We start from the raw sequence: 83,192 nt of genomic DNA, 5'->3' as shown, positions 1-83,192 counted from the left end.
ATAATTCCCCCTTAAATGGCTGTTTTGCTAAATAAGGAGGCTTCGCTTAGCCCCCCTGCCCCCCGGTTTCGCCGAATGAGGGGGCTTCGCTTGGCCCCCCTGCCCCTGGATTTCGCCGGATGAGGGGGCTCCGCTTGGCCCCCCTTTCCCCTGATTCCGCCGAATGAGGGGGCTTTGCTTTGCCCCCCTTCCCCTTAATTTTGCCATATGAGGGGGCTCCGCTTGTCCCTTTTTCCCAATGCGACCAGCCAGCAAATTTGCCGATCAGCTAGATTGTATTTCGATAGAAGATTATTCTTTGACCTCAAATTCCACATAAAGGCTTTTTTCCTGGGTATTAAGATTAGGATCACTGCCTTCAAGAAAATAATCCTTTTTAATCCGGTAGCTTCCTGGTTTGAGGTCGACACTTAGCAGACATTTGAATTCTTTCTTTTCCCCGGGCCGAATAATATAAGCAAGATCCTCATAGGAGATGGGATTTTCCACTACTGTCCACTCCCTCTGATTATTTCTCTCTAGAGCATAAGCTTCGCCAGTTGTGATATCATGATCACTTTGATTCTCCAAAACCAAAAGCAATTCTTTCGTTGAAGAGCGAATGTCTTTCGGATTTACGATTTCTAGAACGAGCTCACCTTTATTAACATATGGCCCAGTATCCTTATTTGAACTTCCGCAACCGCTAAGAAGAAATGAACTGACAAGGAAGAAAATGAACACCCTTGTTGTCTTCTTAAGACTCCCCATCACTTCTTCCCCTTATTGAACCGCTCCAATACCTGGTCGCTGAAGTCCTCTTCCACAGCCTGCGATTTCCGGTAGATTTCAAAGAGTTTTTCGCCCTTTTCCTCGGCTAGCTTATACATCACTCCATCCACTGCAATCGTGGTCTTGTTGTCTATGATGTAAGTCTTGCCCTTGTACCGAATTTGACCAATCCAACCTGCTTTCAGGGCTAGCCCCCTTCCAAATTTGCTAGAGTCATTCAGAAGGTCGATAATGGAGCGAATCTCCTCTTCATCGGTGATAATCTTGGCTTGGGGTGGAGAGGGCAGGGTGACAAAGAGAAGGCTTCGGTCCTCCTCATAGGTGATCTCCTTAAAGGTAAAAAGGTAAATGAATAATAGGACAAACACGAGGATCAAGAAAATGGCCGGCCAATACTTTTTTATGCTTTTCATATCTATTCTCCTTTCCTAAGGCCTTTCTCCGGAATCAACCAACAAAGCAATTTACCGATCAGGTTCCCTGTCTTTTGGATAGTAGACAAAATCAAAGAGACCATAGGCCACCGGCTCATAAAGCCTTTGCTCAGGATTGCCGTATTTCTCAAGAGCCTTAATGACAGACTTATCGTATTTATTTATCGATATCGGCTTAACTTGTAAAATATAGGATTCTTTTTCTCCATATACCAGGTGGTTAGCAATGGGAATAAAAAAGCAGGTGAGGCCTTCTTCAATGTGTTTTTTATATTCCACATCAACTGGTTCAACATCCATTCCAATTTGTAATTGTTCCGCCATGGGCAGGTAGGATTGATATTTTTCCTTGACCGCCTCTTCCGAGAAAACGCTGGCGATCGTTAAGCCCGTATGGCGGTAAAAATCAGGATCAAAAGTGATTCCCCCCTCCTCCGGGATGATGACATATGGGGTAAGTCTGATGGGCTTCATCAATGAGGATCCAATAGAAAATATCTCCTGGCCGTCAAAGTAGTATATCTTCTCTTGGAGAGGAAGGTGGTCAAGATCAACTCTTTTCCCCTCCGGATCGAATAAATAATGAATGCCGCCATCCTTCCAGTATTTGTCCTGCTCTTCCGGAGAAAATGGTTCAATTGTAGTTACATCCGTCGAAGTCGCAGGATCTTTTTCATTCACCGTTTCTTGGGAAGCTTCGACCAATTGGGATGCCTCAACTCCTACACTTCCCTTTTCCTCCTCTCCAGAACCGGATGGGGCTTTGGAAGGTGAACAGGATACGAAGAGTAGACAAATTCCCAAGATGAGGAGGCAGTGGACGACTTTCTTTTGAAGTGAAATCATGATGATCCCTCCTTTTTTGCCGATACATATTCCTTCCTTACTTATATAAATTATAGTATTTTTTCTTGGGATGCAAACATTTTCATTCCTCATCCTTCCCCCTTTCCCCTGCTCTATTTCTCCCACATCGTATATAATGGAGGCGATGGACTTAGATTCTACATCCTACATACAGAAAGGAAGTTTTCATGGAAACGATCAATAAAAAGCCCCTCTATAACCCTGATGGGGACATCTCTCTGACCGCCAGACGGATGGTCAATGGGGATACGACCAACTTAAATGACTTCAACAATCTCAAGTATGAGTGGACCTCGGACTGGTACCGCCAGGCCATGAACAACTTCTGGATTCCGGAGGAGATCAACCTGGCCCAGGATAAGAAGCAGTACCCCAACCTGCCGGAAGCGGAGCGGGTGGCCTATGATAAGGTCCTCTCCTTCCTCATCTTCCTGGACTCCATCCAGTCGGCCAACCTCCCAAACGTATCCGACTACATCACGGCCAATGAGGTCAACCTCTGCCTCCACATCCAGACCTACCAGGAGTGCATCCACTCCCAGTCCTACTCCTACATGCTGGACTCCATCTGCGAGCCCGACAAGCGGGATGAGATCCTCTACCTCTACCGGGATGATGAGTTCCTGGCCAAGCGGAACAAGTACATCGGCGATATCTACAATGACTTCCAGGAAGAAAAGACCCCCCATAACTTCTTAAGAGTCCTCGTGGCCAACTACATCCTGGAGGGGGTCTACTTCTACTCCGGCTTCATGTTCTTCTACAATTTGGCCCGGAACGGCCGGATGACCGGGTCCGCCCAGCAAATCCGCTACATCAACCGGGACGAAAACACCCACCTCTGGCTCTTCCGCAACATCATCAACGAGCTGCGGAAGGAAGAACCCTCCATGTTTACCGAAGACCTCCAAGCCGAGTACCAAGCCATGGTCAAGGAAGGGGCTGAGCAGGAGATGGCCTGGGGCAAGTACGTCATCGGCAACGATATCCAGGGGCTCAATGAGTCCATGGTGGAAGACTACATCAAATACCTGGCCAACCAGAGGGCCGTGGACATCGGCCTGGAGCCCATCTATGAGGGCCACAGGGAGGAACCCGAGTCCATGAAGTGGGTCTCCAACTACTCCAACGCCAACATGATCAAGACCGACTTCTTTGAAGCCCGGTCCACCGCATACGCCAAGTCCGGTGCCCTGGTCGACGACCTCTAAACCCGGACCGGAAAATCCAGAAAGGAAGTGTCATGAAAAAAGTTGCCATCGTCATGGGGTCCGACTCCGACCTCCCCATTGTGGAAAAAGCCACCAAGATCCTGGAGGAGCTGGAGGTCCCCTTTGAGGCTCATGTCTACTCCGCCCACCGGTCCCCGGAAGAAGCCAAGGAATTCGCCCAGACAGCTGAAGAAAAGGGCTTCGGGGTCCTCATCGGAGTCGCCGGCATGGCCGCCCACTTGGCCGGCGCACTCGCCGCCAACACCATCCTCCCCGTCATCGGCCTCCCCTGCAAGTCCGCCTGCCTGGAAGGAATGGATGCCCTCCTCTCCACCGTCATGATGCCCTCCGGCATCCCCGTGGCCACCGTGGCCATCGACGGCGGAAAGAACGCCGCCCTCCTGGCCTGCCAGATCCTGGCCCTGGAGGATGAGGACCTGGCCGACCGGCTCAAGGCCCGCCGGAAGGCCGACCACCAGGCCAACCTGGAAAAGAATAAGAAGGTGGAAGAAAAGCTCAATAAATAGTACAATAGAAGTTCCTGGAAATCGTACAAGGAAGGCCGGCCTGGACGGATCGCCCGCCCATGACCCGCCCCGCTAAGGGAGAAAGGACTGGAATCGACCTATGGAAAAGAAAGAACAACTCTACGAAGGCAAGGCAAAGAAGGTATTCCTGACGGACGAAGACGACAAGCTGATCGTCTCCTATAAGGACGACGCCACCGCCGGTGACGGTGCAAAGAAGGGCACCATTGTCGGTAAGGGCTCCATCAACAACCGGATGACCAACATCCTCATGCAGCTCCTGGAAGAAGTCGGCGTCCCCACCCACTTTGTCGAAGAACTGTCGGATACCGACACCGTCGTTAAGAAGGTTGAAATTGTTCCTCTGGAAGTCATCATGCGCAACACCTCCGCCGGCTCCTTCGCCAAGCGCTACGGCGTGGAAGAGGGCATCGACTTTGACGAACCCACCTTTGAGTTCTCCCTGAAGAATGATGACCTCCATGACCCCCTGATCAATAAGTCCCACGTCCTGGCCCTTAAGCTGGCCACCAAGGAAGAGTTGGACCGGATTGAAGAACTCTCCCGCAAGGTCAATGAGACCCTGAAAGAATTCTTCCTCAAGCACAATGTCAAGCTGGTCGACTTCAAGCTGGAATTCGGCCGCCTCCCCGACGGGACCATTGTACTCGCCGATGAGATTTCCCCGGACACCTGCCGGTTCTGGGACACCGAGACCAACGAAAAACTCGACAAGGACCGTTTCCGCCGCGACATGGGCAAGATCGAAGACGCCTACCAGGAAATGTTCCGCCGGGTCACTTCCGGTAAATAGCATTCCGACCCCGAGTCGTCCCACTGTATCTTTTTTGGGACGGCTCTTTCTTTTTCAACCACTTTCCTTTACAGAAAGGAGACCCGCCACATGGGCGCATTTTTTGGACTTGTGTCCGCCCGGGACGCCATCGAAGACGTCTTCTACGGAACAGACTACCTCTCCCACCTGGGAACCCACCGGGCCGGCATCGCCTGCTATGACCCCGAAGAAGGCCTTCAACGGGAGATCCACAACATCGAAAACACCCCCTTCCGGACCCGTTTCGAGCACGTCCTGGAAGAAATCCACGGGACCTCGGCCATCGCCTGCATCTCCGACCGGGACCCCCAGCCCCTCCTCATCCACTCCTCCTTCGGGACCTATGCCATCTGCTTCACCGGCATCCTCAACAACCAGGACGAACTGGTGGAACGCTACCTCCGGGAGCCGGGAGCCCACTTCGACGCCATCTCCGGCGGCGGGATCAACTCCTGCGAACTCATCGCCGCCCTCATGAACATGAAAGAAGACATGATCGACGGCATCCGCTTCGTCCAGGAAATCGTCGACGGAACCATGTCCCTCCTCATCCTCCAAGCCGACGGGACCATCATCGCCGTCCGGGACCTCAAGGGCCGGATCCCCGTCATGATCGGCCGGGATGAGGAAGGCTTCGCCGTCTGCTTCGAATCCTTCTCCTACCAGAAGTTGGGCTACCGGGACTACCAGGAAGTCGGCCCCGGAGAGATCGTCAAGATCACCAAAGACAAGGTCTTCCAGCTGGTCCCCCCCAGGAAGGAAGAAAAAATCTGTGCCTTCCTCTGGGCCTACTATGGCTACCCCGCCTCTGTCTACAACGGCATCAACGTTGAAGCCGTCCGGAACAGGAACGGAGCCCTCATGGCCAAGCAGGACAAGGAAAGGGGCCTCCTCCCCGAACTGGATTCCGTAGTTGGCGTCCCCGACTCCGGCATCGGCCATGCCCTGGGCTATGCCTATGAGGCCGGCCTCCCCTATGCCCGGGCCATGGTCAAGTACACCCCCACCTGGGCCCGGTCCTTCACCCCCCAATTCCAACGCCAGCGGGAGAAGGTGGCCCGGATGAAGCTGGTCCCCGTCCACGGCCTCATCAAAGACAAAAAACTCCTTTTCGTGGACGACTCCATCGTCCGGGGAACCCAGCTCCAGGGAACCGTGGGCTTCCTCTACCGAAACGGGGCCAAAGAAGTCCATATGCGGTCCGCCACACCCCCCACCATGTATGTCTGCCGTTGGCTGGGCTTCTCCCGGTCCCACGACGATATGGAACTCCTGACTCGCCGGACCATCGTTGACCTGGAAGGGGAAGAAGGACTCAACTACCTGGACGACTATGCCGACGGGGAAAGCGAGAGAGGGAAGGCCCTCCGCAAGCAGATTGCGGAACACTTCCACTTCTCCTCCCTGGAATACCAATCCCTTAAGGGACTCCTGGACTCCATCGAACTGGACCCCTGCAGGTTCTGCACCTACTGCTGGAATGGAAAGGAATAAACATGACCACCGATAAAAACCAATCCCACTCCACCGCCTATGCCCAGGCCGGTGTCGACATCACCGCCGGCTACCGGGCCGTTGAGCTCATGAAAGACCACCTGGCCCGGACCAACCGCCCCGGGGTCCTCTCCTCCATCGGAGGCTTCGGCGGTCTCTTCCAACTCCCCAAGGGTTATGAGGAGCCCGTCCTGGTCTCCGGAACCGACGGTGTCGGGACCAAGCTCAAGCTGGCCTTCGACATGGACACCCACAACACCATCGGAATCGATGCCGTGGCCATGTGCGTCAACGACATCATCTGCCTGGGGGCCGAGCCCCTCTTCTTCCTGGACTACATCGCCTGCGGGAAGAACGACCCCGACCGGATCGCCTCCATCGTCGAAGGTGTGGCCGAGGGCTGCGTCCAGTCCGGCGCCGGCCTCATCGGCGGAGAAACCGCTGAAATGCCCGGCTTCTACCCTGAAGACGAATACGACATCGCCGGCTTTGCCGTGGGCATCGTGGAAAAGTCCAAGATCCCCAACCCCGAAGACATCCAAGAAGGGGACGTCCTCCTGGCCCTCCCTTCCACCGGCCTCCATTCCAACGGCTTCTCCCTGGTTCGGAAGATCCTGGCCGACCGGGGGATCTCCCTGGATGACCCCTTCCCTATGGAGGATATCCTGGCCAAGGGACCCGGGAACCTGGGCGGGTCCTTCCTGGACCTCAACCTGGCCGGAAAGACCGTGGGCCAGGTCCTCCTGGAGCCCACCAAAATCTACGTCAAGGAAGTCCTGGATGTCTTCAAGAAAGTGACCGTCCGCTCCGTTGCCAACATCACCGGCGGAGGCTTCTATGAGAACATCCCCCGTTCCCTCCCGGACGGCCTGGGGGCCCTGATCCGGCGGGAGGCCATCCGGGTCCACCCCGTCTTCCCCTACCTCCAGGACCTGGGCGGTGTGGATGACCACGATATGTTCAACACCTTCAACCTGGGCGTGGGCATGGTCCTGGTCCTTCCGGAAGATTCGGCCGACCAAGCCCAGACCATCCTAAGAGAGGACGGCCTGGCCGCCTACCGCCTGGGCAAGGTCGTCCGGTCGGAAGAAAGGGTGGCCTTCGAATGAGAGACCGGGCCCGGATCGCCGTCCTGGTCTCCGGAGGCGGGACCAACCTCCAAGCCCTCCTGGACCGGGAGAAGGCCGGTGACCTCCCCCATGGCGAGATCTGCTTGGTGGTCTCCAACCGGAAGGGGGCCTATGCCTTGGAGAGGGCCCGGAAGGCGGACCTCCCCGCCCTCTATATTCCCCGGAAAAAGGGGGAAGGCCCGGCCTTTGAAGAAAAACTCCTGACGGCCCTAAAAGAGGAAGCGATTGACCTGGTGGTCCTGGCCGGCTTCCTGGCCATCCTGTCCGAAGACTTCCTCCGGGCCTTCGCCGGCCCCATCCTCAACATCCACCCCTCCCTCATCCCCTCCTTCTGCGGTCCCGGCTACTACGGGCTCAAGGTCCATGAGGCGGCCCTGGAAAGAGGAGTCAGAGTAACAGGGGCCACGGTCCACCTGGTCAACGCCGAGCCGGACGGGGGGCCCATCCTCCTCCAAAAGGCCGTGGAGGTCCGTCCGGACGACAGCCCCGAAACCCTCCAGAAGCGGGTCATGGAGGAGGCCGAATGGATCCTCCTCCCCCGGGCCACGGAAGACCTGGCCCGGGAGATCGTGACCAGGAGGTCCGGCGAAAAAAACAGCGAAAGACGAGAGGAGAGACCATGATGGACTTTATTGCAAGCAAGAAGACCCTGGCCCAATGGGTCCAGGGCAACCCCTACCCCGGCCGGGGAATTTTCCTGGGCCTGACCCCGGATGGGAAGAAGGTCCTTTCGGCCTACTTCATCATGGGCCGGTCCAAAAATTCCCGGAACCGGGTCTTCCGCCTGGATCAAGGCCAACTCTACACCAAGCTCTTCGATGAATCCCTGGTGGAGGACCCCTCCCTCATCATCTACCGGGCCACGGCGGCCTATCCCGACCACTTCATCCTGACCAATGGGGACCAGACCGACACCATTGTGGACTTTGAAAAAGAGGGAAAGACCTTTGACCAGGCCCTCTTCTCCCGGACTTTTGAACCCGACGGGCCCAACTGGACCCCCCGGATTTCCGGCCGGGCCGACTGGACCCAACAGACGGAAAATATTCCCTTTACTTATGAGATGGCCATCCTCAAGGCCCAGGACCCGGAAGGCGGGGCTTGCTCCCGGTCCTTCTTCCACTTTGAGGCCCGGGCCGGTCTGGGCCACTTCCTTTCTACTTACCAAACGGACGGGGACCCCATCCCCTCCTTCCAAGGAGAGCCGGTCGCCCTCCGGATCGAAGACGAATCCCTGGAGGACTTCAGCCGGGCCCTTTGGGCGGGCCTGGACAGTGAAAATAAGGTGGCCCTCTATGTCCGGACCCAGGACCTGGCCACCGGCCGGGTGGAAGAGATCATCACCAATGCCCGGGAAGGAGAAGATCAATGACTCAAAACCATGATGCCTACCAGTCCCCCTATTCTGCCCGCTATGCCTCGGCCGAGATGGAATTCCTCTTCTCGGACAACTACAAGTTCCGGACCTGGCGGAAGATGTGGATCGCCCTGGCCAAGGTGGAAAAGGACCTGGGCCTGGACATCAGCGAGGAACAAATCAAGGAAATGGAAGACCACGCCGAGGACATCGACTATGAGGTTGCCCGGCAAAAGGAGAAGGAAATCCGCCACGACGTCATGAGCCACGTCTTCGCCTTCGGCCAGGTGGCCCCCAAGGCCCGGCCCATCATCCACCTGGGCGCCACCTCCTGCTATGTGACGGACAACGCTGAACTCCTCCAGATCTACGATGCCTCCCAGCTGGTCCTCAAGAAGTCCGCCCAGGTCGTGGCCAACCTGGCCGACTTTGCCGACCGCTACAAGGACCTCCCCTGCCTGGGCTACACCCACCTCCAGCCCGCCCAGATGACCACTGTGGGCAAGCGGGCCTGCCTCTGGATCAACGACATGGTCCTGGCCATGACCTTCCTCCAGGACCTCCTGGACCGCTTCCGCCTCCGCGGGGCCAAGGGAACCACCGGAACCCAGGCCTCCTTCCTGGCCCTCTTTGATGGAGATGAGGACAAGGTCAAGGCCCTGGACAAGGGCGTGGCCCGGATCCTGGGCTTCGAGGACACCGTCCCGGTCTCCGGCCAGACCTACTCCCGCCAGGTGGACTTCCACTACCTGGCCGCTATGGCCAACTTCGCTATGGCCGCCTCCAAGTTTGCCAACGACCTCCGGATCCTCCAATCCTTCGAGGAGATGGAAGAGCCCTTTGAGAAAACCCAGGTAGGGTCCTCCGCCATGCCCTACAAGCGGAACCCCATGCGGTCGGAGCGGATCACGGCCCTGGCCCGCCACGTCATGGTCAACGCCCTCAACCCCGCCGTCACGGCCTCCTGCCAGTGGTTCGAGCGGACCCTGGACGACTCGGCCAACCGCCGACTCTCCATCTCTGAGGCCTTCCTGGGCGTGGACTCCATCCTCAACATCTACATCAACGTGACCCAGGACCTGACCGTCTACGACAAGGTGGTCCACCGCCGGGTCATGGAAAAGCTCCCCTACATGGCCACGGAGAACATCATGATGGCCTCGGTCAAGCGGGGCAAAGACCGCCAGGCCATCCATGAGAAAATCCGGGAACACGCCCACGCCGCCACCCGGAAGGTCAAGCTGGAGGGGGGAGAAAATGACCTCATCGCCCGCCTGGCCGAGGATCCCGACATCCCCCTGACCCTGGAGGAAATCCAGGCCCACCTGGACCCCAGGGATTATGTGGGTCGGGCCCCCGCCCAGGTCACCGACTATCTCCGGGGCGAGGTCCGGGACATCCTGGACCGCTACCACAAAACCGTCATCGACGAAGAACTCACCATATAGGAGGCAAGTGTGAAAAAACTGGAACTCAAATATGGATGTAACCCCAACCAAAAGCCCGCCTTCCTCTCCATGGAGGACGGGTCCGACCTCCCCATCGAGGTCCTCAACGGCCGGCCCGGCTATATCAACGGACTGGACGCCCTCAACGCCTGGCAGCTGGTCAAGGAGCTGAGGGAGGCCCTGGACCTCCCGGCCGCCACTTCTTTTAAGCACGTCTCCCCCACCTCCGCCGCCGTCGGCCTCCCCCTTTCTCCGGAACTCAAGAAGGCCTGCTTTGTGGAGGGAGTGGAGGGGCTGGATGACTCCCCCCTGGCCCAGGCCTATGTCCGGGCCAGAGGGACCGACCGCCTCTCCTCCTTCGGGGACTTCGTCGCCCTCTCCGATCCCTGCGATGAGACGACGGCCCGATTGATCAAACGCGAAGTCTCCGACGGGGTCATCGCCCCGGGCTATGCTCCGGAAGCCCTGGACATCCTCAAGGAGAAAAAGGGAGGAAACTATGTGGTCTTGAAGGTGGATCCCGACTACCAGCCCCCTGCCGTCGAGACCAAGATGGTCTTCGGCGTCACCTTCAGCCAGGGTCACAACACCTGCAAGGTCACCCCCGACCTCTTCCGAGAGATCCTGACTAAGAACAAGGACCTCCCCCAGGAAGCCATCCGGGACCTGACCATCGCCCTCATCGCCCTCAAGTACACCCAGTCCAATTCCGTGGCCTTCGCCTACCAGGGCCAGACCATCGGGATCGGGGCCGGCCAACAGTCCCGGATCCACTGCACCCGCTTAGCCGGGGATAAGGCCGACACCTGGTTCCTCCGCCTCTCCCCCCAGATCCTCTCCCTCCCCTTTAAGAAAGGGCTCAAGCGGCCCGTCCGGGACAACGTCATCGACGGCTACATCAACCGCAATGAGGAGGATGTGACTGCCGAGGGGAACTGGCAAAAGTACTTTACGGAAAGACCCCGGCCCCTGACCGATGAGGACAAGCGGGCCTACCTGGACGAGATCACCGGGGTGGCCCTGGGGTCCGACGCCTTCTTCCCCTTCGGCGACAACCTGGAGCGGGCCAAGAAGTCCGGCGTATCCTACGTCGCCCAGCCCGCCGGGTCCATCCGGGACGATGACGTCATCCGGGTGGCCGACCGCTACGGCATGGTCATGTGCAAGACCGGCCTCCGCCTCTTCCACCACTGATTCGTTTCTGAATTTTTCCCCTATCCCCATCCATGCATGAAAAGGAGTCCTCATGAACATCCTCTTAGTCGGCGGTGGCGGCCGTGAACATGCCATTGTAAGAAAACTTCGTGAAAACCCCAAAGTCCGGACCATCTGGGCCCTGCCGGGCAACCCCGGCTACGGGATGGATGCCGACTGCATCGACATCTCGGCCGAGGACCTGGACGGAGTCTGTGAATTAGCCCAAGAAAACCCTGTAGACTATGCCGTCGTCTCCCCCGACGACCCCCTGGTCATGGGCCTGGTCGACCGCCTGGAAGCCCTGGGCATCCCCTGCTTCGGCCCCAATAAGGCAGCCGCTGAGATCGAGGGCTCCAAGGCCTTCTCCAAGGGCCTCATGGAAAAATACGGTATCCCCACGGCCAAGTTCAAGGTCTTCGACGACCTGGACCGGGCCCTGGCCTTCATCGACCAAGTCGGCGCCCCCCTGGTAGTCAAGGCTTCCGGCCTGGCCAAGGGCAAGGGGGTCATGATCTGCCCGACGGAAGACCAGGCCCGGGAGGCCGTCCGGGCCTGCATGGTGGAGGGGAAATTCGGCAAGTCCGGCGAAACCTGCCTGATCGAAGAATTCCTGGAAGGACCGGAAGTGACCGTCCTGACCTTCACCGACGGAAAGACCCTGGTCCCCATGGTCTCCTCCATGGACCACAAGCGAGCCTTGGACGGGGACAAGGGCCTCAACACCGGGGGCATGGGCTGCATCGCCCCCAACCCCTACTATACGGATGAGGTGGCCAAGACCTGCATGGAAACCATCTTCCTCCCCACCGTGGAAGCCATGAACAAAGAAGGCCGTCCCTTCAAGGGCTGCCTCTACTTCGGCCTCATGCTGACCAAAGACGGCCCCAAGGTCATCGAATATAACTGCCGGTTCGGCGACCCCGAAACCCAAGTGGTCCTTCCTCTCCTGGAATCCGACCTCCTGACCATCATGGAGGCCGTGACTGAGGAGCGGCTGGACCAGGTCGAAGTCAACTTCTCCAAGGATGCCGCCTGCTGCGTGGTCCTGGCCTCTGAGGGCTATCCCCAAGCCTACCAGACCGGCTACCCGGTCACCGTTTCCGAGGAGGTCCTGGACAAGGTCCACTTCGCCGGCGTCCGCCTGGAGAGGGAGTCCCTCCTGACCTCCGGCGGCCGGGTCTTGACCGTGACCGACCGGGCCAAGACCCTGGACCAGGCCATCAAAAAGGCCTACCGGTCCATCCAAGACTGCCACTTTGACCATGCCTACTACCGAAAAGATATTGGCCAAGAGGCCTTGAAAGCGAGGTTATCATGATCTTTCGCCGCTACGTTGAAAAAAAGCCCGGCCTTCGGAATGAGGAGGATCGGATCCTCTCGGATGCCCAAACCCTCTACGGGATCGATGGCCTGGAGGAAGTCCGCCTCCTCAAAAGATACGATGTGGACATGGCCTCCGAGGACCTCTTTGACCTGGCCCTGGAGGAGGTCTTTTCCGACCCCCCGGTCGACCTGACCTACCAAAGCCTAGATGAGGCCCAAGACGGACGGAAGGCCGACTTCATCCTGGCCGTGGAAGCCCTCCCCGGCCAATTCGACCAAAGGGCCGACTCCGCTGAGCAGTGCATCCAGATGCTCCTGGGCGGTGACCGCCCCCGGGTCCTCTCCGCCCAGGTCTACCTCTTCTATGGGGCCCTGACCGAGGCCGACCAGGCCAAACTCCGCCGCCTCCTCATCAACCCCGTGGATTCACGGGAGGCCGGCCTGGACAAGAAGGAAAGCCTGGCCATGAAGATCACCCCCCCGGACCCCGTCCGGATCTTGGAGGGCTTCCGGGCCATGGACTCCGCCGCCCTGGACGCCTTCCGGGAGGACCGGGCCATGGCCATGGGCTTGGACGACCTGACCCTGATCCAGGACTACTTCAAGAAGAAGGACCGGGACCCCAGCGAGGCCGAGTTGGGCATCCTGGACACCTACTGGTCCGACCACTGCCGCCACACCACCTTCAACACCGTCCTGGACCAAGTCACTTTTGAAGACCCCCTCCTGGAAAAGTCCTATCAGGACTACCTGAAAACCCGGGAGGAACTGGGCCGGACCAAGCCCATCACCTTCATGGACCTGGGAACCATCGCCGGCAAGGCCCTCCGGGCCCAAGGCAAGCTGGACGGCCTGGACGCTTCCGAAGAAATCAACGCCTGCACGGTCAAGATTCAAGTCACCATCGATGGCAAGGAAGAGCCCTGGCTCCTCCTCTTCAAAAATGAGACCCACAACCACCCCACAGAGATCGAGCCCTTCGGCGGGGCCGCCACCTGCATCGGCGGGGCCATCCGGGACCCCCTGTCCGGCCGGGCCTACTGCTATGGGGCCATGCGGGTGACCGGGGCGGGCGACCCCCTGACCCCGGTGGAAGAGACCCTGGAAGGCAAGCTCCCCCAGATCCAAATTTGCCGAGAAGCGGCCCAGGGCTACTCCTCCTATGGGAACCAGATCGGTCTGGCCACGGGCCAGGTTCGGGAAATCTACCACCCCAACTATGTGGCCAAGCGGCTGGAAGTGGGCGCGGTGGTCGCTGCCGTTCCGGCGGAATTGGTTCGCCGGGAGACCCCCCATCCGGGCGACCCCATCATCCTCCTGGGTGGACGGACCGGCCGTGACGGGATCGGCGGAGCCACCGGGTCCTCCAAGGCCCAGAAGGTGGACTCGGCGGAAACCGCAGGGGCCGAAGTCCAGAAGGGGAATGCCCCCGAGGAAAGAAAGCTCCAGCGCTTCTTCCGCAACCCCAAGGCCGTCAAGATGATCAAGCGCTGCAATGACTTTGGAGCCGGCGGGGTTTCCGTGGCTATCGGCGAGCTGGCCGACGGGTTGGAAATCGACCTGGACAAGGTCCCTAAGAAGTATGAGGGCCTGAACGGGCTGGAACTGGCCATCTCCGAATCCCAGGAGCGGATGGCCGTCTGCATCGACCCTGAGGACCTGGAAGAATTCCTGGCCATGGCCCATGAGGAAAACCTGGAAGCCACCCAGGTGGCCGTGGTCACCGAGGAGCCTAGGGTCAAGATGACCTGGCAGGGCAAGACCATCGTGGACCTGGACCGGTCCTTCCTGGACGAAAACGGAGCGGACAAGCACATCACGGTGGAAACCGCCAAGTTCACCCCCTCCTTTGCCGGACTGGTGGAGGACCCCAAGGACTTCGCCTCCGCCATGGAAGAGGTGGTCACCAACCTGAACGGAGCCTCCCAGCGGGGCCTGGCCGAATCCTTCGACGCCACCATCGGCAAGGGGACCGTCCTCATGCCCTTCGGCGGTCAAAACCAGCTGACCCCCCCGGAGGCCATGGTCCAGAAGATCTCCGTGGAAAAGGCTGACACCGAGGACGTCTCCTTCATGGCCTGGGGCTTTGACCCCTACCTGACCGCCTCCTCCCCCTACCACGGGGCCTACTATGCGGTGGTCGATTCCCTGACCAAGCTGGTGGCCACGGGGGCCGACCTAGAAGAGACCTACCTCTCTTTCCAGGAGTACTTCCTCCGCCTGGACCAGGACCCCAAGCGCTGGGGGCTCCCCATGGCCGCCCTCCTGGGTGCCTACCAGGCCCAGATGGACTTCGGCCTGGCCGCCATCGGGGGCAAGGACTCCATGTCCGGCTCCTTCGAAGACCTGGATGTCCCCCCCACCCTCATCTCCTTTGCCGTCACCACCGGCAAGCTGGACCGGGTCCTCTCTCCGGAATTCAAGGGCCCCGGCCACAAGGTCTACCTCCTCTCGCCGAAGAAAGACGACAACCAACTTCCCGAAACCGACTCCCTCCGGGCCCTCTTCGACTATGTCGATGAAGCCAACCGGGCGGGCAAGATCCTGGCCGCCGGGACCCCCGACATGGGCGGGATCGCCCACAAGGTCTTTGAAATGGCCCTGGGGAACGGGATGGGCTTTGTCTATGAGGAACGGGACCTGGCCGCCCTCTTCGACCGGACCTACGGCTCCTTGATCCTGGAAGTCCGGGAGGACCTGGCCCCCTCCGAGGCCTTCGACCTGACCCTCCTGGGCCGGACCACCGATGACCGGACCCTCCAATATAAGGATGAGGTCCTGGACCTGGCCGACCTCCTGGCGGCTTATGAGGATACATTAGAGGAGGTCTATCCCCTGGAAGGGCCCGAGATTGGCGAAGCCGACCTCCCAGCCCCCAAGGCCAAGGCCCCTGCCGACAACCCCATGTCCCAGGTCCGTGCCAAACTGTCCCAGGTTCGTCTCAATTCCTCCCAGGCCCGTCCCAAGGTCCTCATCCCGGTCTGCCCGGGCACCAACACCGAATACGACGCCGCCCAGTACATCCGGGAGGGAGGCCTGGAACCCCAGGTCTTCGTGGTCCGCAACCAAACGAGCCGGGACATCGCCGAATCCACGGAGGCCTTCCGCAAGGCCCTGGACCAGGCCCAGGTCCTCTACCTGCCCGGCGGCTTCTCCGGCGGGGATGAGCCCGACGGGTCGGCCAAGTTTATGGCCTCCTTCCTCCGCAATGAAGGCATCGCCCAAGCCATCGAAGACCTCCTTTATAAACGGGAGGGTCTGGCCCTGGGCATCTGCAACGGCTTCCAGGCCCTGGTCAAACTGGGCCTCCTCCCCTACGGTCACATCACCGACCCCAAGGAAACCGCCCCCACCCTGACCTACAACCGGATCGGCCGCCACCAATCGCGGATCGTCAACCTCCGTGTGGCCTCCACCGACTCCCCCTGGCTCCGCTTCCTGGACCCCGACCGCCTCTATAAGGCCCCCATCTCCCACGGGGAAGGCCGCTTCCTGGCCCGGGATGAGGACGTCCAAGCCTTCTTCCGGAATGACCAGGTTGCCTTCCAATACGCCGACCCCGATGGCCGGCCCTCCATGGACATCGCCTTCAATCCCAACGGATCCACCGCCGCCATCGAAGGCCTCATGGCTGCCGACGGCCGGATCTTGGGCAAGATGGGCCACACCGAACGCTCCGGCTCCGGCCTCTACCTCAACGTTCCCGGGACCTACGATATGAAGTTCTTCCAGGCTGCCAAAGCCTACTTCGATCAGGAAATCTAATGCCGGCCCCCTTCGGGGCCTCGTGACTGGACCGCTAAAGGACCTCCCTTTGGCGGTCCTTTTTTTGCCTTGGCCGGGCTCCGGGAGGAACCAAAGGCATAAGGAAGTCTTGAATCAAGTCCTTGACCCGGTCGTAGTCCACGCTCAGCTTTCCCCCTTCAAAGGTCACCAGGAGCCGCCGACCCAGCCCGATCCCATTTTTCTCATAGATCCGGATCTTCTCAATCGTCCTCATCGTATAGTCCTCATCCCCCATGAGGCCATGGTGCTCCCAATAGATTTCCTCCTCAGTATAGGGATTGAAGAAGGTGAAGTCGGGATAGAAGATGACCCCGTCCTTGAGGACCAGGGGGCATTCGTATTTGTAGGTGATGCCCATCTGATCAAAGCGGTCACAGAGTATTTTTTCCGTCTTGGATCTCACCCGCTTTCCCTGGTAAGTCAGAATCAAAGGATCCTCTGGTTTGAAGGGGAGCCCCTGGTAGGTCCTCTTCTTCCAATCCGCCAACTTCTGAAAGAGAGGCTTCTGGACCGGTCGAATCAAACTCCTCCTCTCCGGCGACAAGGTCAGAAATTGGTCATCCACCAGACGGTCAATCTCATCATTATCCAAATCCTCTCTTTCTAAAGAAGAAATAAGCCTTTCCACCGACCGATTATAGGTCTGCTGGGCCAAATGCCGAGCCAAATCCATCTCATGAATAGAAATATAATGACGTTGAATCTTTCCCTCTATACGGACCCGGTGATAATACTGACTTGTCCCCCGCCCACGCCGGATATAGAGATTTCCCTCGATTTCCTCCACTTTAATCGACTCCAACCCCTTTTTTAAGGCTCCAATTTTATCATTCTTCCGATCTCGCTTTCTATTCAAGACTCCTCCTTGTCTCCAATCATCATTCATCGGATTATCCCTTACATTTTGACATAAACTTCGTCCCGGATCTGTTCCAAAAACCTTAGTCTATATGCCCATACCGGTCCTCTTGACAAGATCCCCTTTTGGAGAGGTAGCCTCATACCGGCCCTTTCCGACAAAACCTCCGTTTGGAGGGGTAGCCTCATACCGGCCCTTCCCGACAAAATCCCCGTTTGGAGGGGTAGCCTCATACCGGCCCTTCCCGACAAAATCACCATTTGGAGGGGTAGCCTCATACCGGCCTTTCCCGGCAAAACCTCCATTTGGAGGGGTAGCCTCATCCCGGCCCTTCCCGGCAAAACCTCCATTTGGAGGGGTATTCCCGCCTGCCGAAAAACCGCCCAAATCCCCATCCTCATGTATAGGGCGGAATTATTCCCCCAAAATCCCTAAATATGGAGTAAAGATGTTCGACAGACCTCCCCCAATTCGATAAAATAGAGGGGTGAGTTAGCAAGAGAAAACATCGACAAACTTGAGATAAAAAGTGAGGAGCTATGACCAACCATTTCCAGGAACATCCTGATTTCCACCAACGGCGGGCTGAGGCCCGAAAGAAGGCCCAGCAGAGAAGGCTCCTGGCCTTCCTCGTCATCGTCGTATTTGCTATTGCCATGGGTATCTTCATCGGCTACCGATTGCGGTCAGTCAAGGAGGGGCGCTTGGTCCCTCCAGCCCAACACCAACAGGGCAACCCCACCGATCCCCCCCAAAGCCAGGGGACCTTTTCCCCGGTCGGGACCAACCCCGAATCTTCAACACAGGAGACCCCCAACGAATCTGACCAGTCCGGTCAGGACCAAGACCTGAGCCAAGGCCAATCCGACCAGGCTTCCGGGTCAGAGACCCCAGCCGCCACCGGCAAAGGGAAAATCCAACCCAAGGCCAACACCGGTGACGTCGTCCAAAATGCCCAGGGCAAGGGGACTAACCACAATAAGGCCGCATCCGTCTATGCCTACCCCATCATGGCCGTCAAGGAAGCCATGTATGAAGGAAAGCCCCTGGCCGGAGACAAGAAGATCGCCTTCCTGACCTTCGACGACGGCCCCTCCTCCGAATCCACAGGAGAGCTACTGGACATCCTGGCCAAAGAAGGTGTCCCCGCCACCTTCTTCCTGGTCGGCAAGACCATGAGTGAGAAGACCCTGCCCTTCCTCAAGCGGATGATGGATGAGGGACACGGCCTGGCCCTCCACTCCTTTAGCCACGACTACTCCTACCTCTACCCCGGCCGGTCCGCCAACAAGGACCACATTCTCGAAGAATACGACAAGTGCCACGACCTCTTGAAAAGCCTACTCGGCCAAGACGTCCAAGTCAATGTCTGGCGTTATCCCGGCGGCCATATGTCCTGGAAGAATCTGGATGGGGCCGACAAGGCCCTGGCCGATCGTGGCGTCCACTGGATCGACTGGAACTCCACCAACGGCGACGCCTCCGGCAAAGGCGGGCCCAAGACCCCCCAAGCCCAGGCAGACAAAGTCATCGAAGGCTGGACCGCCTACGGCAAGCCCAACTGCATCACCGTCCTCATGCACGACACCCCCAACAAGGAAGTTACCCGCCAGTCCATCCCCCTCATCGTGGAAACCCTCCGCAAAGAGGGCTTCTCCTTCGGCATTATCGAATAGGGTGAAGGAGGTCATCCCCTTGAAATTCCATCTCAAAACCTATCTCGCTTCCCTAAAAAACAAGCCTCCCCAAATCATTGGGGAGGGCTCATGGAAACACTATGCGGTTTTCCTCCCCCTTATCCCGGACGGGAAGGGGGAGTTTTCTTTGCTCTTTGAAGTCCGAGCCTCTCATCTCCAAACCCAGCCCGGAGAAATCTCCTTCCCCGGCGGGGCCATTGAGGAGGGGGAAAGCCCCCAAGAAGCCGCCCATCGCGAAACCTGCGAAGAGCTCCTCCTCTCTCCAAACCAGGTCCAAATCCTGGCCCATCCCTACACCTATGTCTCCACCTACGGTCGAAAGATCGACTGCTTCCTGGGCACTATCGAGAACTATCAAGGGACCTTCTCTCCTGATGAAGTGGAGAAAATCTTCGCCATTTCTCTCCGAGACCTGGAGGAGCTGGAGCCCAAGATCTACCGGTCCAAAGTAAAAGAATTTCCGGAGGAAGCCTTCCCCTACGAGGACATTCCCGGAGGAAGGGACTATCCCTTCATCGAGGGTGAGTCAGAGACCCCCTTTTACTATTGGAAAGGAAAGACGATTTGGGGGCTGACGGGAAGGATTCTTCGGCAGGTACAGAGAGATTTATTTAGACATTAGACCAAATCAAGAGACAATATAAGCATGAAAAAAGCCGAACCCAAAGGGTTCGGCTTTTTTGCCAGGTAAATGAAGATTACTACTTGGTGATTCCAAGAACGATGTCTTCAATTTCCATTTCGACTTTCTCAGAAACGGCCTTGTCACCACCAACGATGACGTAGTCGGTGATCTTGTCGTTCTTCTTGATCCAGTCAGACTGTTCCTTGGTCAATCCCTTAGAGCTGACCATCAGGATAGCAGCATTGTTCTCAGCAGCCAGGTGACCGGCAACAAGAGCGTCAGCATAGGCTTCGCCGGTTACGACATAAACCTTGGTTGCGTTCTTGAAGTATTCATTGACAGCCATGTTGGTCTGGTAACGATCCTGTCCATAGAGTCTGTCAACCTTGGATCCGGGAACGTCAGACTTAGCACCTTCGGAAACCACAGCGGTTCCGCCCATGACCAGGATCTTGTTCAGCTTGCCGGCCTTGAACGCATCATCCAAGAAGGACTTGGTTTCAGGACGGAGATGGTTGGATCCATCAGTCAGAAGGATAGGATAGCCATAGCGGGAAGAAGGTACGGAGGCGATCAGAGCATCAGCGAAGCTGAAGCCGTTAGCCAGGAAGTAGGTGTCATTCTTTGTACGGTCTTCAGCTACTAGATCAGCATTCTTAGAGAAGGGGATCTTTCCTTCGCCTTCTGCAGCCTTCAGGAGCTTGGCAATTTCGATGGCGGTTTCAAATCTGTTGGAACCACCGACGCGGGCAACATTCAGACGCATCTTGGTCAGTGCTTCAGAAACGGAGTTAGAGACAGCACCGGTCTTACCAACGATCAGGACGTTTTCCAGTCTTCCTTCAGCCTGCTCAGCCTTCAGATAGGCCATGACTGACTCAGGAATGTTATCGGTCTTGGTCAGGAGGATCGGAGCCTGGTAGATGTTGGTCAGGCCGTTAGCGGTCAAAGCATCGGCGAAGTTCTGTCCGGTTGCCAGGATGACGGTCTTGTTCACGAGACCATTAGGATACTGTTCCTTGGCAATCTTAACAGCGGTTTCATACCGATCTTCACCCTCAATCCGCGGGAAGAGAGGCTTACGACCTTCATTGATCTTCACTTCGTAATAGTTTGCTTGGATATCTTTGTCTTCAATCTTATGCTGGTTGATGACCTTGCCGTCCTTCTTGACGGTAATGATGGAGTAGGCTTTGTAAGGAACCTGAGTCCACTTATCTTTAACAGGTTGGGTCTTCTCAACTTCGGAAATCAGAACATTGTGATCCTTAACATAAGCAATGCCGTTCTTGTCGGTTTTGCCGTTATAGAGGACTTCACCCAATTTGAGCCCTTGCATGTACTCGGAAGCGTCTTTATTGATGGTAACTTCAACGCCTTCTACAGCGTGAAGGGCATCCTTGCGACCTTCTGCGAAAACGCGAACTTCAAAGGGAGCTTGTTCCTTGGTGTTATACATTCTCAGAACCGCGTTAACACCGTTCTTTCCACCCAGTCCGGGGATCTGGTCGTTCAGATCGTTGCTGAGAGAGATGAAAGAAACGGTAGAGTTCTTATAATCCTTATGTTCGGCCTTAACAGCGATGACAGCTGTTTTTGCTTTTCCAGGCAAGTTTTTGAGGGTACCTTCGCCAAGCGTGAGCGTACCATTCTTATCGGTCATATAATTGCCTGTAATGCCTTCTACTTCATCACCAACCATTAAGTTATGATTCTCATCAAGGGCGTATTTTTCTCCATCTACTTTAACGTTATAGAATTTGATTTTAGCCCCTGAAATTGGCTCATCCGTTCCATCCTTAAAGACACGGATGGTGGACTCTTTGGTCTGGTTGAGAACCCACTCGAAGGTGAAGTTGTAGTTCAGGGTGACATCAGGAGAAGCAATAGTATTGTCTCCGCCAACCCAAGCCACAATCTGATCGAAGGTCAGGGTTCCCATTTCCTGAGCGGCAGTAGCGGGATCTTCCTTGCTTCCGCCAACAGCATTGCCCAAGAAAATCAGGTCCATATCTGTTCCGAAGATTTCCTTAGCTTTGATGGTCGGGTCTTTCACTTCAACCTTGCCGGCCTTCTCAGAAACGAGAGTCTCCAGAGAATCGGCATCGGCCCAAACCTTGAGGGTGATGTTCTTCAGGGTGTCAACGTCATTTCCGGCGATCTTCTCAGGCACATCAACGTCGAAAGAGATCTTCGAAGCCTTATCAACGGTGATCGACTGAGGAGCTTTTGCCAGGGCTTCCTGGACCTTGGTTCCGTCTTTCTTCTCTGCGGACCAAGCTGCATAGACGTCCAATTTTGCCATGTCATCCTTACCAAGCATCAGAATCTTGTTGCTGCTGGTATTGATGGTAACAGTGAATTTTCCTTCTCTGGGCTGAACAACACCTGTGTCGCTATCCTTGGGTGCAGCAAACGCTGTCGGAACAGCAGTCAGGATAAGAGCCAGAGCTAAGAAAATCCCTAAAACCTTTGAGAATTTCTTTCCCATTTTTTCCTCCTTAAAATAAATAATCATCATTTACCTCTTGTGGCCTCGATCACAAACTGTTTCAAAATGTCTATGACCCTTCCACTATGGCTTACTTAGCTTATCACGTTTACAAAAAAGTTTCAATCTCTTTCCCTTGCCTCCCGGCAATTTTTTCTTGGCTTTTTTCTTTGGAAAGACTAGTGCTTTGGTCTAGTTTATGGCTTTTATAGGCCTATTCTTTTCTACAATTGTTTGCGATAGGCCCACTAAAAAGAGTTATTCCCTCTCTTGATAAACAGTAATATTCCTTGAAGAATGTTACTTCAGGTAGAAATGCATTATAGAAGTGATCACATCAGCACATGAAAACAAAATAGATCTTTCAATCAAAAATCAAAGCATCCTTTAATCTTATGTTCATCATAATAAAAGCCGTAAGAATAGTATTAAAGGAGGGTAATGTCAATGTCGCAAATGTTATTAACCATTAAGCCCCAGTATGTGGAAAAAATCATAGCCAGACAAAAGAAATTCAAATTCAGGAAACTTCGCTGCCGAGACGCCATCGATACGATCGTCATCTATGCCACCGCTCCCACAAAGAAGCTTGTTGGAGAGGTAAGGCTCCTCGGTATCATTAAGGATGACGTAGAGGATGTCTGGCAAGAAACCAAAGACTTTAGCGGGATCCCGAAGAAGGACTATAACGCCTATTACAAGAAACATAAGGTGGCTGTTGCCTACCAACTCGGCGAGGTTATTGTCTACAATGAGCACAAAACCCGCGAGTACTGGATGATCCGCGTTCCGGGTCGGAATCCAAACGGTGTCATCGCTGGCTTAGAGGATATCGTCCCAGTGTTCAACCTATTATTGCAGTCTATGGTTTATTTTTCCTTATATTTTTTAATAACTTTTTCTACTTGCTCTTCAAGCTCTTCCCTGTCTGGGATATATAGGGTGTATTTTGATGCGAATATTTTATTTGATAAATTTCCTAAGGCGTATTCTGCTTGTACTCCGTCCTTATCAGTACATAAGATTATTCCTATTGGTTCATTGTCCATTTCATCGTTAACTTCTGCCTTATAATAATTGAGATACATATTTATTTGACCTACAGCTTCTGGCATTAGCTTACTTGTTTTTAGTTCGATTAAGACATAAGACCTTAATATTTTATTATAAAATACCATGTCCACATAATAGTGGGTGTTGCCTAAAGTTACCCTTTGTTGACTGCCTACATACATAAAACCCTTGCCAAGTTCTAGCAAGAATTTTTCAATATGATCTATAATTGCCTTTTCTAAATCACTTTCCATCATTGGTTTTTCTTCTGGCAAACCTAAAAATTCAAACACATAAGGGTCTTTTACAAGGTCTGCCGCCTTATTTATTTCATTGCCCTTTAAAGCTAGGTTTAGGACTTTTTCTTTATTCTCTTCTCCTGATGATAAGAGCAATCTTTCAAAAAGGGAGGTTTTTATCTGTCTTTTAAGTTCTCTTACTGACCAGTTTGCATTGATACTCTCTTTTTCATAGAAGCTTCGCTTTTTCTCATCGCTAATAGATAAGAGTTCACAATAATGGGACCAGGTCAATTTGCCAGACAGTGTCTGGCAAATTGGATAGGATAAATATAGGTTTCTCATATTCTGTAAATTAGACCTTGAAAATCCTCTGCCATACTCTCTTGTAAGTTGTCTTGACAAGTCATTTATAAGCTCTTTGCCATACTCTGCTCTCTCTGAATGTCCTTGCTCATCTTCTACGATAATACGTCCAATCTCCCATCTACATTGATATTTCCCAGATTTTCGATAATCGAAATTCTTGATTTCCGATTTTCGGAATTCTGGACTTCTGCTTTTCGGAAGTCTTTTTATTATGGTTATTTAAGGGTGTAACTTTTCGTTACTCCCTTAGATTTCTCTAGTCATGTCTTTTTTGCTTGGTTTTACTTTTTCTTTTACTTTTCTTTTTACTTTTTCTTTTGTCTTATCCTTTTTATTGGATAGGTCTTTGTATTTCTTTATTTGTTTTAGGATACTTTTTTTCTTTTTTATTTTCCTTGACTATGACTTGCTTAAAGGCATATTCCATTACTTTTATGTCTTTGGCTTGGAAGAATATTTCATAGTTTTTGCTTTCTTTGTTTTTCATTACCGAAAAGCTTACTCCAAGTTTGTTTAGTTCTTTTTTTAGTCTTTGAGGTTGCTTTGATCTATGCTTATATTTTCTAGTTGTCCTTTTTTGTAGAGGTCTTTTATTTTCATTTCATCGCCCATAAGGCTTTTTAGGTTTCCATTTGCTTTTTCTAAAGTATCATTCATCTTTTTTCGTATTTCTTTGTCTAAGTTGATTGATTCTTTTGCTGCCTTTATTGTGTATGTTATTATGGTTTGTGCTGCTTGACCTTCTTCTTTACTTATTTCTTCGTTTATCATGTTTTATCTCCTTTGTTTGAATTAAAAAAAGGGAAGTATAGGCTTTAATTTTTCTATACTTCCCTTTGCTTGTTTTTATTTGTTTGTTCTTGGTGGTGGAATGCTTTATTTTGATGTTTTTATATATTTCTTAGGTCTTTATACCTTTTATACTTTTAAATAGCTTAAAATACCTTTCCACCTTTAGTAGTTTATGTGTGTTCTTTTGTCTGATAGATAGTTTTTCATGTTGGAATATATAATCTGTATTTCTTCATTGTTCATTGCTTTTATTTCTTCTGTGCTTTTATATGATTTGTATGTTCCATCTTGATCTGGTTTTATAAGTTCGTCTATTAGCTCTTGCCTTTTATTCATCTCTATTACCTCCTAGATCTGCCTTTAGTTGTTTGGTCATATTATAGGATAAGATATTTTTACCAGGTCTTATCTTTCTTGATCCATTTTCTTGTTTTTTATCATTTCTCTGTATTCATTATCTTTAATAACTTGGTCTTGGACTTTTTTAATCTGTGCTATTACACTTGGTTTTTCACCTTGTTTTATTAACTTATCTATTTCTATGGATAAATCTATGCCAAGTTCTTTGTTTACAAAATCTACTGAATATTTTATATGATTAATTTCCTGGTATTCATCTTTTATCTTGTCTTTTTCTTTATTTATTGCTTCAAGCTTTCCCATTAAAAGATTTTTTTCTCCACTTATATATGCTGCACTTGCTACTGCACTTTTTCCTTTTCCTCTTGATATTATGTTTACTGAAAAATGAAAACTGTCTGCCATTTTTATCACTTCCTTTCTTTTTTTGTTGTTTTAGGTGGAGGCTTAGAAGATTTTTATATCCACTTTGTGAATGAGCGTTTTGAAATGATAGAATAAAAAAAGCCGACTACTGAATTAATTTTGTTGTTTCAGTATGTCGGCTTAATTGTTACTTTCATTTCAATTTTTAAAAGTCAAGGGCGAGCGTTAGTGAGTTTATTTACCCTTGACTTTTAAAAAGCGAATGGTTGTTGCTCCCTGCAAGGGTTTGGCTCCGCAGGACGCAAGCACCCTTTAGGGTGTATAATTGCGCCCTTGTAAGCAAGGGACAATTATCTTATTTCATCTTTTTGATAAAAGAATGATGCATTCTCTGCACCAAATAATATAACTCCCTTAAGGCTAGAAATCATTTTTTTAGTTTCAGTAGCTTTATATTTTATACCATTATTAAATTTTGTTCTTACTACATAAGGAATACCGTTCTCATCTTCAACGACTTCTCTTGCATGAAGCACGTCAGGCTTTTTAATATTTTCAAATAAATCACCAAATATAAACCCTCTCCATTTTGAAGTATTAACCTTATTTAATTTTGCATTTTTAAAGTATCTGAGTTAAAAAAAATTTAAGAAATTTTTAGTCAATATTTTGTGCTTGTAAGAATTGTACAAAAAAGCTATTATCAATATAAAGAATTTAAAATTATGATAGGAGATAATAAAATGGGCTTGTTTAATCTATTTGGTGGCAAAAAAACAGTTGAGTTAGATAAAGTAAAAAGCGATGAAAACAAAAATCGCATGAGAGAAATCTTTGATAGACAAGTAGATAATGGTTCGGAATATAAAATAGTTTATGCTTATTCAGAAGATATTGGTGGTGCGAATTTCGCAGTGCTTCGTACTGTTTCCTATAAATATAGAAGTTTTATACTTGGCTATAAGGAAGATAATTTAAGTTTAGTTTTTCTTGAAGTAAGCCCTGATTTAAATCAGGTTGGAGAAACACTTATCTATAAACCACAAGATGTAAAGAAAACCAATTTTACAAAGATGGTAGGTGCATATTATTTACAGTATGGTAGTTCATTCAAGAAAGAGTTTTTCAACTTTTTTGTTCCTGAGACTATTGATGATTTAGTTAACCATGATTGGTATGATGAAGATACTTTTACCTACATTGACCAAAGAGAAGTACATGGCAGCTGGGTGGATTTTTGGAATAGATTTTGTAAATAAAAGGTAATTTATTGTGAATATGTTACCAAATTATATTTTGGCTTTTATATTTACAGTATTCCTAATATATAGTTTTATAAATATTAAAGTTAAAAAAGCTAAGGTTAGCAACGGCTGCCTTTACGGAATTGGAGTTCTTATTGCAATATTATTACTTGGAATGTCTATTTATGGAATAATATTTAATATTCCATTAGGACAAGTACAACTAATGATAGTAAATAGCTTCAAATAATGAAATTAGAAACTATAATTAAAGTAGTAAATAAGGAATTTACTGCTTTTTCTTTATGTATGTAGGAGCTGTTGTTTTAGTTGGTGTATTTTCCAAGAGGTTTCTAATATTCAAGCCCCTGATTATTGCTACATCATTCATATTTTTAGGTAAACACCAACCATCTGGCTTATCTGAATATCCCTTGAAGCTTAATTGATTAAAAGTTGTTATTTGACCAGTCCCTTGATCAACATTTTCTTCAGCTTCATCAAAGCCTAATACTAATTTCGCATAATCCCTAACTTGATCTTCTGTCCTTAAACTCATTTTCTATTCCTCGTCACTAAAATTATCTTCAAAACTAATGATATCATTAGGAGTGCAATCTAATGCATTACATATTTTTTCTAAATTCTTAAATGTAATTGGTTTATCCTTACCCATTTGTGCCATAACATTTGTTGTTAGTCCTGCCATAGCTATTACATCTGTTTTCTTTAATCCTTTTTTTGCTAGTTGTATCCATAATGGTTTATAGTTAAGTGCCATAATATCCCTCTTTTTCTATTTATTAGATTTATTTAATTATAGCATAAATATTGATTTCATTCAATCTTACATTGATTTAGTGATTTGTTTTAGAGAATATGTTGTGTTATTCCGTCCTTATCTTGCCATAAATTGCTTTATGTCTAATTAGAGATTGTAAAATACTTGTAGTGTGTCTGTATTTCCTATGAAATTGTAGTAAATATCAATTGTTTGGGTGATTTCTCCATTCACTACTTCTTTTTCGTGAACATAGATTTTTGGGATGAGTTCGTTTAAGGTTTCTTTGTCCAGCTTCTTTATATCCCTATGTTTTTTTATGAGTTCAATCCATTTTTTGACATTAATATCTTCAAGATCTTCTTTAACAATCAATATTTGATTATCTTCTATTCCCACAAAGAAGGTTGTTGGAGAGGTAAGGCTCCTCGGTATCATTAAGGATGACGTGGAGGATGTCTGGCAAAAAACCAATGACTTTAGCGGGATCCCGAAGAAGGACTATCACACAGATTTCTTTTTATGCGACTTATAAAGCTGTCATTGATAGTATTCAATACATGAGCTATGATCAACTTACGAATTGAAAACGAAAGTTTTGCGGGTGATGCATTTATGCGTCACCCGATTTTTTTGTTACCCCACAAAAAAAAGCCGGCCAGACGGCCGACTTTTTTCTTACTTATCTTCGTAGGGGATGATGGCGATGGCCCGGGCTCTCTTGACAGCCTTGTTGACATCGCGCTGGTGCTTTGCGCAGGTCCCGGTCACGCGGCGGGGAAGGATCTTCCCGGCATCGCTGATAAAGTTCTTGACCTGTTCCACATCTTTGTAGTCCAGTACTTTTTCCTTATCTTTGCAGAATTGGCAGACCTTTCTGCGGGGTCTAAATGTGCGGCGGCTCATACGATCTCCTTTTTAGAAAGGGATGCGGGAATCATCCACCGGGGCGAAGTCATCGCCGAAGAAGTCATCGCCCGATCCGCCAGCTTCCTGGCTTCCCTGGGCACTCCGGTTCTCGGGATACTTGTTGGCTTGGGGGGCCGGGGCGGGACCGCCCTGGTTGTAGGAATCGTTGCGTTCCTTCCAGTCCACAAACTCAACATTGTTGGCCACCACATCGGTGGTGTAGCGCCGAGATCCATCCTGGGCAACATAGGACCCGGTTTGGATCCGTCCTTCGACCAGGACCCGCTTTCCCTTCTCGGTGAAGCGGTTGACATTCTCTGCTAACCTTCCCCAGCAAACACAGCCGATGAAGTCGGCCGTGGGCTGATTGTTCGCTTCCATTTCCTGTTTCTTTTCACGCGACAGTCTCTTGTCCACCGCAAGGGTGAAGCGGACCATGGCGTTACCTGTAGAATTGTTGTAGGTTAACTCGGGGTCTCTTGTCAGTCTTCCCATCAGAACGACTTGGTTCATCGCTACCTCCTAGGACTTACGCCTCTTTCTTTACAGTCAGATAGCGTAAGATGTTGTCCAAGATTCTTGCCCGACGCTCGACTTCCTGAACGGTTTCCGGCTCTGCTTCATACGTCAGAACCACATAATAGCCGTCTTTCTTGAAGTCAATCGGATAGGCAAGCTTGCGGTTTCCCCACTCATCGAGATCCAGGACCTTGCCGGTCTCATCGATCGCATCAATCAAGCGATCCAAGACTTTTTTGCGGTCTTCTTCTTCGACATCAGCGCGTAAGATGACCACCATCTCATATTGATTCATGTCTTTCACCTCCCTTTGGATTTGACCCGCTTGTGAACGGACCAGAGATTGCTCACGGCAGGGCAGAAAACGCCCCAAACCACTGAACATACCCATACATTATACTAAATGCCACCGGTTTTGCAAGATAAATTCCTTCCTTTTTATCCCGTTCCGGGGTAGTGATTAGCTACGAAGAAAATTCTAATCAGATCATTTATTAATTTTATCTTCGATAAATCTCAAAATTCTTTTCAGCGAGTTTAAGTAAATCCGACTCTTTCATCTTGTTCCCCCTTTCTTTAACAATCAACTAACAGTTTCGCACGATTCACTCACGATTCTCCCCTTCATAAATCGCATGAAAACAAGGTTTTGTGTATTGGCTCGCACGATCTTCGCACGATTCACTCACGATTAAATTATTCCCAGTTATTATATCAAAGTAAGAGGTTCCTAGTTATATCGCTTGAATTCCAATTTGAAAGCATACGCTTTTAAACAAGTCATCTGTCCCTGTCAAAACTCACATATATAAAAAAAGCCCTCTCCGTGGTCCGCATGTAGAGAATCTACATTAAGCGTGGAGAGGTTCTGTCATTACTATGATAACAAAAAATGAGCCGGATGTCATTTCCAGACCCCATAGTGTTGGTATCACCTTTTTCCCCAAATCAACACTACGTTTTTCCCGCCTCATTCGTGTTGGTTTGCCATTTTCCCGCCAATCAACACTATATTTCTTCCCTCTCAATAGTGGCGGTTAGCCGTTTTTTCGCCAATCAACACGACCGCAACGATCATATTCCCAAAATCTATAGTGTTTGTTTGACGTTTTTCTTCGAACCACCACTACCACAGGCCCAAATCTATAGTGTTTGTTTGACGTTTTTCCCCAAACCACCACTACTTCCGACCCAAAACCATCCTTTCAGGCTTCTTCCCCCTCCCCATCTTTGGTAGTATAGTTTCATCACCTGATGAAAGGAGCCCATCATGACCATAATCCACGGATTCACCCAAATTAAGGAGCGGGCCGTCCCCGAGGAGGCCTCTACCCTTCATTTATATAGACACGAGAAGACCGGCGCCCGGGTCCTCCACATGAAGAACACCGACGACAACAAGGTCTTTGCTATCGCCTTCCCCACCCCGCCCCTGGGATCGACCGGAAATTGCCACATCCTGGAACACTGCGTCCTCAACGGGTCCCGGAAGTACAAGACCAAGGAGCCCTTCATGGACCTCCTCCAGTCCTCCCTCCAGACCTTCCTCAACGCCATGACCTACCCCGACAAGACGGTCTACCCCATCGCCTCCCGGAACCCCACCGACTTCCATAACCTCATGGACCTCTACCTGGACGCCATCTTCTACCCTACCGTCCTCGAGGATGACCGGATCTTCCGCCAGGAGGGCTGGCACTACGCCATCGACCGGCCCGAGGACCCCCTGACCCTGAGCGGGGTCGTCTACAACGAGATGAGGGGGGCCATGTCCTCCCCCGAAGACCAGGTCTTCGACGCCATCATGAGGTCCCTCTACCAGGGAACCATCTATGCCAACAACGCCGGCGGAGACCCCTACCGGATCCCCGACCTGACCTATGAGGCCTTCTGCGACTTCCACCGGACTTACTACCACCCCTCCAATGCCTACATCTTCCTCTATGGGGCCATCGATGAGGAAGCCACCTTCGACCACCTGGCCTCCTATCTGGATGACTTTGATCAAAAAGAAGTCCAGGGCCTGCCGGATGTGATGGCGAAAATAGAGGCCCCCATAATCAAGGAAGTTCCCTTCTCCATCGACACGGGCGAGGATGAGGAGGGCCAGACCTTCTTCTCCCTCTCCTGGCTGGTCGACCGAGCCAGGACGGATGAGGTCCGTTATCTTTATAACCTCATGGACCAGGTCCTGGTCAAGTCGGAGTCCTCTTCCCTCCGCCGGGCCGTCCTGGAGGAAGTGGGAGCCAAGGACCTCCTGTCCGAGGTCTGGGACCTCAAGGAAGTCGGCTTCTCCCTGGTCGCCAAGGGGGTGGACCCCGACAAAAAGGACCTCTTCCTGAAAGTGGTCGACCGGGAGATCCGGCGGATGGTGGAGGATGGTCTGGACCGTGACCTCCTGTCCGGCCTCCTCCAATCCCTGGAATTCGACCTCAGGGAGAAGCAGGGGATGGCAACCAAGGGCATCCTCTTCATGGCCATGGCCCTGTCCGAAGGAATCTATGGCGCCGACCCCATGGAAAGGATCGCTTATGAGGACAAGCTCCGGTCGGTCCGGGCCATGGTCCGGGAAGGGGCCCTGGAAGCCTACATCCGGGACAAGCTCCTGGACAACCCCAACCGGGTCTTCCTGGTCCACACGCCCCAGGCCGGCCTCAATGCCCAAAGGGACCGGGACTTAGCCAAATCCCTGGCCGACTACAAGGCCGACCTCTCGGAGGCGGACATCCGGGTCCTCATCCAAGCCAACAAGGACCTGGCGGACCGGCAGAACCGACCCGATTCTCCGGAAGCCAAGGCCACCATCCCCCGCCTGGGCCGGGAGGACCTCCCCGACCACCTGGTCCGGGTCCCTCGGGAGGTCCGGGAAAGTGCCCGGGCTACCTACCTCCTCCACGACCTCCCCACCTCTGGCATCACCTACCTGACCCTGGTCTTCGACCTGGCCCACTTCGCTGAGGCCGACCTCCCCTATGTCACCCTGGTCTCCGACCTCATGGGACGCCTCTCCACCCAGACCCTCTCCTACCGGGACTATGAGGTTCAGGAGGACCTCCTGACCGGAGGCATCACTCTGACCCCCAAGGTCTATGACCGCCAGGGATCCCTGGACTTCCAATGCAAGCTCCTCCTCTCCACCAAGTTCTTGGGCCTGGACAAGCTCTCCGCAGGCCTGGACCTCATGGCCGACCAGGTCCTCCGGACCCGGTTCGATGAGGCGGACCGGATCCGGGAGGTCATAGCCATCATCCTCTCGTCCATGGAGATGGGGATGGTGGACGATGGGTCCGGCATCGCCCTCCAGCGGGCCGTCGCCCAGGTCACCCCCGCCGGGGCCTACAACGACCGGCTCAAGGGCCTGTCCTACTACCTCTGGCTCAAAAACCTGGCCATGACCTTCGGCCCCAAGGACCAGGCCAAGTTGGAGGAGATCTACCGCCGGCTCTTCCTGACCGCCAAGCCCCTCGTCAACATCACCGGGTCGATCCGGGACCTGGACCGGGTCATGGAGGGGGTGGAGGGCTTCCTGGCCGCCCTGCCCGGAAAGTCCGAGCCCGCCTGCGACTTCTCCTTCCAGCCGGACAAGAAAGCCCTGGCCTTCAGCCTGACCTCGGACGTCCAATTCGTAGCCATGGCTTCCCTCATGGACCCCGACCAAGCCACCTACGGGGGCCACTTCCAGGTCCTCTCCAATATTCTGTCTAACACCTACCTCTATACGGAAATCCGGGCCAAGGGCGGAGCCTATGGCCAGGGTCTCGCCCTGGGGACCAACCAAGTCGCCGGAGCCTTCTCCTACCGGGACCCCCAACTCCGCCGGACCCTGGATATTTTCCACACCCTCCCCGACCAAGTAGCCAAGCTGGACCTGGCGGATGACGACCTGGTCCGCTTCATCATCGGATCCGTCGGCCGGGTCGATGGCCCCATGACCGAAAACCAAAAGGGCCTCTTCGACCTCTCTAACTACCTCCGGGGAATCGACGCCGCCTTCCACGACCGGATCCTCCGGGAAATCAAGGAAACCCGCCTGGACGACCTCCGGTCCCTGGCCGACCCCCTGAGACAAGCCTGGGACCAGGCCTCCGTGGTTGTCCTGGGCTCCAAAGAAGCCATCGATAAAGACAAGGATCTCTTCGACGAGGTCCGGAGGATCTGAGGGGCCGGTCACGGGCCGGAGCCCTGGGAGGCCCTAATTCGCAGCCGAGTCGAGGCCGGGAACCCTGACAATCTGGAGAATGTCAAGAAAATCAGGGTCCAGTGCCCTGACAATTTGCTAAATCACAAGAATATCAGGGGTAAAAATGACCCTGATGAATGAGCAGATCGTAAGAAAATCAGGGTAAAAACCCTGACAATTTGCTGAATCATAAGAAAAGCAGGGTGAAAAAGTACCCTGCTTTTTTGTTAGATTGCCAAAATATCAGGGGCGGAAACCCTGATATTTTGGAGAATTTTGAGAATAACAGGGTTCAAAGCCCGAGGCAGGAGCCATCGCCGTAGGCCGGTTTCCTTTCCCTGGTAAACCTCATGATCCTGCCATCTCCCAAGGCACAGCATCCTCACCGGTCCAATTTCTCCCAATAGCGTTGGGCCAGGAAGAAGAAGATGAGAGCCAGGATGACCACCAGGGCGTAGGAGGAGAGGGAGTAGCCGGCCATTTCTCCGATCTTGCCTCCGGACTCATGGAGGAAGCCGATCCCGTTGTGGTAGAGCCGTTGGATGGTCAGGGAGAGTTCCGGGGTCTTTTCCGCCAGGTGGAGGCCCAGGTCTTCCTTACCGATATATAGGGGAAGGAGGCGGTTAACGCCGTAGATGAGCCAGTCCAGGCAAAAGATACCCAGGAAAAAAACCAGGGGTTGGGAGAAGGTGACGGAGAGGGCCCAGACCCGCCGCCTGTAGTTATAGTAGAGACGGGTCCAGGTATAGACGCCGAAGAAGTAGACCATGGTCCACCAGAGGATGAAGTAGATGAGGGCCAGGCCGTCCATCTCGAACCAGCCCAAGACCAGGCCCATGAGGACGCCCCGGTCCAGCATGGCGGTCCGGAGCTTGAGATAGAGGGGTTTCATGGATCCGTCCTGGATGAAGGCTGAGGAGACCTGGACCAGGAGGAAGAAGACCCCGCAGAGGATGAGGATGGCCAGGTACTTGGCCAGGATGATCTTCCAACCGGGCATGGGGGTGAGGAAGCTTTTCACCCCCTCACGGCTGGTCAGCTCCTTGGAGAAGTTGTAGGCGATCAGGATGCCCAGACCTACCAGGATGGCCACTTGGATGAGGTAGGAAACCAGGAGGTAGAGCTCGCTGGTTTGGACGGATTGGCCCTTGATGGAAATGAAGGCCAGGCCGCCCAGGCGGAAGAGGATAAAGAGCAGGTAGAAGAAACCCATGACCGGGAAAAATTCCCGGATTTCATGTCGTATGCGTTTGACCATAGCATTCTCCTAATCGTCGATCCGGTCTTCGGCCAGGGCGGCGCTGGCAGTGAAGACCAGGATAGTAACTAAGATGACCAGGGCCAGAGGGATGGCCCAGAGCCCCTCTTCCCCTTCAAACAGGCCGGCTGCCTCAGGGTTTACCCTCGCATAAGTCCAGAGAATCCGGCTGGTGGGGGTCCATGCCTCCGGGCCTATGAGGTGGAGGGAAAAAGAGGCCGGGAAAAAGACCACGGGGCGGCGGGGGATGAGGACCTCCGCAACTAAGGTGAGCCCGGCCATCAAGGGGACCAGGACCAGACTGTCCACCAGGATCTGGAGGGAGGGGGCCCGCTTCTTCCAGGGGCCCATGAACAAGCGGCCCAGGGTTTGGAGGAGGAAGAGGAGGGAGATGGTGAAGGCGGCCTGGACCAGGGCGGCCACCGTCAGAGAGAACGAGAGGGTCCCCTCAGGAAAGAAGGGGCCGGTCAGATGGCCCTCCATGCCCAGGAGCCGGGCCATCTGACCGGCCCCGGCCATGAGGACCAGGGCAAGGAAGACCGTGAAAAGGACCGAAAGGAAGCGGCCGCCGAATTCCCGGGCCCGGGAAAGGGGGACCAGGTGGAGGGCCGGACCGGCCTCAGGGCCATAGTAGTCCCCCAAGGCCTCCCAGGCTTCCAGAAAGAGGACCAGGCCCGGAAAAACGAAAGGAAGGCCGGAGAGGAGGTCCATGAACCGGCCGGAAGGCTCCCCGTCCATGTCCGGGAAATGGGGAGAGATGGCCTCCTGGATCCGGCTCATGGCCAGAAAAAGGACCAGGGCCAGGGCGAAGAGGATCCACCGCCGGCCGATTTTATTCCGTCTTCGTTGGATAAATATGCGCCACATAGGCCCTCCTAGCGGTAGATCTCTTTGTAGAGGTCATCCATGGACAGGCCTTCCTCCATCCGGAGGACCTCCGCCGGCCCCTGCTTGACGATCTTCCCCTTGTCCAAGAAAATCACCTCATCGAAAATGGACTCGATGTCCCGGACCCTCTGGCTGGTGATAATAAATGAGGCTTGGCCGCCCACGGACTCCACCAGGAGGTCGATGATGTCGTCCCGGACCAGGGGGTCCAGGTTGCCCAGGGGCTCATCCAGGAGGTAGAGGTCGGCCTCACGGCTCAAACAGAGGGCCATGGAGAGGCGGACCCGGTAGCCGATGGAGAGGTGGCCCACCCGCTTTTCGGGAATCTGAAAGCGGTCGACCAATTCGTCGAACCGGTCCTTGTCGAAGTCCGGGAAGAACTTGACAAAGAAGGCACGGGCTGAGGAGACCGACTCCCCAAAGCCGACCAGGCCTCCTTCGGGGAAGTAGGAGACCATCCCCTTGGTTTTCAGGCCTACCGGCTCCCCATTGACCGTCACCGTCCCCTTGGTCGGGTGGAAGAGCCCCGCCAGGATCCGGAGGAGGGTGGACTTGCCCGCCCCGTTGGGGCCCATGAGGCCCAGGACCCGGCCCTCCGCCAGATCGAAAGAAAGGTCATCCAGGATGACCTGGTTGGCCATGGACTTGGTCAGGTTCTTGACCACCAGGCGGGGCTTGTAGACGAAGGGTTCGGGCGTTTCTTCCGGAACCTCATCGACCGGCTCCGGAACCTCATCAGCCTCGCCCGGCGTCTCCGGAATCTCCACTTCGGGAATCACCTGCATTTCCACCGCCTTGGCCTTGCCTTTTTTCTTTTTCTTCTTTTTTGGAGAGGACTTTTCCGTCTTTTCGTTTTTTTCTATTTTTTCCGTCTTTTCGCTTTTCTCCGTCTTCTCCAGTTCCTCCCGGATCCTATCCTCTAGCTTGGTCATGGAATCCTCCTTTATTCAGAACAAACCGCCGAATCTCCCCATCGTCCATGCCCAGCTTTCGGGCCCGGTCAAGGAAGTCTTGGAAGTGGCCTTGGACCAGGTCTTCACGGGCCAGGGCCAGGCGGTCCCGGTCCCGGGTGAAGGCCAGACCCTCTCCCTCCCGGCAGATGAGTCCACGGGCCTCCAGACCCTGGATGGCCCGGTCGATGGTTTCGGTATTGGTCCGGAAGACCCTCCGCAGGCTCTCCCGGTCGGGGACCGGATCCCCGGCTTGGTAGACCCCCGAGAGGAGGTCCTCCAGGATTTGGTCTTGAACGGTTTCGAACACCGCCTTGGTCTTTGTCATGAAAACACCCTCCCAACTTGTTCAAAAGCGACCGGTTGCGTAAAATGGATATACCACCGTGTATGATTTTTGTTTCCACCATTTTACCATGATTGCCCCATGAAGAAAGGGGGAGGAGGAATGATGATCTTGATCTTTATCGTGGATGAGAACTTCGCCATCGGCTACCAAAATGACATGGTCCACCACATCAGCCGGGACCAAAAACGCTTCAAGGAGGTCACGACCGGGAACATCATCGTCTGTGGCCGGAAGACCCTGGAGTCCTTCCCGGGAGGCCGCCCCCTCCCCAACCGGGACAATATCGTCCTGTCCCGCCAGGACCTCCCGCCCCAGAAGGGGATGACCTTGGTCCACGACCGGGAGGGGCTCATGAAGGCCATCCGGGACCTCAACCCCGACGGGACAAAAAAAGTCTTTTTAGCAGGCGGGGGCCAGCTGGTCGAAGCCCTTTGGGACCTGGCCGATGAGGCGGATATTTCCATGATCCACCATGCCTTTGACAAGGCGGATGTCTGGATCCCCAACCTCCGCGAGGATCCCGAATGGGTCCTGACCGATGAGTCCGAACCCATGTCTGACGGGGAATATACCTTCACCTACCAGAAGTACAAGCGGATTACTCCGGACAAGTAGGCGTCCACTCCCCTATGGTCCTCATCTTGTAACAGAAATGGGCCATGGAGCAGGTCCGGCAGGCTTCCCGATCCCGGGCTATAGCCCCGAATTCACCCGCCTGAATCTCCGCCACCAACCGGTCCATGGTCCCTTTCCAAGCCTCCAGGTCTTCCTCATCCAAGGGGAAGGCCCGGAGGCTTTCTTTTTCCCGGGCCGCCGACAGGTCATAGAGGAAGTTCTCCCCCTTTTCCCTGGCGGCCGGACCCGGCCAATGGGCATCCAGGAGGATCCGGTAGACGGCCAGCTGGTGGATATAGGTCTCGAGAAGGTCGGACTTTTCAGGGACGTGGGCTTTGAAGTCAATCAAGGTCCCATCCTCCAGGACCAGGTCCAGGCTCCCGAAGAGGCGGTAGTTTCCCATGGAGAGGGCCAGGTCCTTTTCGGCCCAAAGAAGCCGAGGCAATACCCGGTCCTTTTCCCGGCTCATGTAGGCCAGGATCCGGTCCCTGGCTTGGTCGAGGCTTTCCGGGGTGATGCCTTCTCCCCCGGCGGCCAACCCACCAGACACAGAAGCCAGAATCTTGTCCAGGTCCTCAGAGGAAACCCGGCCCCCCTTCCGGTTGACGGCCTCCAGGACCCGGTGGAGGAGGGTCCCCTCCGCCATAGCCTGGCTCTTATGAGGCGGGAATCCCAGGACCCGGAAGAAGAAGTAGGACCGGGGGCAGGTCCGGTAGAGGGCCAGGTCGGAGGTGTAGGCGTAGCTTTCCTGGACCCCCTCCCCTCTTTCTCCCGAGGGGGCGATATGGGCCAGGGCCTCCTCCATCTCCAAAGGAGATAGACTCATGTTGAGGCGGAGGAAGGGGGGCCAAAGGGCCCTGGGGCCTCGGGGTCCCTGGCTTTCGTCCGGGCCGGCCGTTAGGACTAGGAGGTCCTTGGCCCGGGTCATGGCGGTATAGTATTGGCGGACGGTATCCAGGTCCTGGGCCAGGTCGGGAGCGGGCTGGTGGCCCAGGAGGGGGTTAGCCGGAAGGAGGTCCTCCCCCTGGGAAGGTCTCCGGAAAGTGTACTTCTCCCGGCCTTCCTCCAGGATGACCAGGGAAAATTCCAGGCCCTTGGACTGGTGGATGGTCATGACCTGGACGGCATCCTCCACCTCCCTTTGGTCGGGGTCAATATAGTCCAAATGGCCTTGTTGGAGCTTGGTCCAGTGGTCAAAGAAAAGGAGGGCGGCCTTCCCCCGGGTCCCCTGGCTGATCTCCGGCCTTTGGGCCAGGCCGGACAGCTCATCCAGGTAGGTCAAGAAAGCGGCCAGGGCTAGAGCGGGATCCTTGTCCTTATCTCGACCATCCAGGGCTTTGGCCAGGGCCCCTTCAAAGGGAGGAGCCCCCAAGAAAGACAGGGCGACCTCCCCCAGCCGGGTCGTCTTCCCTTCTTTCCAAAAGCTGTCCCAGGCCCGATAGATCTCTTCCCTCTCCGCCCTCCCCTTCCGGGGGAGGCTTTCGACAAGGGTCCGAGCCGGATTTTGGGCCATGAGGTCGGCGGCCCGCCCTCCGGCTGACTTCCCTCCTTCGGTCAGGAGGGTGACCAGGAGGCAGGCGGCCAGACGGCGAACAAGGCTTACCCCGGCCAGGCTCTCTGTCTTGGAGGATTGGCAGGGGATCCCCTCCGCCTCCATGGCTCGGAGGACCCGGCGGATGGAGGGGTTATAGCCGGGGTTGACGGAGTGGGAGAGGATGGCCATATCCCGATAGGCCAGGCCCTTGCCGTGGGCTTCTTTGACCAGACGGACCAGGACGTGGGCCCATTGGTCGGGGTCCTCCTCGATCCATTTGTAGACGCCTCCCTCCGGCCTGTCCGGGAGGACGGTCATGGCCTTGGGGAAGCGGTTAGCCTGGATAGCCCGGTCCCGTTCAGTCCCAAAGGGACGGTCGATGAAGGCGCCGGCGGTGGCCATAATCCGCCGACCGGACCTATAGTTGGTGGTCAAATAGAGGGTCCGGCTCCCGGGATAGCGGCGGGGAAAGGCCAGAAGGTTTTCCACGGTCGCCCCCCGGAAGCGGTAGAGGGACTGGTCGTCATCCCCCACCACGCAGAGGTTACCGGTCTTCCGGGCCAGCCGGGAAAGGATGGCCTCCTGGACAGGGTTGGTGTCCTGGTACTCATCCACCATGAGGTATTTGGCCCGGGTCTGGACATGGGACAGGACCTCGGGGTCTTCCAAAAGCTCCATGGTCTGGTAGAGGACTTCGGAGTGGTCCATGACATTGTAGTGGCGGAGCATGGCCCGGAAGCGGTCCAGGAGAAGGCGGGCGGCCCGGGTCTCGGAGCAGTCGACGGAGAGGTCGGCGAATCCCTCACGAACCCGGTCCATGAGCCGGAGGTAGTCCTTCTTCCGGTAGGACAGGGTCCGGGGGTCCCGGGGCTTGTGGCGGGGAAAGAGGAGGGCCATGGCGGCAGCCAGGTCCTCCCGGACTGTCTCTCCTTCCGGACTTAGGCCCGTCAGGGCGGGCCAGGACCGGTCGACCAGGTAGGCGATAGCGACCTCATCCACCCGCCGAAAGCCGGGGAGGTAGGCGGTCTTGTCGATGTTTTCTTCGATGATGGACTGGCCGATCTGGTGGAAGTTGCCCACATTGACCTGGCCGGCCAGGGCGGCCAGGCTCCCGGCAGGACCGGCCTGTTCCTCCGGGTCCCCCTCCCGGCCCAGCCGGGTCAGGACCTCCGCCTTGGCCTTCCGGGTGAAGGTGGTCACCATGATTTCTTCCGGCCGGGCTAATCCTTGTTCCAAAATGTACCGGACCCGTCCCACCATCGTCCGGGTCTTTCCCGTCCCCGGCCCGGCGATGATTAATACCGGCCCCTCCGTTGTCCGGATGGCTTCCCATTGTTGGTCGTTGTAGGGAAACATGGCGGTCCTCCCCTCCTTCTTTCTGGTAAAATAAAGCAGATCCTCCTTCAATTTTAGTGGATAGGAGGAGGCTTGTGGGAGGAAATGGGACAAATTGGGTCCATTTGGGACCCAATGAGATAATATGGGAGAAAAAGGGAGGTAATGAGATGGCAAGAAAATCTTGGGATGAATATTTTATGGAGCTGGCCCAGGGGGTGGCCCAGAGAGGGACCTGCGACCGGGCTTATGTGGGCTGCGTCCTGGTCAACCCTGACCACCGGATCGTATCCACCGGCTACAACGGGGCCCTGTCGGGCAACCCTCACTGCGACGAAGTGGGCCACACCATGAGGGATGGCCACTGCATCGCCACCATCCATGCCGAGATGAACGCCCTCCTCTACTGCGCCAAGGAAGGCATCACCGTCAAGGGAACGACCTGCTATGTCACCCACTTCCCCTGTCTCAATTGCACCAAGGCCCTCATCCAAGCCGGGATCGTGGCGGTCTACTACCATGAGGGCTACCGGATCGACGACTACGCCCTGACCCTCTTTGAGCGGAACCACATCCCCGTCAAGCAGTTGTAGGAAGAGCGGGGCGGGGCTGGGCCGGAGCTTCCCTGGGAAATGACGAAATCGGGGCCCGGCCAGGGGCGGGCTCCCCTGGTAAACAACAAAAATGAGCTCCAGCCAGGGTAGGCCGGCCCTGGTAAACAACAAAAATGAGCCCCAGCCAGGGTAGGCCGGCCCTGGCAAACCGCGAACATGAGCTCCAGCCAGGGTCCGGGCTTCCCTGGCAAACCGCGAAAATGAGCCCCAGCCAGGGTTGGCCGGCCCTGGTATACCGCGAAAATAAGCCCCAGCCAGGGTTGGCCGGCCCTGGCAAACTGCAAAAATAAGCCCCAGCCAGGGTAGCGCTACCCTGACAAACCTCATGATCCCGCCCCCGGCACACAAAAAAAGAGAGAAGTCAGAATTTGCACTTCTCTCTTTTTTTCTGCCCTAGTTCTTCTTCCGGGCCAGGCCCTGGTCGATGGCGACCTGGGCGACGGCCTTGGCGACGGCATCAGGGACCTTGGGGTCGAAGGGAGAGGGGATGACGTAATCTTCTCGGATCTCCTCATCGGGAATGATGTCGGCGATGGCTTGGGCGGCGGCCAACTTCATTTCCTCGGAAATGGCGGAGGAATGGACGGAGAGAGCGCCCTTAAAGAGGCCGGGGAAGGCCAGGACGTTATTGACCTGGTTGGGATAGTCCGACCGGCCGGTCCCCACGACCCGTGCGCCGGCTTCTTTAGCGACGTCGTAGTCGATTTCGGGATCGGGGTTGGCCAGGGCGAAGATGATGGGGTCCTTCTTCATGGACCGGACCATATCGGCCGTGATCTTGTTGGGGACGGATACGCCGATGAAAACGTCGGCCTTAGCCATAGCCTCTTCCAGAGTCAGGTCTTCGGCGTCCTTGTTGGTTTCTTCGGCCAGCTCCTTATATAAGGGGTTGGTGTAGGAGTCCTTATCCTTCCGATTGAGGATGCCGGTGGACCGGAAACCGTAGATGTTGGCCACGCCCAGCTTGTTGAGCATGCGGAGGATGGAGGAGCCGGCGGCACCCAGGCCGGACATAACCACGGTCAGGTCCTCCCACTTCTTCCCTACCAGGGTGAGGGCGTTGATGAGGCCGGCGATGACCACGATGGTGGTCCCATGCTGGTCGTCGTGGAAAACGGGGATGTCCAGCTCTTCTTTCAGACGGGTTTCAATCTCGATGCAGCGAGGGGAGGAGATGTCCTCCAGGTTGATCCCGCCCAGGCCGGGGGCCAGGAGTTTGACGGTCTTGATGATTTCATCGGTGTCCTGGGTGTCCAGGACCAGGGGGATGGCGTTGACTTCGCCGAAGCGCTTGAAGAGACAGCACTTGCCTTCCATGACCGGGAGGGCGGCTTCGGGGCCGATGTTGCCCAGGCCCAGGACAGCGGATCCGTCGGAGATGACGGCAACGGAATTCCCCTTCCAGGTGTAGTCATAGACGGCTTCCTTGTCGTCTGCGATGGCCCGGCAGGGTTCGGCAACTCCGGGCGAATAGACCAGGGAGAGGTCCTCCTTGCTTTCCAGGGGGGCCTTGAGTTCCACATTCAGTTTCCCCTTGAGTTCCTTATGGAGGGCAAGGGCTTTTTCAAAAACATCCTTCATGAGTATTCCTTTCTTTTAGGGTCGTTCAGACCATCTTCCCGGGGTCTACGGCCCGGTCGAATTCTTCCTCGCTGAGGCCGGCCACTTCCCGGGCGGCTTCTTTTAGGGTCAGGTTATTCGCATAGGCATGGTGGGCGATTTCCGCCGCCTTCTCATAGCCCAGGGAGGGCGAGAGGGCGGTCACCAACATCAGAGAGGCCTCCATGTTGTCCCGGATCTTGTCGGGGTTGGCCTCCAGGCCTTCCACCAGCTTGGTCCGGAAGCCCGTCATTCCCTTGGCCAAAAGGTCCATGGAATGGAGGCCGTTGTAGATGATTAAGGGCATGTAAGCGTTGAGCTGGCACTGTCCCTGACTCTGTCCGAAGGAGATGGCCAGGTCGCCGGCCAGGACTTGGATGGCGATCATGGTCAGGGATTCCACCTGGGTGGGGTTGACCTTGCCCGGCATGATGGAGGACCCGGGCTCATTGGCCGGAATCCGGACCTCCCCGATCCCGCAGCGGGGACCTGAGGAGAGGAAGCGGAGGTCGGCCGCCATCTTGTAGAGGTCCATGGCCAGGTTTTTCATGGCCGAGGAGAGGCGGGTGACTTCGGTTTTGGAAGAGAGCCCGTGGAACTTGTTATCCATGACGGTGAAGTCCAAGCCGGTCAGGTCCTTGATGGTCTCGACCATGGCCCGGTCGAAGCCCTCGAAGGCGTTGAGCCCGGTCCCCACAGCGGTTCCCCCGATGGGGAGGGGGCGGAGGCCGTCCAGGGCCCCATCCAGGGCCTCCCGGTTGACCTGGAGGGAGGCCACATAGGCCGAAAGCTCCTGACCCAGGGTGACCGGGGTGGCATCCTGGAGGTGGGTCCGACCGCACTTGACCAGGTCCTCATAGGCCCGGGCCTTCTTGTCCAGGGCGTCGATGAGCCGGTCCAGGGCCGGGATGAGGTCCTCACTCCCCTTTCGGTAGAGGGCGATGTGGATGGCAGTGGGAAAGACGTCGTTGGAGGACTGGGACTTATTGATGTGGTCGTTGGGGTGGAGGAGGTCCTGTCCCAGGATCTCATTCCCCCGGTGGGCCAGGACTTCGTTGACGTTCATGTTGGTCTGGGTTCCGGACCCGGTCTGCCAGACGGTCAGGGGGAAGTGGTCGTCCAGCTTCCCTTCCATGACCTCATCGGCTGCCCGGCAAATGGCCTCCATGGCCCCTTGGGGGAGCCGACCCGCCCGGTCGTTGACCATGGCAGCAGCCTTCTTCACCAGGGCGATGGCCCGGATCTGGTCCATGGGCATCCGGTCGGTATTTTGGGGGAAGTTTTCCAGGGACCGCTCGGTCTGGGCTCCCCAATACTTGTCGGCGGGGACCATGACCTCCCCCATGGAATCATGTTCTCGGCGGAATTCAGTCAAGGTCTTCCTCCTTCTTGATCCGGTCCTCTTCGATGACGCCGGGCATGGTCATCCGGTAGGGGTCCAGGATAGCATCCAAAACGTCGGGGTCCATGAGCTTGTCTTCCAGGACCAGGTCCCGGACGGTCTTGTGGGATTGGAGGGCCTTCTTGGCAATTTGGGAGGCCTTGACGTAGCCGATGTGGGGGGCGATAGCGGTGACGGAGGCGATAGAGGCTTCGACGATCTTGTCCAGTCGCTTCTTATCCGAGCTGATTCCGTCCACGCAGTTGATCCGGAGGGTGTGGACGCCCCCGATCAGGGACCGGAAATTCTCGAAGAGGTTGTGGAAGATAACCGGCTCGAAGGCGTTGAGTTCAAGCTGGCCGGCTTCGACGGCCATGGTCACCGTCATATCGTTGCCGACCACATTGAAGCAGACCTGGTTGACCACCTCGGGGATGACGGGGTTGACCTTGCCCGGCATGATGGAGGACCCGGCCTGGCGGGGCGGGAGCTGGATTTCTCCAAGGCCCGTGATGGGGCCCGATCCCATGAGGCGGAAGTCGTTGGAGATCTTGGAGAGGGAGGTGGCCAGGATTTTCAGGATGGAAGAAGCATAGAGGAAGGCGTCCAGGTTCTGAGTCCCGTCGATGAGGTCATCGGCCTGGACCAGGTCAAGGCCGGACACCTTGGACAGGCAGGGGACCACCATCTTGACATAGCGCTGGTCGGCGTTGAGGCCGGTTCCGGTGGCGGTCCCGCCCAGGTTGACGGAGGAGAGCTTGATGATCCCCTGCTGAATCCGCTTGACGTCTCGCCGCATGACGGAGGCGTAGGCGGAGAACTCTTGGCCCAGACGGATGGGGACGGCGTCCTCCAGCTGGGTCCGGCCAATCTTGACGTAGTCATCGAACTCATGGGCCTTCTTGTCCAGGGAGTCCACCAGGGCCTCCACTTCCTGGCCCAGGTCCTCAAAATAGCGGATCATGGTCATCTTGCCGGCGGTGGGGATGACGTCGTTGGTCGACTGGCCCATGTTGACGTGGTCATTGGGGTGGAGGAGGGAATAGTCCCCCTTCTCCCCGCCCAATTCCTCGATGGCGATGTTGGCAATGACCTCATTGGCGTTCATATTGAAGGAGGTCCCCGCCCCGCCTTGGATAGCGTCGGTGATGAACTGGTCTAAAAACTCCCCTTCCAAAATTCGGTCGCAGGCTTTGACGATGGCCTTGGTCTTTTTCTTAGAAAGGAGGCCAACCTCATGGTTGGTCAAGGCGCAGGCCTTCTTGACTTCCACCAGGGACCGGGTGAAATTCCGGTCGGGGTAGAGGCCGGTGATGTTGAAATTCTCCCGGGCTCGGAGGGCATTGACCCCATAATAGGCGTCCGCATCCACCTTCATCTCCCCCAGAGAATCTTCCTCTATCCGGTATTTCTTCTCTTTCATCGTTTCCTCCATCTTTTCTTTACAGGGAAAAAATCCCTTTCGGACCGGGACCCGCATCGGGCCCGGCCGCTTCCAGGGATTTTTCGATTTCTTATTATGCCAATCCTTTACGCCGGGCTAGGCTTCGATTTGGCCTATTCCTCGACATTGGCTTCTTCAATCACTTTTTCTGCGATTTCGTGGGGGACTTCCTCATAGGTCTTGAAGTCCATGGTAAAGGACCCGCGGCCCTGGGTCATGGACCGGAGGTCGATGGCGTATTCGGTCAGCTCGGCGAAGGGGGCTTCGGCGTTGACGATCTGGTTGCCGTCCTCATCCTGCTCCATGCCGAGGATCCGGCCCCGTCTCTTGTTCATGTCGCCCATGATGTCGCCCATGTAGGCGTCGGGGATAGTGACCTGGAGGGTCATGACCGGTTCGAGCAGGACCGGGCTGGCCTCAGACACCCCCTTCTTGAAGGCGATGTGGGCGGCGGTCTTGAAGGCCATTTCGTTGGAGTCTACGGGGTGGTAGGACCCGTCATAGAGGACGGCCTTGATGCCGGTCACGGGGTAGCCGGCTAAGGGACCGGAGGAGAGGGATTCCTCCAAGCCTTTCTCAACGGCCGGGAAGAAGTTCTTGGGAACGGCTCCGCCGAAGACTTCTTCATCGAACTCGAAGCCCTCATCAATGGGCTCGAAACGGATCCAGACGTCACCGAACTGGCCGGCACCGCCGGATTGCTTCTTGTGGCGGCCCTGGACCTCGGAGGTCTTCCGGATGGTCTCTTTATAGGGAATCACCAGGGGAACCCGGTGGACATTGACCCCGTAGTTGGTCTTGAGTTTGTTGATCATGGCCTCCAATTGGACGTTGCCCAGGCCCCGGATCAGGAGCTGCTTGGTGTCGGCATTGCGGTCCAGCTGGAAGGTGCCGTCTTCTTCGGACAGCTTGTTCAGAGAAGGCGTCAGCTTGTCTTCGTCGTTCTTGGAGTCGGCCTGGATGGCGAAGGTGAGGTTGGAGGCCGGGAGCTTAAGGCCCTTATAGCGGACGACATGGTCCTTATCGGAGATGGTGTCCCCTGTCTCGGTCTTGTCCAGCTTGGCGAAGGCGCCGATGTCTCCAGCCACGATTTCATCCGTATCTTCCTGGGTCTTGCCCCTCATGAAGAAGATGCCGGAGGGCCGTTCTGAGGAATCCTTGGAGGCGTTATAGATGTCGCCCTTCTTCAGGCTTCCGGAAACAACTTTGACATAGGAAATCTTTCCAACATAGGGGTCGACCGTGGTTTTGAAGATGACCGCGCTCAAGGGGCCGTTCTTGTCCACTTCAGGCAGGTCGCCCTCTTCAGGACGGAAGCCCAGGTTGACGCCCGGGGAGTTGGGGGCCGGCATATACTTCTTGACGGCGTCCAGGAGGAGGTCCAGCCCGGCACCCATGGTAGCAGATCCGGCAATCAGGGGAACAGCTGACCCGTTGAGGATGGCTGCCGACAGGCCCCGACGGACCTCATCTTCAGTGAACTCCTCGCCGGAGAAATATTTTTCCATCAGTTCGTCATCGGTCATAGCAATCACTTCGACGATCTCATTGAAGGCCGCCTTGGCTTCCTCCACCCGGATCTCAGGGATTTCCACTTCCTCAACCTTGAAGTTGTTGTATTTATAGGCCTTCATCTCCATGATATCGATGATGCCCTCGAAATCTTCTCCCATGCCCAGGGTCAGGGTCAGGGGAAGGACCTTCTTGCCGAATTCCTGGTGGAGCTCATGGATCCTTGTGTTGAAGTCCACATTGGGCTTGTCCATCTTATTCAGGAAGATGATCCGAGGAAGACCAATCTTCTCCATGTAATTCCAGTAGATTTCCGATCCGACTTCGATCCCCGCCGATGCATCGATGACCATGAGGGCGGACTCGGATGCCCGGAGGGCGGTCAGGACCTGGCCGGCAAAGTCGAAGTAGCCGGGCGCATCCAGGAGGTTGATCTTGGTCTCCTTCCACTCCACCGGCAGGACGCTCAGGGAGATGGAAATCTGTCGGGCAATCTCTTCCTTATCCCAGTCAGAGACCGTATTTCCGTCCTCCACCTTTCCGGGACGAGCCACGGCCTTGGATAAGTAGAGCAGGGATTCCGAAAGGGTCGTCTTTCCGGAACCACTGTGCCCAACCAGGGCTAAGTTGCGGATATTCTTGCTGTCATATTTTTTCATCATTTCCTCCTGGTATACACTAGTCTCCCCCGTCCCCCTATGGCTTGCCCCATCAAGGAAGCGGACGAGCAATTTCTCAGAATAGCCATAGGTTTATTATAACAAGCCAAAGGTTTTCCTTCAAGGCATAGCCGCGGATAAATTCCTATGCGACCCCGGCAAGCAAAAACCCCCGAAAATCAGACCATGAGGTCCAATTTCCGGGGGCTCGGAGAGAAGCTATCTCCTATTGTTCAAGAGCTTCTTTCTCCTTAACCAGGCCATCTGCAATTTTCTTGATCTCCTCCTCGGAAAGACCGGCCTCCCTCATCTTTCTTTGGTAGTACTCCGAGGCTTTCAATAGACCTTCATCCCTACCTTCGCGTCGGCCTTCATTTCTGCCTTCACGCCGGCCCGCATTTCTTTCAAGGCTTGCGATATACTCCCGATAGGCTCGTAATCCGTCCCCCATATCTCTCCCTCCTTTCATAAAGACCTCTTCCTCTCCGTCGAAAAAGGCTTCTAAGGCTGCCCTTGTCTCCACAGAGAGTCTGGAAAAAGCGTTCGCATCCTGGGCAAGAAATTTTGAAAACTTTTCCCCATCGAGCATGGTCTGTAAGGTCTTAAAGAAAAATGCCAATTCGCTCGGTAACTCCCCTATCCTATTCTCATCCATCCGTCTGACATCAATAAGATTCATCCGATAATTTTGAAAAAGCAAATGATCCTTCACCCGGTCCGGCATCATGGACAGGAGATCGACAGGTCCTGTCCAGGGACGTTCCCCGAAATAGAGGACGAGAGAAAGCACAGGCAAGAGTTGTTGGGAGCGAAAACCCTCTCGCTTCACCTGCTCATAATAGGTAAGAGCATCATAAAAGAAAATACGCACCGGCATCGTATAGTCCACGGAAGACTGGTTTTCAATCCCCAAAAGACAACAGATTTTCCCTTCACTGACTTTAATTATATCACGATGCCTCTCCCCGCTAACAGCTAGCCGTCCCTTTTTTAAGACCTCAAACTGACTAGCCGAATCATAGTCCTTGAGCCGATCTGCCTCGACAAAGTCTTTCTCACCAAAGAAAGAATTAAATACTGCAGAAAAATTCTCCGGTTGGTTGAATAATAGTTTCAAGGCATGATCCTTGGAAATGCCTTGGCCTTGCTTTTCTTTTTCCTGCCCCATCCTACCTCCTTGTATATTTTAAATCTTCCTCATCTCCTTCAATATACAAGCTGGACCAGTTTGCAAACAAGCTGTTTCCGTCGATTGAAAGGCATTGGGATAGGTTGGTTAATGAAAAGATATAAAGGGAGAAAAGGGGTTGAGAACAAAGCGGATCTCTGAAAGATCCAAAAAAACCGCCTGCGATGGTGGCTCCTGCCTCGGGCTCTGAACTCATGAGTTTTTCGATTCCTAAGGCATCTTCAATCCTGCCTTTCTGGTGATTTTACGAATTGTCAGGGTTTGGAACCCTGATATACTTGGGGCTAAACAATTTGTCAGGGTTTCAGACCCTGATAATTTCGCTGTATGTCAAATCAACAGGGCCATTTTTCACCCTGCTATTCTCGGGGTTCTCCAATTTGACAGGGTTTGAAACCCTGATATTCTTGCCATCAGCTTTTTTGTCAGGGCATTTTTCGACCCTGATATTTTTCAGAGCCAACGAGTTATCAGGGTTCCGAACCCTGATATTTTTAATATTCTCAAAATAATCAGGGCTCCTCACTCGATCCCGCCATAAGTCACAAGAAACACGCCCTGGCTGGAGCCCAATTCCGCATGTAACCAGGTTAACCCCCCGCCCCCACACAAGCAAAAGAAACCCAGGCTCAACTTGAGCGCATTGCAAATCCGAAGGATTTGCCTAAGCGAAAGTGAGCCTGGGTTTCGTGTTTCCTGGGTTTCGTCTTTCCTGGGTTTCGTCTTTCCTACCCCACAAGATAAAAAGGGGCCCGCTCGAGCGCATTGCAAATCCGGAGGATTTGCTTAAGCGAGAGCGGGCTCCTTTTTATCTTACTTTACGTCTTTTGCCCAGTTGAGGGAGCGCTTGACGGCTTGCTGCCAGTTGGCGTCGAGCTTGTCGCGTTCTTCAACGGAGATGGAGGGTTCGAAGGTCCGGTCGATGGTCCAGTTCTTCAGGATGTCTTCCTTGGACTTCCAGAATCCGACGGCTAGGCCGGCCAGGTAGGAGGCGCCGAGGGCGGTTGTTTCGAGAACCTTGGGGCGCTTAACTTCGACTTGGCTCATATCGGACTGGAACTGCATGAGGAAGTTGTTGGCGCAGGCACCGCCGTCGACCTTGAGGGTCTTGAGGGGGGCGCCCAGGTCTTGGGACATGGCCTGGAGAACGTCGTTGGACAGGAAGGCCTGAGATTCCAGGGTGGCGCGGACGATGTGGTAGCGGTTGGTTCCGCGGGTGATACCGACGATGGCACCGCGTGCGTAGGGATCCCAATAGGGAGCGCCGAGGCCGGTGAAGGCGGGAACAACGTAGACACCGTCGGTGTCCTTGACACGGGTCGCATAGTACTCGGTGTCGATGGCGGAGTCAACGATGCGGAGTTCATCGCGGAGCCACTGGACGGAGGAGCCGGCAACGAAAATGGAACCTTCAAGAGCGTAGTTGACTTTTCCTTCTTCCAGGCCCCAGGCGATGGTGGTAACCAGGCCGTTCTTAGAGAAGACGGGCTTTTCGCCGGTATTCATAAGGAGGAAGGCACCGGTTCCATAGGTATTCTTGGCTTCGCCTTGTTCGAAGCAGGTCTGACCGAAGAGGGCGGCCTGCTGGTCACCGGCGGCACCGGCAATGGGGATTTCCTCACCATTGATGATGGCCTGCCCATAAACGTAGGAGGACGGCTTGACATCAGGCAGCATGCACTTGGGAATGTCGAGGATTTCGAGGATCTCATCATCCCAGCAGAGGTCCTGGATGTTGTAGAGCAAGGTACGGGAAGCGTTGGTATAGTCGGTGACATGGACCTTGCCCTGGGTCAGCTTCCAGATCAGCCAGGTATCGACGGTACCGAAGAGGAGTTGGCCCTTCTCGGCCTTTTCACGGGCGCCGGGGACGTTTTCAAGGATCCAGTGGATTTTGGTTCCGGAAAAGTAGGGGTCAAGAACCAGACCGGTCTTCTTCTTGAAGGTTTCTTCATAGCCTTGTTTCACGAGCTCGGAAGCATAGTCAGCGGTACGACGGCACTGCCAAACGATGGCATTATAGACGGGTTCACCGGTTTCCTTGTCCCATACGATGGTGGTTTCACGTTGGTTGGTGATACCGATGGCGGCGATGTCCTCGGCGGTGGCATTAACTTTAGCCATAGCCTCCATGACAACACCGATTTGGGTGGACCAAATTTCCTTGGGGTCGTGTTCTACCCAACCGGGATGGGGGAAGTACTGAGTAAACTCCTTCTGAGCAACGGATTTGATGTTTCCTTCGTGGTCAAATAAGATACAACGATTCGAAGTGGTTCCGGCATCTAAGGCCATTATATACTTTGGCATAAATCTTCCTTTCTGTTGCACTAGGCGTGGTTGGTTGAAAGACCGGCTTTCAACACTTGGATGTTCTCATTCCTTCTTCACCGGCGTGCTGGCCGCTCTTGGGTAGCAACCAGGGCCACACCGGTCCCTCCAATGTCCTCTTTGATGATATCTCCCACATGGACAGGGGCATCGACCGTGAGGCGTCGAACCTCGTCCATGACATCAAAAATTTTCGCCTTGCTGACCGGCTCTTTCGTTTTTACAGCGACAAGGGGCATGGTCCCTCCCATGAGGTGGACGGTGGAGCAGACCATACGCTGGGGGTTGGTGACTTCTTTTTTCGCATAGACTTCCCCTCTTTTACAGGTGTTGCCGGTGACCGAGACAACCTGGCCCTGGTCATCGACTTCCACCTTCATCTGGCAACCGAGGGGGCAAGAGATGCAGGTTAATTCATGAATAGTCATGTCAATCCTCCACTCTAATTTCGATCTGAGAGGGCTTGATCCGGAAGGCGTCCTCTTTCTTTATGGTGACCTGCTCCATCTGTCCTGGGGCCAGGGCATGTTTCTTCTGTCGAGAGACTTCTTCTCCATCCATCGTGACGACCACCGAGGAGAGGTGGGAGGTCTTCCGGACCCGGAAGGAAAGCTTGACCTCATCCGCCATGGTCGATAGGTTGATGTGCTGGGGCAGGGTGTAGGTCACGCCATCGCCGGGGGTGACGGGGACAGGCTCATCGGAGGGATCCGTAAACTCGTCTTTAATATATAGGGCGGCATTCCGGCCGGCGATCATGGCCTCTTCCGAAACATTGTCGACCAAGTCATGGACATGGAGGACATTGCCGCAGGCGAAGATACCCGGGACGGAGGACATCCAGCGGTCGTTGACCGAGGCCCCCTTGGTCCGAGGATCCCTTTCGATCCCGGCCTTCCAGGTCAGCTCGTTCTCAGGAATCAGGCCGACGGAGAGGAGGACGGTATCGCACTCCACGAAGCGCTCGGTGCCTTCAATGGCCTTCATATGGTCGTCCACTTCCGCAAGCCAGACCCCGGTCACCCGCTCCTGGCCCACGATCTTAGTGATGGTAGTGTTGAAATAAAGGGGGATGTTGTAGTCATCCAGGCACTGGACGATGTTCCGTTTAAGGCCGCCGGAGAAGGGCATGACCTCAGCCACGCAGACGACCTCCGCCCCCTCCAGGACCATCCGACGGGCCATGATGAGGCCGATGTCGCCGGAGCCCAGGATGACCACCTTGTGGCCGGGCATGTAGTTTTCGATGTTCATGAGTCGTTGGGCCGTCCCGGCGGTGAAGACACCGGATGGGCGGGAGCCCGGCGTGTTGAGTGCGCCACGAGGCCGTTCCCGGCAACCCATGGCCAGGATGACCGCCTTGGGATGGATTTGGATCAGGCCATCCTTCCGGCTCATCAGGGTGACGGTCTTGTCCGGAGAGAGGTCGATGACCATGGTGTCCAGGAGGTAGTCGATCCCTCTTTCCTCGACCATCTCGATATAGCGTTCGGCATATTCCGGTCCGGTCAGTTCTTCCTTGAACATATGTAAGCCAAAACCGTTATGGATGCATTGGTTAAGGATGCCGCCCAGGACCTGGTCTCTTTCCACAATTAAGATGGACGTCACTCCACTATCATAGGCTTGGCAAGCTGCGGCCAGTCCCGCCGGCCCACCGCCGATAACGACTAAATCATAGTCTTTCATGTCGTCCTCCTTACTTCACATGCCCGGTCAAGAGATAGGCATCCAGGTCTTTTTTATTGATCTCAGCCCAATCCACTCCCCACTCCTGGGCCAGCAATTCGATGAGCCTGGGGGTGCAGAAGCCGGCCTGACAGCGGCCTGCTGTCGCACGGACCCGGCGCTTGATCCCGTCCAGGGACTTGGCACCCAGGGGGTGGTGGATGGCTTCCAGAATCTCGCCTTCGGAAACGGATTCGCACCGACAGATGATCCGCCCGTAGGCCGGGTCTTTTTTGATCAAGGCCTGGCGGTCCTCATAGGACATCTCCCGGGTCTTGGTGAAGCCCTTGCGCTCCGCAATGAAGTCCTCATTGTCCGGCAACTGGAGGCGTTCCTGAACCAGGTTGGCCATGTAGATTCCTACCGCCGGTGACGAGGTCAGCCCGGGCGATTCCACGCCCACGCAGTCGAAGAAGCCGGGTTTGAATTCCTCAAGGATGAAGTCCCCGCCTTTTTCATGGGCCCGAACGCCCGTAAAGGAAGTGATGACCAGGGAATAGGGGACGCCCTTGATCATGTGCTCCGCTGACTCCCTGACATAGTCCAAACGCTCCTGGGTAGTCTGAGTCTGGTCCTTGGAGGGAACAAATTCCGAGGTGGGACCTAAAAGAACATTGCCGTCAATGGTGGGTGAAACCAGGATCCCCTTGCCCTTATCCGTAGGCAGGTTGAAGATAACGTGGTTGACGATCCCGTCCGCATCCCGGTCCAAGAGCATATATTCGCCCTTTCGAGGGAGGATGTGGTAGTCATCTTCCTTGGAAACCATGTTGTGGATCCGGTCGGAAAAGAGTCCGGCTGCATTAACCACGGCCCGGGTCTCATAAACCTCATTCTGGGTCCGGACCAACCAGTTCCCTTCCTCGCCCTCTTCAATGCCGATGACCTTCTGGTAGAACTTGAAGTCCACCCCATTGACATTGGCCTGCTCCGCAAAGGCGATAGTGGTCGCAAAGGGATCAATGACCCCGGCCTCCGAGCAGTAGAGACCCGCTACAATTTCCTCGGTGATATTGGGCTCCATCTTCAGGAGCTCCTCCCGCTCGACAATCCGCATGCCAGGAGTCTTGTTTTCCAAGCCTCTCTGGTAGAGTTCCTCGAGTGCCGGTCGGTCTTCTTCACTATGGCAAAGAACGAAAGTTCCGATCTTATGGTAGGGGAAAGCCAGGGTCTTGGCCATCTCCTCCATCATGGCGATCCCTTCCATGTTCATCTTTGCCTTCAGCGATCCGGGTTCCGCATCATAGCCCCCATGAGCAATGCCGGAATTGGCTTTAGAAGCCCCTTCGCACACATCACCCTTCTCCTCTAGGACCAGAAAGTTTCCTTTCTTCTTAGAGAGTTGGTAGGCAATGGAAGATCCCGTGACACCGGCGCCAATGAGGATGACGTCATAGACTTCTTTTTTCATTTGATACCTCCATGGTTTTCTGTCCGGGTTGGATACGTTTTCAGCAGTCGGCAAGGTCTTCCGAAGAAAGATGAGCGCCCATAGCCGCTTCCGATCTCTTCGATAAAAAAACTGGGCCGGCCAAGCCTGCCCAGATACATCCTATTCGAGCAAGCGAAAACCTATCAAGCACTACCGCTCACTCTTCTCAAATAGTAGTTACTATACCCCTAGTATAGCCAGAGAGAAAACGCTTGTCAAATGTTTTCCCTAAAAAAGAGCTTCGGTTTTTCCCGAAGCTCTTTCCTCATCAAATTTGCCCGGGTTCAACCGGCCTAGGCTTTTAATATTCTGTCAGTGACTTCTCTACCATAAGGGCGGCAATGGCCCCGTCCGCACAGGCGGTGACGACCTGGCGGAAGGCTTTCTCCCGAACGTCCCCGGCCGCATAGACCCCGGGAATGTTGGTCTGCATATTCTCATCCGTCAAGACATAGCCACGATCACTCAGCTTCACCTGGTCCTTGAAGAGGTCCGTATTGGGGAGGTGGCCGATGAAAACGAAGAGGCCGAAAAGGCCATCCTCCGGATCCGCCTCGATCACCTGTTTTTCACCGGTCTTCACATTCTTGAGAACCATCTTGTTCAAGATGGGGTCCCCGTCGACCTCTTCGACCACGCTGTCCCAAATGAAGTCCAACTTATCGTTGGAGAAGGCCCGCTCTTGGATGGATTCGGTCGCCCTCAGTTTATCCCGGCGGTGGATGATGGTCACTTTCTTGGCAAACTTGGTCAGGTAGATGGCCTCCTCGACGGCGGCATCTCCCCCACCCACCACATAGACATCAAAATCTTCAAAGAAATTGGCATCGCAGGTGGCACAGAAGGAAATCCCCTTGCCGATAAACTGATCCTCGTTTTCGCAGCCCATCTTCCGGGAATAGGAGCCCGTCGCCAAAATGACATTCCTTCCCTTATAATCTCCATTGACCCCATGAAGGACCTTGACCTCCCCTTCCAGGTCCATGGATTGGATGGTATCCGTAACCCGGTCGGCGCCGAACTTATCCACCTGCCGGCTCATCCGGTCCACCAGGTCGGGACCCGATTCCCCTTCCACCATCTGTCCGGGGTAGTTTTGAATATCGTTGGTATCCGCCACCTGGCCTCCAACGAGGTCTTTCTCAATCAGGAGGGTATCCACCCTGGCCCGTCCGCTGTAAATCGCTGCCGATAGGCCGGCCGGCCCCGCCCCTAAAATGATGTTGTCATAAATTTTTTTCATACATCCTCCTCATGAAGTGAAAAAACGGTCAGCCTGGGCCCAGAGGTCCGGACAAGAACTGGATAGGGCCAATCCCCCATTGTCCAGGACCGCCTGGCCCTCTTCCGGAGTCCGGATGAAGCCTCCGGCAATAATGGGAATGTCCACCTTTTCCCGGATCGTGGGGATGACGGAGGGAATAATCCCGGGCAAGACTTCCAGAACAGTGGGGCGGTGCTTCTCCACCTGGCTCTGGAGGTTCTTCAAGGAGAGGGAGTCCAGGAGGAAGTAGCGAAGGATGGAGAAAAAGCCGTTTTCATTGGCCTTGGCTGCCAGGTTGGGGTGGGTGGTGATGATCCCATCCGCCTGGATGACCCGCTGGAGGTAGTCCACGGTCAATTCATGGCTGGACAGGCCCATAACCAGGTCCAGGTGGACGATGGCCATCTTCCGCCGGCCTTGAATCTTCTGGACAACCTGGGGAAGGGTCATGATGTCCCCATAGAGGAGAAAGATCACCGTAGGCTTGGACCGGAGGGCCAGGTCCAACTCCTTGTCAGACTTGACCGCCATGATCATCCGCTCTTTTTCAATGGTTTCAAGTGGCAGCATTCTCATCGTTGTCCCCCTTTTTATTCCTCGCCCCGGTCTCGATAAAGAATTCATCCCGCGTGTGGTTGGACCGTCCATTTTTGGGGTCCTTGGGGAGGCCGATGGTGAACTTGGACCCCCTGCCTAAACTGGATTCCAACTTGATCCAGCCCTTATGGATGGCCACGGAATGCTTAACGAGGGAGAGGCCTAAGCCTGTCCCATCCTTATCCGTTTTGGTCCGAGCGGCATTGACGACGAAGAAGCGCTCAAAGACATGGCCCTGGTCCTCCTCAGAGATCCCGATTCCATTATCCTTGACCTGGAGGTGGATCCAGTTTTCATCTTCCGAAAGCTTGACTTCCGCCCTGGCATTGTCGCTGCCGGCGTATTTGATGGCATTAGAAATCAGGTTGTCCACGATCTCCTCGATCATCCGCCGGTTGCCGGTCATATAGATAGGCGGCTGATCGGCACCCGGTTCCAGGGTCGTCCAAAGGGGTTGGTTCCTTCCGGCGTCAGGGGATTCCTGGGGTGTTTCTATGGAAAGTACCCGGGCCCGGAGATCGACGCCATGGTCCAGGGCATAGTCCCTCCGGCCGGCCAGCTCGGCCCCAATGACTTCTGTTAGGTTGAATTCCTCCAAGTGGTTCATATAGGCCATGCCCGTATCAAACTTGGAGAGCTGGATGACCTGGTCGATGATGGTCAGGAGCCGGCTCCCTTCCTTCCGGATGATGGAGGCGAAGCGGAGGTTGTCTTCCTCATCCACCTTGCCCGACTCGATCATTTCGGCATAGCCGATGATGGAGGTCAGGGGACTTTTGAGCTCATGGGAAATGTTGGCGGTGAATTGCCGGCGCATATTCTCATTTTCACGGATTTCCCGGAGTTGGTCGGCAAATAATCTTCGATCCTCCGGGGTTCCCAAAAGATCGGCCAGGGCCTCTTCCTCCTCGATGGGAGGAGCTTCCACTGAATAATCTCCCCGGGTCAGGGAGGCCAGGTAAGAGGCCATGGACCGGAAGGGGCGGAGGGCCGCCCGGTAGAGTTGGCGGGTTAAGAGAATGGAGAAAAGAACCATAAAGGCGAGAAAGATAAGGATGGACTTTCCCAAGGAGAGGAAGAGGTCCTGGTAGCGGATAGGCCGGGATTGGACCTCATAGCGGTTGCCCTCCCGGTCATAGAAGCTGGGATTTTGGGTCTTTGTCCCCTCTTGGATGGCTTGGATCATGACCCCGGGGCCTTCGGTTTCCTCTTGGGACTTTCGGACCACCTGGTCCAGGGCCTCTTTGGGCATCCCTTCCAGGCCGGTGGCCACGGATTGGACCATGTTCCCTTCCAAAGAGGAGGCTGATTGGAGGGCAGCGTGAAATACAAAAGGCAGGGAGATCAAAATCAGGGCCAGAGAGGCCAGTAAAAAACGAATACGAAGTTTATTTTTCATAATTATGCTTCCATTTTATAGCCGACATTGCGTACCGTATGAATATACCGGGCCCCATCCCCCAGCTTGTGACGGAGGGAGCGGATGTGGACATCCACCGTCCGGGTCTCGCCCGCATATTCATAACCCCAAACTTCTTCCATGATCTGGTCCCTGGAGAGGACCAATTCCAAATTATCCATTAAGTAATGGAGAAGCTCAAACTCCTTGTAGGTCAATTCCACGGGCTTCCCGTCGTACTCCACGCTTCGCTTGTCGGGATCCAGACTCAAGGAGCCCAGTCGGAGGGCCGGATGGCTCTCGCTCACCCCATAACGGCGGAGGATGGCCCTGATCCGGCTGAGCAGTTCCATCACGCCGAAAGGCTTGGTCACATAGTCATCCGCCCCCATATCCAGCCCCTTCACCTTGTCATATTCCGCGGTTTTCGCGGTCAACATGAGGACGGGGAGGGGCCGGGTCTTGGCATTGGCCTTCAGCTTCTTCAGGATATCATAGCCTGATTCCCCTTCCAACATAATATCCAAGATAAAAAGGTCCGGAAGCTCTTTTTCCATGGCCCGATAAAGGGAGTTGGCATCTTCAAAACCACTGGCCCGGAATCCATCCCCTCGAAGGGCATAGCAAATTAAGTCACGAATATTCTGGTCATCCTCGACAAGATAGATCATCGGCATTCTTGGAAACTCCTTCCCTTTGCAGGCGGTATAAGGCCGGTCCTATGCGGAAGCATTTCTATCATTTATTATACCCATTCCTCTGTCTCTTTCCGAAGAAGAAAAAGTTTTTCGAAAAAAAGGACAGGCCCAAAAGGCCTGTCCCATGATGATCACTTTCCCCTCCGATTTTATTATTGGAGGTGTGGTCGCCGGAGGGGAAACCATCTCTAGTCTGCGTGGATTTTCTCCCCGGTTAATGAAAAATAGACGGATTCCGCAATATTGGTGGCATGGTCCCCGATCCGCTCCATATACTTGGCCACCATCATGATGTCGGTCAGGATCTCCGCTTCCAGGGACCCTTTTTTGATTTCCTCAATGACCTCCTGGCGGACTTGAATAAATAAGTTGTCCATAATGTCGTCGGATTGACAGGTCTTTTTGGCCAGGTCCGAATCCCCTTTAAGGAAGGCGGCTACGGAGTCCTCGATCATGACAACGGCCTGTTTGGCCATCTCATTGAGAGCCCCCAGTTCCCGCTCCTCATATCCCCGGTCCAGCATCTGGAGGGCCAGGTGGGAAATGTCTTCAGCCTGGTCCCCGATCCGCTCCAAGTCCGTATTCATCGACAGGGCGGCAGAAAGAAAACGGAGGTCGGAGGCGACCGGCTGCTGGCGCATGATCAGGCGGATGGCCTCCTGGTCAATCAGGGACTGGTAGTCATTGATCCGCTGTTCATTCTCGATGACCCTCTTGGCGGGAGCGGGATCCTTGTCCGTCAGGGCATGGATAGCCTTCTCCACCGCCTCCGTGCAGAGCTTGGACATGTCGATCAGGTCTTGGTTCAATTGGTTGAGCTGTTCTTCAAATTCAGTTCTCATCCTAGCCTCCTTCCATCAACCGAAGCGTCCGGTTACATAGCGTTCTGTCTGTTCGTTCTCCGGATTCTCAAAGAGGTCCACGGTGGGCCGGCACTCGATGAGGTTGCCCAGGTAGAAAAAGGCGGTCTTGTCGGATACCCGGGCAGCTTGTTGCATATTGTGGGTCACGATAACAATGGTGTATTCCTTTTTGAGGTCGAAGAGGAGGTCTTCAATCTTGGTCGTGGAAATGGGGTCCAGGGCCGAAGTCGGCTCATCGAGGAGGATGACTTCGGGTTTAACGGCCAGGCAACGAGCGATGCAGACCCTCTGCTGCTGGCCTCCGGACAGGGCCGTGGCGGATTTGTTGAGCTTGTCCTTGACCTCATCCCAAATAGCAGCCTGCTTGAGGGAATTTTCGACGATCTCCTCCAGCGTTTTCTTGTCCCGGATCCCATGGGTCCGGGGGCCATAGGCCACGTTGTCGAATATGGTCTTGGGGAAAGGGTTGGGCTGCTGGAAGACCATCCCCACCCGGCGGCGGAGGTCATAGACATCCACATCTTTATAGATGTCCTTGCCGTCCAGGGTCATGGTCCCCCCGATCCGGAAGCCCCGGACCAGGTCGTTCATTCGGTTGATGGACTTGAGGACGGTGGACTTGCCGCAACCTGAGGGGCCGATGAAAGCGGTTACTTCCTTTTCTTCAATATCCATGGAGACGCCCTTGATGGCCTCAAAGTTCCCGTACCAACAATGGAAGTCGTCCAGCTGTAATTTAATCGTCATTACCCGTCTCCTTCTTCTTGTATGCATTCTGAATCATGGTGGACAGGCCGTTGATGGCCAGGACCACGATTAAGAGAATGACGGCGGTGGCATAGGCCTGGTCCTTGTGGATCCCCTCGGTTTGGAGGAGGTACATATGGATGGCCAGGGTCCGTCCGTTCAGCATGGGGCTGGCGTATTGGGCCATGGACCCCGCAGTGTAAATCAAGGCAGCTGTCTCCCCGACGATCCGACCGATGGTCAGGATGATGCCGGAGAAAATCCCCATGGCCGCCGCAGGGAGGACCACCTGGAAGGTCGTCCGGAGCTTGGTGGCACCCAGGCCGTAGGAGGCTTCCCGGAGGCTCATGGGGACGGCCATGAGGGCCTCTTCAGTGGACCGGATGACCAGGGGAAGGGTCATGAACCACATGGTCAGGGCTCCGGAAATGATGGCGTTCCCCCAGCCGATGGTGTTGACGAAGAAGATCATGCCGAAGAGACCGAAGATGATGGAAGGGATCCCCTGGAGGGTCTCAGTCATCAGGCGGGAGATGGCAACGAACCTGGAGCCCGGCTTAGCGTATTCCACGGTGTAGATGGCTGTAGCTACGCCGACGGGGATGGTCAGGACCAGGGTGATGAGGATGAGGAGGAGGGTGTTCCAGATGGCCGGCATCATGGACTGGTTTTCCGTGGTCCATGTGGGGTCGAAGATGTCACCGTTGAGGTGGGGAATCCCCCGCATCAAGACCTGGACGATGACCAGGAGGAGGGAGCCCATGGCGATGACGATGGTCAGGCCGATGAGAATCTTCAATATGACGGCTTGCCGCCTCTGCTTATTGGAATGAGCCATTATTGGTCCTCCTTTCCCTTGCCTCTTCTCTTGGTCAGGTTAAAGGCCAGGTTGATGAGGAGGATAAAGACGAAGAGGACAGCCCCTGTGGCAATCAGGGACTCCCGGTGGAGGCCACCGGCATAAGCCATTTCGGTGGTGATGTTGGTGGTCAGGGTCCGCCCCATCCCCCACAGGCTCTGGGGGAACATAGGGGCGTTGCCGATGACCATGGTGACCGCCATGGTCTCCCCGATGGCCCGGCCGATGCCCATGATGACCGAGGAGAGAACCCCGGAGGAGGCGGCCGGAAGGACCACGGTGAAGATGGCCCTCTCTTTGGTGGCGCCCAGGCCGACCGCCCCTTCATAGAAATGATGGGGAACGGCAGCGATGGCTGACTGGGAGAGGGAAATGATGGTGGGGAGAATCATGATGGCCAAGAGGATCATGGCAGCTCCAATAGAGAGGCCGTAGCCGCCGGCGAACTTTCGGATAAGGGGGACGACTTCCTCCAGGGCCCATAGGCCATAGACAACAGAGGGAATGCCTGCCAGGAGGTTGATCCCGGCTTGGACGTGAGGTTTAATCCTTTTGGGACAGTAGAAAACCATAAAAATGGCGGCCAAGATTCCGACCGGAACGCCGAGAATGGCTGCGCCGATCGTCACATAGAAGGACCCGGCGATCATGGGCAGGATGCCGAAGATGCCGTTCGAGGGCTTCCACACATTGCCCAGGAGAAAGTCCGACAGGCCGATTTTTGCGATAGTGGGGATGGCAGTGGAAAAAACAAAGAAGCAAATCAGGGCGACCGCGATAATGGATACGGCCGTGGCCGCAATAAAGACCCCATTCATGACTTTATCTTTTGTGGTGACCGTTTCATTCGTCATGAATCCTCCTTTCGGTCTATAATCCGTAGAAAATAGGGCTCATCAGTACATAAAAAAGGAAGCCCGGGGCCCGAGCATCCGGGGCAACCCAAGCTTCCCTTTCGGATCGTGTCTTATTTCCCTAATTTGGCCCAATCAGTGATTTCGCCGGTGTAGATCTGGCGAACCTGGTCAAGGGTCAGGCTCTCGCAAGCATTGTCGGGAGCAACGATGACGGCGATACCGTCGATAGCGATGGCAGTTGCTTCAACGCCGGCTTTGGTTTCTTCGTCTTTGATGGCACGAGAAGCCATACCGATGTTGGCGTTACCGTCGATGACGGCCTGGATACCGGCACCGGAACCATTGGAGGTGAAGTCGAAGGTGACGCCGGGCTGAAGTTTCTTATAGGCTTCCATGAGCTTTTCCATGTAAGGAGTCACGGAAGTGGAACCCTCGATCCGGATCTTACCCTTGAGATCCTTCCCTTTTTCATAAGCGGCAGCGGCGCTGTCAGCGGCGATGACGCCGGAATCAGCAGCCAGGGCCTGACCTTCTTTGGACATGATGAACTTCATGAAGTCAGCAGTCACTTCGTTGTCTTTTTCTTCAGCTTTGTAAGCGATGTTGAAGGGACGCTTAAGTTTGTAGGAGTCGTTGAGGACGTTCTCTTCTGTGGCTTCCACGTCGTTGATCTTGACGGCCTTGACGGTGTCGTTCAAGGAACCCAGGGAGATGTAGCCGATGGACTTGGCGTCCGAGGCGACGTAGGTGATGACCTGGTCGGTTCCGTTTTGGATGGCGGCATCGGCCTTGGTCATATCCTGTTTGTCCTTTTGCACGCCGGTGATTTCCACGAAAGCGCCACGGGTACCGGATCCCTCTTCACGAGAGATGACATTGATGGTTCCTTCCATGGCCGTGCTTTCTTTGGGGGCTTCGGAGGAGGATTCAGCAGTGGAGCTGGCCGGAGCTTCCGAAGAGGATTCTTTGGACCCGCCGTCTTTGTTGCCACAGGCAGCCAGGGTAACAACCATGGCGAGGGCAAGGAGGAGGCTTAGGATTTTCTTTGTATTCTTCATTGGTGATTTTCCTTTCTCGACATTCAATCGTTGATCTCGTCAAGCGAGATGTGGACTTCAAACTTTCGCTCATAACATGTTCAGGATAGGGGCTTTCCATTAAAAGCAAGTGACCCTTTCTGTTAAATCCTTGTAAAGAAAATCGGAAAATCCTTTGCCTGGACGAGAAAAAATCCCCCTGCCTCGAAAGGCAGGGGGATTGGGATAGGCTTGGGCATCGGAGCTTATTCGCGGACCTCCAATGCACCGGCCAGGTTGTCGGTGGAGGTCACCCGGTTATCGAAATCCACCCAGATGACGCCCAGGTCAACGCCCTGTTTTTTGTAATTTTCCAGGACCCGGGCCGCCTCTTCCTTATTACAAAGGAAGAAGGTGGTGGAAAGAAAGTCCGCCAGGCCGCTGTCCCCCGCTACAACAGAAACGGAGGGGTAGAGGGTGGCCGGATAGAGGGTCTTGGGGTCGATGATGTGGTTGTAGCGCTTGCCATCCACAACAAAATACCGCTGGTAGTCCCCGGAGGTGACCATGGAGGACCCCGATTCCATCTTCATCGCCGCCAGAGCCTGGTCCCTGTCGTTGGTTTTGGGGTCTTCCACCCCCACCTTCCAGGGCCTCCCCTGGGGATGGTAGCCGAAAAGGCGGACATTTCCGCCTGCGGAAAGGAGGCCATTCTCCAACCCCATGGCTTCCAATCCCCTAGCCACCTTCTCTGTTGCATAGCCCTTGGCGACAGCCCCCAAATCCAGGGCCATCTTGGGATCATCAAAAGCCACGGTCCGGGCGGCTTTGTCCAAGTGGAGTTTAGCCAGGTCAGTGTGGCGGTTGGCCTCCTCCAGGGCAGCCTTATCGGGAAGCCGGACTTCCTTACCGGAGGTCGAACCCTGGTCTTCGTCCTCCGCTCCTTCATGAGCCCCGGCAGCCTCCCGAGCCTCATGCCAGAGGGAAAGGACCGGCCCCAGGGCAATGTTGACCTTGCCCAGGCTGGCCTCATAATGGTCCAGGGAGAACTCCAAAATATCAAAGAGATCGGGATCCACCTCCACCGGGCCCTGCCCGGCCAGGCGGTTGACTGTCATCACCGAGGTCAGCCCCTCATATTCATGGTAGTTGTCATAGAGCTTGTGGAGGCGGAGAAACTCATCATGGGTGTAGGTGAGATATTTCTGAAAGGTCTCCTCATCCGGTGCAAAATAAGTCAGGGTCACGACCGTATCGAAGGTATCGAAGAAGGTCCCATGGCCCTGGTAAATCTTCTTTCCCTCCGCATCCTCAACATACTCACCCTGACTTAGCGGCTTGGCCGCCATCTCCTCCGGGGAGATCTCCCGACTTGAGGAGGGATCTTCCTGGGATCCCCGGGATTCCTGGACGGAAGCCTGGGCCGGCGCTTCCTCCGACGAGGAGGGCGATCCGGGAGCCTTGGTCTGGCAGGCCGACAGGGCCATGAGCCCCGCTATAAGAAGGGCAAATCTTCTTTTTCTATTCAAACGATCCTCCTTGTAGAAAAACTTGCAAATCCTATTTCCCTTTAGTATACTATTGGAAGTTCATCTCTGTGGACCATTAGCTCAGTTGGTTAGAGCGCCACGTTGACATCGTGGAGGTCGCTGGTTCGACTCCAGTGTGGTCCACTCACCAGGCCGGAAGGAAATCCTTCCGGTCTTTTTTTTCCAAAAAAGGCAGCCGCCGACGGCTATGCGACTCCCCTAGTCCAGCTCCCGCCGGTCCTCCATGGCTTTGGAGAGAGTGAGCTCATCGTAATACTCCAAGGATCCGCCGACCGGGATTCCGGAGGCGATCCGGGTGACCCGGATGTTTTCCTGCTTGAGGAGGTCGGCCAGGAAGAGCATGGTGGTCTCCCCTTCGACTGTGGGGGAAATGGCCAGAATGACTTCCTTGATGGGCCGGCCCTCATCTTTAGCCTCTCGGATTCGTTTCAGGAGGTCTTCGACCCCGATTTGACCCGGGCCCAGATCATCCATGGGTGAGAGGAGGGCACGGAGGACATGGTAGAGGCCGAAATAGCTTCCCCCCCGCTCAATAGCCAGGAGGTTCTGGACGTCCTCGACGACACAGATCAGGTCCTTCCGACGCTTGGGGGAGGCACAGATGGGGCAGATCTCCCCTTCGGTGATATTTCCGCAAATCCTGCAGGGATGGACCTTATCCTTGACATCCAGGATGGCCCGGGCGAAGGCCTCAAGGACCTGGGGATCCTGGTTGACCAGGTGGAGAGCCAGGCGCTGAGCGGTTTTCTTGCCGATGGTGGGGAGCTTGCGGAACTCCTCCATGAGCCGGTCCAGGGATTCAGGAAAGACTTCCATTATAGACCCGGGATGTTTAAGCCACCGGTGATCCGGCCCATTTCCGATTCGTTGAGATCTTCGACCTGCTTGAGGCAGTCATTGACCGCTACCAGGACCATGTCCTGGACCATCTCCACATCTTCGGGATCCAAAATTTCCGGGTCGATGGTGATGGAAAGGAGCTCCCGCTTTCCGTTCATGGAACAGGTCACTACGCCACCGCCGGCGGAGGCCTCAATGACTGTCTCATTGACCTTCTCCTGGGTCTCTTCCATCTGCTTCTGGATCTGCTGCATCTTCTTCATCACATTGCCCATGTTGGGGCTACCGAAATTTCCACGTCTTCTCGCCATTCCTATCTCCTTATCATTCTATCCATTTGTTGGAGGTCCCTTGCCCGAAATGACAAGGTCTCCTTCTCGACCCCGGCCGGGGCCGTCTGAAAGTCGACATTTTCTTCCTCATTATATATGAAAAGCTGAGGAGAATTCCAACTGAACCTAATTCCAACGTATTGATCATTTTCCATAAGGTTTTATGTCGTTTCTTATCAATATTTTGATTGACATTGTAAACCAATCCGCTCATAATTAGAAATGAAAGGAGATGATTCTATGCCTAAAGTTCCAACACAAATTCGAATTGATGCCAATGTAAAAAAACAGGCTACCGAACTCTTCGGACAACTGGGCCTGGATATGTCCGGCGCTGTCAATATTTTTCTTAAACAGTGCATTATTCGTGGAGGGCTACCTTTTGTCGTAGAAATCCCTCGCTATTCCCAAAAGGTGATGGAGGCCATGGCAGAAGCAGAACGCATATCCCGCGATCCATCTATCCCAGGGTATTCAAATATGGATGATCTACGAAAGGCACTGGAAGAATAATGTTCATTGTTAAATTCACAGCAGCCTACAAAAAAAGTTATAAACTTATGAAGAAACGCGGATTAGACTTAACCCTCCTGGAGGAGGTTGTGGATGACCTGCGGCAGGGTAAAATTCTTGATAAAAAATACCGGGATCATGCATTGAAGGGAAATCGAAAGGGCTTTCGTGAATGTCATATTCAGCCAGATTGGCTTCTCATTTACCTGATTGAAAATGACATTCTAACCCTAACCTTGGTTGACACGGGGACACATTCTGATCTGTTGAAGATATAACAAGAACCGCTCTTTTCTTGAGCGGTTCAAAAACGGGATTGTATCGAATGATTTGCTCTTTCTGAAACAGCCCTGTTTATCTCTTCAATTCTTTTGTGCTTTCCCCCGGGAAGGGTATAATAAACATAAATATCTTGCAAAATGGCAGGATGCGTAGTGTTCTCGGAATCGGGATTTGTTCCGGGAAACGAATGGGCCTGGGGCCTGCGGTATCCTTCCATTATCCCGTTGCTGGAGGAACGGGACCCCTGTCCCGTTTTTTTTATGACTGAACTTGCCTGCGGAAGACCGGGGATGGTCTCCAAAATTCGCCGCATGCTGGCTAAAAAAGGAGCACAAACGATGAACCAAGAGAAAATTCAGTCGGCTGTCCGCCTCTTCCTGGAAGGCATTGGAGAGGATCCCGACCGGGAGGGTCTCCAGGGAACGCCGGACCGGGTGGCCCGGGCCTGCCTAGAAATCTTCGGCGGAAGCGATGAGGCTGCCCAAGAGGCCCTGTCTGTCCAATTTGAAACGGATTCAGATGGCCTGGTATTGGTAAAAGATATTCCTTTCTTTTCCATGTGCGAGCACCACCTCCTCCCCTTCTACGGGAAGGCCCACATCGCCTACCTCCCCCAGGGGAAGGTGGCCGGCCTATCCAAGCTGGCCCGGACCGTGGAGGCCTATGCCCGCCGGCCCCAGATCCAGGAGAAGCTGACCCAACAAATCGCCGGAGCCCTCATGGACCGGCTCCAGGCCAAAGGCGTCCTGGTTGTTTTGGAGGCGGAGCATATGTGCATGACCATGCGGGGGGTGGCCAAGCCCGGGTCCCTGACGGAAACCTACGTCTGCCTGGGGGCCATCGAAGAGGGGAGCCCTCTGATGGACCGGGTTCTGACCATGATCCATGGCCAATAAAATGCGAGAAACCGACCGGTCCATGGACCGGGTCCACCGGATCCTGGACCACCCCCTCTTCCTCGGAGAGCTGGACGCCATCGATGAGGCCGAGCGCGATCGGATCTACTGCGGCCATAACCTGACCCACCTCCTGGATGTGGCCAGGATCGCCTGGATCCTCAACCTGGAGCGGGGCCTAGGCCTGGCCAAGGACCTGGTCTACGGGACTGCCCTCCTCCACGACCTGGGCCGGGCTGCGGAATATAGCCAGGGAATCCCCCACGACCGGGCATCGGTCGAACTCGCCCGGATCATCCTCCCCCAAGTGGGCTATGAGCCGGAGGAAGTCGAAACCATAAAAAGGGCCATCCTGGGCCACCGGGGCCATGAGCCGGGACCGGAGGGAGAAGACCCCCTGGCCGGCCTCCTCTTCGAGGCGGATAAGAAGTCCCGGGCCTGCTTTGCCTGCCCTGCTTGGGAAAGCTGCAAGTGGCCGGAGGAAAAGAAAAACACCACCATTGATTTTTAGCCCCTTGGAAATCATGGGAGCAGAAATAGAAACAAAGGAGACTTTGATGAAGATTGGAAATAGGGAATTTGATTTAGAAAACAAAGCCTATATCATGGGCATCTTGAACGTCACCCCCGACTCTTTTTCCGACGGGGGCAGGTGGAACGATTTGGACCGGGCCATGGCCCACATCGAAGACATGATTGACCAGGGGATGGACATCCTGGACCTGGGCGGGGAATCCACCCGGCCCGGCCACGTCCAGATTTCCGACCAGGAGGAAATCGACCGGGTCCTCCCCGTCATCCGGGCCATCCGGAAGAACTTCGATGTCCCCATCTCCCTGGACAGCTACAAGGGGCCCGTGGTCCGAGAAGCCATCAAGGAAGGCGTGGATCTGGTCAACGACGTTTGGGGGCTCAAGTATGACGATGAGCTTGCCTCGGTCATCGCCGAGTCCGGCCTCCCCTGCTGCCTCATGCACAACCAGCCGGAAATCTCCGAGGACATGACCTACCGGGACTACTACAAAAAGGTCTGGGAGGACCTGGAGGAGACCCTGGCCCTGGCCGAAAAGGCCGGCATCGCCAAGGACAAGATCATCCTGGACCCCGGGATCGGCTTCAAGAAAACCTATGACCAGAACCTGGCCCTGGTCCGCCACTTCGGCTACCTCAAGGGTCTGGGCTACCCCCTCCTCCTGGGCACCTCCCGGAAGGGAGAACTGGGCCGGGCGACCGGCCTCCCCGTTGACCAGCGGGTGGAAGTCACTGCAGCCACTACGGTCATCGGGGTCCTGGAAGGAGCCTCCATCTTCCGTGTCCACGACGTCCGGGAGAACAAGCGAGCCATGGATATGGCCCTGGCCCTATCCGCCTACGATGGGTTGGATAAAAATGACCCATTTTGGGACAAGGTGGGACAATAATGGACCGGATCCACATCGAAAAACTCACCGTCTTTGCCCACCACGGCTACTTTGATGAAGAAGCCCGTCTGGGCCAGAAATTCCAGGTGACCCTGGACCTCTACCAGGACCTCCGACCGGCCGGAACGGACGATGCCATCGGATCCACCACCAACTATGGGGATGTCTGCCAAACCGTGGACCGGTTCATGCGGGAAAACCGCTTCGACCTCATCGAGACCTGCGCTGAGGGCCTGGCCCAAGACGTCCTGGAGGCCTTCCCCGGCATCCGGGCCCTGGACCTGACCATCCACAAGCCCTGGGCTCCCGTCGGCCTCCCGGTGGAGGACCTCTCCGTCACCATCCACCGGGCCCGCCACCGGGTCTTCCTGGGCCTGGGGTCCAACATGGGCGACCGGAAAGCCTACCTGGACGGGGCCGTCCAGGGGCTCAAGGAAGCCGACCAGGTTTCCCTGAGCCAGGTTTCTTCCTATATAGAGACCCCACCCTATGGCCTGGTCGACCAGGACCCCTTCCTCAATGCGGTGGTGGAGATTGAAACCACCCTGGCCCCCTACCCCCTCCTGGACCTCTGCCAATCCCTAGAGAAGGCGGCCGGCCGTGTCCGTAAGGTCCACTGGGGCCCCCGGACCCTGGATGTGGATATCCTCTTCTATGACCGGGAAATCCTGGGTCTGGACCGCTTGGCTGTCCCCCATCCCGACCTGGTCAACCGGGCCTTCGTCCTGGAGCCCATGGTCGAACTGGCCCCCAATTTCATCCACCCGGTCAATAAGCTAACCATGGCCAAGTGCCTGGAAGCCCTGGAAAAGAAGGCGGACCATGAAAACTGACCAAGCCAAGGCCTTCTACAAAAACGCCGAGAGCCGGGGGATCCGGCCGGGCCTGGAACGGATCCGGGACCTAATGAACCGCTTGGGGAATCCCCAGGACCGGACCCCCTACATCCATGTGGCCGGGACCAACGGCAAGGGGTCGGTCGCCCTCATGACCGCCCAAATCCTCTCCCAAGCCGGCTACCGTACCGGCCTCTTCCGGTCCCCTGCCGTCACCACTTTTGAAGACCAAATCCAGGTGGACGGGAGGCCCATTTCCTCCCAGAACCTGACCCGGGAGACCGAAAGAATCCAATCCGCTGCCCTAGAAATGGCGGACCCCCCGACCTCTTTTGAAGCCCTGACCGCCCTGGCCCTCCTCCACTTTGCCGACCAATCCTGCGACCTGGCCGTCATCGAGGTGGGCATGGGGGGACTGGAGGATTCCACCAACATCATCCCGCCCCCCCGTCTGGCCCTCATCACCCGCCTGGGCCTGGACCACCTTGGTGTCCTGGGCAAAAACCTGGCCGAAATCGCCGGCCAGAAAGCCGGGATTATCAAGGAGGGGACCGGGGCAGCCCTGGCTTATCCTTCCGAAGAAGAGGGGCTGGCCGTCGTGGCTGACCAGGCCCGGACCCGGGCTGTCCCCTTCCAAGTCATCGACCCGGGGAGGGTCTCCCTCCGGAAGATGGACCTGGATGGCCAGGTCTTCGACTGGAAGCCCTCCGTCAAGGAAGGATCCATGAGCCTGGAGAGCTTGACCCTCCCCCTTTTGGGCCGCCACCAGCTGACCAATGCCGGCCTGGTCCTGACTGGGATGGAGGCCCTCCGGGCCATGGGCTACGCCATCCCGGATGAGGCTATCCGCCGGGGCCTGTCCACCGCCCGCCTGGCCTGCCGGATGGAGGTCCTCCGCAAGGACCCCCTCTTTCTCCTGGACGGAGGCCACAACCCCCAGGGGGTAGCCTCCCTGGTTGACCTCCTCCGGGACCTTTCCCTTCCCCCCGTCCACTTCCTCATGGGCATGCTCAAGGACAAGGACGTGGACCACGTCATCGACCTGGTCCTCCCCCTGGGCGCCTCCTTCACCTGCATCACCCCGGACCACCCCACCCGGGCCCTGTCCGGAGAGTTGTTGGCCCAAAAAATCCGAAAAAAAGGAGGCCCAGCCCAGGCCTTCTCCACCATGGAAGAGGGCTTGGACCGAGCCTTGACGACCGGGCAGCCGGTCGTGGCCTTCGGGTCCTTCTATACCGCAGGACCCCTTCGGAAGCTTTTCCTCAAAAAATAATTCACTAGAATCCTCATTTATTCAATATGGAGGAGGTCATCAGGAAAGACTGCCTTCATCTTGTCCAAGGGAGTCGACGGCCCCACCGGGTCTGCCGGCTCCTTTTTCTCCTCCGGACGGGGACTGGTCTGGGGAGCCGGCTCCGGCAGAGTGACCGGCTGGGCCTCCTGTGCCCCCTCCATGGCCTCCAGACTGATAGAAAGGCGGTAGTCCGGGCCCAGAATTTCCCGGAAGGCCTGGGCGACGGCCTCCTCATATTCTTTTTTCATGATGGGCCCCAAGGTCTCATGGGTGTAGACCAGGTAGAGGTCCTTATCCAGGGAAACCAGGTCATCGTATTTCTTAAATAGATAGGCCGGGACGGAATTCCGGGCGGAGAAATAATCCAGGAGCTTGTCCTCATGGTCCCGAAGCCAGGCCATGGGGTTTCCTTCGACCGATGAGGGGTCGACCTCCCTTTCAGGGGCTGAGGGAGTAGCTGACTCGGGTCCAGGAGCTGGCTCCGGTTCTGACCCAGGAAGATCCTGGGGGACAGAACTGGTCGGCTCTGGCTCAGGAAGATCCTGGGGATCCGGGCTTGGTGGCTCGGAAGCTTCCTCTTCCTTAGGACTGGGCCCCCCGGCCTTATTCCCGGCCGACAGGGCGGTTAGGTCCATGGCCCGGAGGGCCTTGTCCACCTCCTCCCGGACCAGGGCCCGGGGGGTCTCCCAGCGTTGGATGGTCTCCGCCTTCTCCTCCAAGGCAGCCAGGCGGGAGGCCAGGGACTTCCGGTCCACATAGTTGACCAAGCGGACCAGGCCGGCCTGGAAGACGGCTTCCGAGAAATCCGACCGGCGGAGGACTTCTTCCGTCTCCAAAAGGAGGGAGAAGGAGTCGATGATCCGGTCCATCTCCACCTCCTCCACCAGGTCCTGGAGCTCCCGGACTTGGGCGGGATCTAAGGGGAGCTTATCCTTTTGGTCCATCCCCTTGACCAAGAGGAGGAGGCGGAAGTATTCGACCAGTTCCTTGATAAACGTATGGGGGTCCTTGCCTTGGTCCAAAAGGTCCTGGGAGAGGGAGAGGGTTTGGGAGAGACGGTTTTGGAAGATGGCGGCGACCATCTCGGACATGGACTGGTAACCCACGGTCCCCAGGATGGCCTGGACGGTTTCTTCATCGATGGTCTTCCCTCCACCGGCCAGGACCTGGTCCATGAGGGAGAGGGCATCCCGCATGGCCCCATCGGCGGCGATAGCCATGGCGTGGAGGGCGGAGTCCTCAACCGTCAGGTCCAGTTCCCCGGCAATGTGGCGGATGTTCTTCTCAATGGAGGGGATGTCCAGGCGCTTGAATTCGTAACGCTGGAGGCGGGAAAGGATGGTGTCGGGGACCTGGTCCGGGTCCGTGGTCGCCAGGATGAAGATGAGGTGGTCGGGGGGCTCCTCCATGATTTTCAGGAGGGCGTTGAAGGCCTCCCGGGTGATCATGTGGGCTTCGTCGATGATGTAGACCTTGTACTTGAGCTGGGAAGGCGGGTAGACCACATGCTCCTTGAGCTCCCGGATGTCATCGATCCGGCGGTTGGATGCTGCATCCATCTCTACCACATCCAGGGTGGTTTCCTCCAAGATGGCCTTGCAATTTTCGCATTCGTTGCAGGGGTTCCCGTCCACGGGGTGGAGACAGTTGACCGCCCGGGCAAAGATTTTTGCACAGGAAGTTTTCCCGGTTCCCCGGGTTCCCGCAAAAAGGTAGGCATGGCCCGGCTGTCCGGACCGGATTTGGTTTTTCAGGACGCGCGTGATATGGTCCTGGCCCAGAACCTGGTCGAAAGTCTTGGGCCGGAAAGCGCGGTAAATGGCTTTTTTCATGGTATCCTCCATGGGTCATTTTACCATAGGCTTTTTACAGAAATTATTAATCATTACCTTTTATCTCACTTTCAATTCCCATCATCATATTATAATATGGAGTGACTCGATGCTCCAAGATGAATGTTATCAATGTGATGATTTGCTGGCGTGTATAAATTTGTCTTGCAGAAAAAAAATAGTAATAGACGGAGGAAATGATTATATTTGTGTTTGTAAACAATAGTTATAATCATTAATTAATGAATGAAAATAATATTGCAATATCTAAGTAAATATAAAAAAGAAAGCTTGCTAGTAAGTTTTCTTCAATTATTGGTTTGGGGAATGCAAACAATAACGCAGCTCCTCATGATCAGAACGTTCGAGTATGCTATAAAACTAGATGGAAAAATGTTTTTCATCTATACCTGCATTTCCATTTTATGTTGGGCTTCTTATTTTTATTTAAATTTTATCCTGAGTAAATCACAGGGCAAATTAATTATTAAGCTAAATTCTCATGTGAGAAATAAGATGTTATCAAATTTAATCAACAAAGGATTCTATGAATTTTATTCAACCGACACAGGAAATTACCTTTCAAGCTTAACAACGAATATTAAACAAATTGAAACTTTTGCCTGGGAACCTTTTTTTAATGGAATTGGGCGAATGGGACAAATTATGTGGTCGCTCATTGCTCTAGCATATCTGGATTGGAGCCTAATCAGGCTAGCAGGGATAACATTGGTAATCATGTTCTTTGTTCCTAAATTCTTCCAAAATAAACTTGAACATTTGGGAGAGGCTTTCTCAACCGTCTTAGGAAAATCAACATCTAAATTTAAGGAGATTTTACTGGCTTTCGGCGTGTTCAAATCATTTAATAAAGAAAACCTTTTTATCTCTCTTGGGAATCGTTATGGACAATCAACAGAGCAGATAAATTACGAATTGAATATCACAAAGGATAAGATTTCACTGTTTTTAGCTTTTTTGAATGTACTTATGCAACTATTATCCGACTTATTGATACTATGGCTTGTTCTAAAAGGAAGATTAAGCCTTGCTGTACTTGTCGGGGGAAGCAATCTGATTTCAAGCGTTTCGAATGGATTTAATGAAGTAAATAGAAGTCGACTTTCAATAGCAAGCTGTAAAAGCTATTTTGAAGATGCTGAGAATGTAATTATAAATCAGAAGAAAGAAATTAAGGACTTTGCCATAAGGGAGAGAATAGAGGTTAAAAATCTGACTTTTTCTTACTCTGAAAAAGTGGTTTTTAGGAATTTAAACATTGTATTTTATATAGGAAAAAAACACTTGATATTAGGAAGATCCGGATCCGGAAAATCCACTCTGCTGAAAATATTGTTAGGCTGGTTTGATTATTATGACGGGCAAATCCTTTACGACGGAGTCGATCTGAGAACTATTCCCGGTTCGCATCTAAATAAGGATATTGGCTATATTGATCAGAATTTATTTCTTTTTAATGATTCTATCAAGAATAATATTACACTCTATGATAATTATGATGATAAGAAAATCAGTGGTTCGTTATACGAGAGTTCGTTAAATGAGGATATAGAGCATATGCCGGACGGGATAGATACCATTGTCGGTGAAAATGGAAATAATATTTCTGAAGGACAAAAACAACGAGTTGTTATTGCCAGGGCTTTGATCCATGGAAAATCAATTCTATTTGTTGATGAAGGAACAAGCTCCTTGGACAAAGAAAATTCACTGAGGATTGAGAAAACCTTGCTGAATAATAAAAAACTGACACTGGTATATATAGCCCACTCAATAACGAATGAAAGCCTCAAGAAATTCGATTACATTTATGACCTTGATCGAATGATGGTAATAAATCAATGATTATTCTCATCAAAAAAAATTCTTGTTGAATTGTCAAAAAATGAACTATAAAGACATAAAAGTTAAAAATTTTCAAAAAAAGGCTTGACAAGAGATAAAAACTTTGCGATACTTTACTTAGTTAGTCGGTGCTAACATCCAAGCCCGGCTAACACTAGCCATAAAGCCTACATACATATGGATATTTTTCACTCCTCTAGCTACCATGTGATGTAAGAAAAACCGGACCCCTTGCCAGGGTCCGGTTTTTCATTGCCTATTATTCTCCTGGCCAGCCGATTACTGGCTCTTGGAGGGAACAAAGGATTCAAAGAGGAGATCGATGGTCTGGGGGTCCTTCCCCCGATAGATCTCCAGCTTGGCCTTCTTCCCCACCTCATAGTTCAAGAGGAGAGTCTTGAGGGAGTTCATGGATTCTACGGGCTTGCCGTCAATGGAGGTAATGATGTCTCCGGGACGGAGTCCGGCCTTTCCGGCGGGAGACCCGGCGATGACTTCATGGATGAGGACGCCCTTATCCACAGGGAGCTTGCCGGCCCCCATCTGCTTGGCGATCTCCACATTGAGGCCGGTGATGCCCAGGTAGAGGGGCTCATAGGACCCTTCCTTGACGATCTTATCCACGATGGTCCGGATGGTGGAGATGGGGATGGCGAAGCCGATTCCGTCGGCGGCCATGGGCTTGGCGGTGTTGAGGCCGATGAGCTCTCCCTTGGCATTCAGGAGGGCACCCCCGGAGTTGCCGGCGTTGATGGCCGCATCCGTCTGAATCAGACCGTCCATGGTGTTCCCCCCTTGGAGGGTGATGGACCGGTTGAGTCCGGAGATATAGCCCGAGGTCAGGGTAGACTGGAGGTCTAATCCCAAGGGGTTGCCGATGGCGATGGCCTTATCCCCCACGCTGACCTCATCCGACTTCCCGAAGCTGATGGGCTGGAGGCCTTCTTTTTCCACCTTGATGACCGCCAAGTCCAAGGTGGGATCGTTCCAAAGGATCTTAGCCGGAGCCTCTTCGCCATTGGAGAAGAGAACGCTGACCTTCTCGGCATTGCCGTTATCCACCACATGGGAGTTGGTCACGATGTAGCCGTCCTTAGAAACGATGACGCCTGACCCCACGGATTCCGTGTACTTGGGATAGCCGTAGAAGAAGGGGTTCTGGCTGGCCCCCTGGCTCAGGGTGGTGATGCCCACGATGGAGGGGGTGGCCTTCTTGGCCACGACATTTTCCACGGTGGAATCCTGGTTGAGCTTGATATTGACTTCCTGGTGACCCTCTTCCTTGGCGCCATCCGTCGCCATATAGGGCAGGCTGACAGCGCCCGTACTCAGGAGGGCGGTGGAGACCCCTCCGCCCAAAAGGGCACCCACTAAGACCAGAAGCAGAGCCCGGAACCAATTGCTTTTGGGCCGGTAATTTCTCTGCATTTCCTCCCGGATGAGCTTCCGGGCTTCCCGCTCATCGAAAGACCGGGGATGGTCCTGGTTGATGTGATCCCCGTTTGTTGTATAATCTTCCATATTTTTCCCTTCTACCCCGGTAAGGGGACAAAAGTATGCCTTATTCATGGTTGAATCGGACCCGGGCCCGAAAAGGCCCGGCCTTGAATCCTCCTTATCATAGGGGGAAATTCTGGAGGAAATATGTTACAAGATTTCAATGTCTATACTAATCATTGGGAAAGAATAGAAAAGAAAGTAAAATGAATGCTTTATAAACTTTTCTTTTCAAAAGATCAATATCCCTTGGAGGCTACTTAATCACTGTGATATTCTTTAGATAAGAAAATATTGTTTTTCGTTCGCTTATCTGATAGAAGTGTACTGACCTCTTATTGTAATCGCTTTAAAGGGGGCTAAACATGAGAAAGAAATATAAAATCATTCTAACCATTTTAGTCGCTTCGATCATCATTTCAATCACCCTTTCTATGACATCACAGAGCGACCCTCCTTTGAGCCACCCTCCTTTAAAGATCTATGGCTTTAAAGATATCCCTAATCTGGATGTCCATAATTCATGTTCCGGTACGGGTGTTGTCTTTGAGTCTATTGATCGTGACAACATAAGCATTGTCCAAAAGCTTGACGAGGGTTGGATGTTGTTATATTTGGAATCCAAGGAAGGATTTCAAGGACTTGGTAAAGTAAGGGAGGGAAATGTCGTTTATTTCAGGGCGGAGGGACCTGACCAAGAATCCTATCCTGGAAGGGTGTTGAATGTTTATCAATTAGATGTTTTGGGAGATGTTGAACAGGATATGTTCAAAGAAATTAAGAAGTATATCATTAATCAGATGGTTGAACAGGAGTAATATTAGAAAAAAATCAACAAAACCGGGATGGCCGGACTGACCCCCTAAAGTTGGATATTTTGGTCCAGCTTTAGGGGGTCAGTTCACATCATCCCATTTTTTATTCCATGTCCTGACCCGGCCAGAGTCGGTCGTGGTTAATTTCTTCTTCAAAGAGGCATCGGACCTCCTTGGGGTCCTGGGTCTTAGCCAGGATCCACATGAGCTTGCAGGCGGTGGCCGGGAGGGTCATGTCGTAGGCTTCCATGAGCCCCCAGGTTTCCTTGGCCACCTTCCCCACTTCGTAGACGGTCATGTTGGACCCCTCCAAGGGAACTTGGGTGGTCATGACCACGACCTTACCCTGACGGATGATCTCCGCTACAGCCTGGCGGAAGTCCCCGGTCTCATAGGAGGGCAGGCCGCCCACGCCGAAGGATTCGATGATGACCGCCTGGTAGTCCTGGGCCAGGCGGACCAGGCTTCGGGCCTTCATGGAGGGGAGGAGCTTAAGGACTCCCACCTCCTCCAGGAAACCATGGTGGAAGACGACCTCCTTGTCCACCCGGTCCTTGTCATCGATATAGAAAAGGATGTGAGGCTTTTGGATGGAGGCGATGAAGGGGAAGTTGATGGAGGCAAAGGCATCGTAGGACTTGGTCCGCTCCTTCTGGGCCCGGGTCCCGCAGATGACCTTACCGTCAAAGACTAAATTAACGTTGTGGGCCTTGGGATGGGCAGCAAAGAGGAGGCTGTCGTAGAGGTTGGTCCGGGCATCCGTGGAGTCCAGGTTGATGGGCTGCTGGGACCCCGTCAGGACAATGGGTTTTGGCGAATTTTGAACCAGGTAGGAGAGGGCCGCCGCCGTATAGGCCATGGTGTCGGTCCCGTGGCAGATGACGAAACCATCGTAGTCCTCATATTTCTCCTCCAGGCAGGCGGCAATCTTCAGCCAATGCCTGGTTTCGATATTGGTGGAATCCAGGTTGATGAGCTGGAGGGGGGTGACTTCCGCAAAATCCCTGACCTTGGGCACATAGGAAAGGAGGTCCTGGGCCGGAATCTGGGGGGTCAGGCCTTCCTCGGTCTGGACCGAAGCAATGGTCCCCCCGGTGGCGATGAGGAGGAGGCGTTTTTTAGTCATCCGACCCCCTCTTTCCGGCAAGACCGGCGGGATCCGAGAACTTGTTCCGGAGGTAGGCCTCGAAGGGACCGGCCAGCTTGTCATCCCGGAGGGCGTATTCGATGGTGGCTTCCAGGAAGCCCTGCTTGTCCCCGATGTCATAGCGCCGTCCGGCGAAGTCATACCCATAGGCCGGCCCATCCTGGGCCAGGGCACAGATGGCATCCGTCAGCTGGATCTCCCCGCCCACACCCGGTGGGGTCTTCTCCAGGTAGTCGAAGATCTCCGCCTCCAGGACATAGCGACCCAGGACAGCCATATCCGAGGGAGCTTCCTCAGGAGCCGGCTTTTCCACCACCCGGTCCATGGTCCAGAGCCGGCCTTCCATCCCGGTCCCCTCCACCAGGTCTCCCCGGACCAGTCTTCCTTCCAGGGACCCGTACTTGGAGATTTCCTCATGGGCCACTCGCTGGCAGCCCACAACGGTATGGCCCGTCTTCTCAAAGGCCCGGATGAGCTGGCCAATGCAGGGGGCCTGGGGGTTGTAGACGACATCATCCCCGAGGAGGACAGCGAAAGGCTCTTTGCCGACAAAAGCCTTGGCGCAAAGGACCGCATGGCCCAATCCCTTGGTCTCATTCTGCCGGACATAGAAGATGTTGGCCAGCTTGTTGATGGCCCGGACCTCATCCAAGGCCTCCCGCTTCCCCTTCTCTTCCAGGGCCATCTCCAGCTCCACATTGTGGTCGAAGTGGTTTTCGATGGCCGTCTTCCCCCGGTTGGTCACGAAGAGGATCTCCTCAATCCCTGCTGCCGAAGCCTCCTCCACGATGAGCTGGAGGGCCGGCCGGTCGACGATGGGGAGCATCTCCTTGGGCGTAGCTTTAGTGAAGGGGAGGAATCTCGTCCCCAAACCCGCCACCGGAATCACTGCTTTTCTAACCCTCATAGCGTCCTCTTCTTTCTCTTCCCTCCCGATAGGGGCGGGTGAAGTCCATGGCCTTATTGACCAGGCGGTCCATCTTCTCCTCCAATTCCCTGGTCTCGCTCTCCCGGATCAGGGCCTTGGAATGGAGCCGCATCCTCCGGCGGAGGACTCGGATTTCCGCCCTCTTCTCCATGAGTCGGTTGGCCTGCTTGACCAGCTGGAACTTGGTCACCAGGCGGGAAAATCGGGCCCTCGGAAGAACCAGGTCCTCCCTTTTCAAAGGCTGAATCTCCGCCACCAGGTCCCGGAAGTCAGGATGACACCCAAGCTCCCTGAGAAAGTCCTCCACCGCATGGTCCGCCTGAGCCATGACCTGGACCCCCTTCCGGGAACGCCCAACATCCGAAATCCGCCCGATGTTGCCCGGATTCAAATAGTTGGCCTGGACCCGGTCCGCCTCCCTCAAGAGCTCATCAGCCGACATCCGGAGGTAGTTTTCCAGGAGGTCGGCCTCTGCAATTCGGTCCTCCAGCCAGGCCCCGGGATGATCTATCCCCTCCATCATGCGCTTATATCGATTATCCATGCTTCCTCCTTCCTTTCTCGTTGAAATGCGTTCAGTTATCTCTATTATACCCCACCCTGAATCAACCCGGCATATCTGGTACAATCAGGGGGATAAGAAAGCACCGCTTTTTCCTGCGCCCCACCCCCGGCGCCCCACTCCCAGTCATAAGAAAAGGTAGACATATGATCAAGACGCTGACTGACCGGTCCTTCTATATAGACCTTTTTCAAACCATACGCCGGTCCGGGCTTTCCGTCCGGGCCAGTTCCTTGGCCTATTCCCTCCTCATGGCCTCCATTCCCCTCCTCCTCATCTTCCTCCAACTGGCTTCTCTTTTTCTCAACAACCCCCAGCTGGCCCTGGATGGGGTCTGGAATATCCTGCCCACCCAGGTAGCCCATATCTTCCAGGAGGTCATCCGAGTCCTGGCCGAATCCACCTCTACCACCAGCCTGAGCTTGGGGATCTTTTCCGCCCTCTGGCTGGGGTCCAATGGGATCAACAAGCTCATCCTCTCCGTCAACCGGTCCCTGGGTTTTGACCTCCGGTCCAACGGGCCCGTCCGCCGGATATTGGCCATCATCTATACAGTCCTCTTCATCTTCTCCCTGATCATCCTCCTCTTATTCCTGGTCTACGCCCGGAACATCGGGGGCATCTTGGAATCCCTGGCCAAGACCTTCATGGTGGAAGAGGCCCTGACCCCCTTCATCCGGGTCTTCGAATCCCTCTTGGCCCGCCTCCTCCCCCCGGCCGGTTTTATCCTCATCCTCATCCTCTTCTATAAAACCGCCCCCTTGGCCTCCACGGGGACCATCCAATGGCGGGAAGCGGCCCTGGGTGGCATCTTCACCGGCCTGGCCATCCTCATCGTCACCGTGGTCTATGCCTTCATCATGGACAACATCTCCTCCCTCCCCATCTACTACGGCTCCCTGGCCGGAATCCTGGGCCTCATGGTCTGGCTCCTCTACATCTCCTTCATCCTGGTGGGCGGGGCGGATGTCATCGCCAGCTACCGGAAGACCCGGAAAAACTAGCCGACTCATTTATTTCTTTTTTGTCATATTTTCTGGTTTTTTAGGGAATTCTCCCGTTCTATTCGTTAACAAGCTGAGGGAATAGGAGTAGAATGATTAAGTTCGTTGAAAGGGGAAAAAGATGGAATTATTAGTTATTATCCTGAACCATGAAGATCATTTTTATGCCCTGATTCCCTTACTCCAAGAGAGGGGGATCCACGGCGGAACCATCCTGGATTCTGAAGGCCTGGCCTCCACCCTCCTTCAAGAGACAGATTCCTCCCGCTTTAAATCCCTCCGGGCCATGCTCAACCAAGGCCGACCCTATAACAAAACCATCCTCCTGGTATTAAAAGAAGAGATGGTGGAAGTGGCCAAGGAATGCGTCCGTGAGGTCGTTGGGGATATCAGCCATGAGAATACGGGGATCCTATTCACCCTTCCCGTTTCCTCCTTCGAGGGGCTGACCAAATAACCGAGGAGCCCGGGCCGAGACCTTTTATTCGTTCACGATTCATTTACCATTATTCGACATTGTTATAGAAAGAAGGCATTGTTTCGATGCAAACTTTATTTTATGTCGCCCTCCTCTGGCTGTGCGGCCTGTTTTTTGCGCGATTTTTAGGCATCATGAAGTTTCCGGATGTGACCGGCTACCTGGTGGCCGGTCTCCTGATCGGCCCCTCCGTCCTGGGCCTCATGCCCAAAGAAGCCGTCCAGAACCTCTCCATCATTAACGATATCGCCCTGGCCTTCATCGCCTTTTCCATCGGCTTGGAGATGGACCTAGGCAAACTCAAGAGCCTGGGTTCCAAGATCATAATCGTCACCATCATCCAGGCCCTGGGCGCCTTCCTCCTGGTCACCCTGGGCGCCTACTTCATCTTCCATACCGGCCTGGGCTTTGCCCTCCTCCTGGGGTCCATCTCCTGCGCCACGGCCCCCGCCGCCACCCTCATGGTCATCCGCCAGTACAAGGCCCAGGGCGACCTGGTCGATGTCCTCATCCCTGTCGTTGCCCTGGATGATGCCGTCTGCATCATCGCCTTCGGAATCTCCTCCTCCATGGCGGCCGCCCTCCTCTCCGGCCAAGCCCTCAGCCCATTAACTATGTTCGTCTTCCCCGTCGGCCAGATCCTCCTGGCCATCCTGATCGGCATCGCCATGGGCCTGGTCTACTCCCGGCTGGAACGGATGGCACGGAACAAGGGAGAGGTCCTGACCCTGACTGTGGCCCTGGTCTTCGCGGGATCCGCCCTGGCCCTCTACCTCAACCTGTCCAGCCTCCTCCTTCTCATGACCTGCGGCCTCTTCGTGGCCAACTTCACCCGGGCCAAACGCCGCCCTGCCAACGTCATTGACCAGGTCACCGCCCCCATTTTCCTCCTCTTCTTCGTCCTCTCGGGCGCTGACCTGGACCTCTCTGCCCTGCCTGCGGTCGGCCTCCTGGGCGTTTTCTACATCGTCGCCCGGGCCATCGGGAAATACCTGGGCGCCGCCCTCTCCAGCAAAGCCACCGGCTTCCCGCCCAGTGTCTATGAGAACCTGGGCCTGACCCTCCTTCCCCAAGCCGGCGTAGCCATCGGCCTCTCCGCCCTGGCCCAAGGCCTCTATGCCAACGTGGCCCCTGTCGCCGGCGCCTCCATTTTCCTCAGCCCCCAAGCCGGGGGCCTGATCCGGACCATCGTCCTGGGCGCCACCATCGTCTATGAGCTCATCGGCCCCATCCTGGCCAAGCTGGCCCTCGACCGGGCCGGGACCATCCCCCATCCGGATAAGCCTGCCTCTAAACCCAAGGTCCAGGAAATCGCCGACAATGAGGGAGAAAAAAGAAAGCCTTCCCTGGAGGGGAAGGCGGGCTGCTAAAGAATACCGCTCATCATCCCCAGGCCGACGAGAAAGCCGGCCAGGGACCGGATGAACCAAGACAAAAGGAGGGATCCCCCTCCTTTTTTTTCGTTGACCCAGCCCAGGCCAAAGGCCAGGACCCCATACAAGGCGGAGAGGAAGAGGGCCTTCCAGAAGGTCATGGCCCCGAAAAAGAGGACGGCGGAGAAGAGGCCGAAGAGCATGGCCTGGCTGACATTGGCCACATCGAACTCATCCTTGTCGATGAAGCGCTTCAAGAGAAAGCCTCGGAAGAAAATCTCCTCGGAAAGGCCGGTGGTCACCAGGGCATAGGCCAGGAGGACCGCCAGGCCTCCCGGGCCCAGACCCCTGAGATTAGGCCAACCCGGAAGTTGTCCCCCCGCGAGGGACAGGGTCAGGACCATGACCAGGCTATAGGCCAGGATTCCCAGGGCAAGGAACTTGCCTACTCCCTTAAGCCGGACCTTCTTCAAGCCGACCCAGTCGAAAAACGGCCTTGTCCCCTCCTTTCTTTCGGTGAAAAACCACCAAAGAAAAGGGATGAGAGTAAAAAGGGCCAGCTGGGTGATGGCCTGGACCAGGATTTTCTGGAAAAGTTCAACGTCCATAGATAATCTCCTTTATCTGAAAATGAGCCAAATGATTCAAAGCCGGGCCAAGGCTTCCTCAGGAAGCTGGCTGATGGTCGCCCGGTAGAGAAAGACGCCTCCCTCCCCTTCTTCCTTGGTGACCAAGCCCATGGCCTCCAGGCGGTCCAGGTGGGCATGAGCCTCGCCGGCAGCAAACCACTTCTGGGAGGAAGGAAAGTCCGCCCAGGACTTGGACCGGATGTCCCAGTGCATGGCCTGGACTACGTCCCGGCAGCTGAGGGGGCCTTCTTTAATCACCGCAGCCAGGGCCTCCTTCAGGCGGGTGTCATGGTGGTGGAAGAGGGTCCGGATCCTTCTCCGATGGTCCTTGACCAGCTGTCGGTGGCTGGAAAGGAGGAGATCGATGTCCATATCATAGACCCGGCGGAGGGAGTCAAAGTAGACCCCCAGGGGGTCCGGAAAGCCCGGCCCCCAGCTGGCGATATTGGGGGTAATTTTGCCCAAAATATGATCCCCGCAAAAGAGGATCTTGTGGTCGCGGTCATACAATCCCATTTGGCCGGGCGTATGGCCCGGAAGGGCCACCACTTCAAAGCGGTAGTCCCCCACAGGGATGACCTCCCCCGGCTCCACGGGTGTGAAAGGAAACCCCCGCTCAGGCCGGTAGGCATAGCCCGGGTGGTCCTCCAGGGTCAGCCGGTCCTGGGCCAGTCCCTCTCGAACCGCCTCATCGACCACCTCCTTCCACACAGGCCCCTGGGGATCAACCGACCGGTTGACATAGTCCCCATCCGCCTTCCCCATGAGGACCTCCGTCCCACGGTCAGCAAAGAGGGCCGCCAGACCCGTATGGTCCGAATGGAGGTGGGTCAGGAAAAGCCGATGGCGGCTTAGATCGATAGCCTTATCTCGGAGTATCTCCTCCATGCGGTCCCGGCAGATGGGCCGGTTGAAGGCCGTATCCACCGTCAAACTCTCTCCCTTGGAGAGGACCAGGTAGTTGTTAATGGCTTTTAAAGGATTATCGGGCAAAGGGATCTCCTCAAGAAAAATCCCCTCATGAACCTGAATCATGCGACCTCCTTCTCTCTTTCTTTTCATCCCCCTTATTTTAACACAGCCTGGGGCCGCCCTGGGTGTCGGCCAGATCGGGC

The 83,192-nt window shown here is 54.7% G+C and carries 78 protein-coding genes, 1 tRNA gene, 2 pseudogenes and 1 riboswitch; of the genes and pseudogenes, 31 read left to right on the top strand and 50 right to left on the bottom strand.

Features of this window, described 5'->3' with window-relative positions; translation table 11 throughout:
• Positions 1-291: 291 nt before the first annotated feature.
• The 3 genes from HGKM_RS03210 to HGKM_RS03200 are packed head-to-tail and all read right to left on the bottom strand — an operon-like array spanning position 292 to position 2,051.
• On the bottom strand, positions 292-750 hold the full coding sequence (locus HGKM_RS03210) for an immunoglobulin-like domain-containing protein (RefSeq protein WP_019133904.1): 459 nt from the start codon (positions 748-750) through the stop codon (positions 292-294).
• On the bottom strand, positions 750-1,184 hold the full coding sequence (locus HGKM_RS03205; protein WP_019133903.1) for a hypothetical protein: 435 nt from the start codon (positions 1,182-1,184) through the stop codon (positions 750-752). The genes HGKM_RS03210 and HGKM_RS03205 overlap by 1 nt, the downstream gene beginning before the upstream one ends.
• Before the next feature lie 51 nt (positions 1,185-1,235).
• Positions 1,236-2,051 carry a hypothetical protein gene (locus tag HGKM_RS03200; RefSeq protein ID WP_019133902.1) on the bottom strand — a complete coding sequence of 272 codons (816 nt, stop codon included), beginning with the start codon at positions 2,049-2,051 and terminating at the stop codon, positions 1,236-1,238.
• Positions 2,052-2,239: 188 nt separating this feature from the next.
• On the opposite strand from HGKM_RS03200, the gene HGKM_RS03195 reads away from it, so the two are divergent.
• The 11 genes from HGKM_RS03195 (at position 2,240) to HGKM_RS03145 (ending at position 16,359) form a co-directional block, all read left to right on the top strand.
• Positions 2,240-3,283 (top strand): ribonucleotide-diphosphate reductase subunit beta, encoded by a 1,044-nt coding sequence (locus tag HGKM_RS03195; protein WP_019133901.1) that lies wholly within the window; start codon positions 2,240-2,242, stop codon positions 3,281-3,283.
• Positions 3,284-3,315: 32 nt separating this feature from the next.
• On the top strand, positions 3,316-3,810 hold the full coding sequence (gene purE, locus HGKM_RS03190; protein ID WP_019133900.1) for a 5-(carboxyamino)imidazole ribonucleotide mutase: 495 nt from the start codon (positions 3,316-3,318) through the stop codon (positions 3,808-3,810).
• A 100-nt stretch (positions 3,811-3,910) separates the two neighbouring features.
• Positions 3,911-4,624: a phosphoribosylaminoimidazolesuccinocarboxamide synthase gene (gene purC, locus HGKM_RS03185; RefSeq protein WP_019133899.1), complete on the top strand. Its 714-nt coding sequence runs from the start codon at positions 3,911-3,913 to the stop codon at positions 4,622-4,624.
• A gap of 90 nt (positions 4,625-4,714) precedes the next feature.
• A complete protein-coding gene (locus HGKM_RS03180; protein ID WP_019133898.1) occupies positions 4,715-6,139 on the top strand; it encodes an amidophosphoribosyltransferase in 1,425 nt (474 codons plus the stop codon).
• 2 nt (positions 6,140-6,141) lie between these two features.
• Positions 6,142-7,248 (top strand): phosphoribosylformylglycinamidine cyclo-ligase, encoded by a 1,107-nt coding sequence (purM, locus tag HGKM_RS03175; protein WP_019133897.1) that lies wholly within the window; start codon positions 6,142-6,144, stop codon positions 7,246-7,248.
• Positions 7,245-7,892, top strand: coding sequence for a phosphoribosylglycinamide formyltransferase (gene purN / locus HGKM_RS03170; protein WP_019133896.1), 648 nt, complete (start codon positions 7,245-7,247; stop codon positions 7,890-7,892). Before purM ends, purN begins: the two co-directional genes overlap by 4 nt.
• Positions 7,889-8,641, top strand: a complete 753-nt coding sequence (locus tag HGKM_RS03165) for an IMP cyclohydrolase (RefSeq protein ID WP_019133895.1) — start codon at positions 7,889-7,891, stop codon at positions 8,639-8,641. The genes purN and HGKM_RS03165 overlap by 4 nt, the downstream gene beginning before the upstream one ends.
• Complete coding sequence (purB, locus tag HGKM_RS03160; RefSeq protein ID WP_019133894.1) at positions 8,638-10,074, top strand: adenylosuccinate lyase; 1,437 nt, start codon at positions 8,638-8,640, stop codon at positions 10,072-10,074. Before HGKM_RS03165 ends, purB begins: the two co-directional genes overlap by 4 nt.
• A gap of 9 nt (positions 10,075-10,083) precedes the next feature.
• The gene (locus tag HGKM_RS03155; protein ID WP_019133893.1) at positions 10,084-11,268 is read left to right on the top strand and encodes a phosphoribosylaminoimidazolecarboxamide formyltransferase; all 1,185 of its coding nucleotides are present in this window, start codon (positions 10,084-10,086) and stop codon (positions 11,266-11,268) included.
• A 52-nt stretch (positions 11,269-11,320) separates the two neighbouring features.
• Positions 11,321-12,589, top strand: a complete 1,269-nt coding sequence (gene purD / locus HGKM_RS03150; RefSeq protein ID WP_019133892.1) for a phosphoribosylamine--glycine ligase — start codon at positions 11,321-11,323, stop codon at positions 12,587-12,589.
• Positions 12,586-16,359, top strand: a complete 3,774-nt coding sequence (locus tag HGKM_RS03145; RefSeq protein ID WP_019133891.1) for a phosphoribosylformylglycinamidine synthase — start codon at positions 12,586-12,588, stop codon at positions 16,357-16,359. Before purD ends, HGKM_RS03145 begins: the two co-directional genes overlap by 4 nt.
• A gap of 34 nt (positions 16,360-16,393) precedes the next feature.
• Here the strand turns inward: HGKM_RS03145 and HGKM_RS03140 are convergent, their stop codons facing one another.
• Positions 16,394-17,236: a hypothetical protein gene (locus tag HGKM_RS03140; RefSeq protein ID WP_019133890.1), complete on the bottom strand. Its 843-nt coding sequence runs from the start codon at positions 17,234-17,236 to the stop codon at positions 16,394-16,396.
• 542 nt (positions 17,237-17,778) lie between these two features.
• Here HGKM_RS03140 and HGKM_RS08205 point away from each other — a divergent pair.
• Both HGKM_RS08205 and HGKM_RS03125 read left to right on the top strand, forming a co-directional pair.
• On the top strand, positions 17,779-18,915 hold the full coding sequence (locus tag HGKM_RS08205) for a polysaccharide deacetylase family protein (protein WP_019133888.1): 1,137 nt from the start codon (positions 17,779-17,781) through the stop codon (positions 18,913-18,915).
• Positions 18,916-18,934: 19 nt separating this feature from the next.
• Positions 18,935-19,558, top strand: a complete 624-nt coding sequence (locus HGKM_RS03125) for an NUDIX hydrolase (protein ID WP_172634684.1) — start codon at positions 18,935-18,937, stop codon at positions 19,556-19,558.
• A gap of 79 nt (positions 19,559-19,637) precedes the next feature.
• Here HGKM_RS03125 and HGKM_RS03120 read toward each other — a convergent pair whose 3' ends face one another.
• The 7 genes and pseudogenes from HGKM_RS03120 to HGKM_RS08495 all read right to left on the bottom strand — a co-directional run bounded on the left by HGKM_RS03120 (position 19,638) and on the right by HGKM_RS08495 (position 25,767).
• Positions 19,638-22,052: a cell wall-binding repeat-containing protein gene (locus tag HGKM_RS03120; protein ID WP_034578922.1), complete on the bottom strand. Its 2,415-nt coding sequence runs from the start codon at positions 22,050-22,052 to the stop codon at positions 19,638-19,640.
• Positions 22,053-22,514: 462 nt separating this feature from the next.
• Positions 22,515-22,811, bottom strand: a complete 297-nt coding sequence (locus HGKM_RS03115; protein ID WP_019133885.1) for a hypothetical protein — start codon at positions 22,809-22,811, stop codon at positions 22,515-22,517.
• 110 nt (positions 22,812-22,921) lie between these two features.
• Positions 22,922-23,839 (bottom strand): annotated as a pseudogene (locus HGKM_RS03110) (PDDEXK nuclease domain-containing protein); the annotation flags it as partial.
• A gap of 120 nt (positions 23,840-23,959) precedes the next feature.
• A pseudogene (locus HGKM_RS08720) lies at positions 23,960-24,484 on the bottom strand (PcfB family protein).
• Positions 24,485-24,667: 183 nt separating this feature from the next.
• Entirely contained in the window at positions 24,668-24,841 is a 174-nt protein-coding gene (locus tag HGKM_RS08810) for a hypothetical protein (protein ID WP_019133883.1), read from the bottom strand.
• Positions 24,842-24,910: 69 nt separating this feature from the next.
• On the bottom strand, positions 24,911-25,270 hold the full coding sequence (locus HGKM_RS03095) for a hypothetical protein (protein ID WP_425357645.1): 360 nt from the start codon (positions 25,268-25,270) through the stop codon (positions 24,911-24,913).
• Between the two features lie 311 nt (positions 25,271-25,581).
• Positions 25,582-25,767, bottom strand: coding sequence for a hypothetical protein (locus HGKM_RS08495; RefSeq protein ID WP_245550609.1), 186 nt, complete (start codon positions 25,765-25,767; stop codon positions 25,582-25,584).
• Positions 25,768-25,974: 207 nt separating this feature from the next.
• On the opposite strand from HGKM_RS08495, the gene HGKM_RS03090 reads away from it, so the two are divergent.
• Together HGKM_RS03090 and HGKM_RS09025 are read left to right on the top strand one after the other, a co-directional pair.
• Positions 25,975-26,490: a hypothetical protein gene (locus HGKM_RS03090; protein ID WP_019133882.1), complete on the top strand. Its 516-nt coding sequence runs from the start codon at positions 25,975-25,977 to the stop codon at positions 26,488-26,490.
• Positions 26,491-26,503: 13 nt separating this feature from the next.
• Positions 26,504-26,725 (top strand): hypothetical protein, encoded by a 222-nt coding sequence (locus HGKM_RS09025; protein WP_081585100.1) that lies wholly within the window; start codon positions 26,504-26,506, stop codon positions 26,723-26,725.
• A 39-nt stretch (positions 26,726-26,764) separates the two neighbouring features.
• Here the strand turns inward: HGKM_RS09025 and HGKM_RS03085 are convergent, their stop codons facing one another.
• From HGKM_RS03085 to rpsF, 6 genes are all read right to left on the bottom strand, one after another.
• The gene (locus tag HGKM_RS03085; protein WP_019133881.1) at positions 26,765-27,034 is read right to left on the bottom strand and encodes a hypothetical protein; all 270 of its coding nucleotides are present in this window, start codon (positions 27,032-27,034) and stop codon (positions 26,765-26,767) included.
• 3 nt (positions 27,035-27,037) lie between these two features.
• Positions 27,038-27,256 (bottom strand): helix-turn-helix domain-containing protein, encoded by a 219-nt coding sequence (locus HGKM_RS03080; protein ID WP_019133880.1) that lies wholly within the window; start codon positions 27,254-27,256, stop codon positions 27,038-27,040.
• 147 nt (positions 27,257-27,403) lie between these two features.
• A complete protein-coding gene (locus tag HGKM_RS03075; protein ID WP_245550607.1) occupies positions 27,404-27,631 on the bottom strand; it encodes a DUF4368 domain-containing protein in 228 nt (75 codons plus the stop codon).
• A gap of 303 nt (positions 27,632-27,934) precedes the next feature.
• Positions 27,935-28,162, bottom strand: a complete 228-nt coding sequence (gene rpsR / locus HGKM_RS03070) for a 30S ribosomal protein S18 (RefSeq protein WP_019133878.1) — start codon at positions 28,160-28,162, stop codon at positions 27,935-27,937.
• 12 nt (positions 28,163-28,174) lie between these two features.
• On the bottom strand, positions 28,175-28,678 hold the full coding sequence (locus HGKM_RS03065) for a single-stranded DNA-binding protein (RefSeq protein ID WP_019133877.1): 504 nt from the start codon (positions 28,676-28,678) through the stop codon (positions 28,175-28,177).
• 16 nt (positions 28,679-28,694) lie between these two features.
• On the bottom strand, positions 28,695-28,979 hold the full coding sequence (gene rpsF, locus HGKM_RS03060) for a 30S ribosomal protein S6 (RefSeq protein ID WP_019133876.1): 285 nt from the start codon (positions 28,977-28,979) through the stop codon (positions 28,695-28,697).
• Positions 28,980-29,954: 975 nt separating this feature from the next.
• On the opposite strand from rpsF, the gene HGKM_RS03055 reads away from it, so the two are divergent.
• Positions 29,955-32,843, top strand: a complete 2,889-nt coding sequence (locus tag HGKM_RS03055; protein WP_019133875.1) for an insulinase family protein — start codon at positions 29,955-29,957, stop codon at positions 32,841-32,843.
• 403 nt (positions 32,844-33,246) lie between these two features.
• Here HGKM_RS03055 and HGKM_RS03050 read toward each other — a convergent pair whose 3' ends face one another.
• The 4 genes from HGKM_RS03050 to HGKM_RS03035 are packed head-to-tail and all read right to left on the bottom strand — an operon-like array spanning position 33,247 to position 36,288.
• The gene (locus tag HGKM_RS03050) at positions 33,247-34,122 is read right to left on the bottom strand and encodes a hypothetical protein (protein ID WP_019133874.1); all 876 of its coding nucleotides are present in this window, start codon (positions 34,120-34,122) and stop codon (positions 33,247-33,249) included.
• 9 nt (positions 34,123-34,131) lie between these two features.
• Positions 34,132-34,989, bottom strand: coding sequence for a hypothetical protein (locus tag HGKM_RS03045; RefSeq protein ID WP_019133873.1), 858 nt, complete (start codon positions 34,987-34,989; stop codon positions 34,132-34,134).
• 8 nt (positions 34,990-34,997) lie between these two features.
• The gene (locus HGKM_RS03040; RefSeq protein ID WP_019133872.1) at positions 34,998-35,942 is read right to left on the bottom strand and encodes an ABC transporter ATP-binding protein; all 945 of its coding nucleotides are present in this window, start codon (positions 35,940-35,942) and stop codon (positions 34,998-35,000) included.
• On the bottom strand, positions 35,923-36,288 hold the full coding sequence (locus HGKM_RS03035; RefSeq protein WP_019133871.1) for a GntR family transcriptional regulator: 366 nt from the start codon (positions 36,286-36,288) through the stop codon (positions 35,923-35,925). Before HGKM_RS03035 ends, HGKM_RS03040 begins: the two co-directional genes overlap by 20 nt.
• 120 nt (positions 36,289-36,408) lie before the next feature.
• On the opposite strand from HGKM_RS03035, the gene HGKM_RS03030 reads away from it, so the two are divergent.
• The gene (locus HGKM_RS03030) at positions 36,409-36,924 is read left to right on the top strand and encodes a dihydrofolate reductase (RefSeq protein WP_172634683.1); all 516 of its coding nucleotides are present in this window, start codon (positions 36,409-36,411) and stop codon (positions 36,922-36,924) included.
• Here HGKM_RS03030 and HGKM_RS03025 read toward each other — a convergent pair.
• Complete coding sequence (locus tag HGKM_RS03025; RefSeq protein WP_019133869.1) at positions 36,908-39,814, bottom strand: ATP-dependent DNA helicase; 2,907 nt, start codon at positions 39,812-39,814, stop codon at positions 36,908-36,910. The genes HGKM_RS03030 and HGKM_RS03025 overlap by 17 nt on opposite strands.
• Positions 39,815-39,963: 149 nt before the next feature.
• Here HGKM_RS03025 and HGKM_RS03020 point away from each other — a divergent pair, with 149 nt between their 5' ends.
• A complete protein-coding gene (locus HGKM_RS03020) occupies positions 39,964-40,386 on the top strand; it encodes a deoxycytidylate deaminase (RefSeq protein ID WP_034579431.1) in 423 nt (140 codons plus the stop codon).
• Between the two features lie 414 nt (positions 40,387-40,800).
• Here the strand turns inward: HGKM_RS03020 and HGKM_RS03015 are convergent, their stop codons facing one another.
• From HGKM_RS03015 to HGKM_RS02925, 19 genes are all read right to left on the bottom strand, one after another.
• Positions 40,801-41,988 (bottom strand): NAD(P)-dependent malic enzyme, encoded by a 1,188-nt coding sequence (locus HGKM_RS03015; RefSeq protein ID WP_019133867.1) that lies wholly within the window; start codon positions 41,986-41,988, stop codon positions 40,801-40,803.
• 25 nt (positions 41,989-42,013) lie between these two features.
• Positions 42,014-43,351: a class II fumarate hydratase gene (locus tag HGKM_RS03010; RefSeq protein ID WP_034579428.1), complete on the bottom strand. Its 1,338-nt coding sequence runs from the start codon at positions 43,349-43,351 to the stop codon at positions 42,014-42,016.
• Positions 43,352-43,373: 22 nt separating this feature from the next.
• Positions 43,374-44,810 (bottom strand): aspartate ammonia-lyase, encoded by a 1,437-nt coding sequence (locus HGKM_RS03005; protein WP_245550605.1) that lies wholly within the window; start codon positions 44,808-44,810, stop codon positions 43,374-43,376.
• A gap of 134 nt (positions 44,811-44,944) precedes the next feature.
• A complete protein-coding gene (gene fusA / locus HGKM_RS03000; RefSeq protein WP_019133864.1) occupies positions 44,945-47,002 on the bottom strand; it encodes an elongation factor G in 2,058 nt (685 codons plus the stop codon).
• A 226-nt stretch (positions 47,003-47,228) separates the two neighbouring features.
• Positions 47,229-48,170 carry an Rpn family recombination-promoting nuclease/putative transposase gene (locus HGKM_RS02995; protein ID WP_019133863.1) on the bottom strand — a complete coding sequence of 314 codons (942 nt, stop codon included), beginning with the start codon at positions 48,168-48,170 and terminating at the stop codon, positions 47,229-47,231.
• Between the two features lie 834 nt (positions 48,171-49,004).
• A complete protein-coding gene (glpK, locus tag HGKM_RS02990; RefSeq protein ID WP_034578917.1) occupies positions 49,005-50,501 on the bottom strand; it encodes a glycerol kinase GlpK in 1,497 nt (498 codons plus the stop codon).
• Positions 50,502-50,578: 77 nt separating this feature from the next.
• Complete coding sequence (locus tag HGKM_RS02985) at positions 50,579-50,950, bottom strand: DUF1667 domain-containing protein (protein WP_019133861.1); 372 nt, start codon at positions 50,948-50,950, stop codon at positions 50,579-50,581.
• Position 50,951: 1 nt separating this feature from the next.
• Positions 50,952-52,211, bottom strand: a complete 1,260-nt coding sequence (locus HGKM_RS02980; RefSeq protein WP_019133860.1) for an NAD(P)/FAD-dependent oxidoreductase — start codon at positions 52,209-52,211, stop codon at positions 50,952-50,954.
• A 10-nt stretch (positions 52,212-52,221) separates the two neighbouring features.
• Positions 52,222-53,661 carry an NAD(P)/FAD-dependent oxidoreductase gene (locus HGKM_RS02975; protein WP_019133859.1) on the bottom strand — a complete coding sequence of 480 codons (1,440 nt, stop codon included), beginning with the start codon at positions 53,659-53,661 and terminating at the stop codon, positions 52,222-52,224.
• Positions 53,662-53,983: 322 nt separating this feature from the next.
• The gene (gene trxB, locus HGKM_RS02970) at positions 53,984-54,925 is read right to left on the bottom strand and encodes a thioredoxin-disulfide reductase (protein WP_019133858.1); all 942 of its coding nucleotides are present in this window, start codon (positions 54,923-54,925) and stop codon (positions 53,984-53,986) included.
• A gap of 9 nt (positions 54,926-54,934) precedes the next feature.
• Positions 54,935-55,522, bottom strand: coding sequence for a glycerol-3-phosphate responsive antiterminator (locus tag HGKM_RS02965; RefSeq protein ID WP_034578915.1), 588 nt, complete (start codon positions 55,520-55,522; stop codon positions 54,935-54,937).
• A complete protein-coding gene (locus tag HGKM_RS02960; RefSeq protein WP_019133856.1) occupies positions 55,503-56,942 on the bottom strand; it encodes a sensor histidine kinase in 1,440 nt (479 codons plus the stop codon). Before HGKM_RS02960 ends, HGKM_RS02965 begins: the two co-directional genes overlap by 20 nt.
• A 2-nt stretch (positions 56,943-56,944) precedes the next feature.
• Positions 56,945-57,619: a response regulator transcription factor gene (locus HGKM_RS02955; RefSeq protein WP_019133855.1), complete on the bottom strand. Its 675-nt coding sequence runs from the start codon at positions 57,617-57,619 to the stop codon at positions 56,945-56,947.
• A gap of 209 nt (positions 57,620-57,828) precedes the next feature.
• Complete coding sequence (gene phoU / locus HGKM_RS02950; RefSeq protein ID WP_019133854.1) at positions 57,829-58,482, bottom strand: phosphate signaling complex protein PhoU; 654 nt, start codon at positions 58,480-58,482, stop codon at positions 57,829-57,831.
• A 15-nt stretch (positions 58,483-58,497) separates the two neighbouring features.
• Positions 58,498-59,250 carry a phosphate ABC transporter ATP-binding protein PstB gene (gene pstB / locus HGKM_RS02945; RefSeq protein ID WP_019133853.1) on the bottom strand — a complete coding sequence of 251 codons (753 nt, stop codon included), beginning with the start codon at positions 59,248-59,250 and terminating at the stop codon, positions 58,498-58,500.
• Positions 59,240-60,088, bottom strand: a complete 849-nt coding sequence (gene pstA / locus HGKM_RS02940; RefSeq protein ID WP_019133852.1) for a phosphate ABC transporter permease PstA — start codon at positions 60,086-60,088, stop codon at positions 59,240-59,242. Before pstA ends, pstB begins: the two co-directional genes overlap by 11 nt.
• Positions 60,088-60,963 (bottom strand): phosphate ABC transporter permease subunit PstC, encoded by an 876-nt coding sequence (pstC, locus tag HGKM_RS02935; protein ID WP_019133851.1) that lies wholly within the window; start codon positions 60,961-60,963, stop codon positions 60,088-60,090. Before pstC ends, pstA begins: the two co-directional genes overlap by 1 nt.
• Before the next feature lie 113 nt (positions 60,964-61,076).
• Positions 61,077-62,024: a substrate-binding domain-containing protein gene (locus HGKM_RS02930; protein ID WP_019133850.1), complete on the bottom strand. Its 948-nt coding sequence runs from the start codon at positions 62,022-62,024 to the stop codon at positions 61,077-61,079.
• A 224-nt stretch (positions 62,025-62,248) separates the two neighbouring features.
• On the bottom strand, positions 62,249-63,511 hold the full coding sequence (locus HGKM_RS02925; RefSeq protein ID WP_019133849.1) for an FAD:protein FMN transferase: 1,263 nt from the start codon (positions 63,509-63,511) through the stop codon (positions 62,249-62,251).
• 70 nt (positions 63,512-63,581) lie between these two features.
• On the opposite strand from HGKM_RS02925, the gene HGKM_RS02920 reads away from it, so the two are divergent.
• Positions 63,582-63,655 (top strand) — tRNA-Val (locus tag HGKM_RS02920).
• A gap of 75 nt (positions 63,656-63,730) precedes the next feature.
• On the opposite strand, the gene recR is transcribed toward HGKM_RS02920, so the two are convergent.
• Positions 63,731-64,348: a recombination mediator RecR gene (gene recR, locus HGKM_RS02915; RefSeq protein ID WP_019133848.1), complete on the bottom strand. Its 618-nt coding sequence runs from the start codon at positions 64,346-64,348 to the stop codon at positions 63,731-63,733.
• Positions 64,348-64,683 carry a YbaB/EbfC family nucleoid-associated protein gene (locus HGKM_RS02910; RefSeq protein ID WP_034578912.1) on the bottom strand — a complete coding sequence of 112 codons (336 nt, stop codon included), beginning with the start codon at positions 64,681-64,683 and terminating at the stop codon, positions 64,348-64,350. The genes recR and HGKM_RS02910 overlap by 1 nt, the downstream gene beginning before the upstream one ends.
• Positions 64,684-64,944: 261 nt before the next feature.
• Between HGKM_RS02910 and HGKM_RS02905 the strand changes: the two genes are divergently transcribed.
• The 7 genes from HGKM_RS02905 to HGKM_RS02875 all read left to right on the top strand — a co-directional run bounded on the left by HGKM_RS02905 (position 64,945) and on the right by HGKM_RS02875 (position 69,925).
• On the top strand, positions 64,945-65,217 hold the full coding sequence (locus HGKM_RS02905) for a type II toxin-antitoxin system RelB/DinJ family antitoxin (RefSeq protein WP_019133845.1): 273 nt from the start codon (positions 64,945-64,947) through the stop codon (positions 65,215-65,217).
• Positions 65,217-65,495, top strand: a complete 279-nt coding sequence (locus tag HGKM_RS02900) for a type II toxin-antitoxin system YafQ family toxin (RefSeq protein WP_019133844.1) — start codon at positions 65,217-65,219, stop codon at positions 65,493-65,495. Before HGKM_RS02905 ends, HGKM_RS02900 begins: the two co-directional genes overlap by 1 nt.
• 135 nt (positions 65,496-65,630) lie before the next feature.
• Positions 65,631-65,728: riboswitch (THF riboswitch) on the top strand.
• Positions 65,729-65,837: 109 nt separating this feature from the next.
• Complete coding sequence (gene folE, locus HGKM_RS02895) at positions 65,838-66,395, top strand: GTP cyclohydrolase I FolE (protein WP_034579413.1); 558 nt, start codon at positions 65,838-65,840, stop codon at positions 66,393-66,395.
• Positions 66,385-66,906 carry an HD domain-containing protein gene (locus HGKM_RS02890; RefSeq protein ID WP_019133842.1) on the top strand — a complete coding sequence of 174 codons (522 nt, stop codon included), beginning with the start codon at positions 66,385-66,387 and terminating at the stop codon, positions 66,904-66,906. Before folE ends, HGKM_RS02890 begins: the two co-directional genes overlap by 11 nt.
• Before the next feature lie 46 nt (positions 66,907-66,952).
• Entirely contained in the window at positions 66,953-67,816 is an 864-nt protein-coding gene (gene folP / locus HGKM_RS02885; protein WP_019133841.1) for a dihydropteroate synthase, read from the top strand.
• On the top strand, positions 67,816-68,649 hold the full coding sequence (gene folK / locus HGKM_RS09155; RefSeq protein WP_019133840.1) for a 2-amino-4-hydroxy-6-hydroxymethyldihydropteridine diphosphokinase: 834 nt from the start codon (positions 67,816-67,818) through the stop codon (positions 68,647-68,649). Before folP ends, folK begins: the two co-directional genes overlap by 1 nt.
• Positions 68,639-69,925, top strand: coding sequence for a bifunctional folylpolyglutamate synthase/dihydrofolate synthase (locus HGKM_RS02875; RefSeq protein ID WP_019133839.1), 1,287 nt, complete (start codon positions 68,639-68,641; stop codon positions 69,923-69,925). Before folK ends, HGKM_RS02875 begins: the two co-directional genes overlap by 11 nt.
• Before the next feature lie 17 nt (positions 69,926-69,942).
• Here HGKM_RS02875 and dnaX read toward each other — a convergent pair whose 3' ends face one another.
• Complete coding sequence (dnaX, locus tag HGKM_RS08880; RefSeq protein ID WP_019133838.1) at positions 69,943-71,778, bottom strand: DNA polymerase III subunit gamma/tau; 1,836 nt, start codon at positions 71,776-71,778, stop codon at positions 69,943-69,945.
• Between the two features lie 246 nt (positions 71,779-72,024).
• Here dnaX and HGKM_RS02865 point away from each other — a divergent pair, with 246 nt between their 5' ends.
• A complete protein-coding gene (locus tag HGKM_RS02865; protein WP_081585094.1) occupies positions 72,025-73,644 on the top strand; it encodes an ATP-binding cassette domain-containing protein in 1,620 nt (539 codons plus the stop codon).
• A 279-nt stretch (positions 73,645-73,923) separates the two neighbouring features.
• On the opposite strand, the gene HGKM_RS02860 is transcribed toward HGKM_RS02865, so the two are convergent.
• A complete protein-coding gene (locus HGKM_RS02860) occupies positions 73,924-75,165 on the bottom strand; it encodes a S1C family serine protease (RefSeq protein ID WP_019133836.1) in 1,242 nt (413 codons plus the stop codon).
• 341 nt (positions 75,166-75,506) lie between these two features.
• Here HGKM_RS02860 and HGKM_RS02855 point away from each other — a divergent pair, with 341 nt between their 5' ends.
• Complete coding sequence (locus HGKM_RS02855; protein WP_019133835.1) at positions 75,507-75,959, top strand: hypothetical protein; 453 nt, start codon at positions 75,507-75,509, stop codon at positions 75,957-75,959.
• Between the two features lie 100 nt (positions 75,960-76,059).
• On the opposite strand, the gene HGKM_RS02850 is transcribed toward HGKM_RS02855, so the two are convergent.
• From HGKM_RS02850 to HGKM_RS02840, 3 genes are read right to left on the bottom strand one after another with little or no spacing between them, the layout of a single operon-like run.
• Positions 76,060-77,082, bottom strand: a complete 1,023-nt coding sequence (locus tag HGKM_RS02850; RefSeq protein ID WP_019133834.1) for an asparaginase — start codon at positions 77,080-77,082, stop codon at positions 76,060-76,062.
• Positions 77,075-78,010, bottom strand: coding sequence for a UTP--glucose-1-phosphate uridylyltransferase GalU (gene galU, locus HGKM_RS02845; RefSeq protein ID WP_019133833.1), 936 nt, complete (start codon positions 78,008-78,010; stop codon positions 77,075-77,077). Before galU ends, HGKM_RS02850 begins: the two co-directional genes overlap by 8 nt.
• Positions 78,000-78,575 (bottom strand): hypothetical protein, encoded by a 576-nt coding sequence (locus tag HGKM_RS02840; RefSeq protein ID WP_019133832.1) that lies wholly within the window; start codon positions 78,573-78,575, stop codon positions 78,000-78,002. The genes galU and HGKM_RS02840 overlap by 11 nt, the downstream gene beginning before the upstream one ends.
• Before the next feature lie 164 nt (positions 78,576-78,739).
• Between HGKM_RS02840 and HGKM_RS02835 the strand changes: the two genes are divergently transcribed.
• From HGKM_RS02835 to HGKM_RS02825, 3 genes are all read left to right on the top strand, one after another.
• Entirely contained in the window at positions 78,740-79,597 is an 858-nt protein-coding gene (locus tag HGKM_RS02835) for a YihY/virulence factor BrkB family protein (RefSeq protein ID WP_019133830.1), read from the top strand.
• A 121-nt stretch (positions 79,598-79,718) separates the two neighbouring features.
• On the top strand, positions 79,719-80,054 hold the full coding sequence (locus HGKM_RS02830) for a hypothetical protein (RefSeq protein ID WP_019133829.1): 336 nt from the start codon (positions 79,719-79,721) through the stop codon (positions 80,052-80,054).
• Positions 80,055-80,140: 86 nt separating this feature from the next.
• On the top strand, positions 80,141-81,445 hold the full coding sequence (locus HGKM_RS02825; protein WP_019133828.1) for a cation:proton antiporter: 1,305 nt from the start codon (positions 80,141-80,143) through the stop codon (positions 81,443-81,445).
• Here the strand turns inward: HGKM_RS02825 and HGKM_RS02820 are convergent.
• The gene (locus HGKM_RS02820; RefSeq protein WP_019133827.1) at positions 81,442-82,056 is read right to left on the bottom strand and encodes a CPBP family intramembrane glutamic endopeptidase; all 615 of its coding nucleotides are present in this window, start codon (positions 82,054-82,056) and stop codon (positions 81,442-81,444) included. The two genes, HGKM_RS02825 and HGKM_RS02820, sit on opposite strands and share 4 nt — an antisense overlap.
• Positions 82,057-82,092: 36 nt before the next feature.
• Complete coding sequence (locus HGKM_RS02815) at positions 82,093-83,112, bottom strand: MBL fold metallo-hydrolase (protein ID WP_019133826.1); 1,020 nt, start codon at positions 83,110-83,112, stop codon at positions 82,093-82,095.
• Positions 83,113-83,192: the final 80 nt, after the last annotated feature.

Source organism: Kallipyga massiliensis ph2 (assembly GCF_000311985.1).
GTDB classification, from domain to species: domain Bacteria; phylum Bacillota; class Clostridia; order Tissierellales; family Peptoniphilaceae; genus Kallipyga; species Kallipyga massiliensis.
This window is presented reverse-complemented; position numbering and strand designations above follow the sequence as displayed.

Excerpts from the sequence above, each read along its gene's own strand:
- HGKM_RS03210 (WP_019133904.1), bottom strand. The coding sequence starts at position 750 with ATGGGGAGTCTTAAGAAGACAACAAGGGTGTTCATTTTCTTCCTTGTC.
- HGKM_RS03205 (WP_019133903.1), bottom strand. The coding sequence starts at position 1,184 with ATGAAAAGCATAAAAAAGTATTGGCCGGCCATTTTCTTGATCCTCGTG.
- HGKM_RS03200 (WP_019133902.1), bottom strand. The coding sequence starts at position 2,051 with ATGATTTCACTTCAAAAGAAAGTCGTCCACTGCCTCCTCATCTTGGGA.
- HGKM_RS03195 (WP_019133901.1), top strand. The coding sequence starts at position 2,240 with ATGGAAACGATCAATAAAAAGCCCCTCTATAACCCTGATGGGGACATC.
- purE (WP_019133900.1), top strand. The coding sequence starts at position 3,316 with ATGAAAAAAGTTGCCATCGTCATGGGGTCCGACTCCGACCTCCCCATT.
- purC (WP_019133899.1), top strand. The coding sequence starts at position 3,911 with ATGGAAAAGAAAGAACAACTCTACGAAGGCAAGGCAAAGAAGGTATTC.
- HGKM_RS03180 (WP_019133898.1), top strand. The coding sequence starts at position 4,715 with ATGGGCGCATTTTTTGGACTTGTGTCCGCCCGGGACGCCATCGAAGAC.
- purM (WP_019133897.1), top strand. The coding sequence starts at position 6,142 with ATGACCACCGATAAAAACCAATCCCACTCCACCGCCTATGCCCAGGCC.
- purN (WP_019133896.1), top strand. The coding sequence starts at position 7,245 with ATGAGAGACCGGGCCCGGATCGCCGTCCTGGTCTCCGGAGGCGGGACC.
- HGKM_RS03165 (WP_019133895.1), top strand. The coding sequence starts at position 7,889 with ATGATGGACTTTATTGCAAGCAAGAAGACCCTGGCCCAATGGGTCCAG.
- purB (WP_019133894.1), top strand. The coding sequence starts at position 8,638 with ATGACTCAAAACCATGATGCCTACCAGTCCCCCTATTCTGCCCGCTAT.
- purD (WP_019133892.1), top strand. The coding sequence starts at position 11,321 with ATGAACATCCTCTTAGTCGGCGGTGGCGGCCGTGAACATGCCATTGTA.
- HGKM_RS03145 (WP_019133891.1), top strand. The coding sequence starts at position 12,586 with ATGATCTTTCGCCGCTACGTTGAAAAAAAGCCCGGCCTTCGGAATGAG.
- HGKM_RS08205 (WP_019133888.1), top strand. The coding sequence starts at position 17,779 with ATGACCAACCATTTCCAGGAACATCCTGATTTCCACCAACGGCGGGCT.
- HGKM_RS03120 (WP_034578922.1), bottom strand. The coding sequence starts at position 22,052 with ATGGGAAAGAAATTCTCAAAGGTTTTAGGGATTTTCTTAGCTCTGGCT.
- HGKM_RS08810 (WP_019133883.1), bottom strand. The coding sequence starts at position 24,841 with ATGAATAAAAGGCAAGAGCTAATAGACGAACTTATAAAACCAGATCAA.
- HGKM_RS03095 (WP_425357645.1), bottom strand. The coding sequence starts at position 25,270 with ATGGCAGACAGTTTTCATTTTTCAGTAAACATAATATCAAGAGGAAAA.
- HGKM_RS03090 (WP_019133882.1), top strand. The coding sequence starts at position 25,975 with ATGGGCTTGTTTAATCTATTTGGTGGCAAAAAAACAGTTGAGTTAGAT.
- HGKM_RS03085 (WP_019133881.1), bottom strand. The coding sequence starts at position 27,034 with ATGAGTTTAAGGACAGAAGATCAAGTTAGGGATTATGCGAAATTAGTA.
- HGKM_RS03080 (WP_019133880.1), bottom strand. The coding sequence starts at position 27,256 with ATGGCACTTAACTATAAACCATTATGGATACAACTAGCAAAAAAAGGA.
- rpsR (WP_019133878.1), bottom strand. The coding sequence starts at position 28,162 with ATGAGCCGCCGCACATTTAGACCCCGCAGAAAGGTCTGCCAATTCTGC.
- HGKM_RS03065 (WP_019133877.1), bottom strand. The coding sequence starts at position 28,678 with ATGAACCAAGTCGTTCTGATGGGAAGACTGACAAGAGACCCCGAGTTA.
- rpsF (WP_019133876.1), bottom strand. The coding sequence starts at position 28,979 with ATGAATCAATATGAGATGGTGGTCATCTTACGCGCTGATGTCGAAGAA.
- HGKM_RS03055 (WP_019133875.1), top strand. The coding sequence starts at position 29,955 with ATGACCATAATCCACGGATTCACCCAAATTAAGGAGCGGGCCGTCCCC.
- HGKM_RS03050 (WP_019133874.1), bottom strand. The coding sequence starts at position 34,122 with ATGGTCAAACGCATACGACATGAAATCCGGGAATTTTTCCCGGTCATG.
- HGKM_RS03045 (WP_019133873.1), bottom strand. The coding sequence starts at position 34,989 with ATGTGGCGCATATTTATCCAACGAAGACGGAATAAAATCGGCCGGCGG.
- HGKM_RS03040 (WP_019133872.1), bottom strand. The coding sequence starts at position 35,942 with ATGACCAAGCTAGAGGATAGGATCCGGGAGGAACTGGAGAAGACGGAG.
- HGKM_RS03035 (WP_019133871.1), bottom strand. The coding sequence starts at position 36,288 with ATGACAAAGACCAAGGCGGTGTTCGAAACCGTTCAAGACCAAATCCTG.
- HGKM_RS03030 (WP_172634683.1), top strand. The coding sequence starts at position 36,409 with ATGATGATCTTGATCTTTATCGTGGATGAGAACTTCGCCATCGGCTAC.
- HGKM_RS03025 (WP_019133869.1), bottom strand. The coding sequence starts at position 39,814 with ATGTTTCCCTACAACGACCAACAATGGGAAGCCATCCGGACAACGGAG.
- HGKM_RS03020 (WP_034579431.1), top strand. The coding sequence starts at position 39,964 with ATGGCAAGAAAATCTTGGGATGAATATTTTATGGAGCTGGCCCAGGGG.
- HGKM_RS03015 (WP_019133867.1), bottom strand. The coding sequence starts at position 41,988 with ATGAAGGATGTTTTTGAAAAAGCCCTTGCCCTCCATAAGGAACTCAAG.
- HGKM_RS03010 (WP_034579428.1), bottom strand. The coding sequence starts at position 43,351 with ATGGGGGAGGTCATGGTCCCCGCCGACAAGTATTGGGGAGCCCAGACC.
- HGKM_RS03005 (WP_245550605.1), bottom strand. The coding sequence starts at position 44,810 with ATGAAAGAGAAGAAATACCGGATAGAGGAAGATTCTCTGGGGGAGATG.
- fusA (WP_019133864.1), bottom strand. The coding sequence starts at position 47,002 with ATGAAAAAATATGACAGCAAGAATATCCGCAACTTAGCCCTGGTTGGG.
- HGKM_RS02995 (WP_019133863.1), bottom strand. The coding sequence starts at position 48,170 with ATGGGGCAGGAAAAAGAAAAGCAAGGCCAAGGCATTTCCAAGGATCAT.
- glpK (WP_034578917.1), bottom strand. The coding sequence starts at position 50,501 with ATGCCAAAGTATATAATGGCCTTAGATGCCGGAACCACTTCGAATCGT.
- HGKM_RS02985 (WP_019133861.1), bottom strand. The coding sequence starts at position 50,950 with ATGACTATTCATGAATTAACCTGCATCTCTTGCCCCCTCGGTTGCCAG.
- HGKM_RS02980 (WP_019133860.1), bottom strand. The coding sequence starts at position 52,211 with ATGAAAGACTATGATTTAGTCGTTATCGGCGGTGGGCCGGCGGGACTG.
- HGKM_RS02975 (WP_019133859.1), bottom strand. The coding sequence starts at position 53,661 with ATGAAAAAAGAAGTCTATGACGTCATCCTCATTGGCGCCGGTGTCACG.
- trxB (WP_019133858.1), bottom strand. The coding sequence starts at position 54,925 with ATGAAAAAAATTTATGACAACATCATTTTAGGGGCGGGGCCGGCCGGC.
- HGKM_RS02965 (WP_034578915.1), bottom strand. The coding sequence starts at position 55,522 with ATGAGAATGCTGCCACTTGAAACCATTGAAAAAGAGCGGATGATCATG.
- HGKM_RS02960 (WP_019133856.1), bottom strand. The coding sequence starts at position 56,942 with ATGAAAAATAAACTTCGTATTCGTTTTTTACTGGCCTCTCTGGCCCTG.
- HGKM_RS02955 (WP_019133855.1), bottom strand. The coding sequence starts at position 57,619 with ATGCCGATGATCTATCTTGTCGAGGATGACCAGAATATTCGTGACTTA.
- phoU (WP_019133854.1), bottom strand. The coding sequence starts at position 58,482 with ATGAGAACTGAATTTGAAGAACAGCTCAACCAATTGAACCAAGACCTG.
- pstB (WP_019133853.1), bottom strand. The coding sequence starts at position 59,250 with ATGACGATTAAATTACAGCTGGACGACTTCCATTGTTGGTACGGGAAC.
- pstA (WP_019133852.1), bottom strand. The coding sequence starts at position 60,088 with ATGGCTCATTCCAATAAGCAGAGGCGGCAAGCCGTCATATTGAAGATT.
- pstC (WP_019133851.1), bottom strand. The coding sequence starts at position 60,963 with ATGACGAATGAAACGGTCACCACAAAAGATAAAGTCATGAATGGGGTC.
- HGKM_RS02930 (WP_019133850.1), bottom strand. The coding sequence starts at position 62,024 with ATGAAGAATACAAAGAAAATCCTAAGCCTCCTCCTTGCCCTCGCCATG.
- recR (WP_019133848.1), bottom strand. The coding sequence starts at position 64,348 with ATGGAAGTCTTTCCTGAATCCCTGGACCGGCTCATGGAGGAGTTCCGC.
- HGKM_RS02910 (WP_034578912.1), bottom strand. The coding sequence starts at position 64,683 with ATGGCGAGAAGACGTGGAAATTTCGGTAGCCCCAACATGGGCAATGTG.
- HGKM_RS02905 (WP_019133845.1), top strand. The coding sequence starts at position 64,945 with ATGCCTAAAGTTCCAACACAAATTCGAATTGATGCCAATGTAAAAAAA.
- HGKM_RS02900 (WP_019133844.1), top strand. The coding sequence starts at position 65,217 with ATGTTCATTGTTAAATTCACAGCAGCCTACAAAAAAAGTTATAAACTT.
- folE (WP_034579413.1), top strand. The coding sequence starts at position 65,838 with ATGAACCAAGAGAAAATTCAGTCGGCTGTCCGCCTCTTCCTGGAAGGC.
- HGKM_RS02890 (WP_019133842.1), top strand. The coding sequence starts at position 66,385 with ATGGCCAATAAAATGCGAGAAACCGACCGGTCCATGGACCGGGTCCAC.
- folP (WP_019133841.1), top strand. The coding sequence starts at position 66,953 with ATGAAGATTGGAAATAGGGAATTTGATTTAGAAAACAAAGCCTATATC.
- folK (WP_019133840.1), top strand. The coding sequence starts at position 67,816 with ATGGACCGGATCCACATCGAAAAACTCACCGTCTTTGCCCACCACGGC.
- HGKM_RS02875 (WP_019133839.1), top strand. The coding sequence starts at position 68,639 with ATGAAAACTGACCAAGCCAAGGCCTTCTACAAAAACGCCGAGAGCCGG.
- dnaX (WP_019133838.1), bottom strand. The coding sequence starts at position 71,778 with ATGAAAAAAGCCATTTACCGCGCTTTCCGGCCCAAGACTTTCGACCAG.
- HGKM_RS02865 (WP_081585094.1), top strand. The coding sequence starts at position 72,025 with ATGAAAATAATATTGCAATATCTAAGTAAATATAAAAAAGAAAGCTTG.
- HGKM_RS02860 (WP_019133836.1), bottom strand. The coding sequence starts at position 75,165 with ATGGAAGATTATACAACAAACGGGGATCACATCAACCAGGACCATCCC.
- HGKM_RS02855 (WP_019133835.1), top strand. The coding sequence starts at position 75,507 with ATGAGAAAGAAATATAAAATCATTCTAACCATTTTAGTCGCTTCGATC.
- HGKM_RS02850 (WP_019133834.1), bottom strand. The coding sequence starts at position 77,082 with ATGACTAAAAAACGCCTCCTCCTCATCGCCACCGGGGGGACCATTGCT.
- galU (WP_019133833.1), bottom strand. The coding sequence starts at position 78,010 with ATGAGGGTTAGAAAAGCAGTGATTCCGGTGGCGGGTTTGGGGACGAGA.
- HGKM_RS02840 (WP_019133832.1), bottom strand. The coding sequence starts at position 78,575 with ATGGATAATCGATATAAGCGCATGATGGAGGGGATAGATCATCCCGGG.
- HGKM_RS02835 (WP_019133830.1), top strand. The coding sequence starts at position 78,740 with ATGATCAAGACGCTGACTGACCGGTCCTTCTATATAGACCTTTTTCAA.
- HGKM_RS02830 (WP_019133829.1), top strand. The coding sequence starts at position 79,719 with ATGGAATTATTAGTTATTATCCTGAACCATGAAGATCATTTTTATGCC.
- HGKM_RS02825 (WP_019133828.1), top strand. The coding sequence starts at position 80,141 with ATGCAAACTTTATTTTATGTCGCCCTCCTCTGGCTGTGCGGCCTGTTT.
- HGKM_RS02820 (WP_019133827.1), bottom strand. The coding sequence starts at position 82,056 with ATGGACGTTGAACTTTTCCAGAAAATCCTGGTCCAGGCCATCACCCAG.
- HGKM_RS02815 (WP_019133826.1), bottom strand. The coding sequence starts at position 83,112 with ATGATTCAGGTTCATGAGGGGATTTTTCTTGAGGAGATCCCTTTGCCC.